92 protein-coding genes and 2 pseudogenes (1 of these 94 running past the window's edge) are annotated in these 115,343 nt (G+C 47.5%); 64 read left to right on the top strand and 30 right to left on the bottom strand.

The features are described from left to right. A protein-coding gene (locus tag M2134_RS06575) for a restriction endonuclease subunit S (protein WP_280750492.1) crosses the window boundary here: on the top strand, positions 1-1,100 show its 3' portion. 448 nt of this gene lie to the left of the window's left edge; the window shows 1,100 of its 1,548 coding nt (coding positions 449-1,548); the start codon falls outside the window, past its left edge; the stop codon is at positions 1,098-1,100. Here the strand turns inward: M2134_RS06575 and M2134_RS06570 are convergent. Continuing rightward, positions 1,083-1,898, bottom strand: a complete 816-nt coding sequence (locus tag M2134_RS06570; protein WP_280750490.1) for a restriction endonuclease subunit S — start codon at positions 1,896-1,898, stop codon at positions 1,083-1,085. The two genes, M2134_RS06575 and M2134_RS06570, sit on opposite strands and share 18 nt — an antisense overlap. A gap of 108 nt (positions 1,899-2,006) precedes the next feature. Here M2134_RS06570 and M2134_RS06565 point away from each other — a divergent pair, with 108 nt between their 5' ends. Further along, positions 2,007-2,813, top strand: a complete 807-nt coding sequence (locus M2134_RS06565; protein ID WP_280750489.1) for a tyrosine-type recombinase/integrase — start codon at positions 2,007-2,009, stop codon at positions 2,811-2,813. A 6-nt stretch (positions 2,814-2,819) separates the two neighbouring features. Here M2134_RS06565 and M2134_RS06560 read toward each other — a convergent pair whose 3' ends face one another. Continuing rightward, positions 2,820-3,323: a GNAT family N-acetyltransferase gene (locus M2134_RS06560; RefSeq protein ID WP_280750488.1), complete on the bottom strand. Its 504-nt coding sequence runs from the start codon at positions 3,321-3,323 to the stop codon at positions 2,820-2,822. Between the two features lie 132 nt (positions 3,324-3,455). On the opposite strand from M2134_RS06560, the gene M2134_RS06555 reads away from it, so the two are divergent. The 9 genes from M2134_RS06555 (at position 3,456) to M2134_RS06515 (ending at position 12,220) form a co-directional block, all read left to right on the top strand. Further along, entirely contained in the window at positions 3,456-4,046 is a 591-nt protein-coding gene (locus tag M2134_RS06555) for a hypothetical protein (RefSeq protein WP_280750487.1), read from the top strand. A gap of 2 nt (positions 4,047-4,048) precedes the next feature. Next, a complete protein-coding gene (locus M2134_RS06550; RefSeq protein ID WP_280750486.1) occupies positions 4,049-4,921 on the top strand; it encodes a DUF2764 family protein in 873 nt (290 codons plus the stop codon). A gap of 3 nt (positions 4,922-4,924) precedes the next feature. After that, positions 4,925-6,682: a V-type ATP synthase subunit A gene (locus M2134_RS06545; protein WP_280750485.1), complete on the top strand. Its 1,758-nt coding sequence runs from the start codon at positions 4,925-4,927 to the stop codon at positions 6,680-6,682. 66 nt (positions 6,683-6,748) lie between these two features. Then, the gene (locus M2134_RS06540) at positions 6,749-8,059 is read left to right on the top strand and encodes a V-type ATP synthase subunit B (protein WP_280750484.1); all 1,311 of its coding nucleotides are present in this window, start codon (positions 6,749-6,751) and stop codon (positions 8,057-8,059) included. A 127-nt stretch (positions 8,060-8,186) separates the two neighbouring features. Next, the gene (locus M2134_RS06535; RefSeq protein ID WP_280750483.1) at positions 8,187-8,801 is read left to right on the top strand and encodes a V-type ATP synthase subunit D; all 615 of its coding nucleotides are present in this window, start codon (positions 8,187-8,189) and stop codon (positions 8,799-8,801) included. Then, positions 8,798-10,612 carry a V-type ATPase 116kDa subunit family protein gene (locus M2134_RS06530; RefSeq protein WP_280750482.1) on the top strand — a complete coding sequence of 605 codons (1,815 nt, stop codon included), beginning with the start codon at positions 8,798-8,800 and terminating at the stop codon, positions 10,610-10,612. Before M2134_RS06535 ends, M2134_RS06530 begins: the two co-directional genes overlap by 4 nt. Positions 10,613-10,656: 44 nt before the next feature. After that, positions 10,657-11,109, top strand: coding sequence for an ATPase (locus tag M2134_RS06525; protein WP_280750481.1), 453 nt, complete (start codon positions 10,657-10,659; stop codon positions 11,107-11,109). Between the two features lie 133 nt (positions 11,110-11,242). Further along, the gene (crcB, locus tag M2134_RS06520; RefSeq protein ID WP_280750480.1) at positions 11,243-11,617 is read left to right on the top strand and encodes a fluoride efflux transporter CrcB; all 375 of its coding nucleotides are present in this window, start codon (positions 11,243-11,245) and stop codon (positions 11,615-11,617) included. 48 nt (positions 11,618-11,665) lie between these two features. Further along, positions 11,666-12,220, top strand: a complete 555-nt coding sequence (locus M2134_RS06515; protein WP_280750479.1) for a phosphatase PAP2 family protein — start codon at positions 11,666-11,668, stop codon at positions 12,218-12,220. A 28-nt stretch (positions 12,221-12,248) separates the two neighbouring features. Here the strand turns inward: M2134_RS06515 and M2134_RS06510 are convergent, their stop codons facing one another. Together M2134_RS06510 and murB are read right to left on the bottom strand one after the other, a co-directional pair. After that, a complete protein-coding gene (locus M2134_RS06510; protein ID WP_280750606.1) occupies positions 12,249-13,007 on the bottom strand; it encodes an MBL fold metallo-hydrolase in 759 nt (252 codons plus the stop codon). Continuing rightward, complete coding sequence (murB, locus tag M2134_RS06505) at positions 13,007-14,017, bottom strand: UDP-N-acetylmuramate dehydrogenase (protein WP_280750478.1); 1,011 nt, start codon at positions 14,015-14,017, stop codon at positions 13,007-13,009. Before murB ends, M2134_RS06510 begins: the two co-directional genes overlap by 1 nt. Positions 14,018-14,105: 88 nt before the next feature. On the opposite strand from murB, the gene M2134_RS06500 reads away from it, so the two are divergent. Continuing rightward, entirely contained in the window at positions 14,106-16,148 is a 2,043-nt protein-coding gene (locus M2134_RS06500) for a M3 family metallopeptidase (RefSeq protein ID WP_280750477.1), read from the top strand. 46 nt (positions 16,149-16,194) lie between these two features. Next, the gene (locus M2134_RS06495) at positions 16,195-17,088 is read left to right on the top strand and encodes an SMP-30/gluconolactonase/LRE family protein (RefSeq protein WP_280750476.1); all 894 of its coding nucleotides are present in this window, start codon (positions 16,195-16,197) and stop codon (positions 17,086-17,088) included. On the opposite strand, the gene M2134_RS06490 is transcribed toward M2134_RS06495, so the two are convergent. From M2134_RS06490 to M2134_RS06475, 4 genes are all read right to left on the bottom strand, one after another. Then, complete coding sequence (locus tag M2134_RS06490) at positions 17,081-17,605, bottom strand: 5-formyltetrahydrofolate cyclo-ligase (protein WP_280750475.1); 525 nt, start codon at positions 17,603-17,605, stop codon at positions 17,081-17,083. The genes M2134_RS06495 and M2134_RS06490 overlap by 8 nt on opposite strands. Continuing rightward, positions 17,562-19,286, bottom strand: coding sequence for a S41 family peptidase (locus tag M2134_RS06485; protein ID WP_280750474.1), 1,725 nt, complete (start codon positions 19,284-19,286; stop codon positions 17,562-17,564). The genes M2134_RS06490 and M2134_RS06485 overlap by 44 nt, the downstream gene beginning before the upstream one ends. A gap of 8 nt (positions 19,287-19,294) precedes the next feature. Next, positions 19,295-19,732: a dCMP deaminase family protein gene (locus M2134_RS06480; protein ID WP_280750473.1), complete on the bottom strand. Its 438-nt coding sequence runs from the start codon at positions 19,730-19,732 to the stop codon at positions 19,295-19,297. Between the two features lie 274 nt (positions 19,733-20,006). Continuing rightward, positions 20,007-20,861, bottom strand: coding sequence for a phospholipase A (locus M2134_RS06475; protein WP_280750472.1), 855 nt, complete (start codon positions 20,859-20,861; stop codon positions 20,007-20,009). A 155-nt stretch (positions 20,862-21,016) separates the two neighbouring features. Between M2134_RS06475 and M2134_RS06470 the strand changes: the two genes are divergently transcribed. Beyond that, positions 21,017-22,813 (top strand): MutS family DNA mismatch repair protein, encoded by a 1,797-nt coding sequence (locus tag M2134_RS06470; protein ID WP_280750471.1) that lies wholly within the window; start codon positions 21,017-21,019, stop codon positions 22,811-22,813. 115 nt (positions 22,814-22,928) lie between these two features. On the opposite strand, the gene M2134_RS06465 is transcribed toward M2134_RS06470, so the two are convergent. Next, a complete protein-coding gene (locus M2134_RS06465) occupies positions 22,929-23,717 on the bottom strand; it encodes a M48 family metallopeptidase (RefSeq protein ID WP_280750470.1) in 789 nt (262 codons plus the stop codon). 433 nt (positions 23,718-24,150) lie between these two features. Between M2134_RS06465 and M2134_RS06460 the strand changes: the two genes are divergently transcribed. Further along, on the top strand, positions 24,151-25,419 hold the full coding sequence (locus M2134_RS06460) for a mechanosensitive ion channel domain-containing protein (protein ID WP_280750469.1): 1,269 nt from the start codon (positions 24,151-24,153) through the stop codon (positions 25,417-25,419). Between the two features lie 66 nt (positions 25,420-25,485). Beyond that, a complete protein-coding gene (locus M2134_RS06455) occupies positions 25,486-27,552 on the top strand; it encodes a prolyl oligopeptidase family serine peptidase (RefSeq protein ID WP_280750605.1) in 2,067 nt (688 codons plus the stop codon). Between the two features lie 129 nt (positions 27,553-27,681). Here M2134_RS06455 and M2134_RS06450 read toward each other — a convergent pair whose 3' ends face one another. Further along, on the bottom strand, positions 27,682-29,670 hold the full coding sequence (locus M2134_RS06450) for a glucosamine-6-phosphate deaminase (RefSeq protein WP_280750468.1): 1,989 nt from the start codon (positions 29,668-29,670) through the stop codon (positions 27,682-27,684). A gap of 86 nt (positions 29,671-29,756) precedes the next feature. Continuing rightward, entirely contained in the window at positions 29,757-31,697 is a 1,941-nt protein-coding gene (locus tag M2134_RS06445) for an ABC-F family ATP-binding cassette domain-containing protein (protein WP_280750467.1), read from the bottom strand. Between the two features lie 104 nt (positions 31,698-31,801). Here M2134_RS06445 and M2134_RS06440 point away from each other — a divergent pair, with 104 nt between their 5' ends. After that, positions 31,802-32,272 (top strand): DUF456 domain-containing protein, encoded by a 471-nt coding sequence (locus M2134_RS06440; RefSeq protein WP_280750466.1) that lies wholly within the window; start codon positions 31,802-31,804, stop codon positions 32,270-32,272. Between the two features lie 5 nt (positions 32,273-32,277). Here M2134_RS06440 and M2134_RS06435 read toward each other — a convergent pair whose 3' ends face one another. After that, positions 32,278-33,390, bottom strand: coding sequence for a metallophosphoesterase (locus tag M2134_RS06435; RefSeq protein ID WP_280750465.1), 1,113 nt, complete (start codon positions 33,388-33,390; stop codon positions 32,278-32,280). A gap of 634 nt (positions 33,391-34,024) precedes the next feature. Between M2134_RS06435 and M2134_RS06430 the strand changes: the two genes are divergently transcribed. The 6 genes from M2134_RS06430 to M2134_RS06405 all read left to right on the top strand — a co-directional run bounded on the left by M2134_RS06430 (position 34,025) and on the right by M2134_RS06405 (position 39,482). Beyond that, positions 34,025-34,924 carry an RHS repeat-associated core domain-containing protein gene (locus M2134_RS06430; RefSeq protein ID WP_280750604.1) on the top strand — a complete coding sequence of 300 codons (900 nt, stop codon included), beginning with the start codon at positions 34,025-34,027 and terminating at the stop codon, positions 34,922-34,924. 578 nt (positions 34,925-35,502) lie between these two features. Next, positions 35,503-36,612 (top strand): RHS repeat-associated core domain-containing protein, encoded by a 1,110-nt coding sequence (locus M2134_RS06425; RefSeq protein WP_280750464.1) that lies wholly within the window; start codon positions 35,503-35,505, stop codon positions 36,610-36,612. Between the two features lie 2 nt (positions 36,613-36,614). Then, the gene (locus M2134_RS06420; protein WP_280750463.1) at positions 36,615-37,202 is read left to right on the top strand and encodes a hypothetical protein; all 588 of its coding nucleotides are present in this window, start codon (positions 36,615-36,617) and stop codon (positions 37,200-37,202) included. Between the two features lie 32 nt (positions 37,203-37,234). Beyond that, entirely contained in the window at positions 37,235-38,335 is a 1,101-nt protein-coding gene (locus tag M2134_RS06415; protein WP_280750462.1) for a M91 family zinc metallopeptidase, read from the top strand. 14 nt (positions 38,336-38,349) lie between these two features. Further along, positions 38,350-38,892: a hypothetical protein gene (locus tag M2134_RS06410; RefSeq protein ID WP_280750461.1), complete on the top strand. Its 543-nt coding sequence runs from the start codon at positions 38,350-38,352 to the stop codon at positions 38,890-38,892. 20 nt (positions 38,893-38,912) lie between these two features. Next, positions 38,913-39,482, top strand: coding sequence for an RHS repeat-associated core domain-containing protein (locus M2134_RS06405; protein WP_280750460.1), 570 nt, complete (start codon positions 38,913-38,915; stop codon positions 39,480-39,482). On the opposite strand, the gene M2134_RS06400 is transcribed toward M2134_RS06405, so the two are convergent. Beyond that, positions 39,458-39,889, bottom strand: coding sequence for a DUF6078 family protein (locus M2134_RS06400; protein ID WP_280750459.1), 432 nt, complete (start codon positions 39,887-39,889; stop codon positions 39,458-39,460). The genes M2134_RS06405 and M2134_RS06400 overlap by 25 nt on opposite strands. A 78-nt stretch (positions 39,890-39,967) precedes the next feature. On the opposite strand from M2134_RS06400, the gene M2134_RS06395 reads away from it, so the two are divergent. The 22 genes and pseudogenes from M2134_RS06395 (at position 39,968) to M2134_RS06295 (ending at position 63,169) form a co-directional block, all read left to right on the top strand. Continuing rightward, positions 39,968-41,200 (top strand): Cof-type HAD-IIB family hydrolase, encoded by a 1,233-nt coding sequence (locus tag M2134_RS06395; protein WP_280750458.1) that lies wholly within the window; start codon positions 39,968-39,970, stop codon positions 41,198-41,200. Positions 41,201-41,203: 3 nt separating this feature from the next. Beyond that, positions 41,204-42,271: an isochorismate synthase gene (locus tag M2134_RS06390; RefSeq protein ID WP_280750457.1), complete on the top strand. Its 1,068-nt coding sequence runs from the start codon at positions 41,204-41,206 to the stop codon at positions 42,269-42,271. A 118-nt stretch (positions 42,272-42,389) separates the two neighbouring features. Continuing rightward, entirely contained in the window at positions 42,390-44,060 is a 1,671-nt protein-coding gene (menD, locus tag M2134_RS06385; RefSeq protein WP_280750456.1) for a 2-succinyl-5-enolpyruvyl-6-hydroxy-3-cyclohexene-1-carboxylic-acid synthase, read from the top strand. 3 nt (positions 44,061-44,063) lie between these two features. Next, entirely contained in the window at positions 44,064-44,882 is an 819-nt protein-coding gene (menB, locus tag M2134_RS06380; protein ID WP_280750455.1) for a 1,4-dihydroxy-2-naphthoyl-CoA synthase, read from the top strand. A 9-nt stretch (positions 44,883-44,891) separates the two neighbouring features. Further along, positions 44,892-45,914, top strand: a pseudogene (locus M2134_RS15775) (o-succinylbenzoate synthase); the annotation flags it as partial. A 120-nt stretch (positions 45,915-46,034) separates the two neighbouring features. Further along, positions 46,035-47,027, top strand: a complete 993-nt coding sequence (locus tag M2134_RS15770; RefSeq protein ID WP_348525035.1) for an AMP-binding protein — start codon at positions 46,035-46,037, stop codon at positions 47,025-47,027. A gap of 19 nt (positions 47,028-47,046) precedes the next feature. Further along, positions 47,047-49,014: a DUF3857 domain-containing protein gene (locus M2134_RS06370; protein WP_280750453.1), complete on the top strand. Its 1,968-nt coding sequence runs from the start codon at positions 47,047-47,049 to the stop codon at positions 49,012-49,014. Between the two features lie 20 nt (positions 49,015-49,034). Further along, positions 49,035-50,627, top strand: coding sequence for a DUF3857 domain-containing protein (locus tag M2134_RS06365; protein ID WP_280750452.1), 1,593 nt, complete (start codon positions 49,035-49,037; stop codon positions 50,625-50,627). A gap of 132 nt (positions 50,628-50,759) precedes the next feature. Next, the gene (locus M2134_RS06360; protein ID WP_280750451.1) at positions 50,760-51,629 is read left to right on the top strand and encodes a lysophospholipid acyltransferase family protein; all 870 of its coding nucleotides are present in this window, start codon (positions 50,760-50,762) and stop codon (positions 51,627-51,629) included. A 429-nt stretch (positions 51,630-52,058) separates the two neighbouring features. Beyond that, entirely contained in the window at positions 52,059-52,637 is a 579-nt protein-coding gene (locus tag M2134_RS06355; RefSeq protein WP_280750450.1) for a nucleotide exchange factor GrpE, read from the top strand. 33 nt (positions 52,638-52,670) lie between these two features. Then, positions 52,671-53,834, top strand: a complete 1,164-nt coding sequence (gene dnaJ, locus M2134_RS06350) for a molecular chaperone DnaJ (RefSeq protein ID WP_280750449.1) — start codon at positions 52,671-52,673, stop codon at positions 53,832-53,834. A gap of 10 nt (positions 53,835-53,844) precedes the next feature. After that, a complete protein-coding gene (locus tag M2134_RS06345; protein ID WP_280750448.1) occupies positions 53,845-54,348 on the top strand; it encodes a UpxY family transcription antiterminator in 504 nt (167 codons plus the stop codon). An 89-nt stretch (positions 54,349-54,437) separates the two neighbouring features. After that, a complete protein-coding gene (locus tag M2134_RS06340; RefSeq protein ID WP_280750447.1) occupies positions 54,438-55,073 on the top strand; it encodes a hypothetical protein in 636 nt (211 codons plus the stop codon). A gap of 1 nt (position 55,074) precedes the next feature. Then, entirely contained in the window at positions 55,075-55,656 is a 582-nt protein-coding gene (locus M2134_RS06335) for a uracil-DNA glycosylase family protein (protein ID WP_280750446.1), read from the top strand. Positions 55,657-55,797: 141 nt separating this feature from the next. Next, positions 55,798-57,381 (top strand): SUMF1/EgtB/PvdO family nonheme iron enzyme, encoded by a 1,584-nt coding sequence (locus M2134_RS06330; protein WP_280750445.1) that lies wholly within the window; start codon positions 55,798-55,800, stop codon positions 57,379-57,381. Between the two features lie 22 nt (positions 57,382-57,403). Continuing rightward, positions 57,404-58,792 (top strand): Gfo/Idh/MocA family oxidoreductase, encoded by a 1,389-nt coding sequence (locus M2134_RS06325; RefSeq protein WP_280750603.1) that lies wholly within the window; start codon positions 57,404-57,406, stop codon positions 58,790-58,792. Between the two features lie 4 nt (positions 58,793-58,796). After that, positions 58,797-59,741, top strand: a complete 945-nt coding sequence (locus M2134_RS06320) for a sugar phosphate isomerase/epimerase (RefSeq protein WP_280750444.1) — start codon at positions 58,797-58,799, stop codon at positions 59,739-59,741. A 25-nt stretch (positions 59,742-59,766) separates the two neighbouring features. Further along, positions 59,767-60,447 carry a helix-turn-helix transcriptional regulator gene (locus tag M2134_RS06315; RefSeq protein WP_280750602.1) on the top strand — a complete coding sequence of 227 codons (681 nt, stop codon included), beginning with the start codon at positions 59,767-59,769 and terminating at the stop codon, positions 60,445-60,447. Positions 60,448-60,463: 16 nt separating this feature from the next. After that, a complete protein-coding gene (locus tag M2134_RS06310) occupies positions 60,464-61,042 on the top strand; it encodes a LuxR C-terminal-related transcriptional regulator (protein WP_280750443.1) in 579 nt (192 codons plus the stop codon). Positions 61,043-61,095: 53 nt separating this feature from the next. Beyond that, positions 61,096-61,482, top strand: coding sequence for a DUF2007 domain-containing protein (locus M2134_RS06305; RefSeq protein ID WP_280750442.1), 387 nt, complete (start codon positions 61,096-61,098; stop codon positions 61,480-61,482). Between the two features lie 12 nt (positions 61,483-61,494). Next, on the top strand, positions 61,495-61,677 hold the full coding sequence (locus M2134_RS06300) for a hypothetical protein (RefSeq protein WP_280750441.1): 183 nt from the start codon (positions 61,495-61,497) through the stop codon (positions 61,675-61,677). Positions 61,678-61,834: 157 nt separating this feature from the next. After that, positions 61,835-63,169: an NADP-specific glutamate dehydrogenase gene (locus M2134_RS06295; RefSeq protein WP_280750440.1), complete on the top strand. Its 1,335-nt coding sequence runs from the start codon at positions 61,835-61,837 to the stop codon at positions 63,167-63,169. 87 nt (positions 63,170-63,256) lie between these two features. On the opposite strand, the gene M2134_RS06290 is transcribed toward M2134_RS06295, so the two are convergent. The 7 genes from M2134_RS06290 to M2134_RS06260 form a co-directional block, all read right to left on the bottom strand. Further along, positions 63,257-64,030: a prephenate dehydrogenase/arogenate dehydrogenase family protein gene (locus M2134_RS06290; RefSeq protein ID WP_280750439.1), complete on the bottom strand. Its 774-nt coding sequence runs from the start codon at positions 64,028-64,030 to the stop codon at positions 63,257-63,259. Beyond that, entirely contained in the window at positions 64,027-65,091 is a 1,065-nt protein-coding gene (locus M2134_RS06285) for a bifunctional 3-deoxy-7-phosphoheptulonate synthase/chorismate mutase type II (RefSeq protein WP_280750438.1), read from the bottom strand. Before M2134_RS06285 ends, M2134_RS06290 begins: the two co-directional genes overlap by 4 nt. Positions 65,092-65,193: 102 nt before the next feature. Continuing rightward, a complete protein-coding gene (locus tag M2134_RS06280) occupies positions 65,194-66,378 on the bottom strand; it encodes an aminotransferase class I/II-fold pyridoxal phosphate-dependent enzyme (RefSeq protein WP_280750437.1) in 1,185 nt (394 codons plus the stop codon). Next, positions 66,353-67,198: a prephenate dehydratase gene (locus tag M2134_RS06275; protein WP_280750436.1), complete on the bottom strand. Its 846-nt coding sequence runs from the start codon at positions 67,196-67,198 to the stop codon at positions 66,353-66,355. Before M2134_RS06275 ends, M2134_RS06280 begins: the two co-directional genes overlap by 26 nt. Positions 67,199-67,548: 350 nt before the next feature. After that, entirely contained in the window at positions 67,549-68,580 is a 1,032-nt protein-coding gene (rhaT, locus tag M2134_RS06270) for an L-rhamnose/proton symporter RhaT (RefSeq protein ID WP_280750435.1), read from the bottom strand. Beyond that, positions 68,577-69,833, bottom strand: a complete 1,257-nt coding sequence (locus tag M2134_RS06265; RefSeq protein ID WP_280750434.1) for an L-rhamnose isomerase — start codon at positions 69,831-69,833, stop codon at positions 68,577-68,579. The genes rhaT and M2134_RS06265 overlap by 4 nt, the downstream gene beginning before the upstream one ends. Before the next feature lie 23 nt (positions 69,834-69,856). Further along, positions 69,857-71,332, bottom strand: coding sequence for a rhamnulokinase family protein (locus tag M2134_RS06260; protein ID WP_280750433.1), 1,476 nt, complete (start codon positions 71,330-71,332; stop codon positions 69,857-69,859). Positions 71,333-71,532: 200 nt separating this feature from the next. Between M2134_RS06260 and M2134_RS06255 the strand changes: the two genes are divergently transcribed. Then, positions 71,533-72,444, top strand: coding sequence for a helix-turn-helix domain-containing protein (locus M2134_RS06255; protein ID WP_280750432.1), 912 nt, complete (start codon positions 71,533-71,535; stop codon positions 72,442-72,444). A gap of 508 nt (positions 72,445-72,952) precedes the next feature. Here the strand turns inward: M2134_RS06255 and M2134_RS06250 are convergent. The 9 genes and pseudogenes from M2134_RS06250 to M2134_RS06210 form a co-directional block, all read right to left on the bottom strand. Then, on the bottom strand, positions 72,953-74,722 hold the full coding sequence (locus M2134_RS06250) for an alpha-L-rhamnosidase C-terminal domain-containing protein (RefSeq protein ID WP_280750431.1): 1,770 nt from the start codon (positions 74,720-74,722) through the stop codon (positions 72,953-72,955). 26 nt (positions 74,723-74,748) lie between these two features. Then, entirely contained in the window at positions 74,749-76,215 is a 1,467-nt protein-coding gene (locus M2134_RS06245) for a glycoside hydrolase family 28 protein (protein ID WP_280750430.1), read from the bottom strand. 41 nt (positions 76,216-76,256) lie between these two features. Next, the gene (locus M2134_RS06240; RefSeq protein ID WP_280750429.1) at positions 76,257-77,531 is read right to left on the bottom strand and encodes a rhamnogalacturonan acetylesterase; all 1,275 of its coding nucleotides are present in this window, start codon (positions 77,529-77,531) and stop codon (positions 76,257-76,259) included. A 159-nt stretch (positions 77,532-77,690) separates the two neighbouring features. Next, positions 77,691-81,953, bottom strand: a complete 4,263-nt coding sequence (locus M2134_RS06235) for a hybrid sensor histidine kinase/response regulator transcription factor (protein WP_280750428.1) — start codon at positions 81,951-81,953, stop codon at positions 77,691-77,693. Between the two features lie 330 nt (positions 81,954-82,283). Beyond that, entirely contained in the window at positions 82,284-82,598 is a 315-nt protein-coding gene (gene rhaM, locus M2134_RS06230; protein WP_280750427.1) for an L-rhamnose mutarotase, read from the bottom strand. Positions 82,599-82,606: 8 nt separating this feature from the next. Further along, entirely contained in the window at positions 82,607-83,335 is a 729-nt protein-coding gene (locus M2134_RS06225) for a rhamnogalacturonan acetylesterase (protein ID WP_280750601.1), read from the bottom strand. A gap of 69 nt (positions 83,336-83,404) precedes the next feature. Further along, positions 83,405-84,784 (bottom strand): annotated as a pseudogene (locus tag M2134_RS06220) (glycoside hydrolase family 88 protein); the annotation flags it as partial. Between the two features lie 13 nt (positions 84,785-84,797). After that, a complete protein-coding gene (locus M2134_RS06215) occupies positions 84,798-86,666 on the bottom strand; it encodes a rhamnogalacturonan lyase (protein WP_280750426.1) in 1,869 nt (622 codons plus the stop codon). A 15-nt stretch (positions 86,667-86,681) separates the two neighbouring features. Next, positions 86,682-87,761 (bottom strand): glycoside hydrolase family 88 protein, encoded by a 1,080-nt coding sequence (locus tag M2134_RS06210; RefSeq protein ID WP_280750600.1) that lies wholly within the window; start codon positions 87,759-87,761, stop codon positions 86,682-86,684. A 515-nt stretch (positions 87,762-88,276) separates the two neighbouring features. Here M2134_RS06210 and M2134_RS06205 point away from each other — a divergent pair. The 17 genes from M2134_RS06205 to M2134_RS06125 all read left to right on the top strand — a co-directional run bounded on the left by M2134_RS06205 (position 88,277) and on the right by M2134_RS06125 (position 112,109). Further along, on the top strand, positions 88,277-91,357 hold the full coding sequence (locus tag M2134_RS06205; protein WP_280750425.1) for a TonB-dependent receptor: 3,081 nt from the start codon (positions 88,277-88,279) through the stop codon (positions 91,355-91,357). A 30-nt stretch (positions 91,358-91,387) separates the two neighbouring features. Next, positions 91,388-93,523: a RagB/SusD family nutrient uptake outer membrane protein gene (locus tag M2134_RS06200; RefSeq protein ID WP_280750424.1), complete on the top strand. Its 2,136-nt coding sequence runs from the start codon at positions 91,388-91,390 to the stop codon at positions 93,521-93,523. Between the two features lie 164 nt (positions 93,524-93,687). Then, positions 93,688-94,050, top strand: coding sequence for a hypothetical protein (locus M2134_RS06195; RefSeq protein WP_280750423.1), 363 nt, complete (start codon positions 93,688-93,690; stop codon positions 94,048-94,050). 256 nt (positions 94,051-94,306) lie between these two features. Further along, positions 94,307-94,783 (top strand): hypothetical protein, encoded by a 477-nt coding sequence (locus M2134_RS06190; RefSeq protein ID WP_280750422.1) that lies wholly within the window; start codon positions 94,307-94,309, stop codon positions 94,781-94,783. A gap of 6 nt (positions 94,784-94,789) precedes the next feature. Continuing rightward, positions 94,790-95,569, top strand: a complete 780-nt coding sequence (locus M2134_RS06185; RefSeq protein ID WP_280750421.1) for a DUF4384 domain-containing protein — start codon at positions 94,790-94,792, stop codon at positions 95,567-95,569. 1 nt (position 95,570) lies between these two features. After that, positions 95,571-96,944, top strand: coding sequence for a hypothetical protein (locus tag M2134_RS06180; protein WP_280750419.1), 1,374 nt, complete (start codon positions 95,571-95,573; stop codon positions 96,942-96,944). Between the two features lies 1 nt (position 96,945). Beyond that, on the top strand, positions 96,946-97,941 hold the full coding sequence (locus M2134_RS06175; RefSeq protein ID WP_280750418.1) for a caspase family protein: 996 nt from the start codon (positions 96,946-96,948) through the stop codon (positions 97,939-97,941). A gap of 88 nt (positions 97,942-98,029) precedes the next feature. Next, positions 98,030-98,653 carry a Crp/Fnr family transcriptional regulator gene (locus tag M2134_RS06170; RefSeq protein ID WP_280750417.1) on the top strand — a complete coding sequence of 208 codons (624 nt, stop codon included), beginning with the start codon at positions 98,030-98,032 and terminating at the stop codon, positions 98,651-98,653. 274 nt (positions 98,654-98,927) lie between these two features. Further along, positions 98,928-100,325, top strand: coding sequence for a glycoside hydrolase family 28 protein (locus tag M2134_RS06165; RefSeq protein ID WP_280750415.1), 1,398 nt, complete (start codon positions 98,928-98,930; stop codon positions 100,323-100,325). 4 nt (positions 100,326-100,329) lie between these two features. Continuing rightward, positions 100,330-103,164, top strand: a complete 2,835-nt coding sequence (locus M2134_RS06160; RefSeq protein WP_280750414.1) for a glycoside hydrolase family 2 TIM barrel-domain containing protein — start codon at positions 100,330-100,332, stop codon at positions 103,162-103,164. A 21-nt stretch (positions 103,165-103,185) separates the two neighbouring features. Further along, positions 103,186-104,562 (top strand): glycosyl hydrolase family 28 protein, encoded by a 1,377-nt coding sequence (locus M2134_RS06155; protein ID WP_280750413.1) that lies wholly within the window; start codon positions 103,186-103,188, stop codon positions 104,560-104,562. Positions 104,563-105,111: 549 nt separating this feature from the next. After that, positions 105,112-106,218, top strand: a complete 1,107-nt coding sequence (locus M2134_RS06150) for a 6-bladed beta-propeller (RefSeq protein WP_280750412.1) — start codon at positions 105,112-105,114, stop codon at positions 106,216-106,218. A 144-nt stretch (positions 106,219-106,362) separates the two neighbouring features. Then, a complete protein-coding gene (gene ileS, locus M2134_RS06145) occupies positions 106,363-109,782 on the top strand; it encodes an isoleucine--tRNA ligase (RefSeq protein WP_280750411.1) in 3,420 nt (1,139 codons plus the stop codon). Positions 109,783-109,895: 113 nt separating this feature from the next. Beyond that, the gene (locus M2134_RS06140; protein WP_280750410.1) at positions 109,896-110,276 is read left to right on the top strand and encodes a TraR/DksA C4-type zinc finger protein; all 381 of its coding nucleotides are present in this window, start codon (positions 109,896-109,898) and stop codon (positions 110,274-110,276) included. A gap of 39 nt (positions 110,277-110,315) precedes the next feature. Continuing rightward, the gene (locus M2134_RS06135; RefSeq protein WP_280750599.1) at positions 110,316-110,945 is read left to right on the top strand and encodes a lipoprotein signal peptidase; all 630 of its coding nucleotides are present in this window, start codon (positions 110,316-110,318) and stop codon (positions 110,943-110,945) included. Next, positions 110,935-111,780 carry a DUF4296 domain-containing protein gene (locus tag M2134_RS06130; protein ID WP_280750409.1) on the top strand — a complete coding sequence of 282 codons (846 nt, stop codon included), beginning with the start codon at positions 110,935-110,937 and terminating at the stop codon, positions 111,778-111,780. Before M2134_RS06135 ends, M2134_RS06130 begins: the two co-directional genes overlap by 11 nt. Then, the gene (locus M2134_RS06125) at positions 111,753-112,109 is read left to right on the top strand and encodes a hypothetical protein (protein ID WP_280750408.1); all 357 of its coding nucleotides are present in this window, start codon (positions 111,753-111,755) and stop codon (positions 112,107-112,109) included. The genes M2134_RS06130 and M2134_RS06125 overlap by 28 nt, the downstream gene beginning before the upstream one ends. Here the strand turns inward: M2134_RS06125 and M2134_RS06120 are convergent. Then, positions 112,041-112,799: an RNA methyltransferase gene (locus M2134_RS06120; protein ID WP_280750406.1), complete on the bottom strand. Its 759-nt coding sequence runs from the start codon at positions 112,797-112,799 to the stop codon at positions 112,041-112,043. The genes M2134_RS06125 and M2134_RS06120 overlap by 69 nt on opposite strands. Before the next feature lie 79 nt (positions 112,800-112,878). Here M2134_RS06120 and M2134_RS06115 point away from each other — a divergent pair, with 79 nt between their 5' ends. Then, the gene (locus tag M2134_RS06115) at positions 112,879-115,233 is read left to right on the top strand and encodes a BamA/TamA family outer membrane protein (protein ID WP_280750405.1); all 2,355 of its coding nucleotides are present in this window, start codon (positions 112,879-112,881) and stop codon (positions 115,231-115,233) included. The last annotated feature ends 110 nt before the right edge of the window (positions 115,234-115,343 follow it).

Raw genomic sequence — 115,343 nt, 5'->3', positions numbered from 1 at the left:
GATGTCATCCTCAGAAAGGAGATCTTTTGCTTTCCAAGGTCGGAACTACGGGAATACCATTGATCATCGATTCCGATAAAGAGTTTAGTATATTTGTTAGCTTAGCTTTAATTAAATTCACCTCTGTCTCAGTTGACAAACGATTTCTTATACATTTAATCAACAGCCCGTTAGTGCAGAATCAGGTACAAGAAAACACACGTGGAGTTGGCAATAAAAACTGGGTATTAACAGCGATCGCAAATACACTGATGTTGCTTCCCCCATTAAACGAGCAATTAAGAATTACTGATAAAATTGACGAGCTAACTCCTATCATATCTAAATATTCGATATCTCAACAAAGATTAGAAAAACTGAATGATGCAATTTTCGACAAACTCAAAAAATCCATCCTACAAGAGGCAATTCAAGGAATACTTGTACCTCAAATTGAAGATGAAGGCACCGCCCAAGAACTGCTTACACAGATAAGGCAAGAGAAACAAAAACTCGTCAAAGAGGGCAAGCTCAAGAAGTCTGCTTTGATCGACTCTGTCATATTCCGTGGTGACGATAACAAGTACTATGAGAATGACAGTAAAAGAATACTTTGTATAGATGACGAGATTCCATTTAATATACCTGACAATTGGGCATGGATGAGGCTTGGTTGTTGCATCAAGCTTTTGTCAGGAAGAGACTTAGATCCATATCAATACAATGCGAATCACCAAGGGATTCCCTACATAACAGGTGCTAGTAATTTCTTTGATGGAAATATTTTGGTAAACCGATGGACTGAAAATCCCATCACGATTGCCCCCCAAGGAGCATTATTAATAACTTGCAAGGGTACTATTGGCGCAATGGCTTTTAACAATATTGGTAATATTCATATAGCCAGACAAGTAATGGCAATTGAGTCATACGAGGTTAATCTGCTGTATATTAGGTATTATCTGCAAAGTGGTTTAAATGATATTGAGAAGAAAGCTAAGAGCATGATCCCCGGCATATCAAGAGAAACTGTGACAGATATCCTTTTTCCTATGCCACCATTACTAGAACAGGAGCGTATCGTTTATAGAATAAATCAACTATTACAATTGATTAAATAACCTTTTTATTTGAGCAACTATGCGTTGTTGCTCAAATAGTGGCGGTAATGGTACGTATAAATTATTCAATGCAGTTTGTGCAAAATGCTTTATGGTCATACCTTTACTTTTTTTATCCAAGACACCTAACGCTTTATAGTATTGAAGGACATACAGAAAGTATTGAGGCATTATCCCTTTGCTAAAACGTACTCGGTGAAGAGCGTTTTGATAGTACATCTTTTCCTCTTTGTCCCATATTGCCGTTCTTCCAATATCTCCTCCTTCACATATTAAGAGGTCTCCTTTTTTGAGACTGTATTTTTCTTTCTCCATATCAGTAAACAGTGTCTTTTTTACGATAGATAGGTCAATCTTATCCCAATATACATTAATTGAGCACAAATATGGAACAGAAGTTCCTATATTCTTTCCTCCATCCAGAGTCTTTCCTAATTCACTCGTAGCTATCGATCTCAAACGACACCATTCCCAAGAATTGGGAATATCAAACTCTAATTCACTTGAAATATCAATAACATTTCCTTCTATCTGCTCATAGTACTTGTTATCGTCACCTTTAAAGATAATGGAATCGTATTTATTTGCTTTGATTTTCTTTTCTTTGACAAGACGATTTTTCTCTTCTCTAATACGCTCAAGCAGAATTGAAGCTGGTTCATCAGTAGGATCTTGAGGAACCAACTTGCCTTGAATAGCTTCTTGTAGAATTGACTTTTGTAAATTTCGTGACAATGACAAATCAAGTCCTGCTCTGTCTGCTAAAAGTTTATTTAATTTTTGAGATAATGTGTACATCGCTTTATATTGTTATGCAATGGCGACAATCTTCTCATAATAGGAATTCAATGAATCTTAGTTAGGTATTATAGGGAGCAATGTTGTCCCCTATAAAATAATTACTATATGACAGAAAAAACATTTGAAACGCTACTCGTGCAAGCGAATATGGCGAAGAATACGGTAGCAGCGTATCTGTATGCCGTAAAAGAGTACAACAAGAGGTACAAAGAGGTGAACAAACGTAACCTCTTGATTTATAAAACGTATCTAATTGAGACTTATAAGCCCAAGACTGTTAATCTCAGAATTCAAGCAATCAATAAATACCTTGAATATATGGGCAAGCAGAAACTTCGCCTTAAATCCGTCAAGGTACAACAACGTTCTTACTTGGAAAATGTGATTACCAATGCGGATTATATGTTTCTAAAGAAGAAGTTGAAAAAAGAAGATAACCAGACATGGTACTTCGTTGTCCGTTTCTTAGCTGCTACTGGTGCGAGAGTAAGCGAACTTATTCAGCTCAAAGTGGAACATATCTATTTGGGCTACTATGATATTTATACGAAAGGAGGTAAAATCAGGAGAATATATATCCCTAAGTTACTCAAAGAAGAAAGCCTTGTTTGGTTGGAAGAGCACAAACGATGTTCCGGTTATCTCTTCTTGAACAGGTATGGAGAACGAATCACTACGCGTGGTATATCGCAACAGCTTAAAAACTATGCTAACAAGTACGGTATGAATGAGAAAGTCGTTTATCCCCACTCGTTCAGACATAGGTTTGCCAAAAACTTTTTGGAGAAGTTTAACGATATCTCGCTGCTTGCCGACTTAATGGGGCATGAAAGTATAGAAACTACCCGTATCTATCTGCGAAGGAGCAGCTCTGAGCAACAGGCTATCATTGATAAGATTATTACTTGGTAAGCATATTTATCCCCCCACCTCCATCTCCATAATGTAATCATTCATATAATAGCCGTTGCCGATGGGGTGGTCGCGGGTGTCGGCGATGTGGAATCCCAGGTGCTTATAGAAGCCGACGGCGGGGTTCTCGCGGTTGACGTAAAGCATGGCCTTGAAAGGGGTGGGGTGGATGCTTTTCAGATAGGCAATGCCCTGTTCGATCATGTAACGGCCTACGCCTGTACCCTGTGTTTGGGGGAGGGCGTAAATCTTCTGGAAGATGTACGTGTCGGGCTCTTTTTGCTCCAGGGAGAAATAACCGCAAGGCTCGTTGTCGGCATATACAATGAAGTAGGTATGCCCCTGCTCGGTCATTTGTTTGGTGATACTTTCCGGGGCATACATGGCGTCGAACATGAACTCCAGTTGTTCGCGCGTGAGTATGTTTCCGTATGTGGCTTCCCATACCTGGGAGGCCAGACGGTTAATTAAAAGATTGTCTTTTATTTCTGCTGTACGGATTAAGAACATAAATATGATGATTTTGACCAACAAAAGTAAGGATAATTGTGGGGATACGTTATGAAAACTTTTAACTTTGTGGACATTTCGCTTACCTTAAAGCGTCATAGATGAAAATACACAAATTAAAATAGATTCGAAATGGATACAAAGATTCAGGAACTGACCGAGAAAATCTACCGGGAAGGTGTTGAAAAAGGTAATGAAGAAGCAAAACGTATTGTAGACGATGCGAATGCGCAGAAAGCGGCTATTCTCAAGGAAGCAAACGACGAAGCCAAGCGTATTATGGCGGAGGCGGAAAAGAAATCAGCCGAACTGAAGAAGAATACCGAAGCGGAGTTGAAGTTGTTTGCCAATCAGGCTGTAGAGGCTTTGAAGAGCGAAGTAGCCAACCTGATTACAGGTGAGATCACCGAAACGAATGTGAAAGCGGCTGTGACTGATAAAGGCTTTATGCAGAAAGTAATGCTGGAAATGACCCGTGAGTGGGTGAAGAGCGGAGACCTGACAATTCAAACGGCGGAAGCCAACGAGCTGACGGCTTATTTTGAATCGAATGCCAAAGACCTATTGGATAAAAGTGTGAAAATAGAAAAAGTGAGCGGAAAGCCCGCCTCATTCACTGTTCTTCCTGCCGATGGCTCCTATAAAGTGACTTTCGGAGAAGAGGAGTTTGTTACATTCTTTAAAGAATTCTTGCGCCCGCAACTGATTGAAATGCTGTTCTGATTATGAGTAAATATTATTACTTAATAGCAGGATTGCCCAATATCTCATTAGACGATCATAAAGTTCCATTCACTGTCGACGAGTTTTACGCGGAGATAAAAGGGACATTGTCGTCTGGTGACGCGAAGTTGGTGAGTCTGTTTTACCTGAAGTTCGATAACAACAACCTCTTGAATTTCTTGCTGCATCCGGAAAAGGGATGGGACGAGAGAGGGTGTTTCTCCAAATCGGATTATAAAGAGGTGTTGGATGCGATTGCGGAAGAAGAAAAAATTCCGGCCAATCCATTGCCTTCGTATATGATCTCCTTTTTGGAAACCTATCAGGCGGAACACGACAAAGGAACGGAAGAGTCCAAAAACATATCCTGGGAAGACCGTTTAGCCGGCTTATATTATGAGTATGCTATGAAAAACAGCAACTCGTTCGTGGCCGACTGGTATGAATTGAACCTCAATATTAATAATGTACTGACGGCGCTGACGGCACGTAAATATGATTTAGACAAGGCGCGTTATATTGTCGGGCATAATGAGATCGCGGAGACCCTGCGTACCTCGAACGCGCGTGATTTCGGCTTGGGCGACTCGGTAGAGTATCTGCCCCAGTTGCAGCGTATCACCGAAGAGTCCGACCTTTTACTTCGCGAGAAAAAGCTGGATCAGTTGAAGTGGGAGTGGCTCGAAGAACAGATCTTCTTTAAGACATTCGATATTGAAACGGTAATAGCCTATTTGTTGAAGCTGGAGATGATGGAGCGTTGGACTTCACTCGATAAGGCAAAAGGCGAGAAAACCTTCCGTGACCTGGTGGGCACGATGAAGAAAGGAAGTGATAGCGCATTGGAAGAATTTAAAAGAAACAATACAAAATAAATTATGGCTACGAAAGGAATAGTAAAAGGAATCGTATCCAACCTGGTGACAGTCGAGGTCGAGGGTCCGGTTTCCCAGAATGAAATTTGTTACATTTCCGTCGACGGTGTGAAGCTGATGGCGGAGGTGATCAAAGTGATCGGTAATAATGCTTTCGTTCAGGTGTTTGAAAGCACGCGTGGAATGCGTGTAGGCGATGAGGCTGAGTTTGAAGGCCACATGCTTGAGGTAACACTTGGACCGGGTATGCTCTCGCGCAACTACGACGGATTGCAGAACGACCTGGACAAGATGGAAGGTGTCTTCCTGAAGCGCGGGGATTATACCTACGCGTTGGATAACGACAAGAAATGGGCGTTTAAGCCGATTGCTCAGGCTGGCGACAAGGTGATTGCCGGCGATTGGTTGGGCGAAGTAGACGAGAACTTCCAACCGCACAAGATCATGGTGCCTTTTGTTTTTGAAGGAACCTATACGGTAAAAAGCGTGGTGGCGGAAGGCGAATACACAGTTGTTGATACGATTGCCGTATTGACCAACGAAGCCGGTGAAGATATCAAAGTCAATATGATACAGCGGTGGCCGGTGAAAAAGGCGGTTGGCTGCTACAAAGAGAAACCGCGTCCTTTCAAACTGTTGGAAACAGGCGTGCGTACGATGGACACCTTGAACCCGATCGTGGAAGGTGGTACGGGATTTATCCCCGGTCCTTTCGGAACAGGAAAGACGGTGTTGCAGCATGCTATCTCCAAACAGGCGGAAGCGGATATCGTGATTATCGCGGCCTGTGGTGAGCGTGCGAATGAGGTAGTAGAGATCTTTGCGGAGTTCCCGCATCTGACCGACCCGCATACCGGACGTAAACTGATGGAACGTACGATTATTATTGCTAATACCTCGAACATGCCGGTGGCTGCCCGTGAGGCATCTGTATATACCGCCATGACCATTGCAGAGTATTACCGCAGTATGGGACTCAAGGTGCTCCTGATGGCTGACTCTACTTCCCGTTGGGCACAGGCGCTGCGTGAGATGTCGAACCGTTTGGAAGAGCTTCCCGGACCGGATGCTTTCCCGATGGACCTCTCGGCCATTGTGGCCAACTTCTACGCGCGTGCCGGTTATGTGGAACTGAATAATGGTAAGTCTGGCTCTGTAACCTTTATCGGTACGGTATCTCCGGCAGGGGGTAACCTGAAAGAACCGGTAACGGAAAACACCAAGAAGGTGGCGCGTTGCTTCTATGCCTTGGAACAGGATCGTGCGGATAAGAAACGTTATCCGGCGGTGAACCCGATCGATAGCTACTCCAAGTACCTGGAGTATCCCGAGTTCCAGGAATACATCGCCAACCATATCTCTCCGGAATGGATCGATAAGGTGAACGAAGTGAAAACACGTATGTTGCGTGGTAAAGAGATCTCGGAACAGATCAATATCCTGGGTGACGACGGGGTGCCGGTGGAATACCATGAGGTGTTCTGGAAATCGGAACTGATCGACTTTGTGATCCTGCAACAGGATGCGTTCGACGATATCGACTCGGTGACATCGCTGGATCGCCAGGAATATATGCTGGATAAGGTGGTGAAGATCTGTAATACGGACTTCCATTTTGATAACTTCAATGATGTGTCTGATTACTTCAAGAAGATGATCAACATCCTGAAGCAGATGAACTATTCCGAATACAAGAGTGATAAGTTTGAGACGTTTAACCAGGAGCTTGAGAGCTTAATTCAATTGAAAGTTGAAAATTGAAAGTTGAAAGTTGATCTCAGTTATCAATTATCAATTATCAATTATCAATTAAAAAACGAAGTTTTTATGAAAGCATTTCAAAAGATATTTACAAAGATTACCCAGATTACAAAAGCGACCTGTTCGTTGAAGGCAACAGGCGTTGGGTATGATGAGTTGGCTTCGGTAGACGGTAAGCTGGCGCAGGTGGTAAAGATTATGGGCGATGAGGTGACCCTGCAGGTGTTCTCGGGAACGGAAGGCATCCGGACGAATGCCGAAGTGGTATTTATGGGCAAGGCGCCGACGTTGAAAGTGGGCGACCAATTGGCCGGACGCTTCTTTAACGCCTATGGCGATCCGATCGATGGTGGACCTATTCCGGAAGGACGTGAGGTCGAAATCGGCGGTCCGTCGGTGAATCCGGTGCGTCGCGAGCAGCCTTCGGAACTGATCGCTACGGGTATTGCTGGTATCGACTTGAACAATACGCTGGTGACCGGACAGAAGATCCCGTTCTTTGCCGACCCGGACCAACCGTTCAACCAGGTCATGGCGATGGTAGCCCTGCGTGCCCAGTCGGATAAGATTATCCTGGGTGGTATGGGTATGACCAACGACGACTACCTCTTCTTTAAGAATACATTTAGCAATGCGGGTGCTTTAGACCGTATTGTGAGCTTTATCAATACCACGGAAGACCCTTCTGTGGAACGTATCCTGGTGCCTGATATGGCATTGACGGCCGCAGAGTATTTTGCTGTAGAAAAGAATGAGAAGGTGTTGGTATTGCTTACCGACATGACCAACTATGCGGATGCCTTGGCGATTGTGTCCAACCGTATGGACCAGATCCCTTCCAAAGACTCTATGCCGGGTTCTTTGTATTCCGACCTGGCGAAGATTTACGAAAAGGCGGTACAGTTCCCCGATGGTGGATCTATTACGATTATTGCGGTAACGACCCTTTCCGGTGGAGATATCACACACGCCGTGCCCGATAATACCGGATATATCACAGAAGGTCAGCTCTATCTGCGTCGTGACAGCGATATCGGTAAGGTTATTGTTGACCCGTTCCGAAGCTTGTCTCGTTTGAAACAGTTGGTGACCGGTAAGAAAACACGCGAAGACCATCCGCAGGTGATGAATGCAGCTGTACGTCTGTATGCCGATGCAGCCAATGCGAAGACGAAGATGGAAAATGGTTTCGACCTGACAGACTACGACAACCGTACGCTTGCTTTCGCGAAAGATTACTCAGACAAACTGTTGGCTATCGACGTAAACCTCGATACTACCGAGATGTTGGATGTGGCCTGGAATCTTTTCGGCGAATACTTCAAGCCGACAGAGGTGAATATCAAACAGGAACTGGTGGATAAGTACTGGAAGTAAAATAGAAATTATGAATTGTGAATTATGAATTATGAGAAGAAACACCTTCCGCTATTCAAGGTTCAGAAGTTATCTCTATACTCATGGTTCATAATTCATAATTCATAATTCATAATTAAAAAAGAACGTGGCAATAAAGTTTCAATATAATAAAACATCGCTTCAGCAACTGGAGAAGAACCTCAAGATGCGGGAACGTTCGCTGCCTACGATCAAAAGTAAGGAGAGCGCGTTGCGTGTCGAGGTGAAACGCACCAAGGACGAAGCGAAGAAGTTGGAACTTCAGCTTGAAAACGAAATAATGAGCTATCGCAGCATGGTCGCTCTTTGGAATGAGTTTACACCGGAACTGATCCGGGTGAAAGATGTGCATCTTTCTTCCCGTAAGTTTGCCGGCGTCATGGTTCCATTGCTTGACGACATTGAGTTTGAGATATGCCATTATAGCCTTTTCAATGCTCCGTCCTGGTATACGGAAGGTATCGAGTTGCTGAAGCAGCTGGCACGTACCGGTATAGAGGCGGAGTTTGCAGGCATGAAGCTGGAGTTGTTGGAGCATGCCCGGAAGAAAACCACTCAGAAGGTGAATCTTTTTGAGAAGGTGCAGATCCCGGGATACAAAGATGCGATCCGTAAGGTGAAGCGTTATATGGAAGACGAAGAGAGTCTTTCCAAGGCGTCACAAAAGATCATGCGTACCAATCTGGAGAAACGGAAAGAAAAAGAGGAGGAAATATCATGATTATACCGATGAAGAAATATGCCTTTATGGTGTATCATAAGGAATACAAGCAGTTCCTTTCCACTTTGCGTGACCTGGGCGTTGTACACATCAAGGAAACAAAATCGATCAATGATTTTGAAGACTTGCAACAGATGATCGCGGAGCGCAAGCGGGTGACGACTCTTTTGAAGCAGTTCAAGAAACAGCATGGCGAGCAGCCGTCGTTGTCTCCTGCCCGTGACTTGAACAAAGAGGAGGGTATGGCTTTGGTTCAGACAATCGAAGAGCTTCAGGAGGAGCGTTCCAAATTGTCTGCCCGTAAGCAGGCAGTCTTGAAAGACCTCGATTATATGAATATCTGGGGCGACTTCGACATGAAGCAGATCCAACAGTTGAAGAAAGAGGGATACGAACTGAACTTCTTCACCTGTCCGACCTCGAAGTATGAACCGGTCTGGGGAAAAGAATACAATGCCTTTCTGGTGAATAACTTCCAGTCGGTGACCTATTTTGTGACGGTGACCAAGACCGGAACGGAGATCGATATCGACGCCGAGCGTCCGAAGATGCCGGAATTGGGACTGAGTCAGTTACGTGAGAAGGTAAAAGAACTGAATGAGTCGGTTCGTGCCTGTGATGAGCGCTTGCAAACTATGGCCGTTGAAGAGTATAATACATTACTCGAACTGGACAAACACCTGCAAAACGAATTCAACCTGGCCAACGCAGTCGTGCAAACCGACCGTCAGGCAGGCGACAAATTGATGTTCCTCGAAGGATGGGTGACCACCGACAAAGCCTCCGATATGGAAGAGGCGTTGGATAAAGAATCGTTCTTCTATCAGGAGCTGGAAATACAGGATGACGATAAGATACCCATCAAACTGAAGAACAACAGCTATGCGAAGCTGTTCGAGCCGATTACGGAGATGTACTCCCTGCCTAACTATAAGGAGTTCGACCCGACGCCTTTCGTAGCGCCCTTCTTTATGCTGTTCTTCGGACTCTGTTTTGGTGACGGTGGCTACGGATTATTGATCCTGTTGTTTTGTACCTTCCTCAAACGCAAAGCGAGCGCAGGCGTTAAGCCTTACCTGACCCTGTTCCAGTGGTTAGGTGCGATGACTGTCGTGGTGGGTGCATTGACCGGTTCGTTCTTTGGTATCGCCCTGGTCGATATACCGCAGTTTGCCGCCGTGAAGGATTACTTCCTGAGCAGTGATAACCTGATGACCCTCTCGATCGTGATCGGTATTATACATATCATATATGCCAAGGCGATCGGCGCTTATAAGACAAAGATTCAGCGAGGCCTTAAGTATAGCCTGGCTCCTTTTGCCTGGGTGTTTGTGATTGCGACACTGGCCTGTGTGTTCGGGCTCCCGATGCTGGATATTCAGTTGCCGCAGCCGGTTATCTATGTATTGTACGGAGTAGCTATCGTATGCCTTGCTGTCGCGTTGTTGTATAATACCCCGGGCAAGAACATCCTATTAAACTTCGGCTCCGGCTTGTGGAACACCTATAATATGGTCTTTGGCCTGTTGGGTGATGTGTTGTCCTATATCCGTTTGTTTGCCGTAGGTCTGACGGGCTCGATCCTGGGTGGTGTGTTCAACTCGCTGGCGGTCTCTATGACGGAAAGCCTGCCGGGTGTAGCCCAGTTCATTGTGATGCTGCTCATCTTATTGGTGGGACACAGCTTGAACTTCGGACTTTGTATGATCAGTTCGCTGGTACACCCCATCCGTTTGGTCTTTGTTGAATATTATAAGAACTCAGAATTCGAAGGCGGAGGAAAAGCCTACCTGCCTTTTAAGAAAGCATAAAAAGAACAATATTAATACAATAAATAATTTAAAACATTTTAGTTATGGAACCAGTTTTATTAGCTTACATTGGAATCGGCCTGATGACAGGACTATCATTTATCGGTAGTGCTTACGGGGTAACAATTTGTGGTAACGCCGTAGTTGGAGCAATGAAGAAAAACCCGGATGCAATGGGTACCTATATCGCCCTGAGTGCTTTGCCGAGTTCGCAGGGGTTGTATGGCTTTGTGGCCTATTTCATGTTACAGAAATTCTTAATTCCTGAAATCTCTATGTTCAACGCCTGTGCTATCCTGGGTGTTGGTGCGATGATGGGATTTGCCGGATTCTTCTCTTCTGTTCGCCAGGGACAAGTTTGTGCCAATGGTATTCAGGCAGTAGGTGCCGGTCACAATGTGTTCAGTGCTACCATGGTGATGGCCGTATTCCCGGAATTGTATGCGATCCTCGCTCTGTTGGTGGTTATCCTGGTAGGTGGTACACTGCCTCTCTAATCCCGGATAGATCATAAAATAAGATATGAAGAAAAGGTGAGTCAGTAGGCTCACCTTTTTTTGTGAACAAACAGGGCATACGCTTGCTTAACGCCTGTTTTATACCGACATTTACACGCTCAATAAACGAATTATGATCAAACAACTTCTCTGGGTAGGACTGGGCGGAGGCATCGGAAGCATCTTCCGCTATTTGACATCTGTATGGGTACTGAAGCGATATGCCGCTGATTTTCCGCTGGCTACTTTTGTGGTGAATATGGTTGGTTGTTTATTGATCGGTCTGATTGTCGGACTCTCTTTTCGTGCCCAGTGGATCGATCAACACATGAAACTATTCCTCGTTACCGGTTTTTGTGGTGGGTATACCACTTTCTCTACCTTCTCTTTGGAAAACTGGGGTTTATTGGAAGCCGGTAATTATACCTCTCTGTTCTTGAATATCGTAGGAAGTGTTCTCTTAGGCATCCTGGCGGTATGGATCGGCTTATGGCTGGCCAAGCTATAGGCATTCCACCTCTTTATGTTTTTGTTTGACAAATTTTTGAAGAAATCTATGTTTGAATTTAACTTCCCCCAATGGGATCGCGATTTGTTTCTTTACCTGAATGATAAGCACCTTCCCTGGCTCGATCCGGTGATGCTCTTTTTTAGCAATCAGTGGATCTGGACATTGGTTTGTCTGGCTGTTTTTCTATTTATCTTTTTCGGTAGGAAAGGGCAGGGGAGGAGGGCCTCTTTCTTCTTTGCGGGAGGCGTCTTGACTACGCTTGTTGTAAACAACCTGCTTAAGCTGGTTTTTATGCGTCCACGTCCCGGGCATGAGATCCTGTTGAAAGATATTATGCATCAGTTGGAAGAGATGGGTAGAAGTTTTAGTTTCTTCTCCTCCCATTCAGCAAGTTCGATGTGTGTGGCTATGTTCAGCGCGTTGTATTTCAAGAATATCTATTATCGCGTGGCTATCTTTCTATGGGCCACTATTGTCGCCTACAGCCGTATCTATGTCGGGAAACATTACCCCTTGGATGTCTTTGTGGGCATTCTCTTTGGCCTCTTGATGGGCTATCTGGCTTATTGGACATACCGGAAGTATTACATTAAAATGTAAAGATCCTAAAGTCCTTCCGGGCTTAAAATTACACAACGACCTCCAGCCCATCATACCCGAAATGTACATGCGGGGGAAGGGCGATATCGGCCGCTGCGTGCAATCCGATGCGGTGGCTCATGTGAATGAAATAGCTCTCTTTGGGGCGTAGGCGTGAGATAAGCGGCAGGTTTTCAGCGACTCCGGCATGCGAGAAGTGGCGGGAGTCGATGCGTAAGGCGTCGATGAGTAGGAGATCCAAGCCCTTCAGTTTGACCTCTTCCTCTTTCGGCAGCGTTTTCAGGTCGGTCAGGTAGGCCATATTACCGATGCGGAAGCCCAGGATAGGCAGTTTGCCGTGCATCACGCGGATGGGGATCACCTCGATGCCAGCCGCCAGAAAGGGGGATAGGCCGACCGGCAACAGGTTGAGCCGTGGCACCCCCGGGTATTTATGTTCCCGGAAAGCATAAGGAAGACGTGTCTGTATCGCCTGTATCACATTCCGTTCGGCATAGATAGGCAATTCCTGATGGAACACATAGGGGCGTAGGTCGTCCAGTCCGCTCACATGATCGTAGTGCTCATGGGAAAGCAAGACGGCATCCAAGGTCTCTATCCGGTGTTTCAGCATCTGCCAACGGAAATCCGGGCCGCAGTCGAGCAATATATGTTTGCCTTCGGTTTCAACAACAACGGAGGTACGAAGCCGGCGGTCGCGCGGATCGCTGCTGCAACACACCTCACAATGACATCCAATCTCAGGCACGCCGGTCGAGGTGCCTGTTCCCAATAACAACACCTTCATCATCCAACGTACTTCACTTCCGGGGTTAGTTCTATATTGAATTTGTTTTTGACTGCCATGCGCACACTTTCCGCCATCAGGGCAATCTCGTCGCCGCTGGCTTCGCCGTAATTGACCAATACCAGGGCTTGCTTTTCATACATGCCCACGTTTCCATACCGCTTGCCTTTGAATCCGCACTGTTCGATCAGCCATCCGGCGGATAGCTTGACCGCTCCGTTTTCCGCCGGGTAGGAGGGGACATCCGGATAAGCCGCCTGGATTTGTGTGAAGGCCTCCTGCGATATGACCGGATTCATAAAGAAGCTGCCGGCATTGCCAATAACCGATGGATCCGGCAATTTCTGCTCGCGCAGGCGGATCACAGCTTCGCGAACGACAGCCGGTGACAGCTCTTTGCCTTCTGTCTCCTGGCGCAGTTGCCCGTAATCGAGGCGGTAGACAGGGTTCTTCTGCAACCGGATCACGATATGTGTCACGATATGGGGATCGTTATGTTCGTTCTTGAAAAAACTACGACGGTAGGCGTATGCGCATTCCTCGTTGCTAAAGAGGCGTTTCTCCATCGTCAATTGGTTATAGCTCTCGACCCGTTCGATCACATCTTTGATCTCTACGCCATAAGCACCGATATTCTGGATGGCGGCAGCGCCTGCTTCGCCCGGTATATGTGATAGGTTTTCAATGCCTCCCCAGCCGTGTGAAGTGGCATAGGCGACGACATCGTCCCAGATCTCGGCAGCGCCGACGCGCAGGCATACCGATTCGTCGGTCTCTTCCAACACCTCTATCCCTTTGATTTGGGAATGGACGATGATGCCATCGAAGTCATTGACAAAAAGCAGATTGCTTCCTCCGCCGATATGCAGGGAGTAGCACTGTTGAAAGTATTCATCACGCAAGATCTTTTCCAGCTCTTCGACGTTGTCATATTCCATGAACCAACGTGTTTTTACCGGTAAATGAAACGTATTGTAAGCCTCGAGGGAGTAGTTTTGTTCGATTTTCATAACGCACTTTAATTATCTGCAAAAATAAGGATATAATCCCTCATTCTCTATTTTAATGGCTACTTTTGCATCTATACTTTTGAACATTATGAACAACAATCCTTTTTTTGAGGCTTACCGGACGCCCTTCGGTACGCCCCCTTTCGATAAGATCCTATTGGAACATTATGAACCGGCTTTCGACGAAGGCATCAAACGCCTGGAACAAGAGGTCGCAACTATAGCCGATAACAGGGAGCCGGCAACCTTTGCCAACAGCGTGGTGGCATTGGAAAGAAGCGGTTCCCTCTTAGATAAAGTGAGTCATGCCTTCTTCAATGTGTTGGCCGCCGAATCGAACGACGAGATGATGGATCTCTCGCAACGCGTCTCGCCCAAATTGTCGGAAAGCTCGAATAATATCTACTTGAACGAAAAGCTGTTCGATCGTGTCAAAGCGGTGTATGACCAGCGCGATGACTTGAATCTCTCGTTGGAAGACCGCAAACTGCTCGAAGAGACCTATTACGCTTTCTATAAAAGAGGAGCCGCCCTCACTGCCGAAGGCAAAGAGGCCTATCGCCAGCTTAGCAATGAGTTGAGCCTGTTGCAACTCCGCTTCGAGCAAAATGTATTGAAAGATAAAAATCGCTTTGAGATGCTCCTGACCGAGCGCGATGAATTGGCAGGCTTGCCGGAGAGCATCCTCGATTCCGCAGCGGCGTTGGCGAAAGAAAAGGGGAAGACAGGCTGGTTGTTCACCCTCTCGGCTCCCAGTTATCAGCCTTTTCTGCGTTATTCCGCCCGGCGCGATCTGCGGGAAAAGATGTATCGAGCCTACATGAGCGTAGGAAATAAAGGCGATGAATACGATAACCGCGAGATCCTTCGCCGCATAGCCCATATCCGTTTGGAGATAGCCCAGTTGATGGGCCGAGACACTTTTGCTGACTATCAACTGGAACACCGGATGGCGAAGAATCCGCAAGGGGTTTACGGGTTGTTGAATCAATTACTGGCAGCCTATAAACCGGTGGCGGTGAATGAATATCAAGCCGTACAGAGCTTTGCCGTGGGCATGGAACAGGCCGATATCACGGTGATGCCTTGGGACTGGAGTTATTATTCGGAGAAGATGAAAGATATCCGTTTCCAGGTAAACGATGAAATGACGCGTCCCTATTTCAAACTGGAACAGGTCAAAGCGGGCGTATTCGGACTGGCTACGCAGCTCTATGGCATTACCTTCCGGGAGAACAAAGAGATACCGGTCTACCATCCCGATGTACAAACCTATGAGGTCTACGATGCCGACGGGCGTTTTCTCTCTGTGTTATATACCGATTTTCATCCTCGCGAAGGGAAGCAGTCGGGTGCCTGGATGAACGATATGAAAGCGCAATACCGGGAAGCCGATGGCACGGACAGCCGTCCGCAGATCATCATTGTGATGAACTTCACCCGGCCCACCGACACGAAACCCTCCCTGTTGACTTTCGATGAGGTGGAGACCTTCCTGCATGAGTTTGGTCATGCCTTGCACGGTATGTTGGCCGATACCACCTACGCCAGTCTTTCGGGTACCAATGTCTACCGTGATTTTGTGGAGTTGCCTTCGCAGATCATGGAAAACTGGCTGACCGAAAATGAATACCTCGATCAGATCGCGCTCCATTATGAAACGGGTGAGAAGATCCCGGCGGAACTGGTGCAGAAACTGGTCGATGCCTCTCATTTTAACGTAGGCTATTTCTGTTGCCGCCAGCTCAGCTTCGGTTTGCTCGATATGGCCTGGCATACCTTGCGAGAGCCTTACGAAGGGGATATAACCACGTTCGAGAAAGAAGCCTGGCAGGAAGCGGCTGTTTTGCCTGAAGTGCCGGAGGCGTTGATGAGCAGCAGCTTCGGACATATCTTCTCCGGTGGTTATGCCGCCGGTTATTATGGCTATAAGTGGGCGGAGGTCTTGGATGCCGATGCCTTCTCCCTGTTTAAACAGCAGGGTATCTTCGATCGCCAAACGGCCGAATCGTTCCGTTCCAATATCTTGTCGCGAGGAGGAACAGAGGATCCCGCGGTGCTTTACCGTCGTTTTCGCGGACAGGATCCGACCATCGATGCCCTGTTGGTAAAGAATGGTATAAAGCGTTGACGCATTGACAGAAGCGAGTTCTCACATCACTTAAATAGGTATCTATATGAAAAAAGCAATGGTATTAATCAGTATTTGTCTTATGAGTAGCACTTTTTTTGCCTGTGGACAAACCGCCTTGGTGGCTCCGGGCGCCAGCGTAGAGAAGTTAGCCGATGGCTTTCGTTTTACGGAAGGACCGGCGGTCGACGCGAAAGGGAATGTCTATTTCACCGATCAGCCCAATGATCGTATCCTCTTATGGTCGACCGAGGGTGAGTTGTCTGTTTTTATGGAAAACACCGGTCGTGCCAACGGCATGTACTTCGACCGGGAGGGCAAATTGCTTTCTTGTTCCGATATGGAGAATGAGTTGTGGAGCATTAGCCGGGATGGTTCCCATACGGTGATCCTGACCGATTATGAAGGTAAGAAACTGAATGGTCCGAACGACCTTTGGGTACGCCCCGACGGTGGCATATACTTCACCGATCCGCTTTATAAACGCGACTATTGGACACGCGATCCGGCCATGCAGCAGGAGGGGCAATATGTCTATTACATGACCCCCGACCGCCAAAAGGTGTTCCGCGTAGATACCGAACTGGAACAACCCAACGGAATCATTGGCACACCCGACGGAAAGCTCCTGTATGTCGCCGATATCCGTGCCGGCAAAACCTACGTGTATGAGATCCAGCCCGATGGTACGCTGGCCAATAAGAAACTATTCACGGAGATGGGTTCCGATGGCATGACGATCGATGAAAAGGGGAATATTTACCTGACCGGGCGGGGAGTGACCATCTTCGATCCGCAAGGCGAGCAAATCGGGCATATTCCCGTGGAGGCAGGCTGGACAGCCAATGTCTGTTTCGGTGGTAAGGATATGCAGACCCTCTTTATCACCGCCTCGGAATATTTGTATGGTATCCGGATGAATGTGAAAGGGGTCAGATAGAGAGCCGGATGATCTCCCTGTCGGTCACGATGCCCTGCATCGGGATATCAAACGGTTCGGCAGGGATCTCATCGTGTAATTGAAAATCAAAACAAAGTCCCAGTCTAGGTGCCGATAGGCTTGTCAACAGCCGGTCGTAATATCCTCTGCCGCGTCCCAGGCGGTTACCCAGGCGATCAAAGGCGACGCCCGGCGCGATCAAGAGATCAATCTGATATGCCGCTGTCTCTTCACCGGCTACCGGTTCCAAAATGCCAAAAAGACCCGGTTTCACCGTCTCTTTGCCCCGGTAGGGCAGCATACGGATATCGTCTCCCTCGATGACGGGCAATAGGATCGTTTTCTGCCGGTACCATTTCTCGATCAACGCCGCCGTTTGTACCTCGTCGGGCATCGCATGGTAGAGGGCAATATACGCAGCCTCCTGAAAGAGCTTGGTTTCTTCCAGGAGGCTGCAGGCATTTGTTGATTTCTCAGACAATATAGTCGTTGAATATTCTTTCTTTAGAGAGGCCATATCTTTTCGTAGGGCCTGCTTCGCTTTGGAGATTTCCATTATCCGTTGCTGTTTGTATAAACTCCGGGGTGGGAAGCGATTTCCCCTCCTTCAGTATCTGCACCGCTTTCTGCAGGGTGATATCCTCTTTCTGGAAGATCGGATAGAAGCCGTCTTCGTCGAAGAAGTTACGCACGATATAGGCATGCAATTGATTCTCAATCAGAGGCCCTGATATCTGAATCAGCGACATCCGTTTGCGAATGCCTTTAGCGGCCGCGAAATTGGTGAAATCATACAGGATCGGCTGGGTCTTCAGGTGGTCATAGAGCTCCTGCCAGGTGCCGAACCGCGATAAGTTATCCCGGTTTCTGTCGGAATACTCCAGGGCATAGAGGTAGAGCGTTCCGCTATTGATCACGCTTGTGTAATACGAGGTCATGCCCGATGTGTCGCGCGGGATAAAGATATCCGGCATAACGCCGCCACCGCCATAGACCGTTCGTCCGCCTACCGTTTCGTATTGAAGGTCCTCGTCGAGCTTGATGCTGTCGGCCGTATCGAATTCACCGTGCATATAGCGGTTATAGATATCCATATCGTACTCATCGTTCTTCCCTAACTCATACACTTTCTGGATGCTACGTCCCGAAGGCGTATAATAGCGGGCAATGGTCAGGCGCATCTCTGAGCCGTCGTTCATCGTGATCGGTGTCTGCACCAAGCCTTTTCCATAGGTGCGGCGTCCGATAATCAAGCCGCGGTCGTTGTCCTGGATCGCTCCGGCAAAGATCTCGCTGGCAGAGGCCGATGTCTCGTCGGTCAGCAGTATCACCGGGTCGTTCTTGCAGGTGCCTGAGCCGTTGGCAAACACCTCCGAACGCGGGAAGGCTTTTCCTTCGGTGTAAACGATCATACGTCCTTCCGGCATAAACTCATTGATCATACTGATCGCCGCGTCCATATATCCTCCGCTGTTTCCACGCAGGTCGATGATGAAGGAGTTACAGCCGAGCAGCTTCAGTTTCGCGATGGCGGTGATAAACTCCCCATAGGTGGTACGGGCGAACTTGCTGGTTTTGATATAACCGATGCCTTTATTTATTTCATAAGACACATCTACGGAGTGAACCGGTACGTCGCCACGGGTAACGGTGAATTGGAGCAATTCGTCCGATTCGCCACGTTTTACGCCCAGGTTGACCGTGCTGTTTTTCTCGCCCCGCAGGGTACGCATAATCTTCGCCTGGCTAATCTCTTTGCCGGAAAAGATGGAGTCGTTGATGGTGATGATACGGTCGAAAGGCAGTAAACCGGCTTTTTCCGCCGGGCCGCCGCTGATAACGCTGATCACCAGGATGGTATCCGTTTGCATATTGAACGAAACGCCAATCCCGCTGAAGGAACCTTCGAGGTCTTCATTCGCCAGCGCTACGTCGGATGCCGGGATATAGACCGAATGCGGATCCAGTTCGCTCAGTATTTTGGGGATGGCTCCTTCAATCAATTGCGCCATATCCACCGTATCCACATATTGCTGGTTGATGATATTGAGCACGGCATTGACCTTGTTGCCGCTGTAATAACCACGTGGTTTCCCGTTCGAGAGCGTCAGATAGTAGTTCCCGATGAAAATACCCGCGGCTATGCTGGCGGCGATAATGACCGGAAGCCAGACCGTTAATTTTTTTCTATTCTTCATAATATAGGCTATTCTTCATTTACTTCAATAAACTCAATCGAAATACCGGCTCGCTTCAACAGATCGCATCCGTCTTCCACCCGGTAGCGTTCGGAATAAACGACACGCTTGATGCCGCTTTGGATGATCAATTTCGCACATTCGATGCAGGGAGCCGATGTCACGTAGATGGTTGCCCCGCGGCTGCTGTTCGAGGAGGCGGCTACCTTGGTGATGGCATTTGCCTCCGCATGTAGAACATAAGGTTTGGTCACATTGTTTTCATCTTCGCAAATATTCTCAAATCCGGAAGGCGTACCGTTGTACCCATCCGATATAATCATCTGATCCTTCACAATGAGTGCACCCACCTGACGACGCTTACAATATGAATTTTCTGCCCATACACTGGCCATACGAAGATAGCGTTTGTCTAATTCATACTGTTTTTCATTCTTTTCAACCATTAGCTTATCGTTTTACGAATCAACTGACAAAGATAACATCAACTACGTGATTTACCAATTTCCGTTTTGACATTTTGTCAAAATCGCCCGACTTTTTTTCCAAAAACGTAGGGGTATTTAAAATTAGTCGGGCGAGTAACACTTTTTAACGTATCATATTGTAAGGCAAAATCCCTCTTTTGCTTACATTTTGTCAAAATCTCCCGAATCGATACAGGCGGGGCAAATGAAGCCTTGAAGCTTTTGGGCAGAGGTTTATATTCAAGCACTCTTATCAGAAAAAGCTAAAGTCCTGTGGTTTGATGACAAAGCCTATGCGCAACATGCTTTTGAATTGGTTATATTCGAGCAGGTTCTCACCGTATCCGTTGTAGTATTGGAGGAAGAAATATTGGTTCTCGCTTGGGTTGAACTTATAGCTTAATTCGAGCTGGGTATTGAAGCTCATCTTGCTGCTTCGCTTGGTGAATAGGGCGGAAGCGGCCAGGCGTTTGTTGTTGCTTCGGTAGGTGGCGCCTACCTGAAACAGGCCATTGTAGCGCAGGATATCCCGGTTGTTGCCACTGTCGATAATGGGTGCCCATATCCGGAACTGTGCTTCCCAGTTATTGTTGACCATAATGGAGGCGCAAAGGGTTACTTTGTTCCAGCTGCGCGAATCCAGGCTGTCTTTGCCGTTCGATTCGTGTTCGAGCATCAGATAACCTTTCCCAATGTAATTGTCTTTATATATAATGAGATGCCCTAACCCTATACCGGGATTAAAATTCATTTCACGCATTGGCATAGACTCCTGTATGACGTTCCAGAAGGCTTTTTGTGTGTATTGAATAAAGAGGTAGGTATCGAAAGGCAGATTACTCTTGGTCAGTTTCTGCTGGATGCTTAATTGAAAACGCACATCGGAGTTGCTGCTGGTCGGTTTGGTATTTGTCGGGATGCCTCCGATAAAATAATTGTCGCGGAACAGGGTGAAGTAGGGGCGACGGTCGAGTTCGGCACGTACGCTATCCGCATTGTAATAGCGTACCTCGGGTAGGTTGTCCAGGAATTGCTGAACCTGTTTCTGCGCAAAACCGGTATGGATTGTTAACAGGCACACACTTAACACAAATAAAATTCTTCTCATCTTCTATCACTATTATCAGAACCACTAACAGGTGCAAAGATAGATACTTTGCCCGGGTCAGCACTGGGTGAAAGTAAAGCAAGCCTCGTCATAAATGTGACTCTTTACTGAATAAACCGATTTTGGGTTCGATATGTTTAATTACCTTTGCCGTTATGGAGAAAGTATATACGTATTACCGGGAAAATGTCACTTCTTATTCCCGCCAGGCGGAACAGCTGAAGCGAAAAATCCACTTGTTGGGAACGATCCGTCTTATTCTTGTTGCCTTGTTGATATTGACTATATGGTTGTTGAGAAACGAGAGTTGGCAAATCATTTTGGGATCTATCGTCTTGTTTGCTATTCCTTTTGCCTTGTTAATGGTGTATCATACGCGGTTGCATAACCGGAAGTTATATACGGAGGCGCTGATCGCTTTGAATGAATCTGAACTGAAAGGGCTCGATTATGACTTTTCCGCCTTCGATGGCGCTCCGGAAAAGGTGGAGGCGGCTCATGCTTTTAGCCTGGACCTGGATGTTTTTGGCGATCGTTCGCTGTTTCAATCCCTCAACCGCACCACGACACTTATGGGAAAAGAGCGGTTGAGCGAGTGGTTGCTCTCGCCGTTGACCGACAAGAAAGAGATCCTTCGCCGCCAGGAGGCTGTTCGTGAATTGAAAGATCATACGCCGCTGCGGCAACATTTCTATGTTACAGGGAAACGCCGCAGTGGGCATAAGAAGGACAGGGACTACCTGCATACCTTGACCAATGATGATGCTTATTTTCTGCATAACAGACTATGGAAAGCCCTGTTGTGGATTGTTCCGGCGGTATGGGTGGTGTTGCTGGGTGGAGTCATCATGGGTTTTCTCGCCAGTAGCCTCCTTATGGGTTGGATTTGTGTGAGTTTTATCGTAGCAAACCTGACCGGGAAACGTATCAATAAGATCTATGAGTCGGTCAATAAAATGGAAAAGATATTCTCGACCTATGCCAGTCTGATGAGAAGTATCGAATCGACTCCTTTCCACTCGGAAGAACTGACAAAGCTCACTGCCGACCTGATAGGCAAAGAGGGACTGCCCGCCTCGAAAGCCATTAAACAACTCTCCGGGTATATCGGCGGATTAGATCAGCGTTATAGCGCCGCAGGTATTATCCTGAATCTTTTCTATCTGCGCGATACGCGGCATGCCTTGTGTCTGGAACGCTGGAAAAACCGCTATCGCGATGAGGTCGTTGTGTGGCTGGATGCGTTGGGAACCTTTGATGCTTATAGCTCCCTGGCGGGATTTGCCTTTAATCATCCCGATTATGTGTATCCGGATATAGCAGACAGCTATTTCCAAATGGAGGGAAAGGGACTGGGACATCCACTGCTCAACCGGGATGTCTGCGTCCGCAATGATATTCATATTCCTAAGAAGTCCTGGTTTTTGATCATAACGGGGGCAAATATGGCAGGAAAAAGCACCTATTTGCGTACGGTGGGGGTGAATTACCTATTGGCCTGCATCGGATTGCCTGTGTTTGCCGAGTCGTTGACGGTTTATCCGGCACAGATGGTGACAAGCCTGCGTACCTCCGATTCACTTGTCAGCAATGAATCCTATTTCTTTGCCGAACTGAAACGTTTGAAAATGATTATCGACCGCCTGAAGGAGGGAGAGGAGCTCTTTATTATCCTGGATGAGATCCTGAAGGGAACCAACTCGGTGGATAAGCAAAAAGGATCGATCGCGTTGATGAAGCAACTGGTTCATTTTGAGACCTGCGGCATTATCGCAACACACGACCTGGTGTTAGGAACATTGGAAGAGGAGTTTCCCGAGAATATCAAGAACTACCGCTTCGAAGCCGACATAAAAAACGATGAACTCTCTTTCTCCTATCAGCTACGCGAAGGCATTGCCCAGAATATGAATGCCTATTATCTGATGAAGAAGATGGGGATCACCGTTTGAGGAAAATTATGAATTGTGAATTATGAATTATGAATTGGGATTAAAAGAAACTAATTGCTTTACGCTTCGCTAAGCGATTTTCGCTTCGCTCCAATTCATAATTCACAATTCATAATTATTTCTTGTATTTCTCCATCTCCGGCAAAGCGCTCTGGATATCGTTGATACGACGGGAATCGCTGGGGTGTGTGCTTAGGAATTCGGGCACACCGGCGCCTCCACCTGCTGACATCTTTTGCCAGAAGCCAACGGCAGCCTGCGGATTGTATCCAGCCATCGTCATCAAGATCAAGCCCATATAATCGGCTTCCGATTCATGTTTGCGTGAGAAAGGAAGAATCACAAGTGCTTCAGAACCTAAGCCGTACACGGTACTGGCCACCTGTTGCACCATCGCGCTCTTATTTCCTACGGCTACGTCTAATACCGAAGCACCCAGTACGGTAGCCAACTGCTGGCTCATCCGCTCGTTGCTATGTTTGGCTACGGCATGAGCCACCTCATGTCCCATCACCACTGCCAGGTCGTCGTCAGAAGAGACGATCTGCATCAGCCCTTCGTAGACCACGATCTTGCCGCCGGGCATACAGAAGGCATTCATCTGCGGATCGGCTACCAGGTTAAACTCCCAGGAGAAATTCTTCACCTCATCGGCCATGCCGTTGTTCGTCAGGTAGGCATTGGTGGCGGCAGCAATCTTTTGTCCCACCCGTACGACTTGTGCTGTTTGTGTTTTATTCGTCGATTTCTGGGCTGTGGAAATAAATTCATTATACTGCGTCAAGCTGGAGGTCAATACTTCCTGGTCGGAGACCAGCATCAGTTGTTTACGACCTGTCAGGGGAACGGTACCACAGCTGGTTAAGATCACCATGGCAATAAGCACACTCAATACATTTTTCATAACATTTTCTATTTGTTGTGTAGTAGACTACAAATATATTATCGATTTTCCTTTATATAACAGCTAAAGGGATAAAAAAGATCAAACTACAGGAAAAATAGGTAAAGCGGAGGGCTCCGGCGTCGAAGACGCATGACGTTGATAAACCCCATGTGCAGCGATTGCGGAACATGGGGTAGGATGGCATAAGTGTCTCCCTTGGCCTCGAAGAGGTGGAACTTATGTTACTTTTGTGTCTGACCTCTTCGAGGTTGAGGGAGGGGAGTAGCTCTTTTGGCCCCATGTTCCGCTATGCTTCACATGGGGTTTATCAACGTCATGCGTCTTCGACGCAAACAGCAGAATATAAATAATTCCTCATGTAATTAGGAAAAAGATGCTGTTTCGGGTGAATTTAGTAAATTTGTAAACAGAAATCATAAAAATGTGAAACATGAATAAATTGCAAGAGACTATTTCCGGGCTGCTTACAGGTTGGGGATTGAAAGATGGAACCGGCAACTGGCTGGATAATGTGATCATATTATTAATCATTCTGTTGATCGCTCTTCTGATCGATTATGTGTGTCGTAAGGTGTTCTTAAGGTTGTTTGCCGGTATTGCCAAGAAAACAGAGACCGATTGGGATGATATCGTTGTGGAACGGAAAATCTTAGACAAGGTGATCCATCTTATTCCGGCAATTTTTGTCTATGTCATGCTTCCGCTTGTGTTCGATGAAGGGACAACTCTCCTTTATCTATTGACAAAAAAGATCTGTATCATTTATATTATAGCTATCTCCATTCGCTTTATCAATTCTCTGTTGAGTCTGGGAAGCGATATCTATCACCGCCGAAATAAAGGAAAATCTATCAAAGGATTTGTTCAGGTAGTGCAGGTGATTATCGTTTTCCTGGGAGTCATTGTGATTATCGGGCAACTGATTGGAGAGGATCCGACCAAACTGATTGCCGGTTTGGGTGCCTCGGCGGCTATTCTGTCGTTGGTGTTCAAGGATACGTTGATGGGCTTTGTGGCAGGAATCCAACTGACGGCAAACGATATGCTTCGTCCCGGCGACTGGATCACAATGCCGAAATACCAGGCCGACGGTGATGTGATCGATGTGACATTGAACGCGGTCAAGGTACGCAACTTCGATAATACGATTGTCACCATTCCGCCATACGCCCTGGTGAGCGATTCTTTCCAGAACTGGCGGGGTATGAGCGATTCGAAAGGGCGGCGTATCAAACGCTCTATCAGCATTGATATGAACAGTGTGAAGTTCTGTACGGACGAGATGCTCGATAAGTTCCGGAAAATAAGCCTGATTACCGACTACATCGATCAGAAAGAAAAAGAGCTTCGCGACTACAACGAAGAACATCAGATCGATAATTCCATTATAGCGAACGGCAGACGTCAGACCAACCTGGGTATTTTCCGTGCCTATATCGAAAGCTATTTGCGCCATCATCCGCAGGTAAGCAAGGAGTTGACCTGTATGGTGCGCCAACTGCAGCCGACGGAAACCGGGATCCCGTTGGAACTCTATGTCTTCCTGTCCGAAAAGCGCTGGATACCCTACGAGTCGATCCAGGCGGATATATTCGATCACATATTGGCTGTTATCTCTGAATTCGAGTTGCAGCCCTTCCAGGAAATATCAGGAGCCGATATCCGTTCATTGCGGATGGCGGGGAATAATATAATCTAAACTAAAACGAAAGTAAAAGCAATGAAACTAAAAGATGTAATCCTTATGGGAAGTATGATTGGCCTAATGGGCTGTTCCACCAAAGCGGCGTTGGAATATCCTGTGGCAACAACAGAAGAGGTGAAAGATACCTACTTCGGTGTAGAGGTGACCGACCCCTATCGTTGGCTGGAAAACGATACCTCTGAGGCTACGATGGCCTGGGTAAAAGCGGAAAACGAAGTGACGGCTGCCTATATCGCGCAGATCCCTTTCCGTGATCGTATCAAAGAACGCATGACCGAGTTGACCAATTATGAGAAGATAGGCACGCCATTCAAGCGCCATGGGAAATATTATTTCTATAAAAACGATGGCTTGCAAAACCAGAGTGTCTTGTATGTGAAGGATACCTTAGATGGCGAGGCGCGTGTCCTGCTTGATCCGAATAAGTTGTCGGAAGACGGAACGGTTGCCTTGGCGGGTATCTCTTTCTCGAATAATGGGAAATACCTGGCCTATACGATCTCCCGCAGTGGATCGGACTGGAATGAGATCTTTGTCTTAGACCTGGCTTCGAACAAGCTGTTGGATGATCATATCCTGTGGAGCAAGTTCGGCGGTCCTTCCTGGCAGGGCGATGGTTTCTACTATAGCGCTTATGACAAACCGGCAGGTGGCAAAGAGTTCTCCAATGTCAATGAAAATCATAAGATCTATTACCATGAGATAGGCAAGCCGCAGTCGGCCGACCGTCTGGAATTTCAGAATCCGGCAGAGCCACGCCGCTTCTATAACGCTTCTGTCAACGAAGACGAGACGATTCTCTTTGTGTCGGAAGGCGGAGCCGGTCGCGGAAATAATCTGTTTATGAAAGATTTGCGTAAGCCGAATGCTCCTCTGGTGGCGTTGACGACTGATATGGACTATGAGTACTATCCGGTAGAGGTTATCGGTAATAAAGTCTATGTGCAGACCAATTATCAGGCACCGAAATATGCTGTTGCCTGTTTCGATATCGCTAAGCCGCTGTTGAAAGACTGGACAACACTTATTCCCGAATCGGAATCTGTCCTTTCAAGCGCGCAGGTGATAGGAGAGAAGTTCTTCCTGGTGTATATGAAAGATGCTTCGCATCATGCCTATGTGTATGGCTTGAACGGAAAAGAAGAATATGAAGTGACGCTGCCGACCCTGGGTTCTGTCTCTTTCTCGGGTGATAAAGATGATAAAGAGGTGTTCTATACCTTTACCTCTTTTACGTTCCCGGCCACTATCTATCGCTTCGATATGGATAACAACCGTTCGGAAGTCTATCTGGCTCCGAAGGTGGCTTTTACACCGGAAGAGTATGTCACCGAGCAGGTGTTCTACCCCAGTGCGGATGGCACCCGGATACCGATGTTTCTGACCTATAAGAAAGGGCTGAAAAAGGATGGAACCAATCCGGTTTTACTGTATGGTTATGGTGGTTTCAATGTAAGCCTGAATCCGGGATTCTCTACCATTCGTTTGCCATTCCTGGAAAGTGGCGGTATCTATGCCATGGCGAATCTCCGGGGAGGAGGCGAATATGGTGAAGAATGGCATACAGCCGGAACGCTGATGAATAAGCAGAATGTGTTTGACGACTTTATCGCTGCTGCCGAATACCTGATCAATGAGAAATATACCCACAACACGAAGATCGCTATTAACGGCGGATCAAACGGTGGTTTGTTGGTAGGTGCTGTTGTCAATCAGCGTCCCGATCTCTTCCAGGTGGCAATTCCTGATGTGGGTGTTATGGATATGCTTCGCTACCACCTCTTTACCATTGGTTGGAACTGGGCAAGCGATTATGGAACAAGTGCCGATAATAAGGAAATGTTCGACTATCTGTATGCCTACTCTCCGTTGCATACCATCAAAAACGACGGAACACCTTATCCGGCTATCCTGATCAATACAGCCGATCATGACGACCGGGTGGTGCCAGCTCATTCCTTCAAGTATGCGGCCACCTTGCAGGCAGCCAATACCGGCGATGCCCCCAAATTAATCCGTATCGAGAGCAATGCCGGACACGGCGCCGGTAAGCCAATCAGTAAGATATTGGATGAATATGCCGATACCTATGCATTTATGATGTATAATCTCGGCATGAGCTATTAAATAAGGAGAAGGGAGAAAGGGAAAAGGAGAAAGGAGAAAGGAGCTAAACTTTAGGCGTAATTATTTGCCAAAGCGATCTCCTCTTTCCTTTCTCCTTTCTCCTTTCTCCCTTCTCCCTTCTCCCTTCTCCTAATCCCTCTTATATTGCACAAACGCCTCAATCGCCTCATAGGAGGCAAGCCCCAGCTGTTTGTAGAGCTCTGCCGTAGCGCGGTTGCGGTCTTCGGCACGTTGCCAGAACAGGCGTTCGTCATCGCCCAGGAAAGGAGCGCTCTCCATTTGCGATTGATGTTTCAGAATAGAGTTACGTTTCAGGCGAAGCTCTTCCGGACTAATAGGCACAGCCATTTCGATATGGTCCATCTCCCATTCGGCCCAGGCGCCACGATACATCCACACCCGACAGTTTTTCATCCATTCTTCATCCTTAATCAGGTCGATAGCCGCCAGGATAGCGTCCAGACATACCTTATGTGTGCCATGCGGATCGGCCAGGTCACCGGCGACAAATAGCTGATCCGGCTTGATCTCATGCAACAGATCGACGATAATCTCCACATCGGCTTTCGAGATCGGTTTCTTTTGAACTAATCCTGTATCGTAGAACGGAAGGTCGAGGAAGCGGATATGATCGTCGTCTTTGACACCGGCATGGCGCGCGCCATGACGCGCCTCTTCCCGACGGATCGTTCCTTTCATGAACAAGACATCCTTACGCTCCGGTTCGCCATCGTCGATCTTCTCGTAACGCAGGTAGCGTATCAGTTCTTCCGCTTTCTCTTTTATGGTATTGTTGCCAGATGAATAGTTGCCCGCCACATCACGCAGGTATTCGCAATAGCGGATCACCTCTTCGTCGCCCACGGCAATATTGCCGGATGTCTGGTAGGCTACATACACATCGTGGTGCTGGTCGCACAAGCGGCGGAAGGTGCCTCCCATCGAGATCACATCATCGTCGGGATGCGGGCTGAAGATAATCACCTTCTTCGGATAGGGAGTTGCCCGTTCCGGCCGGTTCGAGTCGTCCGCGTTGGGTTTGCCACCCGGCCATCCGGTGATGGTGTGTTGGATATCGTTGAATATCTTGATGTTTACATTGTAGGCAGAGCCATAGATCGCCAATAGCTCAGCCAAGCCATGTTCGCCATAGTCTTTGTTGGTCAGCTTCAGAATCGGTTTGCCCGTTTGCTGGCAGAGCCAAACAATCGCGCGGCGGATCAGTTTATTATCCCATTCGGCACTGGTCACCAGCCAGGGATAACTGATGCGGGTCAGGTCGTAAGCCGCTCCTAAGTCGATCACTACCCGGGCATCCGGATGGTTCTGCAGGTAGGAGGAGGGCACGACGTCCGATATTTTCTCTTCCACCGTTTTGCGGATGATATCGGCTTTGTCTTCGCCCCACGCCATGAGGATCACGTGCTTGGCATACATCATATTAGCAATTCCCATCGTAATCACACTGGTGGGAACGCTCTCGATGGAAGGGAAGGTGCGCGAGGCCTCTTTGCGGGCTGCCCCTTCGAGGTAGACCAGGCGGGTGCGTGTATTGGTCGGTGTACCCGGCGCGTTGAACATGATGTTGCTCGTATGCCCAACGCCCATCAACATATAGTCGATGCCGCCTACTTCGCCTATTTTGTTTTCATATTGCCGGCAGAAGTCGAAGATCGCCTCTTTGGGCATCATGCCGTCGGGGGCATAGATATTCTCCGGCAAGATATCGATATGATCCAGGAATTCGGACTTCAACCGATTGACATTGCCTGCCGTCAGGGCGGTCAATGGATAGAATTCATATTCGACAAAGACAATTACATGGCGGAAACTCAGTTGTTCCTCTTTGTGCATGCGGATCAATTCCCGGAAGAGTGTGAGCGGAGAACGTCCGCCGGGCAATGCCAGGACGAATGGTGTGCCCGCCTCCTGTTTCTTACGCATAGCATTGGCCAGCTCTTGCGCGATCGCTTTCGATCCTTCAATCACCGATTCGTATATGTCGGTAGGGATCTTTTCCAAACGCGTCAAGACGGAGTGTTCATAGGCATTTTCCGGCCGGTAATACTTCGGGGGGATACGAGTTAACGTAATTTGAGAACTAAGGTTTGTTTTCATATCGTTTTGATTGAGTTTTTCGTTCACAACAAAGATACAAAAACAGCAGATAGGTGTTCCCGAAAGAACATCGTATTTAAGAGATTTTATTCTTTTGTCAGCTCTTCTAACTCCATCGTCAGTTCTGCCCACTGATCCATCACCTCGCTTAGCCGGTTTTTGTTGTCCGAATAACTGGTGTATAAAGAGGCGTCTGCAGCCCCTTCCGGGGTGGCGAGCTTTTCTTCTATCTGGGCAATGGTGGTCTCCAGTTCGGCAATCCGGTTTTCCGCCTCCGCAATGGCACGTTCTGCCTTTTTGATCGCGCGGCTCAACTCTTTACGCGCTTCATATGATAGCTTGTTTTGCGAGGGCTGATCGCCTGCCTGTTCGCCGGAGGAGGAGAGGGGCTGGGTGTTTCGTTCCAACTCCTGCAGGTTCTCCATTTTCTTTTTCTCCAGAAACTCGTATATGCCTCCCAGGTGCTCTTTCACCTGTTGGTTGCCAAACTCATACACCTTCTCCACCAGGCCGTCGAGGAATTCACGGTCGTGTGATACGACAATGACTGTTCCGTCGAATTCCCGCAGCGCCTCTTTCAACACATCTTTCGAGCGCATATCCAGGTGGTTGGTCGGTTCGTCGAGGATCAATAGGTTGACAGGCTCCAACAACAGGCGGATCATCGCCAAGCGGCTGCGTTCGCCTCCCGACAATACCTCTACCTTCTTGTCGGAGGCCTCTCCGCCAAACATGAAGGCGCCCAGAATATCACGTATCTTGGTGCGGATATCCCCCTGGGCTACATAATCGATGGTCTCAAAAACCGTAAGTTTTTCGTTCATCAACTGTGCCTGGTTTTGCGCGAAATAACCGATCTTCACATTGTGTCCGAGTTGCAGTTTGCCCCGGTAGTCGATCTCCTCCATGATACACTTCACCAACGTCGACTTGCCTTCGCCGTTTTTCCCCACAAAGGCCACCTTGTCACCCCTGTTGATCGTGAAGGTGGCATCGCGGAATACAAGGTGATCGCCATAGCTTTTCGATACATTTTCCAGGATAACCGGATAGGATCCCGAACGGGGCGCGGGAGGAAACTTCAGGTGGAGTGAGGCGTTGTCGACATCATCCACCTCGATGCGGTCGATCTTTTCCAGTTGTTTGATGCGCGACTGCACCTGCACCGCCTTGGTCGCTTTGTAGCGAAAACGCTCGATAAAGGCTTCCGTATCGGCCAATTTCTTTTGCTGGTTTTCGTAGGCGCGCAGTTGTTGCTCTCTCCGTTCCTGACGGAGAACGACATATTGTGAATAGTTGACTTTATAGTCGTATATGCTTCCCAGTTCTATTTCCAGGGTGCGCGATGTCGTATTGTCGATAAACGCCCGGTCGTGCGACACGAGGATCACCGCGTTGGCCCGTGTGGATATGAAATTCTCCAGCCATTGGATCGATTCGATATCGAGGTGGTTGGTCGGCTCATCGAGCAACAGGATGTCGGGGCGGCGCAACAAGAGTTTGGCCAATTCGATACGCATACGCCATCCTCCGCTGAATTCTGAGGTGGGACGGTCAAAGTCTTCGCGGCGAAAACCCAGTCCGATCAGGGTACGTTCGAGCTCCGCCAAGTAGTTGTTGCCCCCGATCATACCGATATGTTCGGTCAGGTAAGAGCTGCGGTCGATGATTTTCTGGTAGGCCTCCGATTCGTAGTCGGTGCGTTCCGCTAGTTGGAGATTTAGTTCGTCCAACTCTTTCTCCATGATGTGGATATGCTCAAAGGCCTGTTCGGCCTCCTCTTTGACGGTACGGCTGTCGGCCAGTTTCATCTGTTGAGGCAGGTAGCCGATGGTGAGGTCTTTGGGAAGGCTGACATGACCGGCGGTGGGTGCCTGCAATCCGGCGAATATCTTTAACAGGGTCGATTTGCCTGCCCCGTTTTTGCCCACCAGGGCAATACGGTCTTTCTTGTTCACCACGAACGATATATCATCGAACAAAGTAAATCCTCCAAATTCTATCCTCAGCTTCTCTACAGATATCATGATGTGCGCATAAATTAAAAGTGGGGACAAAGATACGAAAATAAGTAGTTGTAATCTTCAAGCCGGCTTGACTCTGTGTTCAGCTTTCTTACTATATTTGCAATATGGGAAGTATTCTTTTGATCATATTGGCGTTTTTATGCGTGATTATAGGGTTGGCCGGTTCTATTCTACCCGCCTTGCCCGGTCCACCGGTGGCTTACGTGGCGCTTTGGCTGGCGAAGTGGAGCGGCTATCAGGACTATTCCTCCTCTTTTCTGATATGGACGGCTGTGGCGATGATTGTCATCACGGTGATCGACAATGTGCTTCCGCCTTATATCACCAGCAAATCAGGCGGCTCGCGTTACGCGACGATCGGATCCATCATCGGGATGCTGGCGGGTATTTTCTTTTCGGCCATCGGCATGCTGTTGGGGATGCTCTTGGGCGCCTTTATCGGCGAACTTCTGTTTGCCCGGAATGGGGCAGACAAAGCGTTTAAAGCAGCGTTGGGCGCCTTTGCCGGATTCCTATTTGGCACCGGCCTCAAATTATTATATTGCTTCTATATCCTTTACGCGATTATCTTCTGATCCGGTTATTCTTCTCCAACCAGGGTGATCACCACATATTCCGATTGCGATCCCAGGCGGAACTTGCCACCCCAAATACCTAAGCCGGAGCTTATATAATAATGGGTATTGCCTTTTTGCAGGTAGCCATGATCTTTCTCGAAGATGGCTTGGGTAACCAGTGTGGCCGGCCAGACCTGTCCGCCGTGTGTATGCCCGGATATCTGCAGGTCGATCCCGCTCTCCTCCGCTTCCTCCAGGTGGTAGGGTTGATGATCGAGCAATAGGATCGGCTTGGTGTTGTCCAATGAAGCCACCAGTTCGCGAAGCGGTTTGCGCGACCCGTTACTGCGGTCGTCACGCCCCACGACATAGAAGCGATCGGCCACCAGGGCTACCGAGTCGTCTAATACCGTGACGCCTGCCTTTTGCAAAAAGCTCATCGCCTTCTCTTTGCCGGCGATGTATTCATGATTGCCGGGAATCGCATAGATGCCGTAATTACTCTTTATCCGGCTGAACACCTCGCCCATATTTTCTTTGTAGAGCGGCGTTACATTATTATCCGTAATATCTCCGGCAATCAATACGATATCCGGATTTTCGCGGTTGATCAGTTCCGTCCAGCCTTCGAACTCATTCTTGCCAATGCCATAGCCCAGGTGTAGGTCGCTCACGGCCACAATCTTCAAGGAATTCCCGGCTAACAGCTCTTTCTTGACAGGAAGGGTTAATTCCACCCTTGTTTTGTGGGTATAACGATAATAGCCGATCGACAGGATCACAGCCATCACACAGGCCACGCCGCCCAGTCCCGCCCAACTGTTATACAGGATCCGGTCGACCGGAAGAATATGCGTTACCCGCAGTATATCCAACACCAGGAACAACATAAACAGGTAAAGCAGCGCAATCAGCCAGGAGGTGCCAACCTTATACATAAAAGCCGAGAGCGAAACCGGAAACGCGCCGCCGACCCCCATGCTTATAAACGGACAAAGAAACAGGAAAAGCCCCACCAGGATCAGAATGATCCGCCCCACCAGACTCGGTGGCATCATCTGCCATATGCGGTAATACACATAGGCATACCCTCCGCATACCACGGAAAGCATCATCAGTATTGGAAATATTCTCATAATCGTGCATTGAATTGGAACGCAAAACTATGGAAAATAAAAATAAAATCCTTCCCCTCCCTATCGTTTTATACGTTTTGTACCAATAAAAGGTATTAATTGACGAAGGCTTTCCCCGAACGAATCAACCGCTGTTTTTTATTCTCACCCGCATGAGAATTTTTTCTCACGCGGGTGAGAATTTTTTTTGCGGCTTTTTCAGGGGGTGAGAAAAAGGGGGCGAGGCAGCGGTCTAAGCTGCTCGGGATGGTGTTGTGTCCCGTGATTTTTTGCTGATACGCTTCAACTACAAAAACAGCCTGGATCAGGGAAAACCTATTAAAGTGTTTTGTTGTTTGCGTCGAAGACGCATCACGTTGATAAACCCCATGTGAAGCATTTTTTGCGGAACATGGGGCGAGAACAGAACTCCTTCCTCGGCCTCGATGAGGTCGGACCAAAACGCAAAACGAGAGAGTCTCACCTCTTCGAGGTCGAGGGGATACTCATTGCAGTACCCCATGTTTCGCTTCACATAGGGTTTATCAACGTGATGCGTCTTCGATGCCGGGGGGTTCTAAAATTTTGATGACTTGTTCCTGCGTCAAGTAATGGTTGAAATTTTGTCATATGCTTAGACAATGCTTTGAAAAGAGTGTATGTAGGCAGCGGTTATATTGAAAATAATGTGTATCATTGCTACCTGAAAGACTACTTGGGTAATACACGCATGGTCGCGACTCCGACGGATTCGATGTATCAATGGTTGAGTTACTATCCTTTCGGAATGCTCTATGGCGATAGAGGCGACCAGGGTCGTCAGCAGATGAAGTATGGCGGCAAGGAGTTTGATGATAAGCATGGGTTGTACCTGTATGACTTCGAGGCGCGTTATTACGATCCCGCCTTAGGCGGCTTCCTGACCATGGATCCGCTGGCGGAGAAGTATTACAGTACGAGTCCGTATGCGTATTGCGCAAATAACCCGATGAATGCAATAGATCCAGATGGTAAGAAAATTGTTTATATAACAAGGAATTCAAAAAATGAAATAAAGCAACAGTACACTTTTAAAAACGGGTATTTTGTTGATGATAGTGGAAAAAAGTTTACTTCTGATGATACTGCAAATAAATTAGCTCAAGTATATAGGAAAATACTTGACTCAGACAACAAAGAGCTTATTCATAAACTTAGGACTATTGACAGAAGTAAAAATACGCATTACATAGAAAAAGGAATTACCGGAGGTGGAAGTAAAGTATACCCTCTTGGTACAAGTGAACAATTCAAAAAAGGAGAACCAATTGGAACAGCGTTACATCTTGATATATCATTGGAGAACAAGAGGGATTTTGAATTGGCTAAAGGGATCAAAAGTAGTGATATGTCTACTGTTGTTCATGAGTTGCAGCATCAATATGATTATGATATAGGAAATATGATGGATAATACTGGCAAAAGCAGTAGTGAGAATCCGTCTGAAATTCGAGCTGTTGAATTAGAAAATATAGCTCGAGCATTAGAAGAACTAGATTTAAGAAAGAAATATTAAATATCAATATAGTCATGAGAATAAGTATGTTTCTTCTCTTATGCGTCCTGTTATTAACAGGAGGATGTAGGAACAATGACTGTAGGCATGAGAAAATAATAGAATCGCTTTCTAATGAGCCTCTGGACCTAGAATATCCGTCGCGTTATGAAGGATTGCATCTCTTTATTTGTTGTGAAGATGAGAATGAGAAAAAAATAACATTCCCTCGTATTATAAAAAAAGAATATTTGGAGAATAAGTATAATATGAACTATAAAACTTACTTGCGAAAAGTACTTAAAGAGAGTATGTGTATACATATCCCGGATAGTTGTTTCAGACTTGATGCAGTTATAAGTGATAATTATGACAGGATGAATTTTGATACTTTTTTTTCATTGTATTGTTATGAAAATGGAAATGTGTTTAGAATATCTCAGGGACTAAATGAAAATGAAATATTTACTATATTATACTATTTATTTATAAATGAATACTATTCGTTTTGGGATGATTATATAGGCGTTTATTCTATACGGAAATTGGGGAATTAAAAGCTTTTTCCAAAATGCTCCCCGAACTTTTCCATCTCTCCGGTGATCGGTTCGGCTATCAACACCTCTTCATTGACCCAAACCGAGACGACGGATTATGTGGGGAATGTGGAATATGTGAATAATGCCCTGAAAAGGGTGTATGTCGGTACCGGATATATCGAAAATAATGTGTATCATTGCTACCTGAAAGATTACCTGGGTAATACACGCATGGTCGCGACTCCGACGGATTCGATGTATCAATGGTTGAGTTACTATCCTTTCGGAATGCTCTATGGCGATAGAGGCGACCAGGGTCGTCAGCAGATGAAGTATGGCGGCAAGGAGTTTGATGATAAGCATGGCTTAAACCTGTACGACTTTGAGGCGCGTTACTACGATCCCGCCTTAGGCGGTTTCCTGACCATGGATCCGCTGGCGGAGAAGTATTATTCGACCTCTCCATATGCGTATTGTTTGAATAATCCGATGCGGTATGTGGATCCGACGGGGATGTTTGTAGATGACTACCGATTGCAACAGAATGGAATGATCGAACTTTTGGAACGAACGAAGGATGACTTTGATAGGTTGTTTGTTGATAATAAGCCTGAAATAGACCCGCTTATTGTGAAAGATAAGTCAATCTTATCTGACTTAACCTTGGATAGGACGGATTATAAAGGGAGATATGCGATAAGTGGCAATAAAGATGAAATGTTTAAAGTCTTCCATTATGGAGCAATGCATTCCGATGTGGAGTTTCGGATAGATGGATATAGAACTGGATCAGGGGTAAATGAGTATTTTGTTGGGACTTCAGGTAGTGAAGAGTCGTCTGCCCCTTCGTTGAATATGGATCGCTTTAATAAATATGATATGGTTTTTAATATGCATTCTCATCCTGGAGATAAGAGCTGGGTTGGCACAAAAGGGGCATCTAGTGGGGATACATATAATGTTAGAGAAAGATATCAAAATTATAGAAACACAGGAATGACGCATCCGGATCAATGGTTTAAAACAGATGGCAGAAATACAGTATTTCCAAAACATTATGTGTTTCATAAACAAAGCTCTACTTTGTACCATTATACACCATGGCAGAGCAATGTTTTTATTCGAAAAATCAACAGTCCAAAAGGACTTTACAGAAACTTAGGGTTTTAACCATGAAATATCTTTCATTTTTTATCGGATTAGTTCTAATTTCTACGGTAGTATCCTGTAAGAAGAACACTTCTAGTAAGCCTGAAAAAATAACAGAGATAGAGGCGGTTACTCATGCTGACGAAATGGAGGATTCTTTATCTCCTGCATTATATTCAGCCATTAAAAGTACGATATGTTTATACGATAGTGTCTATCATAACAAAAGATTCTATTCTTTTGGGAAAGAGTATGCAAATATTATCAAAGTTGTTTTTACTAAGAGAGAAGATGATTGCTATGTCACAATAATAGATTGCTTATATTATCAAACATATTTGTTGAATGGATATATACTTTACCAAAAGTATATGATTGTGTTTGATGAATATGACCCGGTAGAACATGAGTTGTATATAAAAGCATCCGGTTATGACAATGCATGTAATTGTAATCTTGTAAATATAGAAAAGCTAAGGCGTGATACTCCGCCTCAAGAATTCCATGATGAAAACTCTGAATTTGTAAATTATGACTTTGATGGTATAGGAAGAAGATATAAAATCCATAGTAGAGATAGCCTGGAGCTTGTTTTTGAAGGATTTATATAAACAAATGGAACCCGAACTATTCTACCTCTCCGGTGATCGGTTCGGCTATCAACACCTCATCCTTGACCCAAACCGAGACGACGGATTATGTAGGGAATGTGGAATATGTGAATAATGCCTTGAAAAGGGTGTATGTCGGTACCGGATATATCGAAAATAATGTGTATCATTGCTACCTGAAAGATTACCTGGGTAATACACGATTGGTAGTAACTCCTACGGATAATTATTATCAATGGTTGAATTACTACCCTTTCGGGATGCTCTATGGCGATAGAGGCGACCAGGGTCGTCAGCAGATGAAGTATGGCGGCAAGGAGTTTGAAGATAAGCATGGGTTGTACCTGTATGACTTCGAGGCGCGTTACTACGATCCCGCCTTAGGCGGCTTCCTGACCATGGATCCGCTGGCGGAGAAGTATTACAGTACGAGTCCGTATGCGTATTGTGCGAATAACCCGATGCGGTATGTGGATTTACATGGAGATAGTATCACAACTAAAGTAACATCAATGATTGATGGGAAGGCCATAAATACAAGTTATTATTATGGGCAAGATCGTACTGGGAGTTATGGATTCTTAGATGGTGGTGGAAATAGATACTCTGGAAATGAACTGTTTGTTGACGAATTGACATCCGCTTTAAACAAATTAAGAAGCGGAACAAATGGGGAAGCTTTGGTGAATGAGTTGATGAACTCAACAAAAAATGTACAAATTGTACAAGGCAAAAATACAGCGGATCTTAAAGGTAATTATATAAAATGGGATCCTTACTCTACTACAGGAGGTCCGGATCAAGCAGGAGACACAAAAAGACCCAGTTATATAGGTTTGGGTCATGAAATGGCTCACATACAGGATGTATGGAATGGCAGCATTGGTCGTAATACTTGGGTTACGGTTACAGGTGTTGATGGCAAACCAGTAGATATTCCTAATGCGGAAAAATATGCTACTCACATAGAGAATCAACTAAGATCAGAACATAGGATACCTTTGAGGACCCACTATAGTCCAAGAGTTCATTCCACAAGAATACTTCGTTCAGGCACGAACCAGAGTCTTTTTTATAAAAAAAGAGTAACAATTGGAGGAGTCTCTATACAAACAACCCCATATATTTATTAGCTATGAAAACAAGAATGATAACACTATTAGGATTTCTATTTCTGTTTTCAGGACACTTGTCAGGGCAAAACTGGAATAAAATTTCAAGAGAAATAAAAAAGAAACACTTAAGTTCTTTATCTTCAACTTATCTATTATGTCACTATAATTTAAGGCAAAAATCAAAGTGTTTCGAACAACTGCACGTTGAAACAAGCGACACGATTTTTATATTAGAAGACTCTAACGATTATAGTGAACCTACTATAACATTAACTTTATGGAATCGATCAGATACATTAACATACACTTCAGGCAACTGTTATTACAATGCTAAAAATGGAGGAAAAATTCCTATAAAGCAAGACAAACCTGGGTTTACTAAACATATGATGAAGCTGGTATCTGATTGGAATATAGATGAAATTAGAATAGAAGATGAAAAAAACGGAGGCAGCCTTCCTCAATATTGGGTTGTTGCTACTCGAATTATTTTGAATGAAAAAAAATATAAAATTGATTGTCTATATTTTAGATATTTCTTTAACATCGAAAGAGATGGTATGGACTTTAAATAGTAAACTATTCCACCTCTCCGGTGATTGGTTCGGCTATCAACACCTCATCCTTGACCCAAACTGAGACGACGGATTATGTGGGGAATGTGGAATATGTGAATAATGCCTTGAAAAGGGTGTATGTCGGTACCGGATATATCGAAAATAATGTGTATCATTGCTACCTGAAAGACTACCTGGGTAATACGCGATTGGTAGTAACTCCTACGGATAATTATTATCAATGGTTGAATTACTACCCTTTCGGGATGCTCTATGGCGATAGAGGCGACCAGGGTCGTCAGCAGATGAAGTATGGCGGCAAGGAGTTTGAAGATAAGCATGGGTTGTACCTGTACGACTTCGAGGCGCGTTATTACGATCCCGCCTTAGGCGGTTTCCTGACCATGGATCCGCTGGCGGAGAAGTATTATTCCACCTCTCCGGTGATCGGTTCAACTATAAAAACTGTCCGGATCAGGGAAAGCCTGTTTATACGTGTTTCGTCGTTTGCGTCGAAGACGCATCACGTTGATAAACCCCATGTGAAGCATAGTGAAACATGGGGTTTATCAACGCTGGTAGCTTACCAATCGTATTGTTCGACGTAGGTGTCGAAGACAAGGTTTTCTTGCAGTCCTTCGTTTTGGAAAACTTGTTGGATAAAGGCTTGCTCTTCCGGTCGGATAAGACGTTCCCTGTTTCGGATACGATAGTACATGCTTCGTCCAAAGTGCTCATACAGGATCTTACGTATCTGAGTAGCCTCTTTACGGGGGAGGGTGCTGAGGGCGTTATTAAAGCCCAAGGCAAATCGAGTCAGTTGATCGGCTTGCCAAAAGGGACACTCTTCGCGGGTTTGCATATAAACCGGGTTGACCACTAAAAATGAGATTGTTTCCGAATTCGCCTGAAGCGCCGTCTGAAAGCGCAAGCAATCACCGGAACGCGGACATTGATCATTTAAACACTGAAGATAGTCGACGGGAACGTCGTTGTAATTGAAGTTTTCTTTCATTTTTCACAGTTTAGTTGTTTCTTCGCTCAAAGATAGATAAATTAATCACTATATTTGTGGCAATAAGACCAGAAAATTATGAAGTATAAGCTATTAGTTTTAGACGTCGACGGAACTTTACTTAACGACCAAAAAGAAATATCCAAAGGCACAAAAGCTGCTTTGCTGAAAGTTCAACAGATGGGGCTGCGCATTGTCTTGGCTTCCGGCCGACCTACGCATGGTGTGCTTCCGCTTGCGCAAGAGTTGGAACTCGATCATTATGGTGGATATGTTATGTCGTATAATGGCGGGCAGATCTTTAACGCGCAAAGTGGTGAACGTTTGTTTGAGAAACGTATCGATGCTCAATGGATCTCTTACTTGGAGAGAAAAGCTGTCAAGAACGGATTTCCTATATTTACCTATCAAAAGGACCGTATTATCACGAACAGCCCTGATAATGCCCATGTGCAGGAAGAGGCTCGCCTGAACCATATGGAGGTGGTGGGTGTCTCTAATTTCAGTGAAGCGATCGACTTCAAACCCTGTAAGGTGATGTTGGTGAGCGATGACGCGAGTGCCTTAGCCGGGTTGGAGACCCATTGGCGGAAACGCCTGAGTGGCTCCCTCGATGTGTTCCCCTCCGAGACCTATTACCTGGAGGTGGTGCCCGAAGGGATTAATAAAGGCAATACGCTGGCTTTCCTGTTGGACAGGCTGAACATAACAAAAGAGCAGGTCATCGCGTTGGGCGATGGCGTATGCGATATCCCGATGCTTCAGCTGGCCGGTATGGGCATTGCGATGGGCAATGCGATGGATGTGGTCAAGAGTTGTGCCGACAATATCACCCTCTCGAACGAAGAAGACGGCGTGGCGGCGGCTTTGGAAAAGGCGGTTATCGCGGAGCTGCGGGCGACCTCCATTCCGCTGGATGAGCTGAATGCCCGCGCCCGGCATGCGCTTATGGGGAATCTGGGTATTCAATACACCTATGCGTCGCAGGAAAGGATCGAGGCGACCATGCCGGTCGATGTGCGTACCCGTCAGCCTTTTGGCATCTTGCACGGGGGAGCCACTCTGGCATTGGCCGAAACGGTGGCCGGACTGGGGTCGATGATCTTATGCAAACCGGATGAGATCATTGTCGGGATGCAGGTGAGCGGCAACCATCTCTCGTCGGCACATGAGGGTGATACGGTACGTGCCGTCGGTACGATCATTCACAAAGGACGTTCGTCGCATGTGTGGAATGTCGATGTGTTCACCTCGACCGATAAACTGGTATCGTCAATCAGAGTAGTTAATAGTGTATTAAAGAAAAAATAGATTATGGAACATGTTTATGCTGCCATTGATACGGCAATCCACGACAATAGAAGTTTCGTCGTATACCGTCTGCCAAATGACAATAAACTGCGTTTTGTTTCTGCAATAACGGAAGATGCGGTGCAAACTTTCTATGATTTCAGTGAATTAAATGGACAGGAGGGGTTTGTGATAGCCCCTTTCGGTATCTCCCGTGAGTGTCCGATCATATGCATCCAGGCGAAGGAGATCACCTGGGAGTATCCGGAGGAGTCGCCTTTTGATTTCTCAAATGAAGAGCCTTCACCTTTGGCTCAGATCACGCCTCGTTATAAGAAGCGGTTTCATAAGTTTATGGCTGCACTGACAGAATGGGGCATGCAGAAGATTGTGTTTTCGCGCCAGCTGAAGATGGAACGACCGGATATGTTCTCGCCTTCGGGGGCTTTTACGCGAGCCTGTTATCGTTATCCTGATGCCTATGTCTATCTGTTTCATACCCCGACAACAGGTACCTGGCTGGGCAGTACGCCTGAACTGTTGCTCGAAGGGGAGGGCGCTGATTGGAAGTCGGTAGCGCTAGCCGGTACGCAGCCCCTGGTAAATGGTGTCTTGCCAATGGTATGGAGCGAGAAAAACTACGAGGAACAGCGTATGGTCTCCAACTATATCTATGACCAGTTGCAGGCCGCCGGGATCGAGACAAAAGAGGAGGGGCCTTTTATCGTGCGTGCCGGTGAGGTATCTCACCTGAGTAGCACATTCCGTTTTTCGCTTCCTGATAATGAATACCTGGGCGATCTGCTTCGTTTGCTTCATCCTACGCCGGCGGTTTGTGGCCTGCCCAAAGAAGATGCTTATTGGTATATCTATGACCATGAAGGGTATCAACGCGAATACTATAGCGGATTTCTCGGATGGCTGTCGCCGGAAGGAAAGACGGCGCTCTATATGAATCTGCGCTGTATGCAGATCGGTTCTAAGATTCTGATGCTGTATGCCGGTAGTGGCCTTTTGCCCCATTCGACAGCAGACGACGAATGGCAGGAGACCGAGGCGAAGATGCAGACGATGAAGACGCTCTTACTATAATGGTTAATGGTTAATTATTAATGGTTAATTAAATAGATTGCCTGTGTGGGTAGTCGGATATAAGCTGTTGGTAATTAACAATTAATCATTAATAATTGACCATTAATAATTGACATACGTGTATACAAATAAGAAATCAATACTCCAGTTAGTTGGATTACTACAGGCGTATGAAGTAAAAAACATTGTGTTGTGTCCGGGCAGTCGAAATGCTCCCTTGGTGCATACGTTTGTGAATCATCCCTATTTCCAATGTCATTCGGTGACCGACGAGCGAAGCGCGAGCTTTTACGCGTTGGGGCTGGCCCTGCACGGTGGAAAACCGGCGGCTGTTGTGTGTACCTCGGGAACGGCTCTGTTGAATATGCATCCCGCTGTGGCGGAAGCCTATTACCAGCAGGTGCCTCTTGTGGTGATCTCGGCCGATCGTCCGATTCAATTTCTCGGACAGATGGAGGGACAAACCATTCCGCAAGCCCATGTCTTTGCCTCCCTGGTTAAGAAATCGGTCAACCTGCCCGAAGTGCGCACCGAAGAGGAGGAGGCTTTTTGCAACCGCCTTGTGAACGAAGCTCTGTTGGAACTGAACCACCGAGGGAAAGGGCCTGTGCATATCAATGTGCCTATCTCAGAACCTTTGTTTGAGTTTACGACTGAGAAGCTACCGGACGTACGCGTGATCACCCGCTACCAGGGATTGAATGTGTATGATAAGGACTATAACGAACTGGTCAATCGCCTGAACCGTTATAACCGCCGGATGATGCTGGTCGGACAGATGATGCTTATTTATCTGTTCGATAAAAAGATCAGTAAATTGATATATAAGCATTTTGCCTGGTTGACGGAGCATTTGAGCAACCGGACCATACCTGGCCTGGCTGTCAAAAACTTCGATACGCTTTTGTATCTGCTTTCGGAAGAGGAGAAGGAAAAGATGCGTCCCGAGCTGGTCATCACCTATGGCGGCCATATTGTGTCGAAACGCGTCAAGAAGTTCCTGCGCAATCATCCGCCGAAAGAGCATTGGCATGTGTCGGCCGACGGCGAAGTGGTCGATATGTTCGGCTCCTTAACGACGGTGATCGAGATGGATCCTTTCGAATTTATAGAGAAAATAGCTCCTTTGCTTGAAAACAAACCCTGTGCCTATCCGCAGGTGTGGGAGAATCTCTCCAAACAGATAAAAGCGCCCGAATTACCTTACTCGGCTATGACAGCGATCGGGTCGCTGATGCAGTCGATGCCCGAGGCGGCTTCGTTGCATCTGGGGAATAGCTCTACGGTGCGCTATGCGCAGCTTTTCGCGTTGCCGGAAACCGTTGAGGTGTGTTGCAACCGGGGGACTGCCGGTATCGATGGCTCGCTTTCGGCCGCGTTGGGGTATGCCTCCTCTTCGGATAAGATCAACTTCATCGTGTTGGGCGATTTGGGTTTCTTCTACGATATGAATGCGCTCTGGATGGGTCAGATACGGAATAATGTACGTATCCTATTGATTAATAACGGCGGAGGAGAGATCTTCCAGACCATTCCGGGATTCAATATGCCGGAAGAGACCCGGAACTATGTGACGGCTGTGCATACAACCTCTGCCAAAGGATGGGCGGAAGAGCGGGGATTCCGGTATGGCTCCGCGCGTAATGCCGAAGAGTTGGCCGAGGAGATGACCCGTTTTGCGACGGCTGAGGAGGCCGATCAGCCTATGTTCCTGGAGGTGTTTACAGATAAAGCGGAAGACGTCCGCTTATTGAAAGAATATTATCACGCATTAAAAGAAAACAAATAAAACATGGAAAGAAAATGGACGCCTATCAAGGCTTACGAAGATATACTCTTTGACTTTTATAACGGCATTGCCCGTATCACGATCAATCGTCCCCGTTACCGCAACGCCTTTACACCGACTACCACTGGCGAGATGAGCGATGCCTTGCGTATCTGCCGGGAGAATGCGGATATCTGTGTGGTGGTATTGACCGGAGCCGGTGACAAAGCCTTTTGTTCGGGCGGCGACCAGAATGTGAAAGGACGCGGTGGGTATATCGACAAAGAGGGTGTGCCGCGGCTGAGTGTGTTGGAGGTTCAAAAGCAGATCCGTTCGCTTCCGAAACCGGTGCTGGCGGCTGTCAATGGCTATGCGATTGGCGGAGGGCATGTATTGCATGTGGTGTGTGATCTCTCCATTGCTTCCGAGAATGCGATCTTCGGGCAGACAGGACCGCGCGTGGGTAGCTTCGATGCCGGATTTGGCTCCTCCTACCTGGCACGTGTCGTAGGTCAGAAGAAAGCACGCGAGATATGGTTTCTCTGTCGGCAGTATAATGCACAGGAGGCCTTGGATATGGGATTGGTCAATAAGGTTGTTCCTTTAGAGCAGTTGGAAGACGAGTATGTGCAATGGGCGGAGGAGATGATGCAACTGAGTCCGTTGGCGCTTCGTATGATCAAGGCGGGATTGAATGCCGAATTGGATGGACAAGCCGGTATTCAGGAGTTGGCGGGTGATGCCACCCTGCTCTATTACCTGACCGACGAAGCACAAGAGGGAAAACATGCCTTCCTGGAAAAGCGGAAACCGGACTTCAAGCAATATCCCAAGTTCCCCTAAAGAAAAGAGATGCCTCCTTCTACGTATCAATTATCCATTATCCATTCTCAATTAAACTTCCGTCGTCCTGCTGGAACCTCCCGGGGTGTGTACACCTCCCGCCGGGTTTGGTATGTTCTCCTGCAGGATAGGGAAGATCCGCGTCGGTGGGGGATAGGCGAATGTGCTCCGCTTCCTTCGTTGAGCATCGATGATGTGGCCGATTATGAATATGTTCTGGCGAAAGCCTGTCGGCAGATGGAAGAGGAGGGTGTTCCCCCGATAGATTCTCTTCGCGCATATCCTTCCATATTGATGGGGCTGGAGACGGCTCTGATGCATTACCAGGCAGGCGGCTTCGGCTTCTACCCGACACCTTTTGCGCAAGGGAAGGAGGGCATCCGCATAAACGGGCTTATCTGGATGGGCGATTACGATTATATGCAGTCGCAGATACGCCAGAAGATAGACGCCGGATATCAATGCATTAAGTTAAAGATCGGGGCGATCCGGTTTGAGGAAGAATTGGAATTGTTGCGCTTGATCCGCCGGCAGTTCTCTGCCCGTGAGATAGAGCTTCGGGTCGATGCCAACGGCGCCTTTTCGCCAACCGATGCGTTAGAGAAGTTAAAGCGGTTGTCAGAACTGGATATTCACTCCATTGAGCAGCCTATCCGTGCCGGTCAATGGGAGGAGATGGCGCGCTTGACGGAGGCGACACCCTTGCCGATTGCACTGGATGAGGAGTTGATCGGAAACTATACATACGAAAAGAAGGCGGAGTTGCTCTCGGCGATCCGTCCACATTATATTATTCTGAAACCATCTCTTCACGGAGGTTTCTCGGGATGTGAAGAGTGGATCGCCTTGGCGGAGAAACAACAGATCGGTTGGTGGGCTACATCGGCCTTGGAATCAAATATCGGATTGAATGCGATTGCACAATGGGCTGCGCGATGGGCTAACCCCATGCCTCAGGGATTGGGCACCGGATTATTGTTTGAAGAGAATATAGAGCTGCCTCTTACCATACAAAGAGATTGCCTTTGGTTTGATCCCCGAAATAAAAGCCTGCCTGAAACGCCTGAAGATATTGCTTTCCCTACAGATGGGAATTATTGTTTTCAACGCAAAAGACAAAAACTACATGCCCTGACACCTGTCGGGGAAGAGGTGAAGTCGTTCCTTCAAGAGTGGCAAAACGAAAATCCTCTGCTCCTTGTTCACACCTCGGGCTCTACCGGGACGCCTAAAGAATTATGGGTACGCAAAGACCGGATGATGCAAAGTGCCCGCATTACCTGCGCATTCCTCGGCTTAAAGAAAGGGGATGTGGCGCTCCATTGCCTGCCTATTTCCTATATCGCGGGTAAGATGATGTTGGTGCGCAGCCTGGTGGCCGGGCTCGCTTCGAAGTTTGTTTCCCCCTCTTCGCATCCGCTTCAGGAGGATATGGGAAGGATCGACTTTGTGGCTCTTACGCCAACACAGGTATATGAAACCTTGCAGGTGTCGGAAGAAAGAGAGAGGTTGAAGCAGATCAACTATGTTCTTATCGGTGGCGGTAGTCTTCCGCCGGAGATAGAGAGAGAATTAGTCGGATTTCCTAATGCGATCTATGCGACATACGGCATGACAGAGACCCTTTCGCATATCGCCTTGCGCCGTGTAAGCGGAGAGGAGGCTACGGACTGGTTTACGCCTTTCCCCTCTGTCAGGCTTTCGCTTTCCGAAGAGGGAACACTTGTTGTCGATGCCCCCTTGGTTACCGGCGAGCTGTTGGTGACCAATGATATAGCGGTTGTTCGGGAAGACGGAAGTTTCCGGATGCTGGGACGAAAAGACAATGTGATCAACTCGGGAGGTATAAAAATACAAATTGAAGAGCTGGAAACAGTGCTTCGTGCATTTATTTCTTTTAATTTTGTGATCACCTCCGTGCCCGACCCGAAATGGGGCGAAGCTGTCGTTCTCTTGATCGAAGGCGCTTGCCGGACAGAAGAGGTATATATACTATTAAAAGAGATGTGCGCAAAAGAAAAGATTCCGAAGTGGTATTGTCCCCAATATGTTTTCCGGGTGGAGAAGATTCCGCTGACAGAGAACGGGAAGAGAGACCGGAAGAATTGCCGCAGACTGGCTGAAGAAATAATAACACGATTATAAATCATAAAAACGTCAACCCATGAAAAAAACACTTTTCTCCCTGGCTCTTTGCTTTGGATTCCTGTTGTCGGCAACCGCGCAGGTTTTCGATGTGAACAAATTTCCGGGCAATCCGACACCTGATGTATTGGAAAAGTATGCCGGTTATGATTGCTTGGTCTTACTGGACAGCACCTCCGTTGAGGTGGAGGCTACCGGATCGGGTAGCTTCATTATCTATAAAAGTATGAAGATACAGACGCCTAAAGGGGCTGTGGCTAACCGTATCATCAAATATGATTACGACCCGTTGACGGCCTTTGCCGAGTTTCGCCATGTGACGATCTATCGGGCCAATGGCGATATCCTCAACCTGGATGTGACCCAAGCCTGCGATTATGCTGCGCCTGCCCGCTCTATTTACTGGGGCGCCCGCCAGATTATGATGGAGGTGGGACGCTTGGAACCGGGCGATATCGTGGAATATAAGATCCGGAAGAAAGGATTTACCTACGCGCTTTTGGCTGATGGCGGCGACGATGATGCCCGCTTTATCCCGCCGATGCGCGGACATTTCTACGATATTGTTCCTTTCTGGGTGGAGAATCCGACCCTGCGCAAGGTCTATTCGGTGACGCTGCCGAAAGAGAAAGAGATGCAATATGAGTTTTACCAGGGCGAAAGCCGTTCGTCTATCTATTTCAAAGAGGAGGGAAAGAAATATACCTTCCAGATGCAGGATGTACTTCCCTTCCGTTCGGAACCCAATATGGTGGATCTCTTTGATGCCGCTCCTAAGCTTTTCATGTCGTCTACGCCCAGTTGGGTAGACAAATCCCTGTGGTTTAATAAGGTGAATGAAGACTATGGCAGCTTCGACGCGCTTCCTGAAGCTCAGAAGAAGGTGAATGAACTTATCAAAGGCAAGAAGACCGATATGGAAAAGATCGCTGTCTTGACCCATTGGGTGGCTGATAATATTCGCTATTCCGGGATTTCGATGGGCGAAGGCGAAGGATTTACCCTGCATAATACGAAGATGAATTATACCGATCGCTGCGGTGTATGTAAGGATATTGCCGGTATGCTGATCTCTTTCCTGCGCATGGCCGGTTTTGAGGCCTATCCGGCCATGACCATGGCGGGCAGCCGGGTGGAGAAGATCCCGGCGGATCATTTTAACCACTGCGTGGCAGTCGTTAAGCTCTCCAACGGTACCTATATGCCGCTTGACCCAACCTGGGTGCCTTTCACCCGCGAACTATGGAGCAGTGCCGAACAACAACAAAACTACCTGCCGGGTGTTCCGGAAGGATCCGATCTGCAACTCACTCCTCTGTCGGATCCCGAAAATCACTATGTACGCATAAAAGCAGAGAATCGCATCGACGAAAAGGGACGTTTGCAGGGACAATTCACCATCACCGCCGAAGGACAGTCCGACCGTGCCATTCGCCGGATATTCACGACCGGATGGCAATCCGAATGGCAGGCCTCCCTCGAACGTGAACTGCTCAACGTCTCGCCGAAGGCCATCCTGAAGAAGGTCGATTATGGCAAAGCCCCGAAAGACTACCAGGCGGCTCCTATCCGTATCACCTTCACCTATGAAATACCCGACTATGCCGTTGCAACCGGTAATGAATTGTTATTCAAACCGATGGTTATGAACAACCTATACGATCAGGTAAAAACCTTTTTGCGCCTGGATACGAGTTTGGACAAACGCCAATACGGTTTCAAAGATGCCTGTTCCCGTTTAGTCGAAGTAGACGAAACGATCCGCTTGCCTAAAGGCTACCAGTTGGCTACCGACCCGAAACAGGGAAGCCTGCGAAGCGGTAGTGCCGACTTTATCGGATTCCTTCGTCAGGAAGGCAATCAGATTCGCTTGCGTTCGGAGATTGCCCTGAAGAAACGGGTCTATGAACCGGAAGACTGGGAAGGATTCCGCGAGGCGGTAGAGGCCTATAAGCAGTATGGAGACTATGTTATTGTCAGCAAATAATCTAAAACGGAAAGAATAGTATGAAAACGATATATAACGTGATATGTATTTTGTGCTTATCGGCTATCGCAGCCTATAGCCACGCGGCTTCCGAAGCCGAATACGGAAAAGTGGAAAAGTCATGGGTGTTGCATGCCGACGGTAGCCAGGAATATCGCTACACGATGGAATTGACCCTCTTCACCCATACCGCCATGAACAGCACCTACGGGGAGAGTTTCATCCTTTACAACCCGAAGTTTCAGGAATTGGAAATCCTGACATCCTATACCCGGCAGACAGACGGAACGATCATAAAGACGCCCGACAACGCCTTTGTGGAGGTGCTTCCCCGCAATGCGGCCGACGCACCGTTCTACAACCACCTGAAAGAGATGGTGGTGGTACATACCGGGCTGGAACTCGGTGCTACGATCTACCTGGAATATGTCTTGAAAACAAAGCCCGGCTATTTCGATGCGCTCGATATTTACGAACCGCTTCAGGAAACCTCTCCGGTTAAGAATTATACGGCGACTATTTCCGTTCCCGAGAATACACCCCTCCATCATCAACTTACCGGAACGACCGCTAAGACTACGGAGGTGATAACAGAGGGAACGAAGAGTGTTATCTATTCATTATATAACGTGCCGGCTACCTCCCGTGAGCCTTTCCAGATGCAAAACCGCGATAACGCACCGTTGCTTACCGCTTCTACCTATGCATCCATCGAAGAGGCCTTGTCGCTTCTCTCTAAAAAACTGAGTATAGGCCATAATATGGAAGCGGAAGCCTTTGCGGAATATACCGTCTACGACGAAACGGAAGATAAAGGAAAGGCGGCTTTGATCCAGAAACATATTGTTCAAAATATGGGAACCAGCCAGGTCGATTTGGAACAAACGGGCTATAAAACTCGTAACGCGAGTGTTGCCCTGCGTAGTGCCTATGGAACGGCGGCGGAAAAGGCAATATTGCTTGCTGTCATGTTGAACGCTGTGGAGATTCCCGCTGAAGTAGTGGCTGTTTATTCGGGCCATGTGGATCCTGTTGGGTTGAAGGGTATAAAGAATCTACTTGTTCAGGCAAAAATAGGTAAAGACGTTACCTATCTCTCTCCCGTAAGCCTGGCCGCCCCGACGGTTAAATCCCGTGGTGAATTGGATCAGATCTATACCCTTTCCGGTAAACAGGTCGAGGTGAAGGCCGCCCCGCTTGTTATCGCTGAGAAGAGAGAAATCAAACTAACTAAAGAGCAAAACAAGAACGGATATATTGTCTATATGCTTCCGGCCATTCCGCAGGGGATCGATGCCTGGGGGATGCGTACCTTAAACTCACAACGCAAAGAGGTGTTTGAGATTCCGTCATTATTGGAAGAGGAAATTGCCTATGAGATCACACTGGAAGAGGGCATCGAACTGAAAATCTCTACTCCTCGCAGTGTCACGTATGCGGCGGTAGGATCGTTCTCGCAGACCATCAGCCGGGAAGGCAATAAGGTGGTCGTTAAGCGTACGATCCGACTCGATAAGCAACAGTATTCGTCTGCCGAATATAAGTTGGTACGTGAACTTATCCAGGAATGGAATAACCCCTCCGGACGGACACTTTTGTTCTCTGTTATGTAAACAGGGATTAAAAAATCCTATTTTATCTTCTGAATTCTATCTTTTGTCTACTTTTCTGCATGGAATTGTAGACAAAAGATATCTTTGCGCTGTCGTTGCATATCGCAATGCCTCAGTAATACAATCAGGTACATGGGAAAAATAGTTGGATGGGTTCTGTATCAAAGTTTTTATATCAGCCTATATGTAGTCGGTCTATTGCCTATGCAGCTATTGTATAAGGTATCTTCTTTTTCTTCTTATTTTATGTTTCACGTTCTTTCGTACCGGAAGCGTGTTGTTACCCAGAATCTTTCGCGCTCATTTCCTGAGAAGAGCGAATCGGAAAGAGAGCGGATCGCCGTCGGGTTTTACCGGTGTTTTACGGATAATGTCGTAGAGATCGTCAAACTCTTCTCGATCGATCCGGAGAAGCAGGTCGAAAAGGTCTCTGTCACCGGTGCGGAACAGCTTGTTACCCAGTTGGAAAACAAAAAGCATGTGATTGTCTGTATGGGGCATTGTGCCAATTGGGAGATCCTGAACATATTGCCCTACCGGGGAGATATAAATATGTATGCTGTCTATAAGCCTTTGCGAAACAAGGCTGTCGATCGATTGTTCCTGACCCTGCGTTCCCGTTTTGGCTTGGGGCTCGTTCCGTCCAGGTCTATTGTCAAGCATTTTCTGACGAATAAGAACAATCCTTCGGTCTATTTTTTCATTGCCGATCAATGCCCGAAGGTGGTCGAAGAAAAGTATCGTCTGATGATGTTGAATCAGCAAACGAGTATGTTCTCCGGCGTTGAGAAACTGGCTCGTTCGACCGATGCTGCCGTGATGTATATGCACGTGACCCGCACCAGCCGGGGCAACTATGCCATCGACTATAAACTCATATCAACACAACCCAAACAAACCGAAGAGACCGAAATCATCCGCCATTACGCCTCGCTCCTGGAACAAAATATCCTGGAAAACCCCTCCGATTGGCTCTGGTCGCATAAGCGCTGGAAGCGATAAAAACAGCAAAATCCCAGCTGAGCGATTGATATTTTGCTTTACGCTTCGCTAAGCGATTTACAAATTGCTTTACGCTGCGCTAAGCGAAATATCATTTTGTCAAAATCGACCGAGAAATTTTCCGTAAACGCAGGGGTATTTTAAATTACCCGCAGGGGTAACACTTTTTAACGTATCATATTGTAAAGCAAAACCGGCTTTTTGCTATCAATTTGTCAATTGAGGGTTGCTTACCCAAAGGGGAGGCGGAAAGTGCACTTTTTGTCTCTTTCGGCATCAAATAGTATCCTCCTGTTCAATAGTTGGCAGTATATTTGCATATCTATTTATGAATAAGTCATGTTTTATAGGTGTGTTATCCCGGAATGTAGGGATTTCCATAGTGGCTATATTGTTGTGCGTCAATAAGAAACATAAAATATAAAAGGAATGAACAAGATGAATGAAGAGCAAAAAAACTTTCCGGAAGATGATCTTATCAATGGAAAAGTGACAAATCCGTCGGAAGAATCGTCTGCCTCGTCAGACGAAATGGGTGACAATACTGACAGCCTGGCTGACGGATGTGAGGCGTTGCAGAAAAAATATGACGATTTGAACGATTCGCATCTACGCTTGATGGCTGAGTTTGATAATTACCGCAAGCGTACGTTGCGCGAGAAAGCGGAATTGATTAAATCGGGTGGTGAAACGACATTGATCAACCTGTTGCCAATCATTGACGACTTTGAACGAGCCATGCAAAATATTCGCGTAGCTGAAGACGTGAAAGCGGTGAGCGAAGGAGTTGATTTGATTTACAATAAGTTTATGGGTTATCTGGCTCAACAGGGTGTGAAACCTATTGAGGCGATTGGAAAAACATTCGATACGGAGGCCTTTGAAGCAGTGGCTACGATTCCGGCTCCGGAAGAAGACTTGAAAGGGAAGGTGCTCGATTGTGTCCAGACCGGATACATACTGCACGAGAAGGTTATTCGCCATTCCAAGGTGGTTGTGGGTGAATGATAGGACAAGTGGTAAGGAGAAACAAAGAATAGAATGGCTAAAAGGGATTACTACGAAGTGCTGGGCGTTTCTAAAACAGCTACAGCCGACGAGATAAAGAAAGCGTACCGCAAGAAAGCAATTGAGTTTCATCCGGATAAAAACCCGGACAATAAAGAGGCTGAAGAGAAGTTTAAGGAGGCTGCAGAAGCCTATGATATATTGAGCGACGAGCAGAAGCGTCAGCGCTACGACCAGTTTGGACACGCCGGTGTTGGCGGAGCCTCAGGCGGCGGTGGCGGCTTTGGCGGCGGCATGTCGATGGAGGATATATTCTCTCAGTTTGGAGATATTTTCGGAGGACATTTTGGCGGTTTTGGCGGCTTCAGCGGTTTTGGTGGCGGCGGTTCGCGTGGCGGACGTCGGGTGAACCGTGGTTCCGATCTTCGTGTGAAGGTGAAATTAAGCCTAAAAGATATTGCACACGGGGTAGAGAAGAAGATCAAAGTGAAGAAGTTCGTTTCGTGTAAACACTGTAACGGATCGGGTGCCGAAGACGATAAGAGCATAAAAACCTGTGACACCTGTCATGGTAGCGGAGTCGTAACACGCGTCACGAGTACTTTCCTCGGACAAATGCAGACTCAATCGCCTTGTCCTACCTGTCATGGAGAAGGGAAGGTTATCACGAAGAAATGTGCGGTGTGTGCCGGCGAAGGCATCGTGAAAGATGACGATGTGATCACGATCAATGTGCCGGCCGGTGTAGCAGAAGGCATGCAGCTCTCGATGAGCGGTAAAGGAAATGCCGCTCGTCATGGCGGGGTGAATGGTGACCTCTTGATTCTTGTGGAGGAAGAGGCACATCCTGAATTGATTCGCGACGAGAACGACCTGCTTTATAATCTATTGCTTACCGTGCCACAGGCGGCTTTGGGTACCACGGTAGAGGTGCCTACCGTCGATGGAAAGGCAAAGTTAAAGATCGATCCGGGTACGCAGCCGGGCAAGGTGCTTCGTTTGCGCAACAAAGGGTTACCCTCCATCAATAGCTATGGAACCGGCGATCTGCTTGTGAACGTGAGTGTGTATATCCCTGAGGTGTTGAGTGCTTCCGAGAAAGAGACGTTGAATGGCTGGGAAAACTCTCCGAACTTCCAACCGAATAAGACGATGAAGGAGAAGATATTCAGCCGATTCAGGAATATGTTTGACTAACAGGGCAGAGATGGATAAGGGGGGTAAAGCGTTAAAGGAGAAATGGTATGTGTTGTACACGGCACCACGAGCCGAAAAGCAGGTGTGTGAGCGATTGAAAGAGCAGGAGGTGGAGTGTTGGCTGCCACTGCATCGTTCGCCACGTGTCTGGTCGGATCGGGTGAAGTTGGTCGATATACCTCTTTTCCCCTCTTATCTGTTTGTTCGTACAAATGAACATCATATACATACCCTGTTACGCCAGCAGGGTGTTTCCCGTGTTATCTACTACAATGGCAAGCCGGCTACGATTCGTCAGAAAGAGATCGATGCCATTGAAGAGTTTTTAGAGCAGGCTTCCGAACATCCGTTATTGCCGGGGGATGAGGTGGAGATTCTGTGCGGGGCGATGAAAAATGTGTCCGGCAAAGTGAAGAAGATCAAGAAGAAATATCTGTTGCTTTACCTGGAGCCATTGGGGGCTACCGTTTGTGTGAAGCTGAATGATGTTGCTCCGGTGAAACGCTTACGATAGGGCGATTGTTCCCTAAACAAGCGTAAAAAGGGCTGACCAACCATAAAAATAATGTAAGTTTGTGTCTTAAATCAATAAAGAGAGAAACGATGAGTATATTTTCAAAGATTTTTGGAAGAAAGAAAGCAGAGAGCGAATTAGGCTATAGTGAACGAACCATGGAGGAGTTTATGACCTTTGTGCGGGTATATTACCAGGGGGTTATTGCAGTTAATTTAGGGGTGACCAATATGAATATGTTGCCCGATCTGGCCCTGTTTAAGCGGATGCTAAAGATCCCGACACAAAACAACAAGCTCGGACTGGCGGAGAAGTCGAAAGTGAAGAAGGTGTTGATGGCCGATTACGACCTCAAAGACTCTTTTTTCAGAGAGATCGATGCTTCGGTCAAGAAGAACTGCAAGAAACAGCAGGATATACAAGCCTATTTCTTTAAGTTTCAAGGTTTTTGCAGTGATCTGTTTTCGTTGTTGGATAATCTGATGAAATGGAAGTTCCGCCTCTCTATGTTCAATAAAAAGCTGCTCTATCAACAGACGGAAAAAACTGTACATGACATTGTCACCAAATCCGAATGGAAAGAGATCAATGACCAGAAGGCAGCCTGGAGTGTTCGCAAAGCGGCTGAAGCCCTTGGCTATTCGGAAGAGTGGATGACCGATTTTGTCTATAATATAGTCTTGTTGGCTAAGAACGAGGCTAAAATGAACGCCAAGAATAAGTAATATGGAAGTCCGGACGGAACAACATCCGCTGGGCTTTTTTTTGCCCCCTACCTGCCGGCTGTTGATGCTGGGTAGCTTTCCTCCTCCCAAGGCCCGCTGGTCGATGGATTTTTATTATCCGAACATCATCAACGATATGTGGCGGATTATGGGACTGATATTCTACGATAACAAAGACTATTTCCTGGCCAACCCGAAAGCCTTTAGCCGGGAGAAGGCGGTGCCTTTTTGTGAAGAAAAAGGGATAGGTCTGGGAGATACGGCGGTCGAAGTGATTCGGCAGAAGGCAAACGCATCGGATAAATTCCTCGATGTGGTAACCCCTTTGGATCTCTCCGTTATCCTGCCTAAGATACCTCAATGCCGGGCGATTGCCGTTACGGGACAAAAGGCGATGGATACGATACTTTCTCTATTGCCCGGTGTGCAAGAGCCTGCCGTGGGCGGAAGTGTCGCTTTCGATTATGAAGGGCGTTCGCTGTTGCTTTTTCGAATGCCCTCTTCCTCGAGAGCCTACCCAAAACCATTGCCTGAAAAAGCCGATGTGTATAAAAGTATGTTCGAAATGTTGAAAATGGTATAAATAATGTTGCAATTCCAGCATTAAACGTTAATTTGCTGCTTTATTTCTTTTCAGATAGAAAGTAAAAGTCTATTTTTATTGCCGATAAAAAATAGTGAGAATACTATTACACTCTGAAAGAACGAATATGTTTTAAAAACCATGCGTAAAAACACTTTGTCAAAGCAGTATCAATCCGGCAAGAAAAGAAATTTCTTTAAGAAGAGAACCTTTATCTTTTTTATTGGCCTTATCCTGGGAATAGCAGTTGTTGTATCTGCTTACCTTACCTCTGTTCATTTTTCAACAGATGAGTCTTGTATGGTCTGCCATGTGCATCCGCACGTGGAAGATAGTTGGAAACTTTCAACGCACGTGAATAACGGAAGCGGTGTCAAGGTGAGTTGCGTCGATTGCCATCTTCCGCCACAGCTCGATACCTGGGACCATTATACGGCCAAGTTGAAGCTGGGATTGAAGGATGTCTGGGGGTATATGACGAAAGATAGTGCCGATTTTGACTGGGATATGAAGTCAGAGTTGGAGCATGCTGTAAAATACATACCGAATCAGTCTTGTGTGAAATGTCATCAGAACCTTTTCCCGGAAGGCATTACATCGGACGGTATTACGGCTCATCTCTATTATGAGGAAAACGAAAAGAAATTGAACTTGCAATGTATCAGCTGTCACCTGGACGTGGGTCATTATAACCCGAACTATACCCATTCGAAACTGGCAGGTATACCGGGTGTTACTTTTGGTGTGACAGTCGATCCGAGCATGTATTTCCAGGAACCGACCAAGGTGACTGCCTTCGAGGATTTTGAGGAACAGATTCCGGGTACGGCTGTGACCGTAGCCATGAAGGCGATACCGGGCGGCACCTTCCAGATGGGTAGCACCGAAAAGGAACCATTCCGTCGTGAAGACGAAGGACCGGTGCGGTCGGTAACGGTTAGCCCGTTCTTTATGGCGGAGCTGGAAACCACCTGGGATCAATACTGGGCCTTTTATGCACAGACCATGAGCGAAGGACGTATTCCGCCGGAAGATGTATATGCCAACAACAGTAATCCGGAGGTGGATGCCATTTCCGGTCCGACTCCTCCGTTTGGATTCCCCGATCAGGGATGGGGTGGGGGTGAACGTCCGGCCATCACCATGACACACTATGCGGCAGAGACATTCTGTCAATGGCTGTCGCAAAAGACAGGTAAGAAATACCGCTTGCCGACAGAAGCCGAGTGGGAATACGCGGCACGCGGAGGCACGGAGACGCCTTATTTCTTCCCGGGTAGTCCGAAAGATTACTCTAACCTGGGATTCTGGCGTAAGTTTTTTGATGCCAAGACAGATAGCATTTCATCTTATGCTATCTATACGAATAATAGTCGCAATCGCACACAGGAACCAAGCGTTGTCCTGGCCAATCCATTCGGCTTGAAGAATATGTCGGGTAACGTAATGGAGTATTGCGCGGATAAATACGATGCGGCAGCTTATAGTAAATGGGCTGATCAGGTCAAAGATCCGCTGGTAACGGAAGGCGAAGAATGGGTGGTGCGTGGTGGTAACTATGCATCCGATGCGTCGGAACTGCGCGTGGCGGCCCGTGACTATACGAAACATGACACCTGGTTGAAGACCGACCCGCAGCAGCCTAAGAGTATCTGGTGGTATTCGGATATGCGTGGTATTGGCTTCCGGGTGGTTTGTGAACCGGCATCAGCAATAGAACAGTAAATAACCGAAAATAATATCTATTATCATGAAAAAAGGAACTATTAGCAGAAGATCATTTTTGAAAAGCTCCGCGGCAGCAGGTGCTTTGGGAGTTATCGGAACAGGTGGCGCGGCAACGGCTTTGACCTCTTGTGGTGGCAGTAAAGAACCGGCTATCAAACCTCTGAAGGAAGCGGGATCCTATTATATCCCTGATTTGGATATGGATAAGGCAGCCGACGGGAAAGAGCTGAAAGCCGGTGTGATCGGTTGTGGTGGCCGTGGTTCGGGTGCGGCATTCAACTGGCTGAACGCGGCCAATGGTGTGACCATCACGGCGCTTTGTGATACTTTCAAGGAGAGAGTTGATAGCTTGGCTAATAAGTTGAAAGAAGAAAAAGGAATTGATATACCGGAAAATATGCGCTTTGTCGGTTTGGATGCCTACAAGCAGCTTATTGATAGTGGCGTAGATGTGGTGATCGTTGCCACTCCGCCTAATTTCCGTCCGATTCATTTTGAATATGCGACGCAGAAGAATAAACACTCCTTCCTGGAAAAACCGATTTGTGTAGACCCGGCCGGTTATCGCACCATCGTGGCAACGGCTAAACAGGCAGCCGCGAAAAACCTGCGTGTTATCACCGGAACCCAACGTCATCACCAACGCAGCTATGTGGCATCCTATCAGAAAATAATGGAAGGTATGATCGGTGAGATCACCGGTGGTGTTGTTTACTGGAATGGAGGTAAATTGTGGCATCGTGATCGTCAGGCCGGTTGGACCGATGGCGAATGGATGATCAAAGACTGGGTGAACTGGAAATGGCTTTCGGGCGACCATATCGTGGAACAACACGTACATAATATCGATGTGTTTACCTGGTTCAGCGGCTTGAAACCGGTGAGCGCTGTAGGTTTCGGATCACGTCAGCGCCGTGTGACGGGTGATCAGTTCGATAACTTCAGTGTCGACTTTGTGATGGAGAATGGTATTCACCTGCATAGTATGTGCCGTCAGATCGATGGATGTGCAAATAATGTGAGTGAGTTTATTCAGGGAACCAAAGGCTCTTGGAACAGCCGTGACATGGAAATCAAAGACCTGGCAGGCAATGTGCTTTGGAAGTATGATGGAGACGCTGAAAAAGAGAAATACCAACAAACAGATCCTTACACCCTGGAGCATGTGAACTGGATCAATGCCATTCGTCAGAACAAGCCGCTGGAACAGGCTTCGGAAACGGCGATCTCGAATATGGCAGCGATCATGGGACGTAACTCGGCCTATACCGGTGTGGAAACTACTTGGGATGAGATGACCGCTTCGCCGGAGAACTATATGCCGGAGGATGTAAGCCTGGGTAAAATGGATATGAGTAAGTTCACCGTTCCTGTAGCAGGAAAAGCCTACGTGCCAAGAAATAAATAAGACTATGGGACTAGATAGAAGAAATTTTTTGAGAACCGGCCTGTCGACGGTAGCCTTAGCCTCTGTTGGCGGCGCCTCTTTGGCTGCCTGTACCGCGAAAGCGGCATCTAAAGATGATGAGGGCTGTTCGGGCTCCTGCTGTAAAAGCGATGTCGAACTGAAGATCTCTTTCCAGGAAGGGGTTGCTTTGGGGGGAAACCTGCATGAGAAGTTCGATTATATGGAGAAACTGGGCGTCGTTGGTTTCGAGCCGGGCGGACGTGGGTTGAAAGAGCGTGTGCCTGAAATAAAGGCGGCGTTGAATGGCCGCAACATAAAGGTGAGCGCTATTTGCGCCGGTTTCCAGGGTTTTATCTTGTCGACCGATCCGGAAGTGCGCAAGCTCTGTATGGATACCATGAAGGAGATTATAGCCGCTGCCGGCGAACTGGGTTCGACGGGTGTGATCATTGTGCCGGCTTTCAACCATCAGCAACCGGCTATGCCGCATACGCAGGAGACACGTGATTTCCTCTGTGAGCAGTTTACGGAGATGGGGAATTTTGCTGCGGAATGTGGAACCACCGTTATCTTAGAACCCTTGAATCGTCGGGAGGCATTCTATTTGCGCCAGGTAGCTGATGCGGCATCGATCTGTCGCGATATCAACAACCCCGGTGTGAAGTGTATGGGTGACTTCTGGCATATGACGCATGAGGAGACCTGTGATATGGGTGCCTTCCTCTCGGCCGGAAAAGAATACCTGCAACATGTACATATCGCCAGCCGCAAACGCCGCTCTATGCCGGGCGAAGATGGGGAGGCCGATAATTATGTGAATGGCTTCAAAGCCTTGAAGATGCTTGGGTACGATAAGTATGTAAGCTTCGAGTGTGGCTCAAAAGGTGAAAAGGAACTGACAGTGCCTGCTGCCGTGGAGCTTATGCGCAAACAATGGAAAGAGGCTTAAAACAATGGCTTTAGTATACGCAAATATGCAAATGAGTGAGGTGGTCGAAGAGTACCCCTCACTCATTCCCGTTTTAAATCGTTTTGGTATCCGCCTGGGCTTGGGCGACAAGCCGGTCGATACGATTTGTAAGGAGAACAGCCTAGATACGGACTTTGTCCTTACGGTTATTAATACGTTCCTGAATGAGGAGTATTTCCCGGAAAAGAAACTGCGCACCTTCCATACGTCGCAGATCATTGACTACCTGACGAAGACCAACCTCTATTACGAACGCTATCAGTTGCCCAATATCGAACGTCATCTGAACTCTTTCATCTCTATCAGTAACCCGGAAAACCCGACCCTGCTCTTGATCGGTAAGTTTTTCAACTCCTTTAAGGAGGAACTGAAAACACGCATAACGCACGATAAGGAGAAGTGGTTCCCTTATTGTCTTCAGTTGAGTCGCCAACTGGCTCCCCTTTCGGAAGAAGAAGAGATCCTGCGTTTGCAGAACGAGGGCAATGAGGAGGATGCGATCGAAGCGCTCTTGTTCGACCTAAAGAGTATTATGGTGCGCCATCTTTCGGGCGATTACGACGATAACCTCTGTTATGCTGTGATCTTCGGCGTGAGTAGCCTGGAAAAAGATATCAAACAACACAACCGCATACGCTATCGGATCCTGATGCCGATGGTGGCGGCGATGGAAAAACTCCGCTAAGTAAGGATTGATCGAGATGCCTCTTCACAACAAACAGATTGCCCTTGTCCTGACCGATACGCTCCAGTGTATTGGCCTCCGGTATGTGTTGAATGAGTATTTCCCTTCTTTCTCCGTCTATAGCTGTAATTGTCCGGAAGCGTTGTCTGATACGGTGGATTATTATGTGACTACGGCAGATATTTTCCTTCTATATGCCGACTTCTTCCTGCCGCGGCGCAACAAAACACTCCTGTTGATCGATCGCTATGAGGAATCCGCTTTCCCGGGGTCAGCTCCCACAAACCATTACATCTGTAAAAATATTTCACAAGAGGCATTGATCGAGAAGCTGCAACTTTTCTTTACGGCGGAAACTGCCGTTTTGCCGGGAGAGGGCAACAGAGATCTTTCCGCACGTGAAACAGATGTGCTCCAGCAGATCGTGAAGGGTATCACCAACAAAGAGATAGCCGATAAACTGAATATTAGCCTGAACACCGTATTGACACACCGCAAGAACATCACAGCCAAGCTCGGCATTAAAACGGTCTCCGGACTCACCTTCTACGCCCTGATGAATGGGCTTGTCTCCGGGGATGAAATAGAAATCTAAATCTTTGTAATTCCGCCCAAAAAACTGTTCCTTTGTATGAAAAGGAGAGTTGTATGGATAATATGGTAGAAGTGGCCCGGTTTACGCGCCCTACGGATGCACATGCTTTGGCATCTTTGTTACAGTCGGAAGGCATTGAATGTTATGTACGTAATGAATTGACCTCGCAAACGCTGGGTATGATCGATCTGGGCGGTGTCCGGGTGGAGCTGTTGGAGAGCGATGTGCAGCGCGCGTTGCAGGTGATGCTTGACAACGGGTATGAGATCCCCCGCGAAGATGAACAGCCGGAAGAGATCAAGCGTGTTTCGGGTATCGCCCGGCAGTTTCCTTTCCTGCGCCGGTTTTCGCCGGAAAAGCAAATTCTGTTTTTATTCCTCTTTGTTGCCGTTCTTTTGGCAGCTTTGCTCTTTTTGTATCCTCTTTTGGTTAAAAACTAACAAAATGTAACGATGGCACGTAGAAAAATATCAAAAAGTCAAGCCGTATGCATCATCCTTTTGTGGGGAGTCCTGTGTTATATGTTGCTTACATACAGCGAGAAGATCACCTTCAACGTCTTGTTTGCCCTGGTATCTTCGGCTATCATCGTATTCGTACCTCTCTATAAGAATATGCGTAATAAGGATAAATAGAAATGTTTTTATTTTGTTGTTATTTCTGACGAAATGCTATTTTTTTAGCCTTTTTGCTTTCTTTTGTTTGTTTGTTTTGAAAAAACGCTTACCTTTGTGCCTTCGTAAAAAGGGCTGTTCCTTTGTGCCATTTGTATAACATTCAAAAAAAGCAAACATGAAAGCGAATGAAGTTTTAGAGAATCTGAAGAGAAAATTTCCCAATGAACCCGAGTATCACCAAGCCGTAGCCGAAGTATTAGGCTCTATTGAAGAAGAATACAATAAGCATCCTGAATTTGAAAATGCAAACCTAATCGAGCGTCTTTGCATACCCGATCGTATTTTCTCCTTTCGTGTGACTTGGACAGATGACAAAGGACAGGTTCATACCAATATGGCTTATCGTGTGCAGCACAACAACGCAATTGGCCCGTACAAAGGGGGGATGCGTTTTCATGCTTCTGTGAATCTCTCTATCTTGAAATTCCTTGCGTTCGAACAAACCTTCAAGAACTCCCTGACAACCCTCCCGATGGGTGGTGGCAAGGGTGGTTCCGATTTCAACCCGAAAGGCAAATCCAATGCGGAAATTATGCGTTTTTGCCAGGCTCTTATCTTGGAGTTGTGGCGTCAGATCGGTCCCGACACCGATGTGCCTGCCGGTGATATCGGCGTAGGCGGACGCGAAGTGGCCTATATGTATGGCATGTATAAGAAATTGGCACGTGAGAATACCGGAACATTTACCGGTAAAGGAATTGAATTCGGCGGTTCGCTGATTCGTCCGGAGGCAACCGGTTATGGAAATGTCTATTTCCTGCAGGAGATGCTGAAGACACGCAATATCGATATCAAAGGCAAAGTAGTGGCTGTTTCCGGTTCGGGAAATGTGGCGCAGTACACGGTTGAGAAATTGATCGAACTGGGTGCCAAAGTGGTGACCCTGTCGGATTCCAATGGATACATCTACGATCCGGAGGGTATCGATAGCGAAAAATTGGCTTATCTCATGGAGCTGAAGAACCTATACCGTGGCCGTATCAAAGAATATGCTGAGACATACGGTTGCAAATATGTCGAAGGCGCGCGTCCCTGGGGTGAGAAATGTGATATTGCCCTGCCCAGCGCAACGCAGAACGAATTGAATGGTGAAGATGCAAAAACCTTGTTGGCCAACGGATGTATTGCCGTTTCCGAAGGAGCAAATATGCCCTCTACGCCGGAGGCTATCGACGCATTCCTGGCAGCGAAGATCTTGTATGCCCCGGGTAAAGCAGCCAATGCCGGTGGGGTAGCCACTTCTGGTCTGGAAATGACGCAGAACGCTATGAAGCTGAGCTGGACACGTGAAGAGGTAGACGAAAAGTTGAAGGGCATCATGAAGTCTATTCACGCACAATGTATAAAATATGGTACTCAATCGGATGGCTATGTCGACTATGTGAAGGGCGCTAATATCGCCGGATTCATGAAAGTGTCGAAGGCTATGATGGCACAGGGTATCCTCTAAATAGCATACTTTAAAGTTTACGTTTTTATTTGATGCAAATGAGAAAAGGCGCCCTGCGAAAGGCGCCTTTTTCTTGTGTTAAACGATTTATTCTATGTTTTTTCGGATGCGTTTGAGGTATTCTTTCATGCCTTCCGAGTCTTTCTTTTGGATGATATCCTGCAAGACCGACAATTCCTCCTGGATGCGGCTGATCTGATTCGGGGTGCGGGGGTTGAAGAGTATCTCGGTCAACAGATAATCATCTTCCGAAAAGAGTCCCCGGGCAATCTTCATGTGTCGCTTAAAGGTGGTGCCCGGCGCATCCTGATGCTTCATGGTGGCGGCAAATACGATGGTCGACGCAAAAGGAATGCCCAACGAATAGGCTACCACCCGGTCGTGTTCCTCGAAGGTGTATTCGCAGATATTCAGATGAAGCGAGGCATAGAGGTCTTTGAAGAAGATGCGCCCCAGGTGATCCCCTTCGGTAATGATGATCGTATTCTCCTTGGCCAGGTTGCCTAAGTTGGCAAAGGTGGGACCAAACATCGGGTGGGTCGAGACGTACGGGAATCCACAGGTTTCGTAAAACTCTTTCAGGTGGGTCTTGACCGAGGCGATGTCGGCGATGATGCAGTAGGGTGGCAAATAAGGCAATACCGTCCGAAAGGCCTCGATCGTATAATTCAATGTGACACAATTGATCACCAGTTCCGGTGCAAATTCGGCGATCTCTTCCGGTTTTTGCAGGCGTAACGCATTGTAAATAAAACGCATTCGTTTCGGATCACTTTCCAATACGGCCACTTCGTGGTCGAAGCTTAATAGATCGGTAAAGAAAGAGCCCATCTTGCCGGCTCCCAATATCAGTATTTTCATTGTTGATTCATTATTATCATCTGCTGACGAACAGACTCTTCGTGTATTTCCTGTAATATCTCTTTCACAAACAGGGTACTGAGATCCATCGCGGCTCCCATCTCAGAGCGTTTCTCCAAAATCTCGTTATAACGGGGTGATTGCAAGATCGGCATATTGTGTTCTTTCTTATAAACACCAATCTCGCGGGAGATGCGCATACGTTTGGCCAATAGTTCCAACAATTGTTCGTCGATCTGGTCGATCTGGCGGCGCAACTCTGTCAGGCTTTCCGTCGTTTGATGTACATCACGTATAACCAGCATATTCAAGACAAAATCCAATACCTCCGGCGTGATTTGTTGGCTGCCGTCGCTCCAGGCCTCTTCGGGTGAGGTGTGCGACTCGACAATCAAGCCGTCAAAGCTCAGGTCCATAGCCTGCTGGGAGAGGGGGGCTACCAACTCCCGCTTTCCGCCGATGTGACTGGGGTCGCAGAATATCGGCAGTTCAGGCATGCGACGACGCAATTCGATAGGGATATGCCACAGCGGAAGGTTGCGATACATCTTTTTATCATACGAACTGAAACCGCGGTGAATCACACCGATCTTGCGGATGCCCGCTCCGTAAATGCGTTCGATGGCGCCGATCCAAAGCTCCAGGTCTGGGTTGACCGGGTTTTTAATCAGTACGGGGATGTCGACGCCTATGAGCGCATCAGCTATTTCCTGCACGGCAAAGGGGTTTACCGTGGTGCGTGCTCCGATCCATAATATATCGATCCCGGCTTTCAACGCCTCTTCCACATGCTCTTTGGTGGCCACCTCCGTAGCGACATACATGCCGGTTTCTTCTTTGACCCGCTTCAACCAGGCAAGCCCTGCGGAGCCTACGCCTTCGAAGCCTCCCGGTTTGGTGCGCGGTTTCCATACTCCGGCACGGAATATGCGGATGCCGCGTGCGGCCAATTCGCGTGCGGTGTTCAAGACCTGTTCTTCTGTTTCGGCACTGCATGGGCCGGCGATAACGATGGGGCGACTGGAGTCTACGCCCGGTAATACGATTGATTCTAAGTTCATATGGTTGTTTTTTTGTTTTGTTTTTTATTGTTGAGGTCTTTAAAGTCTTTAAGGACTTTAAGGTCTTTGAGGTCTTTAAGGACCTTAAGGACTCTAAGGACTTTAATAAATAGCCCGGATCCTTTCTAATGCCTCCTCCAACACCGCTTCCTTGCAACAAAGCGATATGCGAAGATAGCGTTCGCCCTGGCTTCCGAAGATAATTCCGGGGGTGATAAAGACATTCGCCTCATAGAGTATCCTGTCGGCCAACAGGGCCGCATTCTCTATATGATCCGGAACGCGTCCCCAGACAAAGAGACCCACTTGATGGGCATCGTAATGGCAGTCGAGTTGCTCCATGATCTTTTCCGCAAAAGTACGGCGTTTACGGTAAACCGCGTTCATATTCTCGTACCATTCTGCCGGCGCCTGCAAGGCTTCTACGGCAGCCAGTTGCATGGGCTTGAATTGTCCGGAGTCGATATTGCTCTTCACCTTCAGGATCCACTCGACAAACTGCCGATTGGAGGCCAGCATCGCGATGCGCCAGCCGGGCATATTATGTGACTTGCTTAACGAATTTAATTCAATGCAAATCTCCTTAGCGCCTGGAATACTTAGTATGCTTAAAGGCTTTTCGTTCAAGATGAAGCTATAAGGGTTATCGTTACAGATCACAATCTGATGGCGGCGGCCGAAGTCGACCAGTTTCTCGAACAACTCTTGGGTCGCATTGGCACCGGTAGGCATATTGGGGTAATTGACCCACATCAGTTTTACCTCGGAAAGATCCATTTTTTCCAATGCCTCGAAGTCGGGCATCCATCCGTTTTCTTCGTTCAAATCATACGAAACGATGCGGGCGCCAACCAGTTTGCTGACGGAGGTATAGGTTGGATAGCCCGGATTGGGAACCAATACGCCATCGCCCGGATTCAGAAAAGCCATGGATATATGCAGAATCCCCTCTTTGGAGCCGATAAGTGGCAGGATGTCCGATGCCGGATCAAGATCCACCTCATACCAACGCTGGTACCAGTCGGCAAAGGCCCGGCGTAATTCCGGTATGCCTGTGTAAGGCTGGTAGCCGTGGTTGTTGGGCTGGCTTGCCTCGTAGCATAATGTTTCCACCGTCTTTTCGGAGGGAGGAAGATCAGGACTTCCCACTCCCAGGTTAATGACATTTTTACCTGCGGCATTCATCTCGGCTACCTCCTTCAGTTTCTTTGAGAAGTAGTATTCCTGCACACTATTTACGCGTGTGGCGGGTATGATCGCCTTACACGCTTTGTTTTCCTTCTGCATATTCTCCAAGTATTGTAAAGTTCTTAGTCAGGGGACGGATCGCGTCCAGTGCTTGTTTGTATCGTATGAAATCAAGAAAAGTCAGGTCAATGTAGAAGAGGTATTCCCATTCGCGTCCGATAATCGGAAGCGATTGAATCTTGGTCAGATTCATATCGTAGAAAGAAAGGATGGAAAGCACTTTGGAGAGGCTGCCGGCGGCATGCGGCAGGGCGAATACGAGTGACGCCTTGTTGATCTCCTCTTTTTCGATCATCTCTTCGGCGACCCAGGCATCGGCAATAGCCAGAAAACGGGTGAAATTGCGTTTGTTGGTCTCGATCCCTTCGGCGAGGATCTCCATGTTATAGATCTCGGCTGCCTGTTTTCCGCATATAGCGGCATGGCCTTTGAGTTTGTTCTCCGCGATCCATCGGGCGCTCATCGCCGTGTCTTCTTTTTCTACCAGTTTCACGTTAGGCAGGGTGTCCAGAAAATCATTGCATTGCATCAGGGCGATCGGGTGGGAGTTGATCTCTTCAATCTCATGAATGCTTGTACCCGGAAGGGCAACCAGCGAATGAGATATGCGGAGTTTGAACTCGCCCACCACCTTCAGCCCGCTCTGGCGGATCAGTTCATGGTTTTGCAACAGACTGCCGGCAATGGTGTTCTCAATGGCCATCATACCGACGATGGAAGGCTCTTTCCGGATGGTGGCAATCACTTCGCGGAAGGAATTACAACCGATCAGTTCGATCTCCTCTTGTGGGAAATAACTATGCGCCGCAATGTCGTGATAGGAACCGGCTATTCCCTGAATGGCAACTTTCTTTTTCATCATCGTTACTTTTTTCTTTCGCTATAAACAAAAAAAAGTCCCACCGATGATCGGCAGGACTTTCTATTTCGTTTATTGATATGTTTCTGTATTCAACGCATTACATACAAATTCCTGCCTTTATTTTGCTAAAATAAAAGTAAAAATAAAAATATGTAAAGCTAAACTTGTTCATCTTACGATTTGTCTCTTATGGGGGTCAAAAGTAATACTTTTTTGTTTTCCGCAAGCAAAAAGTGATATTTTTTTTGTTTCCTTCCGCTTTTCTTTATCATTTCTTTGTTTGATAACCTAAAAGGGGGATGTATCACGATGGATACATCCCCCTTTCTATACTATCTTATCTCGTGTTAAGATTGTGACAATGCCACGACGATAATCGAGGAGATAAGAACCAATAAACCAATGATTAATACAGCGATCGTACTGCTTTTTACCCCTTTCCATTCTTTGAGGATAATACCCCATACGTTGCTGAAGGTCACATTCAGCGACATCAGGATACTCCAGGAGAAGGCCAGCAATACCGGACTATCCGTGAGGAAGCTCTTTCCCATTTCCAGACCAAAGAATTGTGAATACCACAACACACCGGCCAGGGCGCAGAATAAGAGATTATTTACCAACACAGAGCCTTTTACAGAGAAATACTCTTTGCCCGTCTTGTTCTTGATGTTTTGCTGAATGCAATAGGCTGCATTGGTCAAAAAGCCACCTACCGTCACCAGGAAGATTACTGGTAAACCGGCATAAAGCGTTTTCACACCACCGGCAATAGCTGCCTCCTTAATCGGTGTTCCCGCATCCAGCCCCATGGCGAAACAGGCACTCATCACCCCTGATAACAGAGCAACCAACAAACCTTTTGTCAGAGCGAAATCCTTAACGGCGGCTTTCTTCTCTTCCTCCGTCATGTTTTTGGAACGAAGACTACCGGCATACCCGATGATAGAGATACCAGCCAGCGTAATCGCTACCCCGATCAATAACAAGAGTCCGTTACCATGCAACAGGTCGGTGCCTGCCAACATAGCAGGAAGCAGGGTGCCGAAAGCGGCGCAGGTACCGAGGGCGATACTTTGTCCGAGCGCAACGCCTAAGTAGCGCATGCTAAGCCCGAAAGTCAGTCCGCCGACTCCCCATAATACCCCGTAGATAATAGCGGAGAGCGCTCCGCCTGATCCCCATAATTCAAATAGGGACGATCCCCCCGGCACGCCTAATAGCGCGCCTAAAAACGGGAACACCAACCAGGCGAATATACCCTGAGTAAGCCAGAACGATTCCCAGCTCCATTCTTTTACCTTCTTAATAGGCACATACGAGCTGCTCTGCCCGAAACTGCCAATGGCAATGATCAACAGGCCGATTATCGTATTCATGATCTCTTAGAGGTAACGTTCTTTTCGTATTGCTGTATTTCGGTGATATAATCTTCACCAACCGCGATATTGTTCTTCAGGCAGAAGTAGTCCCATACGGCATTCCAAGGCAATCCTTTTGCCTCTTCAAGCAACGCCAGTCTTTCGAAATATTGACCGTTTGCTTCGTATTCGCGCAATAGAGCGATCGGCTCGAGCAATCCCTGCAGGAAGGCTTTCTGAGTTGAGCGGATACCAATCACATAGGCTCCGATACGGTTGATAGAAGCATCGAAGAAGTCGAGTCCTACGTGTACGCGGTTCAATGCGTCGGCACGGATGATTTCTTTCGCCAATTCGCTAATCTCATCGTTGAGGATCACTACGTGGTCGGAGTCCCAACGGATCGGACGGCTTACGTGCAACATAATCTCCGGTGTGAACAACAGCAGTGAAGAAATCTTATCCGCAATGCTTTCGCTCAAGTGGAAGTGGCCTGTGTCTAAGGTAACGATCTTCTGCTTCTTTGCACCATAGCCCAGGTAGAAGTCGTGTGAACCTACGGTATAACTTTCCAGTCCGATACCAAACAGTTTAGACTCCAGGCAGTCTTTCATATTCTTATATTCCGTGCTGAAGATTTCGTCCAGTGATTCTTCCAGAATCTGACGATATTTCAGGCGGTTTACAGTCAGGTCTTTCATACCATCATGGATCCAGAGGTTCATGATACAGGGATCGTTCTGGAATTTACCCATCTCTTCCGATACCTTACGGCAGCGTTTGGTGTGCTCGATCCAGAAGTCGCGGATCGCTTTGTCTGGATTGGCCAGAGTCAGATCGCCGCTCTTCGGGTGACCGAACGAGGTAGAGTTGAAGTCGAGCTTCAAGCCTTTTTCTTTCGCCCACTGCATCCAACTGGTGAAATGTTCGGGTTCCACCTGGTCACGGTCGATCATTTTGTCACCGAAATCGCCATAGATCTCGTGCAGGTTCAAACGATGGCTTCCGCCCACAAGAGTCAATACCTGTTCGATATCCGTGCGCAGCTCTTCGATGTTGCGCGCGCGGCCCGGGTAGTTACCGGTAGCTTGGATACCACCTCCGCCTAAGTTCTCTAATTTCTCGAAGCCAGTCACATCATCCGATTGCCAGCAATGGATGGAAACGGCTATTTTTTGCAATTTCTCTAAGGCGTCTTCTACGTTAACCCCTATGGCCTGATAGCGTTCTTTCGCTATCTCATACGATTTTTCTACTAATGCACTTTTCATGGTAATCAATTTAATGAAGTTATTTATTTAATGATTGTTTGAAATTTTGCGAAAGCCTCGCTCCAGATCGCATTGTCGGTCGGAACAAATACATCCGGCGATACGCTGTTGCGGATAACATCCCGGATCTCCTGCAGACTGCCGACAACACCCATACCCATGGCCTGTATCATGATATTTCCCATAGCGGTAGCTTCCGACGGACCGGCTACTACCGGTATGCCGATCGCGTTGGCTGTCATCTGGTTCAATAATTTGTTTTGCGAACCGCCTCCGATCACATGCAGTTTCTTGATCTCGAAAGGAGCTACCTCCTGCAGGCTGTTTAATACGAACTTATATTTAAGCGCCAGGCTGTCGAATATGCAACGGATAAATTGTGCGTCCTCTTCCGGGCAAGCCTGGTTGGTACGACGACAATAATCGGTAATAGCCTGAAGCATACTCTCCGGATTGGCAAACGACGCATCGTCGGGATCGATAAGTGAACGGAAAGGCTCTGCCGAATCCGACAGGGCAACAATCTCCGGATAGCTATAACTCTTTCCTACTTTATCCCATTCCTTGCGGCATTGTTCCAATAGCCACATGCCGGTGATGTTTTTCAAGAAACGTATCGTGCCGTCTACCCCTCCTTCGTTGGTGAAGTTCATGGCGTAGGTCTGCTCATTGATGATCGGCTCTTTCACCTCTATCCCCATCAACGACCAGGTGCCTGAGCTCAGGTAGGCGAAGTTTTCATCTTCCGCCGGTACAGCCACCACGGCCGATGCCGTATCATGCCCTGCCACAGCGATAACAGGCGTTTCGCCTATGCCACATTCCTGTGCCACGCTCTCCATGACGTTGCCTGCTTTGGTGCCGGGCATCACCACTTCGGGGAATACATCCGGTGAGATATCCAGTACATCCAGCAAGAGGGGATCTATTTTTTGTGTATGGGCGTTTACGATTTGGGAGGTTGATGCGATGGTGTATTCGCAATAGCGTTTTCCGGTAAGCAGATAGGAGAGAGCGTCGGGCATAAACAAAATGTTTTTGGCCTGTCTCACCGCGAAAGAACCCTCTTTCTGTGCTGCGTACAGCTGGAATAGACTATTGAAATTCATGATTTGTATACCTGTCAAGTCGTACACTTCCTGACGAGACAGGCGGGTGAAATACTCTTCGGGAGCACCTTCGGTATAGGGGTCACGATAAGAACGCGGCAGATTGATCAAACTGCCGTCTTCTGCCAGATAGGCAAAGTCGACACCCCAGGTATCGATACCGATGGAGTCTATTTTGATGCCTTTGTCGGCAGCTGTTTTCAGACCCTCTTTCAGTGATTCGTACAAGGCGTAGATATTCCAGTAATACTTGTCTTGTACCCGAAGGATTGTATTGGGAAAACGTGTTAGCTCCTGTAGTTCCAGTTTGCCGTTTTCCAGACGACCAATAATGGAGCGTCCGCTTGTCGCGCCCAGGTCGAGGGCGAAAAAATGGTGTTTTTGTGTCATGGTATTTCGTAACTATGTAATAACTCTTGCCTAAAAAAATGCAAGTTGATTGCAAATATAAGGATGTTCCGGAAAAGATTACTGCTTTATTTGATTTGTGTACTTTGAATTTTGCTACTGATATTTGTTGCTTTTTATTCCTTAATGACTACATTTGAGGCGTTTTCGCTATTTTAGACTTCACTTTTTGCTATTGAATTATGAAATCTTCTGCCGTACATATAAAATACCTGATCGTGAACGAGGCCGACAGCCTCTGGGGACTTATCGTCAACTCGGTGGGCTATCAGCGCATCGAGCCCGGCGAAGCCTATCCGCCCCGCAACCATCCAACGCGCTACCTCTTCAATGTTGATAAGGGGCGTGTGTTGAATGAATACCAATTGCTCTATATCACCCGCGGCAAAGGTGTCTTTACTTCGTCTGAACGGAAGCGGGTTGAGGTGAAGGAGGGTAATATGTTCCTGTTGTTTCCGGGCGAATGGCATAGCTACAAACCCGACAAAGAGACCGGTTGGGACGAGTATTGGATCGGATTTACCGGGGTTAATATCGACGAACGGGTGCGCAACGGCTTCTTCAATCGCCAGCACCCGGTATTCAATATCGGCATGAACGACGAATTATTACAGCAATACAAACGCGCCATACAAACGGCGCAGGAGCAGATGGCAGGCTATCAGCAGATACTGGCGGGTATTGTTAACTATCTATTGGGCAATGTCTATTCCATCGATAAGTGTGCCTCGTTTGAAAACAAAGAACTATACCGGATGAATAAAGCCAAACTCCTTATCCGGGAATCCTTTCAGCAAAACATCACCCCTGAACAGGTGGCTCGTGAAATAAACATAAGCTACTCCTGGTTTCGCCGTCTGTTCAAAGATTACACCGGGTTCTCGCCTGCTCAGTACATCATCGAACTACGCATCCAAAAGAGCAAAGAACTGCTCACCAATACCGCCCTGACAAACAAAGAGATCGCCTTTGAATCGGGATTCGACAACGCCGATTACTTCTGTACCGTTTTTAAGCGCAAAACAGGGCTCACCCCCCATCAGTATCGTGACATGACCCAGTGGGGAGGCATCGGAACGGCAACAGGGGAGTAGGTGGGTTTAGTTTTCTGTTTTTATCTCATTTTCGCATAGATAAGATAATTATTGTCCTCTTCTATGCCTATTTGGGGGCTAATATATGAAGAAACAATTATAGTACGATGATGTCGTAAGCGTTTTTAACGTAATTAAATAGAGATAAAAAACGAAAGGTAAAGATTTGCTGATTTGATTTCTTGTGGGCTTTTTTTAATAGGAGAAAGGAGAAGGGAGAAGGGAAAATGAGAAAGGAGAAAGAAATTGGATAGAGGGTGTGTAAACGCCGCTTGGCGGCGACCTGTATGCAGCCCCGTGCGTGAGCGCGGGGTAATGAATCGTGCAATCAACAGCGCCACGTAGCGGTGCTATGTATCTGTGTTTGATGGTTGTTACATAGCACCGCGACGCGGCGCATTTTTTGTTTATCCCTTTTCCCCGCGCTCACGCACGGGGCTGTATACAGGTCGCTGCTATGCAGCGCTCCCTCACTCCCTTCTCCTTTCTCCTTTCTCCTTCAAACCTTTTACCGTATCACCTTCACCCCACGCGGGGCTTCGATTTTGGAGGAGATGGTGCCGTCGGCTTTTTTGGTGTGTTTTATTTTGACTACGCCATGTGGGGTGGGGAAGGTGCCTTCTACCCATTCCAGGTCGCCGAGGTTGGGGGTGATCTTTAATACCTTACAACCCGGTTCGATCACTTTTACGCCCAATACATGTTCGGTCAGCCAGGCGGTTGGTCCCGAAGCCCAGCCATGGCAGAAGCTATGACGGAAGCCCGGATAGCAATAGGCACCGAAATCACCATGTATATCTTTTTTGCCGGGAGGGGTCAGCTCGTCGAGGCGGGCAGCATTCTCCATCCATTCCAGGTTGAAGTCTTCCCAGAACGTGGTAGCGCCCATATCCAGCATACCGCCCCAGTATTGGCGGATGACACGCAAGGCTTCATCGTATTGTCCGGCCAGCGCCTGTGCCTGCAACATATAATAGCCATAGAAGGTAGAGAAACCTTTCGCGCCGCCTACAGACACCACCTCGTCGCATGCCTTTGCCGGATCCAGGATGCCGGCGATGGCCATCAGTGAGGCTGCCTGTTTCAGGTTATTATGATCTTTCACCCTTCGGTTCATTCGATTCATACAGGCGGTTGCTTTTTCGGCATAAGCCGGTTCCTTGAGTATCTTACAGAGGTTCGCCGCGTCCTGCATTGCCCATACGATCAAGGCCCGGTATCCGGCCTCTACCCCCTCTTCATTGGGCGACGAGGGCCAGTCCAGGAAACGGTTGGGTGAAAGCTCTTCGTTGCCCTCTTCATCCACGCGTTCGTTGATCTGGTCGATAAGCCCCAGGATGTAGTCTTTGTGGTTCATCAATAATCCCATATCCCCACTGTATTTGAACCATTCATTATGAATAATCAGATACCACAGCGAATAGGCACTCATGCCATTCATCCAGCGGGGCAACGGGAATTGCTCGCGCACCAGGTCGAGGCTTTGAGGAATGATCTCATTATCGCCGAAAACCGAAAGGATACTCATCACCTCGGGGTGCATATCGCCCAGCCATATCACCCGGTCGCGCTTGATGCCATCCCAGAGGTGTTCCTGCATATTCAGATGCACCGTATAGGCGCCGGTGAGCCAGATCTGGTTCAAGCGTTCGTCGTTGCTACGGAAGGATCCCAGATAAGGAATATCACGGTAACGCAGGATAGCGCGTGCCTCTTTCAGGCGGATGGTTGTGTTGCGCTGTAAAAGGTCGATCCTAACAAAGCGGAACCCGGTATTGCCAATCTCAATGAGTCCGTCGCGTGGTATCTCCATGGTGATGTCGCGTTTGGCATGGTCGTCGGTCGAATAGCCTACCCGCCAGTCGGCGTTATGCGTCTGACTGTTACATTCACCAACCGATTCTCCGAAACGGATACGCACCAGCGAGGGCTCGCGTCGCGAAGAGGAGCCCATGACGAGCTGCAATCCACCATGAATCTCTTTCCCGTAATCGAGCAAGATAGAGGCTGTCTCATTCTCCGTGCTGGTTAGGGTACAAACCTTTCTTCCGGCCATTTCCGCCTGGCTGTTTCCGGGCTCAAGCAATAATTCAGCATCTTTTACCTGTTCCTCATTATAGGTCCATACAATACGTTGTGGGGAGATATACAGGCGTGTCAACTCATCTTTTTGTGTCTTTCCCCTGTATTCCGTACCGAAGACGGGAGGAATATCGGCTTTTATGAGAGAACAAACTCCCAATAATGCGAAAACAATCAATAAGCGTGTAGGTTTCATGGGTATGATTCGTTTTGTATCTGTTTTTATTGCGGATCTGTTGTTTGGTAATTGACATTATTCAACATGTTTATATTGTCACGGAAGAGGATCTTTTCGCCCGAATTAACATGCAGGGTGATGTTATCCAGTTTGAAGTTTTCGCTAAAGATAACCTTGCCGGCGTTCTCACACGACACCTCCATATTCGACAACTCAAAGTCCTTCAATCGCAATGCATCGTCCCATCCGGCGGCAGAGATAAATTCTTTTACGCCTGTGGCTTTTATATTGCGCAGGTAAACATTTTTGAAGTGAGGATGTCCCTTCTCTTCAGGTTCTACCCGGGTAAGCATCACGGCCCAATGTGGCGGCAACTCTTGTCCTTCATATTCCGCCGGTAGTTCCGAATAGCTGTAACTGGGGTTCCAGTTGAGATCGGCCGACAAGACGTGGCGTGTGCCTTCCGCCTCGACATCCGTCATATAGATATGTTCCACCGTTCCTCCGCGATTCATAGCCGACTTCAAGCGGATCACCGACGAGGTGCCGTAGGCTTTCAGGTTATGTCCCAGGATATGGCGGATGCTTCCGGATGTCTCGCTGCCGCAGGTGATCAGACCGGCTCCTTTGCGGGCGATGCAGTTGCGCACCACGACGTATTCCGTAGGTCTGTTCACACGCAATCCATCCGCGTCTCTTCCGGCTTTCAGGCAGATATTGTCGTCGTTGCAATCGACATCGCAGTTTTCGATCAGGATATAAGACGATGAGTCGATATCGATCCCGTCGGTGCTCGGTCCATGTCCGCCAAGATTGTTGTTTATCGTCAGACCATCGATCGTGCAATGATCTGAAAACAACACCTGCACGCCCCAGAACCCGGTACGCATCAGGGTGAAGTCACGCAGCGTCACATCTTTGCTGTTCGACACCAGGATACCCCGTACGCGTTTGCAGTCGTAGTCCACAATCCAGCGTAGCTTGCGTTGTTCGTAATCTTTGCGCATGGTCCAATACTTATCCCAAAACACCTCGCCCCGGCAGTCGATCGATCCTTTTCCGGAGATCGCGGCCTTCTCGGCGTCCAGGACATTGAGCACGGCCGCCGGCCAAACCATCTCGATCCCGGCAATACGTGTCATCGATTCCGGGTAGTCGTTGATATCGGTACTGGCCAATAAGGTAACCCCTTCGCCAATCTGAAGATTCACGCCACTCCGCACAAAGAGCGCGCCGGTCAGATAAGTGCCCGGCTCGAATACCACGGTACCACCTCCCCGGATGTGGCAAGAGTCGATTGCTGCTTGGATGGCTTTCGTACTTAATACGGTGGTGTCGCTTACGGCACCAAAGTCATTGACTTTCAGTATTTCGTTGCTTGGATAGGCCTGGGCGCCTACCTGATCAACCCAAGGCAGATCGGTATAGGCGGATTCTTTTTCAGGCGAACATCCACAGAAGATAATGGCAGATAAAAAGAAGGGAACAACTGCCTTGCATAAAGATTTCATATCACTTTTATTTTTATCATTTAGTATCAAATAGTATCCAATCAATTCCCGTCGGGCTTCTCCAGGTCGATAAAGGGGCTCAGGTCCCATTGGAACGATGCCACGGCATCCGGAGCTGCCGGGTCGAACGCTTGGTAGGCCGGTGAGATATACCGGGCAAGCGGCAGGTTGAGCGCTTTGATGCCTTCCGTTACGCATTTCGCCACTTCGTAGGCTCCGTAAGGGTTGAAATGTGTGTTATCGGCCAACTCCTTTGTTTGCCCCGGATAGGTGTTTGCCGGGTAATGGACCAGCGCCTTTTTCGATTCTTCTACTCCCATGGCTTCATACAGGGTACGGGTCATGGCGTGCAGATCGATCAACGGGATATTTTCCTTTTCCGCCAGCCATTTCATGGCTTCGGGATAATTCTCGTGGGTGTCTTTTATCTTTCCGTTCTCGTCGAAATTTCTTCGTTGGGTAGGGGTCACCAATACCGGGTGAGCACCCCGCAACACCGCTTCGTCGATAAATGTTTTCAGGCTGGTCATATAGGAATAATAGGCTCCTTTACCGGGGCCTTTTTGTTTTTGGTCGTTATGGCCAAATTCAATAAAGATATAATCGCCTGCCTTCATCTGGGTAAGTGCTTTCTTCAGTCTGCCTGCCGAGATAAAGGTATTGGCCGATTCGCCCGATTCGGCATAGTTGGCAAAAGCGACAGGGGCATCGAAAAAGGAGGGAATCATCTGCCCCCAGCTGGCCCAAGGCTCCTGGTCCTGGTCAACTACCGTCGAGTTGCCACAAAGGAACACGGTGATCGCATCGTCGATCTTCTCGATACGGAGCGAAGCCAACTGCGGAGCGCTTCCGTTGAATTCTAAAGTGAGCTTATTATCCCAGTTTAGTTTCTGCTTCTCCCGTGCTTTGATGCGCACGTGCTCCTCACCGGCAATCTGTGTGTTTCGTTTGTTTACGATGAAGCTATGTTCCGTGATCGTTCCCTTTTTGGTGACTACTTTGTTTAGGAACAAGCGGCGCGATTCGGCGCGCAGGGTTGTCTCTCCGGCTTTTTTCTTCGAACCGATGGCTACAGTTACTTTGTAGTTGCCATCTGGCACATCTATCGAAAAGAAAAACGGCGCGTTACTTTTGCCGTCGGGAGCCGCCGTGAAGTCGTAACCGTAACCCGTGTCTGATGAATAAACCGATTCTTTCGATATATTGATTACGCCCTCTTTGGCTTTTCCGCCGGTGAAATCAAATTGATAACTTGTTTGTTGTGCATGACCGGCCACAGCGAAGGCTGTAGCCATGATAAGGATGATTTTTCTCATGATAAATTAAATTGGTCTGCTAATGTAGAAAGAGGTTTGTAGGGACTGGATAGAATGCCGTACAAAAATATAGAAAATCGTGTACACGACGCTGATTTTACAGGATAATGTACGATTCTGCCCCTGGAAGCAGGGGCAGAGAGCAGGAGAGAGGGGGAATTAATGGGTATCCTTATTTTTCAGATAAACGGAGGGAGCTACCCCAAACTGGGCTTTGAAACACTTGCTGAAATAGAATGGATCTTCAATGCCCACCATATAGGAAACCTCCGATACGGTCAATTTGCCGGAGGCCAATAGCTCCGCCGCTTTCTTCATGCGCATCACCCGCAGGTATTCATTGGGCGAATAGCCGGTCAACCCTTTTACCTTCTTATAGAAGATGGTGCGTCCGACATTCATCCGCGACGCGAATTCATCTACCGAAAAACGAGAGTTGCTCAGGTTCTCAAGCAATATTTTCTGCAGATTGTCAACGAACTCCTTGTCTCTGACAGAGGCATACACGGCGGAGCGGACAATGCCCGGCTCTTCCGAGAATTTCTCTTTCAATTTCTCGCGTTGTTCCATCAATTTCACGATACGCGTCAATAACAGGCGAATGCTGAAAGGCTTTGATATATAGGCGTCGGCTCCGCTTTCGATCCCTTCCAGGTGGTTCTCGGGCATGCTGAGTGCGGTCAATAGGATCACCGGAATATGGCTGGTATTGAAGTCGCTCTTTAGCTTGCGGGTGACCTCGTATCCGTTCATCTCCGGCATCAACACATCGCAGACAACCAGCGATGGGTCGCATTCCTGTGCCTTTTGAAAACCGGTAGCACCATTGTCGGCCACCTCGATATGGAAGTAGGGGCTGAGCTCTTCTTGCAGGTACTTGCGCACATCCGTGTCGTCTTCAATGATCAGGATCTTTTGCTTGTTGAGCGGATTGGGCTTTATTGGTGGTTCTGCGGAATCTGATTGAGAAAGGCTGTCAGACACAAACGACTCTTTTCCGCGTGGTTGTGCCAATGCGTTGTCGGTGTTCAGGAAGTCTTTTACTTCGTAGACCTGCGGTTCCAGCGGTAGCTTTACCGTGAACACCGAGCCGCCACCTTCGTTCTCATCGTAGGTGATCTCCCCTTTGTGTACCTGCACCAGTTCCAGGGTGAGATGTAGTCCCACACCGACACTGTCTGCCGAGAAGTTGCTCTGCATAAACCGCTTAAACAGCTCGTCTCGTTTCTCTTTCGGGATACCCACACCGGTGTCGGTCACCTGAAGCTCGAGCCAATTGTTTTTTACATCTTCGTTGATGAGCAAGCAGATCTTTCCGCCCGGAGGTGTATATTTGAAGGCATTGGAAAGCAGGTTGTAGGCTATCTTATCCAGCTTCCCTTTGTCGACAAACATCTGCAGGGAGGTGGAGGAGGGCAGGAACTGGAAATCCATATTTTTCGACTCGGCCATATCACCAAAGCTGAGGAATATCTCATACAGAAGGGCAATGACATCGGTCTTCTCGAGCGATAAGGCCAGTTTGTTGTTTTGCATTTTGCGGAATTCGAGCAACTGGTCGATCAACCGGATCATTCTGCGTGTGCTTTTCTCCATGATCTGCAACGGATAAGAGATCTCTTTCAGGGAAACCGCGGATCGGTTGATACGATCGAGTGCCCCCTGTATCAGGGTCAGTGGTGTGCGGAATTCATGTGAGATGTTTGTGAAGAACACCAGTTTGTATTCTGTCAGTTGCTTTTCAATCTCTATTTTATTGTTCAACCGGTTGAAATTACGGCTGATCCTGAAGGCGAAGAACAAGGCCAGGCCGGCTGCCAATGCATAGAGAATAAAGGCCCAAACCGACAGATAGATAGGCGGGGTGATGATGATCTGCAGGCGTGAAACGGTCTCGTTCCATATACCCAGGCTATTCCCCGATTTCACCAATAATTCATATTTGCCCGGTGGCAACATCTTATAGGCGGCAAAACTCAATGACGAAGGGGTGCTCCAATCTTTATCGTAATTAAGCAGTTTGTAGGAGTATTTCGTCATCTTGTCGTCGACATAATTGAACGAGGAGAAGTCAACCTGGATCGAGTTCTGATTATGCTTCAATTTGATCGCGTCGGTATACGCCATGGATCCGGTGAGCGGAGAGTCTTTGTCGCCGGGCAGCATATTCATCCCGTTGATGTTGAGGTTGGTGAAAACCACCGGAGAAGAAAAGGCCTGTTTCTTTATGTCACCCGGGTTGAACGAGATAAATCCATGGCTTGTGCCGAAAAGGATATTCCCGTTTTTCCCGCGGTAAACGGCGCTTTCCGTGTAGACATTGCCCTGCAAATAGGCAGAGAAATAGTAGTTCTCGAAGATCTTATCGGGAAGAATCAGTTTGGAAAGCCCATACTCCGTTGCCAGCCACATATTGCCCCGGCCATCCTCAATCATGGAGTGCACCACGTCGTTGCACAGACCGTCGTCGGTGCCAAATCGTTCGAAGGTCAGGGCGTTGTAGTCGGTCAGGTCCTTACATACGCTGACACCGGCTCCAGCCTCCGATATCCATACGTTTCCACGGCTGTCTGAAAAGAGGTATTTAATCTCGTCGCTGTTTAGCTCTCCTCCGGCATAGCTGTAGTGGTAATATTGTTCGGGATCGCGAATCAGTGTTTCCGGATGGAAGATATAGACCCCTTCGCTGGTGCCGACCCATATCATGCCGTTTTTGTCTTCACAAATGGCTCGTATCAGGCGTTGTCCGTAGGTGCGGTTCAGGAACTGATGGAAGATATATTTCCCCTCTTTTTCGACCGCCAGCGACAAGCCGCCGCCAAACGTGCCGATCCACATACGACCTTTGCTGTCTTTGAACATGCAGAAGACATTGTTATTGCTGATCGATTCGGGGTCATCAGAGCGGTGTCTGTACCATACCCCATCGATGGAAAGCCCGTCGCCGCGGCTACCCAGCCAGATCTTGCCTTCACTGTCTTTCTCTACCGCGTAGATATTGGCTTGCATATCTTTTCTGGAAACAAGCTGTAGCTGCGCGTCATAGATATAGAGACCGCCTTTACGCGTGCCGATCCATATTTCATTCTCATTGATCTCGGAGATCATCCGGATGGTGTTCGAACGATCCAACAGTAAGGGGTCTTCCGGGAAGTGACGGTAAGAACCTTCATTGATCACGCTGATATGCGAAACACCCGAATACTCCGCGCTCACCCATATCTCGCCGGAGCGATCTTCCATCACCCCCAACAGATAGTCGGAGTTTATATGGCTCAATCCGTCCATGCCTGCCTTGAAATGGCTTAGTTCGTCTTTCTCGATGTCGTAGGCGTAGAGGCCATTGCCATAGGTGGATATCCAGATGATGTTGCGGGAGTCGTGCACTACCTGATAACGCTCAAAATCGATATACCCCATCTTCTCCTCCGGGATCAGTGTGAATTTCTTCTTTTCACCTGTGTGGATATTGATATACCATATTTTCCCGGTGTGGTTGTAGACCCAATAATTCCCTTTGTTGTCCTTTAGTACGCTGCCCGAACGTATGTTTTCGCCCCAGAAATCGGAAGCGCGGTTTATCTTTCGGGTGGTGAAATCGTAGTTGTATACCCCGTTGGAGGTGTAGATCAACCAGGCATTCTTGTAGGGGAAATAGCCGGTGATATTTCCTTCCAACGGAAGCTGTACCATGCGCACCAGGCGGGAGGAAGAGGCATCGTATTGAAAGATAGTGCCGTCGTTGGAACAAAAATAGGTGTCGTTATTATAGAGCATCATATGATGGAAGCTGCGTTCGCTGTCTACCATCAGCTCTTCTTGGTCGGTGATTCTCAATAGTCCTTTGGCTGTTCCGATCCAAATGGAGGCGGTCAGCGTGTCTTCCGAGATGAAATTAACCTTGTCGTCCGGGAGGTTGTTAAGTCCTTTTTTGTAGGTGACAGATCGGAATTCTCCTCCCGAATAAATAACCCGTCTGGCACCGTTCTCATCGTGCCATAGCCACACATTACCGTTGGATGCCAATAGGTGTTTATTATATCGTTGCTCGGTCTCCCCACATCCTGTGAAATCGACAAAGGCGGCTCGCTTCAGGTCGAAGCAGTTGTATTGCGTCGAGGAGAAGCAGATCCAGAGAAATCCGTTTTGGTCTTCCTGCAGGCTGTATATTTTCCTGTCGGCCAATGAAAGTGTCTGGTCGTGTGAGGGGTAATAGGACAGGAAGGTGTTTCCGTCATAGCGGTTCAGCCCGTTCAGCGTTCCCATCCAGATAAACCCTTTATTATCCTGTATGAAATGGCGTACGGTATTGTTGGCAAGTCCGTCCGCTATGGTGATATGTCTCGATCGAATCTCAATAGAGGCGGAGAGGGGGCGGAGAAACAACAGTAGGATAAAACAGATAATCGCAGGTCTATTCATGTGTTATATAAGCTTTAACGCATTATACAAAGGTATTGAAACTTTTGGAATGACATCAAATAGGAAGGGAGAAAAACAACGAAAAGCCCGGCTGGGTGGCTTGGTGGATTTTGACATTTTGTCAAAATCGCGGGAGTATTTTTCCGAAAACGTAGGGGTTTTTAAAATTAGTCCCGCGAGTAACACTTTTTAACGTATCGTTTTGTAAAGCGAAATGGCGTTTTTGCTTACACTTTGCATTTTTGAAAATACAAAAAAACATCGCAGACGCTGCCGTTAAAAGGGCAATCGCTGCGATGTTTGAATCAGCTATAAAGGCCTGTTGGGATCTTATTCCATCCGGAACACCTCTTGCAGAGGAATAGAAACCGGTGAGTTATCGGGGTTCGTATCCATGATATCCGCCATATAGTCCCACCATTTTTGCACGATGGGGTTGGTTCCCATATCCTGCGAGCCGGCTTCTCCTCTTACCTTCTGGCAGGCGAAAAGCAGGTTGGTCTCTTTGTCCCAGAAAATAGAATAGTCGTATACGCCGTTGTCAGATAATAATTTCTGCAGTTCAGGCCATATTTCCGCATGTCTTTTTTCATACTCTGCTTCACAGCCCGGTTTCAAATACATTTTGAAAGCTTCTCTTCTCATGATTGTTGTTATTTAAGGTGAATATCTGCTTCGGTAAAGGTGCGATTGAACGATGCCTGTTGGATATAGGCTTTCAGGTCGCAACCCTCGAGCTGCATGATGCCTTCAGCCGCTGCTTTGGCATTTAATAAGGCACCATCAAAGGTGGTATGCACACGATCCTTGAAGTAACCGGCTGCCGCCTCTTTGCCGATCGCCTCGAATTTGCGGGCCACCAGGTCGTTCATATCCATGAAAGCGACACCCTCCTGCTCGGCTACTTCGCGCGACCATTTCGTGTAGGTCTCGCTACTGCGTATCATTTTGTCCTCATTCCAGCTATTGCCCGGCGTAAGCGAGAGCACGATCACCTTGGCTCCGCGCGCTTTGGCCTGGCGAATGTATATGCGCAGGTAATGGCCAAAGGTAAACACTTCTTCCGGTCCGCCATGGCGCTCCATAATGAATGTCTCCGACTCTTCGCCGATTCCTTTCAGCGAGGCGCGGGCGCGTCCGGTATTGAAAGGCCCACCGTCGTTATGTCCGAACTGGATCAATAGGTAGTCGCCCGGACGAATGCCACTGAGCACCTTGTTCCAAAGGCCTTCGGTGTAGAAAGTACGGCTGCTGCGTCCTCCCAGGGCGAAGTTTTCCACCGTGATGCGGTTGGTGTCGAAGAACCACTCGAAGAAATTGCCCCATCCCCATTGTCCGCCGTCGCCTTTGCCGCTGCCGTTTTTCATGGTGGAATCACCAATGGTGAAAACAATAGGGGCGTTTTTGTCGATCCGGCTGTTGCCGGCAGGCTGCTCATTGCGTCCGACGCTGAAGATCGGCGATGTAGTGGTCTGTTCGGTGGTGTAGTATTGAACGGCGCTGTCGTTCATCTTGGGGTGCTGCTTCTTCAAGAGATTGATCATTTCAGCACCCGCCCAGAGCACCGGCCCGTAGCCGTGAGCGGCATATACATTGACCGGACGGTAGTAATAGAACGCCGGATCGAATCCCATGCCTGTGCCGACACAAGTGCCTTCCACTTCGCCCTTGGGGTTGATCTTGGTCGATACCGCGTGCCATCCCAATTGAGCCACCGGGCCATAGGCGATCGGGTCGATCCATCCGTTGTTGATCCCGCGGGCAATACAATAGACAAAGATAGCGGTGGCCGAGGTCTCCAGGTAGGAATCGTTGCGATCCATCAACTGGTGCCAGAAGCCTTCACCACTCTGCGTGGCAGCGATGCCCCGGATATGTGCCCGGTATTGTTCCAGAACAGCCTGGTAGTCGGGATGGCTCTTGGGAAGCACGTCTAATACCTCCGTCAGGGTCAGGATCGCCCAGCCATTGGCACGCCCCCAGTGGAAGGCGGGATGGTCGGTCGACGACTCCACCCAACCGTGGCGATAGAGTCCCTTTTCGGCAACAAACATACGCTGGGAGAATTGTTTGATCTGCCGTACGGCTTCGTTGAAGTATTTCATCTCCCCGGTCAGTTTGCCCATTTGCGCGATGGCGGGCACCGACATAAACATATCATCCAGCCAGAGCGTGTTCTTCTGCGGGCGGTTGCGCGCAAAGGTGCCGTCGCTCAGGCGGTACTCATGGTACATGATGTAATTGATGTAGTTATTGATCACCGGGCGAAGATCCTGGGTGTTGCCTGCCTGCTGCGCCTTGATCATAGCGGCACACATGGCACCCGCGTCGTCGAGGGCGTGCGGCGTAAGCAATGCGCGCATTTGTCCGTCGATCACCCCATAGTCATTCATCACCCGCCGGAAATGAGGGGCTGTTTCGGCCAGGAGCGAAAAGCGCTTGTCGACATATGCCTGGTATGCCTTGTTGCCGGTCGCTTCGGCGGCGGCCAGCATGGCGGCGTAGGTGACGCCCCACTCGTAACTGGTCAGGCGGTAAAGCCCGCGTTCCAGGGTCGCGTTGGCGTCCATCGAGGCATAGTCGGTGATCTCTTTTCCCGTCTCTTTATGGATCACCCGGGGAGGGGTGGCGGCGTCTAAGTAATTCAATACACGTTCCATATCGGTCTCTATCTCCGAGACAGAGAGCATGCCGTAGGGGTTCTGATAGGCGGGTTGCAACAGATGCAACGGGGTGTTCATATCGTTCACCGCCGCCTCTTTCTTCTTTTGTGCCCCGGCAGGCATAAAGAGTGTCAATAATAATAGGGTGGATAAAAGTCTTGTAAACATATTGTTTGTTTAATTATTTAATAGATTTCTTTTGTATGATCATGCCTCGGAACAAACCCTCCAGATCGCTTCCGAAGTAGAATCCGGGCTGCGTAGGCTGGTTGTAGGCTACGTTTTGGGTCGCGATGCTGATGCGATATACCGGATCTTCCAGGAAGGTATGGAAGCGGTATTCGGTCGGAATGGTCGACATATACAGGCGAAGTGCCGAGTTGTCTTCCGTGCGGAGTAATACCTCTTCGCGCCAGTCGCCCACCAGGTCGCCTTGCAGGCAGGGATTCGCTTTGGTGCCGTTGTTAGAGATCGCGCCTTCAAACACGGCGATAGGTTCGCAGATGCCTTTCTCCCAGTTGTATTTGCTGACGTTGTTCTTGTCTAATAGTTCGCGTGAGAGGTCGCCATCCCACCAAACAGCCATATTCACCGAGAGGGTGCTGATGTCGGCCGTGATGACCTCCCCTTTGATATTGCGCAGACCGCCCGATTCCCACGACCACATCTCCAGCCCTTTGTGGGTCGGGTCGATATCGGCAGCGAGGGCGCGCCCTACGTCGGTATTACTCTTCACCTGCCATAATACTTCGCCTGTAGCGGCATCGCGGAAGGAGGAACCGTCGCGTTTGTTTTCGTGGCAGTCCCATACCTGCAAGCGAGGATTGGAGGGATCGAACTGGGTCAGATGCATGGCGTCGCCATGTCCCATCCGGGTGTTATAGAGCCCGGTGCCGTCGTGGTCGATCGCACAGGAGCCATAGATGATCTCATCGCATCCGTCGCCATCCACATCGCCTACCCGAAGGTTATGATTGCCTTGTCCGGCATAGCTGTTCCAGCGTGGATCGTTGCTGTCGAACACCCAGCGCTGCTTTAGTTCGCGGCCATCCCAGTCGAATGCTGCCAATACGCTGCGGGTATAATAGCCGCGACACATCACGACACTCGGGCGTTTGCCGTCCAGGTAAGCCACGCAAGCCAGGTAGCGGTCGCTTCGGTTCGCCCGTTCGTCGCCCCAGTCTATCAGGTTGCCGCGTTCGGGCACGTAGTCGATCGTCGCAAGCGCTTCGCCGGTTTCGCCGCTGAACAATGTCAGGTATTCTGCGCCGGTGAGGATACGTCCGTTCGCTGCGCGGTAGTCGGCTTCTGCGTTCCCGATCATTTTGCCTTTGCCATCGATGGTGCCGTCCGAGGTTTTCATCACCACTTCGGCTTTGTTGTCACCATCGAGGTCGAACACCATAAACTGGGTGTAATGCGCTCCGGCGCGGATGTTTTTCCCCAGATCGATGCGCCACAGGCGGGTACCGTCGAGGCGGTAGCAATCGAAGAGTACGGGGCCGGTGTAGCCGTCGTGCGCGTTATCGTGGGCATTGGAAGGATCCCATTTGAGGATGATCTCGTATTCGCCATCACCATCCACATCGCCTATGCTGGCGTCGTTGGGGGCGTAGCTGTATCTCTGACCACTCGGTGTCGTGCCGTCAGCCGGTTTGTCGAGTGGAATATTCAGGTAGCCGATAGGGGCATTAGCCGGAAGTGTGTAGCTGCCTGATGGAGAGAGCACGTTTCCCTGCGAGGAGACTGGCTCTACCCGGTACGCCGCCGATCTGTCGGACGCATAGTTGTCGTAGTAACAGGTGGAGATGGTCACCGGCTTGTCGGTCAGGCGCTTGCCATCGCGGTAGACATGGAAACCCACATCCATCGGGTCGGAAGAGAGATAGCGCCAGGAGATGCAAACCTGTTCGGACGATTGGCGCATAGCAACTACGCCACGCCCCAATTTCTCCCGTTGCATCTCATTCAGGTTGTAAGCTGTCTGTGCCGATAGACCGGATGTAGCCGTGATAAAAAGGAAAAAGAAAAAAAATAGTGTGTGTTTCATGGTAAGAAAAATGCTTTATGGTAATTTGTACATTTCTGATGCGGCAAGCAAGAAGCATCCTACACCGTAGTCTTCGAAGTCAGGTCGGCTGGTGTGCGTAACCGGTTGCCCGTCTTTCGGCTCTTTCCCTGTTCCCTGCACATAACCCAGGAATCCATTGGGGTGAACTGCATCGGCAGCCATGGCGTTCCATGCTTTTATCACAACAGGAAGATATTCTTTTTTGTCAAGCAATCCCTGACGGATACCCCACGCCATACCATACACGAAAAGCGAGGTGCCCGAGGTCTCTTTGCCACCAAAATTGCTCGGATCGTGCAGACTGGCATCCCAGAATCCGTCTTTCCGCTGACATTTCTTCAAGGCTTTGCTCATGGCAAGGAAGTCGTTGATATAGTCGTTGCGGTGTTTCTCATCCGCGGGGATCTCATCCAGGACACGTACCAGGGCTGCATATACCCAACCGTTACCTCTCGACCAGTAGCAGTCTTCTCCATTCGGCTCTTTGTAGGGAGGACAGAAGTCGGCATCTCGCCACCACAGGCCGTCTTTGGGGTTGTATAAACCGTTTCCACCATGTGTATTGCGTGAATAGGCATACATATCCCACATCTTATCGAAATATTTCTGTTCGCCGGTGTCATGGCCTAATTTTGCCAGGATCGGCATGGCCATCTGGATAGCATCGATCCATGTCCAATCGTTCACCTGTGGCGTGTTGACCAACATATCCATCGATGCTTTTATCTTACGCAGCATTTGCGGTGATTCGGGGCAGATGCGGTAGAGGTCGATATAGGTTTGTCCGCAACAATGGTCGTCGGCGTTGCGTGTTGTGGTGCCGTTGCGCATGCCCCATTTGTGGAACGTGGCCCATTCGTAGGCGTATTGATAATATTCTTCCTGCGGATAAATAGCGTATAAAGCCATTAACCCCTCGTAATAGACCCCTCTGGTCCATATATTGCTGGGACGGAATATGTTGACATAGGAAGGCTGGGTGTAATCGGCATACTTTTTCATAAAGTAGCCATTGACCGATTGAGCGGTTTTTAGAATTTCTCTTCTGGCAGGCAGCTCCTGAGCCCGCGTCATGCTACAAGGTAAAATTACTGTGCATAATAAAATGAACGTGATGATTTTTTTCATGAGGCGATATTTGTTTGTATGATTTTTATCAAAGGCAAAGAAAACGTGCAAAAGGCACTTATAAAATGGAATATTATACAAAAAGATTCATTTCTATGCATCTTCCAGGCTTGCTCTACCTGAAAATTGTTCACAAAAGTCGGGAAATCCCTCCGGAAGGCTCTTGGCATATTGGTTGGGGCTGACGATTCGACAATCGTACACGCCTGTAAAATTGTTCATTTTGCCACATTGCTATAAAAGTACAGGTGTTTGTACGATCAGCCATTTCTTGAATTTACATTTCTATGCAACTTTGCAACATATTTTTAGAAATATCGCAAAAACACAACGAAATCATAATTCTTAGAGAGAAATAGAAGTATTTTTTATTTATTAAACTAATATTTTTTATGGAAAGCAGTCAAAAAAAATGGAGGCATTCTTGCCTTACGGACATGTTCCCAAAAATTTTTATTGTTATGTTGTTCCTTGCATCGGCCACATTTGCCTTTGCACAGGGAAGGTCTATTACCGGGGTCGTTCTTGACGATCTAAGTGAGCCTGTTATCGGGGCCAACGTTTCTGTACAGGGTACCACCAACGGTACGATTACAGATATGGATGGAAAGTTTACGCTTTCTGGCGTGGCTGATAACGCGCTGTTGAATATCTCGTACATTGGGTATATCACCCAAACTATCCCTGTAGCAGGAAAAAGCAACTTCAACATTACGTTGAAAGAGGATCTGTTGACATTGGATGAAGTGGTGGTAGTAGGTTATGGTGTGCAGCGTAAGAGTGACGTGACCGGAGCATTGGTACGCGTTGATTCCGAAGCGTTAAACGTAAAACCTGTTTCCAATGCTTTTGAAGCGTTGCAGGGTAAAGCAGCCGGTGTGGATATCACCTCCAGCGAGCGTCCGGGTACACTGGGTAGCGTGCGTATTCGTGGTAACCGTTCACTGACAGCGACCAACAGTCCGTTGTACGTAGTAGACGGTGTTCCTTTGAACTCGGGTGGTATCGAAACCATCAACCCGCGTGACATCGAATCCATCGACATCCTGAAAGATGCCTCTTCAACGGCTATCTACGGTTCTCGTGGTGCGAACGGGGTTATTCTGGTAACGACAAGACGTGGTAAATCAGGTTCTTTGCAGCTGAACTATTCCGGATCAATGACTTTTGAAAAATTGATCGATAACTCGCCCGCTATGAGCGCAAGCGATTATATCACCTGGCGTCGTTGGGCATACCACAACACGGATCCCGTTGGTAACCCACGTGGTGATCAGCCAAACTACGAAAAAGACCAGGCTTATTTCTCCGGAGACCCTTATGCCTTAGCAAATGTAAATAAAGGTTGGAGCGGAAACTCTTGGGACGGTTCTAAAGTCTCTGATACTGACTGGGCAGGCTTTGTAACCCAAACAGGTCTTACTCACGAACACACCTTGAGTGCAAGCGGAGGTACAGAAAACATGCAAGCCTTCTTCTCTTTCGGTTACCTCAATAACGAAGGAACACAGAAAGGACAGGAGTATGAGCGTTACAATGCGGCTATGTCGGTTGATATCCAGGCAAAACCCTGGTTCAAAGCGGGTGGTTCGTTGAATGCTTCCTGGAGTGTACAGGATTATGGATTTTCACGTACCGGACAGAGCTCAAACTCAGGTCCTGTGGATATCTACAACGCCGCCAAAGCGATTCCTCGTTATGCTGTTCCTTACGATGATAATGGTGATATCGTTATGACCCCGGCGGGTTCGGCAACTAATGTATATACCGTGATTGACGAATGGAATAAATCAACCGACAACCGTCAGACATTCCGCGCGTTGGGTAGCTTCTATGGATTGGTTGACTTTGGAAAGATCTGGGAACCATTAGCCGGTCTTAGCTATAAGATTGCTTTCGGACCTGACTTCCGCCATTACCGTCAGGGTAACTTCATCAGCTCGCAATCGGCAGCTAAGATGGGTGGAAAGAACTACGCGCGTCAACTGACTGAACGCCATTTCTCCTGGACATTGGATAATATGATTATGTATAGCAATACATTTAATCAGCATCATATTGATGTCACCTTGTTGCAGAGTGCGTCGAAATACAACCGTGAAAACGGAAGCATGAGTGCGAATATGATTCCGAATGAAAACTTCTTGTGGTACAATATGGGATCGGTAGACATCACGGACGCGGCTACTTATGGCGCGGGCATGAGCACCGGTTTGTCTGAAAATCAATTGGCCTCTTATATGGCACGTGTGAACTACTCGTTGATGGATCGTTATCTGTTGACCGTATCCGGTCGTTATGATGGTTCTTCCGTATTGGCGAAAGGCAATAAATGGAGCTTCTTCCCTTCTGCCGCTTTAGGTTGGCGTATCGACCAGGAAGAATTCTTAAATCCTATTGAGTGGCTTGATCAATTGAAAGTGCGCGTGGGTGTTGGGGTTACCGGTAACTCTGCCGTTGGAGCCTACTCTACCTTAGGAAATATTCAGTCTTTCTTTGTGCCTTTTGGTTCGACATTAACTCAGGCCTATGCCACCAATGAACCCTATTATACCTCCAGCTCTGTTTCGTTGGCAAACAAAGACCTGGGTTGGGAAAAAACAACTCAGTATAACTATGGTATCGACTTTAGCTTCCTCAGAGGACGTGTAAACGGTACATTGGATATCTATCATTCAAACACCAACGACCTGTTGATGTCTATGGGTATTCCTACCCTGACTGGTTATCCCTCTACCTTAGCAAATGTTGGGAAGACAAAGAATCACGGGGTGGATATCACCTTGAACCTGGTTCCTGTACAGATCAAAGATTTTGAATGGGTTTCTTCTATCAATGCCGCTTACCAGAAAGATGAAATCGTGGAATTATCTAATGGTAAAGAAGATGATATCTCGAACAGCTGGTTTATTGGTCAGTCTATCGGTGTACATTATGGTTATGACTCGGATGGCTTGTGGCAGGAATCGGATGCCGCGGAAATGGCAAAATTCAATGAAAACGGTCATAAATTCTCGGCGGGTTCAGTTAAACCGGTAGATCAGGATAAGAATTATAAGATCGATGAAGACGACCGTGTGATCTTAGGTAACAAAAACCCGAACTGGACGTTAGGATGGATGAATACATTCAGCTATAAAGGATTCGACCTCTCCGTTGAATTATACGGACGTTTTGGTTATATGATCAGCACCGGTGGGGAAGGACAGTTTGGTATGTACAACCAGCGTGAAATCGATTACTGGACACCGAACAATACCGACGCGGACTGGCAGAAACCGGTGTATAGCACAGCGGGTGGTGACTCTTATTCCAGCTTGTTAGGTTTCAAAGATGCCTCGTTTATCAAACTGCGTAATATATCTTTGGGCTATAACCTGTCACCGAAAACATGCCGTTCTATCGGCTTCCAATCCCTGAAGATCTATGCGCAAGCAAAGAATCTTGGTAATCTTTATTCATCGGTTGATTTTATCGACTTAGACCTTGGAACAACTTTCTACAACCGTGGTTTCACCTTAGGTATTCAGGTTGGATTCTAATAGATTCAGTAATTTAATAGTAAAATGTATATGAAAAATATAAATAGAAAATTATTCACAGCAGTCGTTGCTTTAGCTGCGATAGGCGGCTTCTCTTCCTGTAGCGAAAGCTTTCTGGATGAAGACTGCAAAACGTCTTATACGACTCAATATTTTGAAACGGAACAAGGACTTCAGGACCTAGCTACCGCGCTTTACGGAAATATACGTTGGCACTTTGGTTACGAATGGGCCTATGGTATCACTTTGTATGGTACAGATGAATTCACAAGTGCAGCCGACTTGACAGCTGAACCCTGGAATTCTTATGATAACCGTTTGCAACCGCTGGATTGTACCAAAGCTTTGGGTGCGGCAAACAATAACTGTCCTCCTGTTTCCGCTTTGTGGAACCAGATGTACTACGGTATCTCAACGGCCAATACGATTATTGGTTCAGCCGACAAGGTGACCAATGAAGACATTCGTAACAAATGTTTGGGTGAAGCTTACTTCCTGCGTGCTTACAACTACTATCGTTTGTTTACTCAGTATGGAGGAGTCGTTCTTCAGACATCTGTGGTGCAAGGTGTGGTAAGAACATTTGAACGCGCTTCGGAAGATGAGACGCTGGCGTTGATTATCTCTGACCTGGAACAGGCTTATAATTTATTGCCTACGAACAAATGGCGTGGAACCGGTACGTGGACCAAATACACCGCGGCACACTTCCTGGCAAAAGCGCTGTTGTATCGTCAATCAGAACGTTGCGAAAGCTGGAATAGCAAATACGACGCTTCTACCGACCTGAACAAAGCGATTTCGCTGGCCGACGAAGTAATCTCAGCTTGTCCGCTCGCGGGTGACTACATTAAGTTGTATGCGGAATGGACCGGTACGGACTGTGCGAACGAAAGCCTGGATGAAATCCTGATGTCTTGTCAGCACACCTCTTCAGCAACCGGACGTTATGGTAACCGTACCTATAACTATTTCAACCCGCAGTTCTCTAACTTCTCCGGAGGTTGGGTACAACGTGGTCAATACATCGGTGGTATGGACTTCCAACGTTGTCGTCCGACAGAATATGCCTATTCAATTTTTGATAATGTGAACGACTCTCGTATGTGGAAGACGTTCAAAACGGTTTATGGGTTGAATCATATTGCTAAAAAAGCGGATGATGTGATCAGTACTGTTGGTATATCTGCGGATCAGGTTCCGACTCTTGGCGATCAGGGTATTGTCTTTATCCTAAACAAGAAGGATGATAAGCGCTTCGATAATAAAGCGTATGGTACATTTGGTAATGCAGCCAAGAATACCTCTACATTCGTTAATCCGGAAACAAACAAGTGGGTTCCTAACGCCGCTCCCCTCTATCTGGAAGGTAAATATGCCATGGATAAGTACGGTGTAAGCGGTAACGCCTCTCAACCCAATATGTTCTGCGGTATCAATAAGACCGATGACGGTTCACGTACCGGTGAAAAGGGTGACGCGCATCGTGACGTTACCATGGCACGTACCGGAGAAACCTACCTGATTAAAGCGGAAGCACAAGTGCGTCTGGGTAAATATTCGGATGCGATTGCTACGGTAAACGCTTTGCGTGCCCGTGCGGAATGGAAAGCAGGCGAAGACCGTGAATTCTATACCGATGGCTCTATGGCTTTTGCGAAATCGGCCGGTGGTGATGCGGATAACTCAACAGCTAGCGCGACAACTCCTAAAAAGAATAAAGACGAGTCAGGAAAGATCCTGAACAATATGGAAGCCTTTAATGCTTCATTCATTCAGAAGAGTACCTATTATCTGTCAACTGGTATCGAGCGCACAACAGCTCCTTCCAGCCTGCAGATCGCAAGCCATACACAATTGCCGGCAGAAGACGAAGCGGTGTTGGCTGCTATGGGTGTAAGCGGTGATAAAGAACGTATGATTAACTTCCTCCTGAACGAGCGTACCCGCGAATGTTTGGGCGAATGGAATCGTTGGGAAGATTTGAGCCGTACGAAAACATTGGTGAAACGTGCTAAACTGTACAACCCGGAAGCATCTAAGAATGTGGCTGACAAGCACAATCTGCGTCCGATTCCTCAGGCATTCCTCGACCAGTTGCAAAACGAAGACGGAACCAACCTGACTGACGAACAGAAAGCCGCATGGCAAAACCCAGGATATTAATTAATAGATATCCATATCCATATCATACAAAAAGGCGCCCCGCAAAGGGCGCTTTTTTTGTATTTATTCATTTACTCCTGTTCTTTCCGTTTTTTTTAAATTAAAATATGTAGTGAAAATATCGTAAAATATATTTATTTTGCGGTGTGTTAAAAAGGGGGAAAATGAAAGTTTTAGAAAAATTTTTATTTGTCTTTTTATGGGCTGTATATACATCGTGCGCAAATTATGATCCGGAACCACCTGAAAAGGGATCGTTTGGTGATGATGAGATCCGTTTTATTGAAATAGAATCGGTTGATGCAGTCTATTCAAGGCAAGCCACATGTCATATAAAAACTAAAAATGAGGTGCATCTGAATAAGCTTCTTCTTTGTTATAATAAGGAGAAGGAGCTGCCGGAAAAAACAGATGCCGTCAAAGATTTATTGCCGGAATATAAATCGGGATCGTTTGCCTCTCTTCTCACAGCCTTGGAACCGGCTACGAACTATTATTGCCGGTTGTATGTGGGCTATTCTTGTTAGCATCGGGTAGCTATTATTTCTTCTACCCAAGAGAATCTGCCGACTTTCCGTTCGAAACAGAGCAGCCTCCCGTGTATCATACCGGTGATACCTTGAAAATAGAGACTGATAGCTTAAAGACCGATTCTGTAACCTTATTACCCCTTGAGAAATATGAAACAGATAAATAGCCTATTCGTCCTGGCGTTATGCGCTCTCTTTCTCTTTAGCTGCAAAAGCCAGGATGTGAAAAACAGGGGAGGCAGATCCGGTTTCTTTGTTGCATTCTACAGCGGAAGAGGCGGCCGATGCCCTGTTGACAGAGGGGTATAAAACGTTGGCCGGGCGTCTTCCTCTCCAGGAACAGATTCATGAAGCCTGGGGATATCAGCGTATGAAAGATGAAGGTGGAGCGTTACTCTATTTTGTCGCCTCTTCCCGCTCTAAAGCAAAAGACTACAATATAGCCCGGCTTCAGGCAGAGACGTTGGCGAAGGTGCAGTTGGCAGGTCATGTAGAAACCAGGATAGGGCAATTGGTGGAGAACAAGATGGCGAGTCGCCATCTTATGGGCGGTGAAGAGCATGTGAAAGAAATACTCGATCAAAGCAAAAGCCTTGTTAAGACAAGCCTGTCTCAGTTGATACCTTTGTTGGAGGTATTCAAGGAGTATCCCGATGGGGAGGTGGAGGTGATGTTGATGATTGCCTGCCGACGCGACCAGGCGGATCGTATTATGAACGAAATAGATTGATGAGTTATGCGGAAAGTCTGGATATATATACTCTGTTTCTCTGTCTCTCTCTATGCCTCTTCCCAGATAAGGGTGGATGAGGCCATCGGGGTATGGGAAGTGAGCAAGGATATTACACCGGCAGAAGCCGCGCAAAAAGCGCTTCTGGAGGCGAAGAAGGAGGCGATACGACTAGCCGGTATTCCGGAGGTGGTCAATAGTGTGTCGTTTATGGTTCAAATGGTTGATAGTATTTACCTGGATCACTTCCAGACGGGGATCAGCCTGTTGCATATACATAGCCAGGTGAAAGTTCTCTCTCAGGAGATCAAAGATGAATATGACGCGAAGCATCAACGCCTCTTTAAGCGAGCGATTATTTCAGCGGAGGTCTATGAGGGCATACCTGTCGATAAACCCACGTTGTTTCGTTTGGAAGGCTTGAAAAATAGCTATAGAACCGGGGAGCATCTTCGTTTTTCCTGCTTGAGCAACGACTCATGTTATTTTCACCTCTTCCTTTTTACTCCTCAGGAGACGCTTCTTCTCTTTCCGAATCAGTATGAAAGAGAGAATTATTTCTCTTCGGGGATGAGATATGATTTCCCCTTGAATAAAATGATCGTGTATGAGGTGAATAAGAAAGAGGATAAGGCGAAGTTTGAACAGAACATACTATTGGCAGTTGCGACGAAGAAAAATATCGCGTTCAATGAGTTACCGAGCATATCCCATGTGTTTGAATGGCTGTATGCTATTCCGAGTGAAGAAAGAAGCGAAGTGTTTTATTCTTTTTTATGTGAATGAAATGGTAAAAAGAGCTCGTCTGTTATCTCTATTGTTGTTTTTGGCTGTCGGAGGATTCTTCCCTACGGCGGCAGGGGCACAAGGCATGCAGCAGGTGTTCGACCAGTTTATGCAGGAGATCGATGAGGTTTTTTATTCTTACCTGGATAGTTTGGATTTGGTCTTTGCGGACTATCTCGAACAAGAGTGGGAGGAGTTTGAAGTGCAAGAGGCAGTCTATCCCGTTTCTTATGCGACGGGATATGTTAAAGCCCAAACCGAGGTGCCCTATTGTCAGTCCTATGCGGATCCCTCCTCTACCTTATTCTATGGGCATAGGGTAGAGGTGCCCTTGGTGACGTTGCCCCATACCCGCCCGTTGAAAACAACGGAAAAAGAGATAGCCTCTTTCTGGAGAGCTTTGTATACGACTGATTTTACACCCTTTTATGCCGGTTGTATGCGGCAAGTAAAAGAGATGCAATTAAATGATTGGGGAGAATTTCTCTTATTACATCATCTGGTTTCTCTTTATGAGGTGAAAATGCTGCCGGATGAACGCACGCTATTTACCTTCTATCTGCTCACCCATGCCGGCATTAAAGCGAAAGTATGTATGACATCCGACAAGAAAATGCTTTTGCTTGTCTCCTTTGCTGAAAATATCTATGGCTATCCGTTCATACAGATAGAAGATGAAAAGTATTATGTATGGACACCTGCCCCGACATCGGTTAAGAAGGTTTTCTCTTTTACTGAAAACTATCCGGGCATTATCCGCCCGCTCTCTTTACTTTTTACGCAACCATTACGTTTTGCCGTTACGCCTGTTCAACCGCATATAGAAGATACTCGTTCGTTGTTGGCTACCATACCGATCAATAAGAACTTATTGGATTTCTATCAAACAATGCCTCTTTGTGATTTGCAGGTGTATCATCACTTAACCCCTTCGTTGGCTTTCCAGGAGGAAATGAATAAGAGGCTGTTGCCTCTTTTGAAAAACAAATCGCCCTATGAACGGATAGAATTATTGTTAGAACTCACGCAGCAAACGACAAGACATAAAAAAGATGAGGAGGTGCATGGGAGAGAGGTCTATTATTCTCCGGAAGAATTTGTGTTTTATCCCTATGCGGATTGTGAGGATTTTTGTCTATTTTTATATTGGCTCATAAAGAACTACACACGCGCTGATGTGCTGTTCCTTTATTATCCGCAACATATCGCTTTGGCGGTAGAAAAGATGGAGGGGTATAAGGGGGCGACTTTTCAATATGAAGATAAAGCGTATTTTATCTGTGATCCGTCGTATATAGGAAGCAAACCGGGAACTGTTGTGCCGGCATACAAATTGATCGATCCCATTGTGCAAGCTCCAGTTAAAAAGAGATAATATGAAAAGGTGTTTTTTGAAAATAGTTTTATGCCTGTCATGCCTGTTGTTGGTCTTGAGTGTTTCGGCTCAAAAGAAGATCTCCGGTAGGTCTAATCCGATACATTTCTCTTTTGGCTCGGCCAAGGAGACAACGGCTGATTCGCCGCAATCGGTGCAAAATCATTATTTCTCCGGCAGAGACTTTGTCGCTATCGACTCGTTGCCGGAGGCGGTTCCTGTTACGCCCTATTCTGTGGCTGTCGTGATTGGGGTGGAGCAGTATGACTATATCCCGACTGCCCCTTATGCATCACGGGATGCGCAACTGATGGCACGTTATTTTAAAACGTTGTTCGGGGTGGAAAAGGTATTGATCTATACCCATGCGGAGGCGACGGGGTTTTTCTTTGATAATCTGTTGGATAGCGAAGCCGGTGACCTCGCTCGTTTGATCACCAAGGGGAAAACAGATTTGTATGTGTATTACTCCGGCCATGGCGTTCCCTCTTCTGGTGGAGATGAGTTGTATTTATTGCCATCGGATGTTAAACATCGTTTAATAGAAAAGCAGGGGTATAGCCTGAATGAATTGTTTGTGCAACTCTCTAAGTATGAAACACGCAGCACCACGCTCTTTATTGATGCCTGTTTTAGTGGCTTAGGGAAATTCTCCTATAAAGAAAATCCGGTGAATCTTATCCGTACAAAAGGGATAGATATCAAGCCTATTATGAATCAGCCCTGGGTGGATAATCCCTCTTTTCAGGTGTTTATGTCCTCTTCTTATAATCAGGCCTCGCTGGTATTGGATGAGGTGAAAGCGGGTTTGTTTACCTATTTCCTGGCTGCCGGTTTACAAGGAGAGGCCGACCTAAACCAGGATGGAAATATTACCGCTTCTGAAATGGACCATTATCTGCAAATGCAGGTTACGGATTGGTCAAAAAGAATATATGAAGTACAAACCCCTTGCTTCTTCGGCAATCCGAACCGTGTCTTGTTGAAAACAAAATAAATAGGAATCACTCCTTTTCCTGTCACAAACAGACCTTTTATGTCAATTCCTTGTAAAGGAATCAAAATGCATAAAATGTAAGGTTGTTATGGGAAAAGAAGGGCTGTCGCCATCGGCATTTGCTTATGAAAAAATGTATCACGCGCTTTCTCAGCATGGTGATATTACTCCGACTATGTGGGATAGTATATGCGCTATAAGCTCTTTTCGGCGTTTTCCGAAAGGAGAATTATTGCAAGAAGAGGGGAGAGGCTGTCGGCATATCTATTTTATCGTGAAAGGGATTTGTTCCTGTTTTCTTCAACAAGAGGACAGAGAATCTGTATTGGCCTTTGCGAAGGAGGGTGAGTTCTGCACCTCCTGTCATAGCCTGTTTAGCAAAAACAGCTCCTTTTTGAATATCAAAACCCTTGAACCCACCGAGGTGATTTGCATCCCTGCGACAGGTCACGAAACTCTTTGTCGGGAATATCCTGAGATTGCCTGCCTTTTTTATAAGCTGTTGGAATTACATGTTTGCAAATTGGAGGAAATGATCTGTAGGATGCGATGTTTTGATGCGATGGAGAGGGTTACGCATTTTATGCAAACAGATAATCAAAAAGAGTTGATAAAACGAATCCCTCAGTATTACATCGCATCCTATCTGAATATGGCTCCGGAGACATTCTCAAAGATCCTGAAATCCTTCCTGTCGATGCGCTCCGAGTAGTAGCTAACGTGTTTAACATACGATTCGTTTTTATGATTAATACTGATGATTTACGCTCTTTTTATTAGATTGACGCATGCTTTCGGATTGTGACAAAAATGGGGCAACTATTTTTTATAAATCTTTCCGTTTGCACCATTTTACAGGTTATTGTACGTATTTACGTGTCAGTATATAGGGGTTTACACTACTTTTGTCCTTAGTGAAAAGTGGCCTGGAATCTGATTTTAATAACCAAATTATAGATAGAGTTAACATGCATTTTTTGAAAAACATGAGTTGGCTGTGCCTGGGATTATTCCTCCTTTCTTGCACAGCTCCTGCCCCTCGGTATGAAACGATTGAAGTGGAAGCTCCCTTTCCGATGGAGCCCATCCAAGTGTTTATTTATCCGCAGAAGGATTTTAATATAGTCGATTATGGTGCTGTGGAAGGTGGCGAGGTGATCAACACCGAAGCCATTGCCAAAGCCATCGATGCCTGTCACAGAAAAGGGGGCGGCCGCGTGGTGGTTCCTGCCGGTGATTGGCTTACCGGTCCGATTCATTTCAAGAGTCATGTAAATCTGTATCTTTCTGAGGGTGCCGTATTGCACTTCACCGACAATCCGGCCGATTACCTGCCGGCGGTGATGACCTCGTGGGAAGGCATGGAGTGTTATAATTATTCACCCCTGTTGTATGCTTTCGACTGCGAGAATGTGGCCATTACCGGTAGCGGTATGTTGAAGCCCCGTATGGACACCTGGAAGGGGTGGTTCGGACGCCCTAAACCACATATGGATGCATTGGCGCAACTCTATACCATGGCCTCTACCGATGTAGCGGTGGAAGAGCGTCAGATGGCAATGGGTGAAAACCACCTTCGTCCGCACTTGATCCATTTCAACCGTTGTAAGAATGTCTTATTCGATGGTTTCAAGATTCGTGAAAGTCCCTTTTGGACGGTTCATCTCTATATGTGCGAAGGGGGTGTGGTGCGCAACCTCGACGTGAAAGCGCATGGACACAATAACGACGGGATCGATATTGAAATGACTCGAAACTTTTTAGTCGAAGATTGCCTGTTTGATCAGGGCGATGATGCCGTAGTGATCAAGGCGGGACGCAATCGCGACGCATGGCGATTGAATACGCCAAGTGAAAATATCGTGGTGCGCAACTGTAAGATCCTGGCCGGACATACGTTGCTGGGCATTGGTAGCGAGATGTCGGGCGGGGTGCGTAATGTCTATATGCACGACTGTGACGCGCCCAATTCGGTACACCGCTTTTTCTTTGTGAAGACCAACTATCGCCGTGGAGGCTTTGTGGAGAATATCTATATGGATCGTGTGACGGCCGGCGAGACATTGCGGGTGTTCGAGATCGATACCGAGGTTCTCTACCAATGGCGCGACCTGGTGCCGACCTACGAGACCAGTATCACCCGTATCGCAGGCATCTATATGAATCATATCCAATGTGCCTCTGCCAAGATGATCTATGAGATCAAAGGCGACGAGCGTTTGCCGATCAAAGATATAGAGATTAAAAATGTACATGTGGGTGTGGTGACCGATGAGGTGGGACGTCTTGCACACACAGAGAATGTTGTTTTGGAGGCTATCACCTACGATGAGATAAATACGGAAGGCCCCTCAACATTGGATCGTTATCTAAACAATAAGTAAACATATGAAGAAGTTAATTTTACTCATGAGCGTTTTGCTCTCCCTCTCGGTGACAGCACAAAACACAGAAACGCTCTACCTCTCCGGAAAAGGATTAGGTGACACGAAGACTTGGCAGTTTTATTGCAGCGATGGCATGAACAGCAAGAAGTGGTCGAAGATTGAAGTACCCTCACAATGGGAACTGCAGGGATTCGGCGAATATAGTTATGGTCGCTGGTATGTTGATAAGAGTATTAAAAACCCGCCGATGGAGACGGGTATCTATCGCACCTCCTTCCGGATCCCTTCCGATTGGAAAGGAAAACAAATCACGATTGTATTCGAAGGCGTAATGACCGATACCGAGGTATTTGTCAATGGAAAGGTAGCGGGTGAGATTCATCAGGGTGGATTCAACCGTTTCTCCTATGATATTACCGACAAAATAAAAGTGGGCAAGAACGACCTGGAGGTAAAGGTCAGTAAAGAGTCTTCCGACCGCTTAGTGAACGCCGCTGAGCGCAAAGCCGACTGGTGGATCTTCGGCGGTATCTATCGTCCGGTCTATCTGGAAGCGAAACCGGCTGTTCATATCGAGCGGATCGCTGTGGATGCGAAGGCCGATGGATCTTTGTTTGCCGATGTGTTTACCGCGCCATTGGAAGAGGGCTATACGCTGACTGCCCATCTGACGCCGGTAAAGGCTAACGGCTCGAAAGCTACATCACAATCCTTGACGTTGAAGGCTGGAAATGCGCATGCCGTTCAATACAAATGGGACAATGTGGAAACATGGAATACAGAAACGCCTAATCTCTATTGGTTGGAGCTGGAACTAAAAGATAAAAACAAGAATACGTTGCATGTACATAAAGAACGTATCGGCTTCCGTACGGTAGAGTTCCGTGTGAAAGATGGTATTTATGTGAACGGCACGAAGGTGGTTCTGAAAGGTATCAACCGTCACTCTTTCCATCCTGATGGTGGACGCACCACCAACGAAGCGGTGAGCCTGATGGATGGAAAGCTGATCAAAGAGATGAACATCAATGCTGTGCGTTTCCATTACGCTCCCGACAAACACTTTATGAATGTCTGCGACTCGCTGGGTATCTTTGTGGTGTCTGAATTGGCCGGCTGGCAAAACGCTTACGGCACGGAGGTCGGCACCAAGCGGGTGAAGGAACTGGTGACCCGCGATGTGAATCATCCCTCTATCATCCTGTGGAGTAATGGTAACGAGGGTGGTTTCAATCACGATCTTGGTCCGGTCTATCGACAATATGACCCGCAGAAGCGTCATGTGATCCATGCCTGGGCTGACTTCGATAACCTGGATACCCACCATTATCCGACCTTCCTTACAGGGGTGGCTCGTTTTGTGAATGGCTATAAGGTGTTTATGCCGACCGAATTCCAACATGGTATGTACGACCAGGGGCATGGAGCCGGATTGGAAGACTTCTGGAATCAATACACGGCTCATCCGCTCTTTGCCGGAGGCTTTATGTGGGACTTCTCGGATAACGCAGTGGTGCGTAGCGATAAAGGCGGCATACTCGACTCGGATGGCTCGAATGGTACGGATGGGATTGTAGGTCCTTATCGTCAGAAAGAGGGTAGCTATTACACCGTGCGCGATGTGTGGGCACCGATTCAGTTTGAACAACTCTATATCACTCCGTCGTTTAACGGGGAGTTTATCGTGCGCAACGATTATCTGTTCTCCAATCTCAATAGCTGTAAAATGGAATACCGGGTGCTTACGGCTCCTTCCCCTCTACTTAAAGGGGCGAAGTCGGAAGCGATAGCCACCGGAGTAGTTAAACTCCCGGCCATTGATCCGCGGGAAGCGGGTAAGGCGCGTATGGAGCTGCCAGCCAACTTCTTCCAAGGGGATATCCTGGAGATAACTGCTTGGGACAGACATGGGGAAGAGATATGCACCTGGACATGGCCTATCCATTACGCCGGTGAATACACCTGTGGACAGTTGGCCAAGGTTGCTTCGACCGGAAAAGCTTCTGTTAGTCGTGAAAACGGACAGATTATTCTTTCCGGACAAGATGTGGTGGCTCGTTTCAATGAGGCGGACGGGCTGATCGCCGAGGTGAAGAATGCCAACGGTGTCGTTTCGTTCAATAACGGTCCGATCCCGGTCGGCATGAAGGCGCGCCTGAAAGAGGTGAAATATCGCCAGGAGGGCGATAATGCCGTGTTTACAGCCTACTATATGGGTGCGGTCGATTCGATCCGTTGGGAGATGAGCGCTGCCGGACTATTGCGTATGTATGCTGTTACCCTGAATAAATCGAATCCCGGCAAAGGCTTTGATGAGGCTGTGTTTGAAGATCATATCACCAATTTTGGGTTTACCTTCTCCTATCCGGAAGAAAAGGTGGAAGGCATGGAATGGTTTGGTCGTGGCCCGTACCGGGTGTGGAGAAACCGTATCCGCGGAGCCAACTATGGCGTGTGGGAAAAGGAATATAACAATACGATGACGGGTGCCGACTTTGCTAACCTGGTTTATCCGGAGTTCAAAGGCTATCATGGTAATATGTATTGGAGCACCCTGAATACAACCGAAACGCCTTTCACGGTCTATAGTGGCAGCGATGGCGTCTTTATGCGTGTGTTTACGCCCGAAGAACCGAAAGACAACAAAACAAATTGGTCGGCCAATCCTGAATTCCCGGAAGGAGACATCTCTTTCCTTTATGAAATACCGGGTATGCGTTGTTTCAAGCCAATCTCTCAACAGGGTCCCAAGAGCCAACCCTCTAATATCCGTATTAAGGTAGGCGACGAAGGGGTACATATGGATCTCTGGTTCGATTTTAGAAGTAATAAGTAAAATAACCTATAGAAAAGTCTCATGAAACATATTAATATATTAACGCTCTTATTTGCCTGCATCTCCTGTTTTACGATCTCTGCCCAGGATATCTTTCCTGACGGGACACCCATTCCCGATTGGTTCAGAGAGACGACCCCAACCCGTATCGAGTCGTTGGGGAAGGCCTATCGTATCACGGACTATGGCGTAGTGAACGATAGCACTATTTTGCAAACAGAAAAGATACAAGCCATTATCGATCAGGCGCATCAAGCGGGTGGGGGAGTGATCGTTATTCCGCAGGGCACGTTCCTGAGTGGCTCGTTATTCTTCAAGCCGGGCACTCATCTGCATCTGGAAGAGCAGGCAACGCTGAAGGGTAGCGATGATATAAGCCATTTCCCGCTTCTGATGACCCGCATGGAGGGACAGACGGTGAAGTATTTCGCCGCCTTGGTTAATGCCGATGGTGTCGATGGCTTTACGATCTCCGGCAAGGGAACGATCGATGGGAATGGCCTTCGTTATTGGAGAGCCTTCTGGCTGCGCCGGCAGTTCAATCCGAAGTGTACCAATATGGATGAGATGCGCCCTCGCTTGGTGTATATCTCTAATAGCAATCATGTGCAGCTCTCGGGTGTGCGTCTGCAAAACTCTCCCTTCTGGACAACCCATTTCTATAAATGTACCTATGTGAAACTGCTTGGGCTCTCCATCACCTCGCCGGCCAGTCCGGTTAAAGCGCCCAGTACGGATGCGGTGGATATTGATGTGTGTAGTAACTTCTTGATTAAGAACTGTTATATGGCGGTGAATGATGATGCCGTTGCCCTCAAAGGGGGAAAAGGTCCTTTTGCCGATAAGGATGAAAACAATGGCGAGAATCGCAATATTATTATCGAGGACTGTACCTATGGGTTCTGCCATAGCGCCTTGACCTGCGGTAGCGAAGCGATCCATAATTACAATATCCTGTTTCGTCGTTCAACTGTAAAAGATGCGCATCGCTTGCTTCAGCTCAAGATGCGTCCTGACACCCCGCAGCATTATGAGTTTATTCGTCTGGAAGATATCTCAGGAAATACGCGCAGTATGCTCGATGTGAAGCCATGGACGCAATTCTTCGACCTGAAAGGGGAAGATGGTATTCGTGTCTCTTATGCCAATGATATCACGATGCGGAATGTCAAATTGGCCTGTGCCACGGCTTTCGATGTGATCGAGTCCGATCAATATCAGCTTTCTGGCTTCACCTTTGAGAACCTTCAGGTCGAAGCGGGAAAAGTATCTGCCGAGGGTACGGAAATGATTCGGGATCTGACGCTGAAAAATGTCACTATCAACAACCAACCATTCACGGGCGACCGAAAACAAGCATCTTCCGCAACGGAAAATAAAAAGCAATGGGAGGAGTAAACTTTTTAACATTTTGCCTAAAAAATGTAGCTATTCAGTGAATTTGACTTGTTTTGTTTTTATATAAGTCCGACAGGAGAATGTGCAATTTCTCCTGTTTTTTCGCTACAAAATGACCTTAAATCGGGCTATATGTTAATAATTGATAAAATGAGGCTTCAAATTCGCATTTTTCCCACTATCAAAAAGTAACCAATTTTCCGAAATAAGACTCTTTTTGATAGATGTAGGTCGAGAAATCGGGTTGTATTCAGGGTGATTAGCTTACGTTTTAATAGTATTTAGGGGGTGTCTAGGGAGTGCCTATATAGTGCCTATATGGTGCCTACATGGTGTCTATATAAAAAGTACGTAGATAGTACGTAGGCAGTACGTAGGCAGTACGTAGGCACCCCCTAGGCAGTATACCCCCGGTTAGTAGCTAATAATAGCCTATTGTATGTCATTTTTCTCTGAAAAAAAATATGCCTATTTTCACTCGCTAAATGGATAGGCTTTCCATATCCATGCAGAAGATTTTATCAATCACAGCGTAATAGTTCAACAATCATGAAAAAAGTACTATTTATTCTTCTTGTGTTAGCCCTGTTCTCTTGCAAAAAAGCAAATAATTCGCAGGGTGGTGAAGCCGACGGCGCGGCAGTGACAATGCTGACATTCAATCCGAAAGAGTCTGTTTCTATTTATGATACGCCTTTCTTTGAAAAGAAAAAGGTATTGACATTGGAGGTCTCTGACGAATCTTTACTTGCCGGATATCCCTCCCTGCTTCAGGACGAAGCCCATTATTACATTTATACCCCCAACCAGCCGGCTCCTGTTCTCCGGTTCGACAAAAAGGGGCATTTTGTCAATGCCATAGGAGCCATAGGAGAAGGCCCGGCGGAATATGTTTTATGTTCGGATGTCTTGTATGATGAAAAAGAGAAGCTGATCAGCGTATTGACAGATGTAAAAATAAAACAATACAAATCTGACGGAGCTTATCTGCAATCGATCGATCATGATCTGCCGGCCAGTACTTTTGTGAAGGATGAACAGGATGACTGTTATTGGTTCTATATTGGCAACAACAATATGTATAGTCCCTATAAGTTGTTTAAACGGAATGTCCGGACAGGAACGGTCGAAAAGTATTTGTATGAAGAGTCACAATTGTTTCCCATGATAGAGAATAACTTTTCAAAATGTGGAACCACTACCTTTAGGGAGAGTTTCAATAACAAACTGTACCATATCGCAAACGGGCAGTTGACGGAACGATTCGCTGTCGATTTTGGTCCCTTATCTCTGCCCGCTTCCATACATCAGGAAGATCCTATGATGGTGTTAGACAAACTGAATAATACACATTACGCCACTATAAGAGGTTTTTACGAGAACGGCAAGTATGCCTATCTCCTTATCTCCGAAAAAACGGAAGAGGATCCGATTCCCTTCTTTTTCCATTGGATCATTAAAAAGGAAAACAATACAAGTCTGTTAATTAAACAGGTCAAACATCTGTCGGAAGAGTCCTATCTATTCTTCCCTCAGTTTCTAACAGGCGATGATGATCTTTACTTTATCGGTTACATCCTGGAGCAGGAAGAAGCGTTGGGTAATCCCGAAGAAAACCCTTCTATTGTCAGTATAAATCTGAAAGAACTGTTGTAAGAGTAGGCGAGAAGCAGGCTTGTTATAAGCCCTGCCTTTCTTATGGGAATTATGTGAAATCCTTTGCGTTGTGTCTTTTCATTGTCGAATAATATGAGTACCTTTGCGCAATTTTTAATGTGAGTCATAAAGTTTGAAGAAAAGATGAATAAGAAGTTTACCGAATATTCGAAGTTTGACCTGTCGAGTGTAAATAAAGAAGTGCTGAAGAAATGGCAGGATGGCGACATCTTCCATAAAAGCCTTCAGATACGCGAAGGCAAGCCGTCGTTTGTGTTTTATGAAGGGCCTCCTTCAGCGAATGGTATGCCGGGTATTCACCATGTGATCGCACGCTCAATCAAAGATATATTCTGCCGCTACAAGACCATGAAGGGTTTCGAGGTGAAACGCAAAGCGGGTTGGGATACCCATGGGTTGCCTGTGGAGCTGAGTGTGGAAAAGGCATTAGGGATAACCAAAGAGGATATCGGTAAAAAGATTTCGGTAGCCGACTACAACGCCGCCTGCCGGAAGGATGTGATGAAATATACCAAAGAATGGGAAGACCTGACGGAGAAGATGGGCTACTGGGTGGATATGGATGATCCGTATATCACCTATGAGAGCAAATACATCGAGACGTTGTGGTTCCTGTTGAAGGAACTTTACCAAAAAGGACTTTTATACAAAGGATATACCATTCAGCCCTATTCACCGGCCGCCGGGACAGGGTTGAGCACACACGAATTGAATCAGCCGGGATGTTACCGGGATGTGAAAGATACCACCTGTACGGCGCAATTCTATATTCAGGATCCTAAGCCTGAGATGACGCAGTTTGGTGATCCCTTCTTCCTGGCATGGACAACGACTCCCTGGACATTGCCTTCGAATACAGCGCTTTGCGTGGGGCCGAACATTACCTATGTAGCTGTTCAGTCCTACAACCCCTATACAGGTATGCCGATGACGGCTGTACTGGCCAAAGACCTGGTGTCTGCTTATTTCAGTGAGAAGGCAGCCGATCTGGCGTTGGAAGACTACAAGCAGGGCGATAAACTGGTTCCTTTCAAGGTAGTAGGCGAATGGAAAGGTGCTGAATTGGCCGGCATGCGTTATGAGCAACTGATTCCCTGGGTGAATCCGGGCGAAGGGGCTTTCCGCGTGATCACCGGTGATTTCGTGACAACCGAAGATGGTACGGGTATCGTACATATCGCACCGACCTTTGGGGCGGACGACGACCGGGTGGCAAAAGCCAACGGGGTGCCTCCTCTTATGATGTTAGACAAAGAGAAGGTGACGCGTCCGATGGTCGATCAGACCGGAAAATATTATCGTTTGGAAGATTTGGATACTGCCTTTGTGCAGAAACAGATGAACGCGACAGACTATGACCCGTTCGCGGGAAGCTTTGTGAAGAACGCGTTTGATAAAAACCTGACCGAAAAGGATGAGACACTGGATGTGCGTCTTTGTATGATGTTGAAGGTACAGAACCGTGTGTTCCGTATCGAGAAGCAGGTGCATAACTATCCGCACTGCTGGCGTACCGATAAGCCGGTGTTATATTATCCGCTGGATAGCTGGTTTATTCGCACCACGGCTTGTCGTGACCGGATGATTGAACTCAATAATACGATCAACTGGAAACCGCAGAGCACCGGAACAGGACGCTTCGGCAAATGGCTGGAAAACCTGCAGGACTGGAACCTGAGCCGTAGCCGCTATTGGGGTACTCCGCTGCCAATCTGGCGCACGGAAGACGGATTGGAAGAGATCTGTATCGGCTCGGTGGCCGAACTGATGGAAGAGATCCAGAAATCGATCGATGCGGGCATCATGGAAAATAATCCGTTTGCAGACTTTACCCCCGGCGATTATTCGGAAGAAAACTATAAACGGATCGACCTGCATCGTCCCTATGTGGATGAGATCGTGCTGGTGTCAAAAAGTGGCAAACCGATGAAACGTGAGGCAGACCTGATCGACGTATGGTTTGATTCGGGCGCTATGCCGTATGCACAGATTCACTATCCGTTTGAAAATAAAGAGATCCTCGATAATAAAACCGTTTACCCCGCTGACTTTATTGCCGAAGGGGTTGACCAGACACGTGGTTGGTTCTTTACCTTACACGCACTGGGCACAATGATCTTCGATAGCGTAGCTTTCAAAGCGGTGGTGTCTAACGGTCTGGTGCTCGATAAGAATGGTAATAAGATGTCGAAACGTCTGGGCAATGCGGTGGATCCGTTCGAGACAATCGACAAACATGGATCCGACCCGTTGCGTTGGTATATGATTACCAATGCCTCGCCTTGGGATAATCTGAAATTCGATGCGGAAGGAATGGACGAGGTGCGCCGTAAGTTCTTCGGTACGCTTTATAATACCTACTCTTTCTTTGCCCTCTATGCCAATGTGGATGGATTCGACTACTCCGAAGCTGATGTGGCTTGGGAAAAACGGCCGGAGATCGACCGTTGGATTCTCTCTCTGTTGAATTCGCTGGTGAAGGATGTCGATGGCTATTACGAAACCTATGAGCCGACGCGTGCCGGACGAGCTATTTCAACCTTTGTCAACGATCACCTGAGTAACTGGTATGTGCGTCTGAACCGTCGCCGTTTCTGGGGTGGAGGTATGACGGAAGATAAATTGTCGGCCTATCAAACGCTGTATAGCTGTCTGGAAACAGTGGCGAAGCTGATGGCTCCGATTGCTCCGTTCTATGGCGACCAATTGTTCCTCGATCTTGTAGGCGTTACCGGACGTGAAAAGGTGGAATCGGTGCATCTGGCAGATTTCCCTGTTTACGACGAGGCGAAAATCGACAAAGTACTCGAAGAACGTATGCAGATGGCACAGGATATCTCTTCTATGATTCTGGCCTTGCGTCGTAAAGTGAATATCAAAGTGCGTCAGCCGCTCCAAACCATTATGGTACCGGTATTGGATGCAACCCAACAAGAGCATATTGAAGCCGTAAAAGCGCTTATCCTCAATGAGGTGAACGTGAAAGAGATGCGCTTTGTTGATAATGCGGCAGGTATTCTGGTGAAGAAGATCAAACCGGACTTCAAGAAACTGGGCCCGCGTTACGGAAAGATCATGAAGAGTCTGGCGGCAGCTATTCAGGCAATGACGCAGGATGATATCAACCTGTTTGAAGCGAAGGGCGCGTTTACCCTGTCTGTCGAAGGACAGGAGGCAACCCTGGAGCTGGCAGATGTAGAAATCATCTCCGAAGATATCCCCGGATGGCTGGTGGCCAACGAAGGCCGTTTGACCGTGGCATTGGATATCACCATCACGGAAGACCTGCGTAAAGAGGGCTTGGCTCGTGAACTGGTGAACCGTATTCAGAACCTACGAAAGAACAGTGGCTTTGATATTACGGACAAGATCCATGTGACTCTGCTCTCTTCCGAAGAGATGGATGCGGCTGTTCAGGCGTTTGCCGATTATATTTCCAATCAGGTATTGGCCGAATCGATCGAGGTCGTTGATGTGATTAGCGACGCTACTATGCTCGATTTTGAAGACTTCCAATTGTCTGTTCGGATAGAAAAGGTGTAATAAATGCCGCTTGGGTATAGAGAGTCTCGAAAATAGAATTATATTTGTATATAGTAAACAGGTATTGCATAATAGAGAAGATAATTAATTGTTGAACCGAAAACAATAGAACCATGGCAGAGAAAACAAGATATTCGGATGCAGAACTCGAGGAGTTTCGCGCCATTATATTAGAAAAGTTGGATAAAGCGAAGAAGGATTATGAGTTGTTGCGCTCGGGAGTAACCAATTCCGATGGCAATGATGTGTCGGATACTTCACCTACTTTCAAAGTGTTGGAAGAGGGAGCCGCTACCTTGTCGAAAGAGGAGGCAGGCCGTTTGGCACAGCGTCAGATGAAGTTTATCCAGAATCTGCAGGCCGCTTTGATTCGCATTGAAAACAAGACCTATGGTGTTTGCCGTGAAACCGGTAAATTGATCCCGAAAGAACGTCTGCGCGCGGTGCCGCATGCTACGTTGAGTATCGAGGCCAAACAGGGCGGAGCAAAATAGAAATGGAGATAATTAATGAAGAATTCAATAAGAACTTTTATCAATACGCATAAAGGATGGGGAGCAGTGTTTATTGTAATGCTGCTCCTTCTGCTTGACCAGGCGTTGAAGATCTGGGTAAAGACCCATATGGAGCTGCATGAGAGCATCCGGATCACGTCGTGGTTCTATATCTACTTCACGGAGAATCCGGGCATGGCATTTGGCATGGAGGTGATGAGCAAATTGTTCCTCTCCCTGTTCCGGATCGTTGCGGTGGGATTCATTGGCTATTACCTGTTCTCGCTGGTGAAGAAAGGTTTCAAAATGGGTTTTATCGCGACGATAGCCCTTATCTTAGCCGGAGCGATTGGTAATATTGTCGACTCTGTTTTCTACGGAGTCATCTTCGATCATAGCTCAGGACAGGTCGCTACACTCTTCCCGGAAGGGGGTGGGTATGCCACCTGGCTGCATGGGAAAGTGGTTGATATGCTCTATTTTCCGCTGATTGAAACAACCTGGCCCGACTGGATGCCTATATGGGGAGGCAAGGAGTTTGTCTTCTTCCGCCCTATCTTTAACCTGGCTGACTCGGCCATTTGTGTCGGTGTCTTTATCTTACTCTTGTTTTATCGGCATACCCTGTCGGAAAGTTTGTCGAAAGAAGAAAAAAAGGATGTGGAATAAGCTACACATACGCTTTAGTTGTTTTCAGAAAACCCTGCTTTCACCCCTGAAAAGTGGAGGCGGGTCTCTCGTTGTTCTCTCTTTTCTTCTTTTAGGCATAGCCTGCAGCAAGGCACCGAGCGGTATCCTCTCGGAGAAAGAGATGCAGCGGGTGCAAACGGATATGATGGTAGCCGATGCCCTTATCTATACCAACCAGAAGGATTTCTCAACCGATACAGCAAAAGTGGCTTTATACGAATCGGTATTCCGCAAACATAAGATCACGCAGGCAGTGTATGATAGCTCGCTGATTTGGTATGGGAAAAACCTCGATATCTATATGAAGATGTATGACCGTATTCTGGCCGATGTCAACCGGCGCATTCGTGACCTGGGTGATGTACAGGCGGAAGCGGCTCCTGCCTCAAACCGTGACTCGGTCGATATCTGGCCTCGTCGTAGCTTTATGGTGTTTCATCCGAAGGCTGTGTTTAATGGGATTACTTTCGATATTAAGCCGGATAAGCACTATGCCTCGGGAAGCTCTTTTGTGTTGGGGATGCGCGTATGGGGTATGCCGGATGATATGCGTTCCCATCCGGAACTGCGTATCAGCGTGGTGCAGCGTGATACGATCCTGACCGAGCAGGCAACAATCGAAAAGGATGGCTATTACGAATTGGCTTTATCATCGATGCCCACCCGTCAGGTGCAACGTGTTTATGGCTATGTTTGGCTGAACAGCAACGATACCGCCTATCATAAAATCTATATTGACGGGATGAAGCTTATGCGTTATAACTACGGTACCCCCTTTGAAACCCAATGGGGCGAAGCGGAACCGGTCGACTAACTCTTCTTATGCGTCGGATAGCCTCCCATTTTATCTGGTATCGCCACGTATATCCTTTACATTACCTGGAAATAGATGAGCAAGGATGCTTTCGCGGTGTATTCCCTTTGCGTGAAGAGATAGCCGGAACTGCTTTCTTTGATGGGGTGTTAATCCCTGTTCCTCTCGATTTGATAGATAGTTTCCATCCGGACGAATGGGAATGTGTCACGGAGAATCTTCAGGTGGGTGATCCGGTTCAGGTGATCCATATCACCGGCTTAGAGGCTGCGGCGGCGAAACTCGGCGCATACGATGGCGGTAGCCGTGGCTACATTGAGCGACTCTGAGGTGTCTCTGCCGGCAGGATAGCTGGGGATAAAGAGTTTTTCGTTTACCAAAGCCTCTATCTCAGGAGAAATACCCTTTCCTTCATTGCCCATAATAAGGATGCCTGTTTCAGTCAATTTCTTTCGGTAGATGTCTTCTCCATCCAACAGGGTGCCGTATATAGACACGCCCTTCTCCTGCTGCTGCGAAAGCCATTCGGTTAGGTCGGTATAGAACACCTTGACACGGGCAAGCGCTCCCATGGTGGCTTGCACTACTTTGGGGTTAAACAGATCCGCTGTGTCCGGGCTGCATACAATCGATTCCAGACCAAACCAATCGGCAATACGGATAATTGTCCCTAAATTACCGGGATCCTGCACTCCATCCAATGCTAACACCAACTGACCGGCTGGATCAACCGTTTCAATCGACCAGTCAGGCTGCCGGAAAACGGCAATCACATCCTGCGGGTTCTTCAATAGGCTTGCCTTGCGGATATCCTCCTCATCGGCATCCAGTAGTTCGCGTGCGGGCAGGTCTCCCTGTGTGGCCAGCCAGGATGATTTGGCAAGAATAAGCTCCGCCTCAAAAGCGGGCAACATGTCGGCTACCAGCTTGTTTCCTTCGGCCAGAAAAAGCCCCAGCTCATTTCGTTGCTTCTTCTTTTCTAACGATCTGATCAGTTTAACCCTGTTTTTACTTATCATATTTGCCTGTTTTACGCGACAAAAGTAGATGAAATTGTTTAATTTCAGTACTTTTGTCTCTCATAAAAGCGAAGAAAGGATGAAAGGTTTTGTGCGTTTACTTGGCGGGTTGATATGCGCGGCTCTATTGGCTTCCTGTAGCTCTACAAAGTTTGTGAGCGAAGGGGAATATCTGCTTGACAAGGTACGGATCGAATCCGACAATCCTGACTACAAACCGACCGATCTCAAACCCTATCTCCGGCAACAACCTAACTTTAAGCTCTTTGGTTTGGTGAAATGGCAGCTTTATGTCTATAATTGGTCTGGTCGCAACGAGAAAAACTGGTTTAACAAACAACTCCGTCGGATCGGCGAAGAGCCCGTATTGTTGGATACCACGCTGGTCGAGCAGTCGGCGGATGAACTGAGCCGTTTCCTTTATAATAAGGGGTATATCAATGCGGAGGTAAATGCCGCTGTCGATACCTCTCGCCATAAGAAGGCGACCGTTACCTATCATATCACATCCAATGATCCGTATCGCATCCGTGAGTATGGTATGGAGCTCGACGATCCGCGCATCGATAGCATCGCTCATCTGCAGCCGCAACGCCGCTCGCGCTTGTCGGCGGCCTTCCGCTCCGCGCCGGAAGGCCTCACCCCATTGGTCAAAGAGGGGGCTCTTTTCGATCGTGATCTGCTCGATCAGGAGCGCCAACGTCTGACAACCCTGTTCCGACGGCATGGCTATTATGCTTTCAACCGCGATCACCTGGCCTATTGGGCTGATAGCTCTTTCCAACAAAACGTCGTGGATATGGGCATGGTGTTACGTCCCTTCAGGCGGTATCAACCCGACGGTTCCTATGTCGATACGCAACACCGTCCCTATTATATCCAGGATGTCACGATTCTGACCGATTACAACGCTTTGGATCTCGATGCCGATTCGCGTTTTACGCAGACCGATTCGGTGACCGACGGTAATATACGTATACGCTATGGTATATCGGGCAAGAGCATTCGTCCCGGCGTTTTGCGCAATGCCACCTATTTGCTCCCCGGGCAGATCTATAACGAGCGACAAGTAGAGCAGACCTATTCTGCCTTCTCCTCCTTGCATGCCTTGAAGAATACCAATATCCGTTTTGAGGAGTTTGAAGAAAACGATACCCTGAAATTGCATGCCACTATCCTGACCTCTCCGGCCAAACCGCAGAGCTTCGGGGTCGACCTGGAAGGAACGCATAATGCCGGTGACCTGGGTTTTGCCTCCAGTCTTAGCTATCAACATCGTAACCTCTTCAAAGGAGCTGAAGTGTTTACCGCCCGTATCCGCGGGGCTTATGAATCGCTTTCGGGCAACCGGGGCAATGGGCTCGATAGCTATTGGGAGTATGGGGGAGAGGCCTCTATTCGTTTTCCCAGCTTCCTTTTCCCGTTTATCAGTCATGACTTTAAGCGAAAGCTGCGTGCTTCGACAGAGTTGAGGGTTAGCTATAACAATCAGACACGTCCGGAATATGAACGGGCGATCGTGTCGGGTGGCTGGAACTATATCTGGCAGGATAGGAGCAATGCCTTGGCGCGACATACCTTCAAATTGTTGGATGTTGATTATGTTTTCCTTTCGCGTGTGCAGAAGTCTTTTATTGATTCTCTGCCGGCCTCTATGGTATTGTATAACTACTCCGATCAGTTTATCGTTTCTTCGGGTTATACCTATTCCTTTAATAGCTATACGCCACAAAACCGATTGCGTAATACCCATTCGTTGCGTATCTCTTTCGAGGCGGCCGGTAATATATTGTATGGTCTTTCCACGCTCTTGAATGCCGACAAAGACAAAAATGGTCGTTACAAACTACTTGGCATCAATTATTCCCAGTTCGTGAAGGGGGATGTCGATTTCAGTAAAGGGATTATTCTTGATAACCGCAACCGCCTGGCTTTTCACATAGGGGTAGGAGCGGCCGTCCCTTATGGCAATGCCGAGATGATGCCTTTCGAAAGACGTTATTTCGCCGGGGGAGCCAACAGCGTGCGCGGTTGGTCGGTGCGTACCCTGGGGCCGGGAAGCATGCCCCGCACGTCGGCTACTAATTTTGCTTTGCAGGTGGGGGATATACGTCTCGATCTCAACTTGGAATACCGTACCAAATTGTTTTGGAAGTTTGAATTGGCCTCCTATATCGATGCCGGGAATATATGGACCATCCGTAAATACGAAGACCAGCCCAATGGTAATTTCGAGTTCAGACGCTTCTATAAAGAGATTGCTTTCTCATACGGTTTAGGTCTTCGTCTTGACTTCGACTTCTTCTTAGTGCGCTTAGATACCGGTATGAAAGCCTATAACCCGCAGGAACGTGGCGATCGCCGCTGGCCCCTCCTGCATCCCAAGCTCAGTAAAGACTTCGCCTGGCACTTTGCTGTGGGGTATCCATTCTAACTGCTCGCCTGAGTATCTGCTGGCCGAGCATGATGAGCCAGTTGGCTGAGCCCTGTCGACCAATTGGCTGAGCATGGTCGACCAATTGGCTCATCATGCTCAGCCAACAA

This window comes from Parabacteroides sp. PM6-13, assembly GCF_029892605.1.
Taxonomy (GTDB): Bacteria; Bacteroidota; Bacteroidia; order Bacteroidales; family Tannerellaceae; genus QVMG01.
This window is presented reverse-complemented; position numbering and strand designations above follow the sequence as displayed.

Bases quoted from the DNA above. Each gene is read 5' to 3' on its own strand.
- M2134_RS06210 (WP_280750600.1), bottom strand. From the start codon at position 87,761: ATGACGCGGGCTCAGGAGCTGCCTGCCAGAAGAGAAATTCTAAAAACC.
- M2134_RS06365 (WP_280750452.1), top strand. From the start codon at position 49,035: ATGAAAACGATATATAACGTGATATGTATTTTGTGCTTATCGGCTATC.
- M2134_RS06115 (WP_280750405.1), top strand. From the start codon at position 112,879: ATGAAAGGTTTTGTGCGTTTACTTGGCGGGTTGATATGCGCGGCTCTA.
- M2134_RS06510 (WP_280750606.1), bottom strand. From the start codon at position 13,007: ATGAAGGTGTTGTTATTGGGAACAGGCACCTCGACCGGCGTGCCTGAG.
- M2134_RS06540 (WP_280750484.1), top strand. From the start codon at position 6,749: ATGAAAGCATTTCAAAAGATATTTACAAAGATTACCCAGATTACAAAA.
- M2134_RS06140 (WP_280750410.1), top strand. From the start codon at position 109,896: ATGGCAGAGAAAACAAGATATTCGGATGCAGAACTCGAGGAGTTTCGC.
- M2134_RS06440 (WP_280750466.1), top strand. From the start codon at position 31,802: ATGGGAAGTATTCTTTTGATCATATTGGCGTTTTTATGCGTGATTATA.
- M2134_RS06310 (WP_280750443.1), top strand. From the start codon at position 60,464: ATGCCTCTTCACAACAAACAGATTGCCCTTGTCCTGACCGATACGCTC.
- M2134_RS06345 (WP_280750448.1), top strand. From the start codon at position 53,845: ATGGATAAGGGGGGTAAAGCGTTAAAGGAGAAATGGTATGTGTTGTAC.
- M2134_RS06410 (WP_280750461.1), top strand. From the start codon at position 38,350: ATGATAACACTATTAGGATTTCTATTTCTGTTTTCAGGACACTTGTCA.
- M2134_RS06265 (WP_280750434.1), bottom strand. From the start codon at position 69,833: ATGAAAAGTGCATTAGTAGAAAAATCGTATGAGATAGCGAAAGAACGC.
- M2134_RS06370 (WP_280750453.1), top strand. From the start codon at position 47,047: ATGAAAAAAACACTTTTCTCCCTGGCTCTTTGCTTTGGATTCCTGTTG.
- M2134_RS06435 (WP_280750465.1), bottom strand. From the start codon at position 33,390: ATGAGAATATTTCCAATACTGATGATGCTTTCCGTGGTATGCGGAGGG.
- M2134_RS06170 (WP_280750417.1), top strand. From the start codon at position 98,030: ATGGGAAAAGAAGGGCTGTCGCCATCGGCATTTGCTTATGAAAAAATG.
- murB (WP_280750478.1), bottom strand. From the start codon at position 14,017: ATGAAAATCGAACAAAACTACTCCCTCGAGGCTTACAATACGTTTCAT.
- M2134_RS06530 (WP_280750482.1), top strand. From the start codon at position 8,798: ATGATTATACCGATGAAGAAATATGCCTTTATGGTGTATCATAAGGAA.
- M2134_RS06150 (WP_280750412.1), top strand. From the start codon at position 105,112: ATGAAAAAAGTACTATTTATTCTTCTTGTGTTAGCCCTGTTCTCTTGC.
- M2134_RS06450 (WP_280750468.1), bottom strand. From the start codon at position 29,670: ATGAAAACAAACCTTAGTTCTCAAATTACGTTAACTCGTATCCCCCCG.
- M2134_RS06360 (WP_280750451.1), top strand. From the start codon at position 50,760: ATGGGAAAAATAGTTGGATGGGTTCTGTATCAAAGTTTTTATATCAGC.
- M2134_RS06250 (WP_280750431.1), bottom strand. From the start codon at position 74,722: ATGAAACCTACACGCTTATTGATTGTTTTCGCATTATTGGGAGTTTGT.
- M2134_RS06480 (WP_280750473.1), bottom strand. From the start codon at position 19,732: ATGGTTGAAAAGAATGAAAAACAGTATGAATTAGACAAACGCTATCTT.
- ileS (WP_280750411.1), top strand. From the start codon at position 106,363: ATGAATAAGAAGTTTACCGAATATTCGAAGTTTGACCTGTCGAGTGTA.
- M2134_RS06390 (WP_280750457.1), top strand. From the start codon at position 41,204: ATGGAACATGTTTATGCTGCCATTGATACGGCAATCCACGACAATAGA.
- menB (WP_280750455.1), top strand. From the start codon at position 44,064: ATGGAAAGAAAATGGACGCCTATCAAGGCTTACGAAGATATACTCTTT.
- M2134_RS06355 (WP_280750450.1), top strand. From the start codon at position 52,059: ATGAACAAGATGAATGAAGAGCAAAAAAACTTTCCGGAAGATGATCTT.
- M2134_RS06400 (WP_280750459.1), bottom strand. From the start codon at position 39,889: ATGAAAGAAAACTTCAATTACAACGACGTTCCCGTCGACTATCTTCAG.
- M2134_RS06485 (WP_280750474.1), bottom strand. From the start codon at position 19,286: ATGAAGAATAGAAAAAAATTAACGGTCTGGCTTCCGGTCATTATCGCC.
- M2134_RS06205 (WP_280750425.1), top strand. From the start codon at position 88,277: ATGTTGTTCCTTGCATCGGCCACATTTGCCTTTGCACAGGGAAGGTCT.
- M2134_RS06470 (WP_280750471.1), top strand. From the start codon at position 21,017: ATGGAGAAAGTATATACGTATTACCGGGAAAATGTCACTTCTTATTCC.
- M2134_RS06125 (WP_280750408.1), top strand. From the start codon at position 111,753: ATGGGGCGAAGCGGAACCGGTCGACTAACTCTTCTTATGCGTCGGATA.
- crcB (WP_280750480.1), top strand. From the start codon at position 11,243: ATGATCAAACAACTTCTCTGGGTAGGACTGGGCGGAGGCATCGGAAGC.
- M2134_RS06545 (WP_280750485.1), top strand. From the start codon at position 4,925: ATGGCTACGAAAGGAATAGTAAAAGGAATCGTATCCAACCTGGTGACA.
- M2134_RS06460 (WP_280750469.1), top strand. From the start codon at position 24,151: ATGAATAAATTGCAAGAGACTATTTCCGGGCTGCTTACAGGTTGGGGA.
- M2134_RS06315 (WP_280750602.1), top strand. From the start codon at position 59,767: ATGCAAATGAGTGAGGTGGTCGAAGAGTACCCCTCACTCATTCCCGTT.
- M2134_RS06200 (WP_280750424.1), top strand. From the start codon at position 91,388: ATGAAAAATATAAATAGAAAATTATTCACAGCAGTCGTTGCTTTAGCT.
- M2134_RS06305 (WP_280750442.1), top strand. From the start codon at position 61,096: ATGGATAATATGGTAGAAGTGGCCCGGTTTACGCGCCCTACGGATGCA.
- M2134_RS06155 (WP_280750413.1), top strand. From the start codon at position 103,186: ATGAAACATATTAATATATTAACGCTCTTATTTGCCTGCATCTCCTGT.
- M2134_RS06395 (WP_280750458.1), top strand. From the start codon at position 39,968: ATGAAGTATAAGCTATTAGTTTTAGACGTCGACGGAACTTTACTTAAC.
- M2134_RS06340 (WP_280750447.1), top strand. From the start codon at position 54,438: ATGAGTATATTTTCAAAGATTTTTGGAAGAAAGAAAGCAGAGAGCGAA.
- M2134_RS06515 (WP_280750479.1), top strand. From the start codon at position 11,666: ATGTTTGAATTTAACTTCCCCCAATGGGATCGCGATTTGTTTCTTTAC.
- M2134_RS06420 (WP_280750463.1), top strand. From the start codon at position 36,615: ATGAAATATCTTTCATTTTTTATCGGATTAGTTCTAATTTCTACGGTA.
- M2134_RS06495 (WP_280750476.1), top strand. From the start codon at position 16,195: ATGAAAAAAGCAATGGTATTAATCAGTATTTGTCTTATGAGTAGCACT.
- M2134_RS06455 (WP_280750605.1), top strand. From the start codon at position 25,486: ATGGGCTGTTCCACCAAAGCGGCGTTGGAATATCCTGTGGCAACAACA.
- M2134_RS06185 (WP_280750421.1), top strand. From the start codon at position 94,790: ATGCGGAAAGTCTGGATATATATACTCTGTTTCTCTGTCTCTCTCTAT.
- M2134_RS06235 (WP_280750428.1), bottom strand. From the start codon at position 81,953: ATGAATAGACCTGCGATTATCTGTTTTATCCTACTGTTGTTTCTCCGC.
- M2134_RS06570 (WP_280750490.1), bottom strand. From the start codon at position 1,898: ATGTACACATTATCTCAAAAATTAAATAAACTTTTAGCAGACAGAGCA.
- M2134_RS06280 (WP_280750437.1), bottom strand. From the start codon at position 66,378: ATGCAGAAGGAAAACAAAGCGTGTAAGGCGATCATACCCGCCACACGC.
- rhaT (WP_280750435.1), bottom strand. From the start codon at position 68,580: ATGAATACGATAATCGGCCTGTTGATCATTGCCATTGGCAGTTTCGGG.
- M2134_RS06525 (WP_280750481.1), top strand. From the start codon at position 10,657: ATGGAACCAGTTTTATTAGCTTACATTGGAATCGGCCTGATGACAGGA.
- M2134_RS06245 (WP_280750430.1), bottom strand. From the start codon at position 76,215: ATGAAATCTTTATGCAAGGCAGTTGTTCCCTTCTTTTTATCTGCCATT.
- M2134_RS06130 (WP_280750409.1), top strand. From the start codon at position 110,935: ATGTGGAATAAGCTACACATACGCTTTAGTTGTTTTCAGAAAACCCTG.
- M2134_RS06465 (WP_280750470.1), bottom strand. From the start codon at position 23,717: ATGAAAAATGTATTGAGTGTGCTTATTGCCATGGTGATCTTAACCAGC.
- M2134_RS06475 (WP_280750472.1), bottom strand. From the start codon at position 20,861: ATGAGAAGAATTTTATTTGTGTTAAGTGTGTGCCTGTTAACAATCCAT.
- M2134_RS06565 (WP_280750489.1), top strand. From the start codon at position 2,007: ATGACAGAAAAAACATTTGAAACGCTACTCGTGCAAGCGAATATGGCG.
- M2134_RS06300 (WP_280750441.1), top strand. From the start codon at position 61,495: ATGGCACGTAGAAAAATATCAAAAAGTCAAGCCGTATGCATCATCCTT.
- rhaM (WP_280750427.1), bottom strand. From the start codon at position 82,598: ATGAGAAGAGAAGCTTTCAAAATGTATTTGAAACCGGGCTGTGAAGCA.
- M2134_RS06445 (WP_280750467.1), bottom strand. From the start codon at position 31,697: ATGATATCTGTAGAGAAGCTGAGGATAGAATTTGGAGGATTTACTTTG.
- M2134_RS06120 (WP_280750406.1), bottom strand. From the start codon at position 112,799: ATGATAAGTAAAAACAGGGTTAAACTGATCAGATCGTTAGAAAAGAAG.
- M2134_RS06255 (WP_280750432.1), top strand. From the start codon at position 71,533: ATGAAATCTTCTGCCGTACATATAAAATACCTGATCGTGAACGAGGCC.
- M2134_RS06560 (WP_280750488.1), bottom strand. From the start codon at position 3,323: ATGTTCTTAATCCGTACAGCAGAAATAAAAGACAATCTTTTAATTAAC.
- M2134_RS06160 (WP_280750414.1), top strand. From the start codon at position 100,330: ATGAAGAAGTTAATTTTACTCATGAGCGTTTTGCTCTCCCTCTCGGTG.
- M2134_RS06490 (WP_280750475.1), bottom strand. From the start codon at position 17,605: ATGGCCTCTCTAAAGAAAGAATATTCAACGACTATATTGTCTGAGAAA.
- M2134_RS06180 (WP_280750419.1), top strand. From the start codon at position 95,571: ATGGTAAAAAGAGCTCGTCTGTTATCTCTATTGTTGTTTTTGGCTGTC.
- M2134_RS06275 (WP_280750436.1), bottom strand. From the start codon at position 67,198: ATGAAAAAGAAAGTTGCCATTCAGGGAATAGCCGGTTCCTATCACGAC.
- M2134_RS06320 (WP_280750444.1), top strand. From the start codon at position 58,797: ATGGGACTAGATAGAAGAAATTTTTTGAGAACCGGCCTGTCGACGGTA.
- M2134_RS06215 (WP_280750426.1), bottom strand. From the start codon at position 86,666: ATGAAACACACACTATTTTTTTTCTTTTTCCTTTTTATCACGGCTACA.
- M2134_RS06195 (WP_280750423.1), top strand. From the start codon at position 93,688: ATGAAAGTTTTAGAAAAATTTTTATTTGTCTTTTTATGGGCTGTATAT.
- M2134_RS06240 (WP_280750429.1), bottom strand. From the start codon at position 77,531: ATGAGAAAAATCATCCTTATCATGGCTACAGCCTTCGCTGTGGCCGGT.
- dnaJ (WP_280750449.1), top strand. From the start codon at position 52,671: ATGGCTAAAAGGGATTACTACGAAGTGCTGGGCGTTTCTAAAACAGCT.
- M2134_RS06550 (WP_280750486.1), top strand. From the start codon at position 4,049: ATGAGTAAATATTATTACTTAATAGCAGGATTGCCCAATATCTCATTA.
- M2134_RS06295 (WP_280750440.1), top strand. From the start codon at position 61,835: ATGAAAGCGAATGAAGTTTTAGAGAATCTGAAGAGAAAATTTCCCAAT.
- M2134_RS06175 (WP_280750418.1), top strand. From the start codon at position 96,946: ATGAAAAGGTGTTTTTTGAAAATAGTTTTATGCCTGTCATGCCTGTTG.
- M2134_RS06260 (WP_280750433.1), bottom strand. From the start codon at position 71,332: ATGACACAAAAACACCATTTTTTCGCCCTCGACCTGGGCGCGACAAGC.
- M2134_RS06285 (WP_280750438.1), bottom strand. From the start codon at position 65,091: ATGAACTTAGAATCAATCGTATTACCGGGCGTAGACTCCAGTCGCCCC.
- M2134_RS06335 (WP_280750446.1), top strand. From the start codon at position 55,075: ATGGAAGTCCGGACGGAACAACATCCGCTGGGCTTTTTTTTGCCCCCT.
- M2134_RS06290 (WP_280750439.1), bottom strand. From the start codon at position 64,030: ATGAAAATACTGATATTGGGAGCCGGCAAGATGGGCTCTTTCTTTACC.
- M2134_RS06330 (WP_280750445.1), top strand. From the start codon at position 55,798: ATGCGTAAAAACACTTTGTCAAAGCAGTATCAATCCGGCAAGAAAAGA.
- M2134_RS06165 (WP_280750415.1), top strand. From the start codon at position 98,928: ATGAGTTGGCTGTGCCTGGGATTATTCCTCCTTTCTTGCACAGCTCCT.
- M2134_RS06500 (WP_280750477.1), top strand. From the start codon at position 14,106: ATGAACAACAATCCTTTTTTTGAGGCTTACCGGACGCCCTTCGGTACG.
- M2134_RS06555 (WP_280750487.1), top strand. From the start codon at position 3,456: ATGGATACAAAGATTCAGGAACTGACCGAGAAAATCTACCGGGAAGGT.